This window comes from Acinetobacter sp. ESL0695 (genome assembly GCF_029392135.1).
Lineage (GTDB): Bacteria > Pseudomonadota > Gammaproteobacteria > Pseudomonadales > Moraxellaceae > Acinetobacter > Acinetobacter pollinis.
Map to the genome: position 1 here is coordinate 173,015 of NZ_CP113932.1, position 115,343 is coordinate 288,357.

Annotated in this window: 90 protein-coding genes, 9 tRNA genes and 1 riboswitch (2 of these 100 running past the window's edge); of the genes, 56 read left to right on the forward strand and 43 right to left on the reverse strand. The window is 37.0% G+C overall.

What is annotated here, in order from left to right; genetic code table 11:
• Positions 1-358, forward strand: partial view of a response regulator transcription factor gene (locus OZX61_RS00865; RefSeq protein ID WP_195771939.1) — the 3' portion only. 293 nt of this gene lie to the left of the window's left edge; 358 of the gene's 651 nt are visible here — the last part of the coding sequence; its start codon lies beyond the left edge, outside the window; its stop codon occupies positions 356-358.
• Between the two features lie 32 nt (positions 359-390).
• Here the strand turns inward: OZX61_RS00865 and OZX61_RS00870 are convergent, their stop codons facing one another.
• Both OZX61_RS00870 and OZX61_RS00875 read right to left on the reverse strand, forming a co-directional pair.
• Positions 391-3,879, reverse strand: a complete 3,489-nt coding sequence (locus tag OZX61_RS00870; protein WP_277094999.1) for a PAS domain-containing hybrid sensor histidine kinase/response regulator — start codon at positions 3,877-3,879, stop codon at positions 391-393.
• A gap of 129 nt (positions 3,880-4,008) precedes the next feature.
• Positions 4,009-5,223: a multidrug effflux MFS transporter gene (locus OZX61_RS00875; protein WP_277095000.1), complete on the reverse strand. Its 1,215-nt coding sequence runs from the start codon at positions 5,221-5,223 to the stop codon at positions 4,009-4,011.
• Between the two features lie 204 nt (positions 5,224-5,427).
• Here OZX61_RS00875 and OZX61_RS00880 point away from each other — a divergent pair, with 204 nt between their 5' ends.
• A complete protein-coding gene (locus tag OZX61_RS00880; protein ID WP_195771937.1) occupies positions 5,428-5,925 on the forward strand; it encodes an outer membrane beta-barrel protein in 498 nt (165 codons plus the stop codon).
• A gap of 42 nt (positions 5,926-5,967) precedes the next feature.
• Here the strand turns inward: OZX61_RS00880 and OZX61_RS00885 are convergent, their stop codons facing one another.
• The 4 genes from OZX61_RS00885 to OZX61_RS00900 are packed head-to-tail and all read right to left on the reverse strand — an operon-like array spanning position 5,968 to position 11,600.
• Positions 5,968-7,671, reverse strand: a complete 1,704-nt coding sequence (locus OZX61_RS00885) for an ABC transporter ATP-binding protein (RefSeq protein WP_277095001.1) — start codon at positions 7,669-7,671, stop codon at positions 5,968-5,970.
• Positions 7,672-7,686: 15 nt separating this feature from the next.
• Positions 7,687-8,769 carry an ABC transporter permease gene (locus OZX61_RS00890; RefSeq protein ID WP_277095002.1) on the reverse strand — a complete coding sequence of 361 codons (1,083 nt, stop codon included), beginning with the start codon at positions 8,767-8,769 and terminating at the stop codon, positions 7,687-7,689.
• A gap of 8 nt (positions 8,770-8,777) precedes the next feature.
• Complete coding sequence (locus OZX61_RS00895; protein ID WP_277095003.1) at positions 8,778-9,716, reverse strand: ABC transporter permease; 939 nt, start codon at positions 9,714-9,716, stop codon at positions 8,778-8,780.
• 42 nt (positions 9,717-9,758) lie between these two features.
• A complete protein-coding gene (locus tag OZX61_RS00900; RefSeq protein ID WP_277095004.1) occupies positions 9,759-11,600 on the reverse strand; it encodes an ABC transporter substrate-binding protein in 1,842 nt (613 codons plus the stop codon).
• A gap of 564 nt (positions 11,601-12,164) precedes the next feature.
• On the opposite strand from OZX61_RS00900, the gene OZX61_RS00905 reads away from it, so the two are divergent.
• From OZX61_RS00905 to OZX61_RS00925, 5 genes are all read left to right on the forward strand, one after another.
• Complete coding sequence (locus OZX61_RS00905) at positions 12,165-14,822, forward strand: TonB-dependent receptor (RefSeq protein ID WP_277095005.1); 2,658 nt, start codon at positions 12,165-12,167, stop codon at positions 14,820-14,822.
• 72 nt (positions 14,823-14,894) lie between these two features.
• On the forward strand, positions 14,895-15,617 hold the full coding sequence (locus OZX61_RS00910) for an energy transducer TonB (protein ID WP_277095006.1): 723 nt from the start codon (positions 14,895-14,897) through the stop codon (positions 15,615-15,617).
• Between the two features lie 37 nt (positions 15,618-15,654).
• The gene (locus tag OZX61_RS00915) at positions 15,655-16,554 is read left to right on the forward strand and encodes a MotA/TolQ/ExbB proton channel family protein (RefSeq protein WP_277095007.1); all 900 of its coding nucleotides are present in this window, start codon (positions 15,655-15,657) and stop codon (positions 16,552-16,554) included.
• A 4-nt stretch (positions 16,555-16,558) separates the two neighbouring features.
• The gene (locus OZX61_RS00920; RefSeq protein WP_277095008.1) at positions 16,559-16,984 is read left to right on the forward strand and encodes a biopolymer transporter ExbD; all 426 of its coding nucleotides are present in this window, start codon (positions 16,559-16,561) and stop codon (positions 16,982-16,984) included.
• A gap of 23 nt (positions 16,985-17,007) precedes the next feature.
• On the forward strand, positions 17,008-17,424 hold the full coding sequence (locus tag OZX61_RS00925; RefSeq protein ID WP_277095009.1) for a biopolymer transporter ExbD: 417 nt from the start codon (positions 17,008-17,010) through the stop codon (positions 17,422-17,424).
• Between the two features lie 39 nt (positions 17,425-17,463).
• Here the strand turns inward: OZX61_RS00925 and OZX61_RS00930 are convergent, their stop codons facing one another.
• Complete coding sequence (locus OZX61_RS00930) at positions 17,464-18,381, reverse strand: AraC family transcriptional regulator (RefSeq protein ID WP_277095010.1); 918 nt, start codon at positions 18,379-18,381, stop codon at positions 17,464-17,466.
• 148 nt (positions 18,382-18,529) lie between these two features.
• Between OZX61_RS00930 and OZX61_RS00935 the strand changes: the two genes are divergently transcribed.
• The 8 genes from OZX61_RS00935 (at position 18,530) to OZX61_RS00970 (ending at position 42,944) form a co-directional block, all read left to right on the forward strand.
• Positions 18,530-19,666 (forward strand): multidrug effflux MFS transporter, encoded by a 1,137-nt coding sequence (locus tag OZX61_RS00935; protein WP_277095011.1) that lies wholly within the window; start codon positions 18,530-18,532, stop codon positions 19,664-19,666.
• Positions 19,667-19,705: 39 nt separating this feature from the next.
• Positions 19,706-20,758 carry an NAD(P)-dependent alcohol dehydrogenase gene (locus OZX61_RS00940; RefSeq protein ID WP_277095012.1) on the forward strand — a complete coding sequence of 351 codons (1,053 nt, stop codon included), beginning with the start codon at positions 19,706-19,708 and terminating at the stop codon, positions 20,756-20,758.
• Between the two features lie 221 nt (positions 20,759-20,979).
• Positions 20,980-22,578 (forward strand): allantoin permease, encoded by a 1,599-nt coding sequence (locus OZX61_RS00945; protein WP_277095013.1) that lies wholly within the window; start codon positions 20,980-20,982, stop codon positions 22,576-22,578.
• 103 nt (positions 22,579-22,681) lie between these two features.
• Positions 22,682-24,508: an allophanate hydrolase gene (gene atzF / locus OZX61_RS00950; RefSeq protein WP_277095014.1), complete on the forward strand. Its 1,827-nt coding sequence runs from the start codon at positions 22,682-22,684 to the stop codon at positions 24,506-24,508.
• A 13-nt stretch (positions 24,509-24,521) separates the two neighbouring features.
• The gene (gene uca / locus OZX61_RS00955) at positions 24,522-28,127 is read left to right on the forward strand and encodes an urea carboxylase (protein WP_277095015.1); all 3,606 of its coding nucleotides are present in this window, start codon (positions 24,522-24,524) and stop codon (positions 28,125-28,127) included.
• Positions 28,127-28,819 (forward strand): GntR family transcriptional regulator, encoded by a 693-nt coding sequence (locus tag OZX61_RS00960; protein WP_277095016.1) that lies wholly within the window; start codon positions 28,127-28,129, stop codon positions 28,817-28,819. Before uca ends, OZX61_RS00960 begins: the two co-directional genes overlap by 1 nt.
• 404 nt (positions 28,820-29,223) lie before the next feature.
• Entirely contained in the window at positions 29,224-42,021 is a 12,798-nt protein-coding gene (locus OZX61_RS00965; RefSeq protein WP_277095017.1) for an ESPR-type extended signal peptide-containing protein, read from the forward strand.
• A gap of 86 nt (positions 42,022-42,107) precedes the next feature.
• On the forward strand, positions 42,108-42,944 hold the full coding sequence (locus tag OZX61_RS00970) for an OmpA family protein (protein ID WP_277095018.1): 837 nt from the start codon (positions 42,108-42,110) through the stop codon (positions 42,942-42,944).
• A gap of 82 nt (positions 42,945-43,026) precedes the next feature.
• On the opposite strand, the gene OZX61_RS00975 is transcribed toward OZX61_RS00970, so the two are convergent.
• Together OZX61_RS00975 and OZX61_RS00980 are read right to left on the reverse strand one after the other, a co-directional pair.
• On the reverse strand, positions 43,027-44,052 hold the full coding sequence (locus OZX61_RS00975) for an HNH endonuclease domain-containing protein (protein ID WP_277095019.1): 1,026 nt from the start codon (positions 44,050-44,052) through the stop codon (positions 43,027-43,029).
• Positions 44,053-44,065: 13 nt separating this feature from the next.
• The gene (locus tag OZX61_RS00980; protein ID WP_277095020.1) at positions 44,066-44,662 is read right to left on the reverse strand and encodes a class I SAM-dependent methyltransferase; all 597 of its coding nucleotides are present in this window, start codon (positions 44,660-44,662) and stop codon (positions 44,066-44,068) included.
• Positions 44,663-44,847: 185 nt separating this feature from the next.
• Here OZX61_RS00980 and OZX61_RS00985 point away from each other — a divergent pair, with 185 nt between their 5' ends.
• The gene (locus tag OZX61_RS00985; RefSeq protein ID WP_277095021.1) at positions 44,848-45,246 is read left to right on the forward strand and encodes a hypothetical protein; all 399 of its coding nucleotides are present in this window, start codon (positions 44,848-44,850) and stop codon (positions 45,244-45,246) included.
• A 651-nt stretch (positions 45,247-45,897) separates the two neighbouring features.
• Here OZX61_RS00985 and OZX61_RS00990 read toward each other — a convergent pair.
• Together OZX61_RS00990 and OZX61_RS00995 are read right to left on the reverse strand one after the other, a co-directional pair.
• Positions 45,898-45,973 (reverse strand) — tRNA-Gly (locus tag OZX61_RS00990).
• 42 nt (positions 45,974-46,015) lie between these two features.
• Positions 46,016-46,091: transfer RNA gene (locus tag OZX61_RS00995), tRNA-Gly, on the reverse strand.
• A gap of 202 nt (positions 46,092-46,293) precedes the next feature.
• Between OZX61_RS00995 and OZX61_RS01000 the strand changes: the two genes are divergently transcribed.
• The 3 genes from OZX61_RS01000 to OZX61_RS01010 all read left to right on the forward strand — a co-directional run bounded on the left by OZX61_RS01000 (position 46,294) and on the right by OZX61_RS01010 (position 47,499).
• Complete coding sequence (locus OZX61_RS01000) at positions 46,294-46,611, forward strand: BolA family protein (protein WP_195772820.1); 318 nt, start codon at positions 46,294-46,296, stop codon at positions 46,609-46,611.
• An 8-nt stretch (positions 46,612-46,619) separates the two neighbouring features.
• Positions 46,620-47,018 (forward strand): SirB2 family protein, encoded by a 399-nt coding sequence (locus tag OZX61_RS01005; RefSeq protein WP_277095022.1) that lies wholly within the window; start codon positions 46,620-46,622, stop codon positions 47,016-47,018.
• 127 nt (positions 47,019-47,145) lie between these two features.
• Positions 47,146-47,499, forward strand: a complete 354-nt coding sequence (locus OZX61_RS01010) for a hypothetical protein (protein WP_228284752.1) — start codon at positions 47,146-47,148, stop codon at positions 47,497-47,499.
• Between the two features lie 72 nt (positions 47,500-47,571).
• Here the strand turns inward: OZX61_RS01010 and OZX61_RS01015 are convergent, their stop codons facing one another.
• Positions 47,572-48,204: a DedA family protein gene (locus tag OZX61_RS01015; protein WP_195772817.1), complete on the reverse strand. Its 633-nt coding sequence runs from the start codon at positions 48,202-48,204 to the stop codon at positions 47,572-47,574.
• 138 nt (positions 48,205-48,342) lie between these two features.
• Complete coding sequence (locus OZX61_RS01020; protein WP_277095023.1) at positions 48,343-48,717, reverse strand: hypothetical protein; 375 nt, start codon at positions 48,715-48,717, stop codon at positions 48,343-48,345.
• Positions 48,718-48,870: 153 nt separating this feature from the next.
• On the opposite strand from OZX61_RS01020, the gene OZX61_RS01025 reads away from it, so the two are divergent.
• A complete protein-coding gene (locus OZX61_RS01025; protein WP_277095024.1) occupies positions 48,871-49,569 on the forward strand; it encodes an ion channel in 699 nt (232 codons plus the stop codon).
• A 52-nt stretch (positions 49,570-49,621) separates the two neighbouring features.
• Here the strand turns inward: OZX61_RS01025 and omp33-36 are convergent, their stop codons facing one another.
• The 3 genes from omp33-36 to OZX61_RS01040 form a co-directional block, all read right to left on the reverse strand.
• Positions 49,622-50,548 carry a porin Omp33-36 gene (gene omp33-36 / locus OZX61_RS01030; protein ID WP_277095025.1) on the reverse strand — a complete coding sequence of 309 codons (927 nt, stop codon included), beginning with the start codon at positions 50,546-50,548 and terminating at the stop codon, positions 49,622-49,624.
• 466 nt (positions 50,549-51,014) lie between these two features.
• Complete coding sequence (uvrA, locus tag OZX61_RS01035; RefSeq protein ID WP_277095026.1) at positions 51,015-53,843, reverse strand: excinuclease ABC subunit UvrA; 2,829 nt, start codon at positions 53,841-53,843, stop codon at positions 51,015-51,017.
• A 151-nt stretch (positions 53,844-53,994) separates the two neighbouring features.
• Entirely contained in the window at positions 53,995-54,372 is a 378-nt protein-coding gene (locus tag OZX61_RS01040) for a hypothetical protein (RefSeq protein ID WP_277095027.1), read from the reverse strand.
• Between the two features lie 221 nt (positions 54,373-54,593).
• Here OZX61_RS01040 and OZX61_RS01045 point away from each other — a divergent pair, with 221 nt between their 5' ends.
• Entirely contained in the window at positions 54,594-54,878 is a 285-nt protein-coding gene (locus tag OZX61_RS01045) for a YciI family protein (RefSeq protein ID WP_195772811.1), read from the forward strand.
• A 39-nt stretch (positions 54,879-54,917) separates the two neighbouring features.
• Here OZX61_RS01045 and tenA read toward each other — a convergent pair whose 3' ends face one another.
• On the reverse strand, positions 54,918-55,586 hold the full coding sequence (gene tenA / locus OZX61_RS01050; RefSeq protein WP_195772810.1) for a thiaminase II: 669 nt from the start codon (positions 55,584-55,586) through the stop codon (positions 54,918-54,920).
• Between the two features lie 175 nt (positions 55,587-55,761).
• Here tenA and OZX61_RS01055 point away from each other — a divergent pair, with 175 nt between their 5' ends.
• The 9 genes from OZX61_RS01055 to OZX61_RS01095 all read left to right on the forward strand — a co-directional run bounded on the left by OZX61_RS01055 (position 55,762) and on the right by OZX61_RS01095 (position 64,721).
• Complete coding sequence (locus OZX61_RS01055) at positions 55,762-56,826, forward strand: DUF475 domain-containing protein (RefSeq protein ID WP_277095028.1); 1,065 nt, start codon at positions 55,762-55,764, stop codon at positions 56,824-56,826.
• A gap of 159 nt (positions 56,827-56,985) precedes the next feature.
• Complete coding sequence (locus OZX61_RS01060) at positions 56,986-58,359, forward strand: MFS transporter (RefSeq protein ID WP_195772826.1); 1,374 nt, start codon at positions 56,986-56,988, stop codon at positions 58,357-58,359.
• A 48-nt stretch (positions 58,360-58,407) separates the two neighbouring features.
• Positions 58,408-58,992, forward strand: a complete 585-nt coding sequence (ssb, locus tag OZX61_RS01065; protein ID WP_277095029.1) for a single-stranded DNA-binding protein — start codon at positions 58,408-58,410, stop codon at positions 58,990-58,992.
• A 229-nt stretch (positions 58,993-59,221) separates the two neighbouring features.
• A riboswitch (yybP-ykoY riboswitch) is annotated at positions 59,222-59,375 on the forward strand.
• Positions 59,376-59,423: 48 nt separating this feature from the next.
• Entirely contained in the window at positions 59,424-60,488 is a 1,065-nt protein-coding gene (locus OZX61_RS01070) for a DUF475 domain-containing protein (RefSeq protein ID WP_277095030.1), read from the forward strand.
• Between the two features lie 46 nt (positions 60,489-60,534).
• Positions 60,535-61,104: a hypothetical protein gene (locus tag OZX61_RS01075; protein WP_277095031.1), complete on the forward strand. Its 570-nt coding sequence runs from the start codon at positions 60,535-60,537 to the stop codon at positions 61,102-61,104.
• Between the two features lie 296 nt (positions 61,105-61,400).
• Positions 61,401-61,637: a hypothetical protein gene (locus tag OZX61_RS01080; protein WP_211140184.1), complete on the forward strand. Its 237-nt coding sequence runs from the start codon at positions 61,401-61,403 to the stop codon at positions 61,635-61,637.
• 68 nt (positions 61,638-61,705) lie between these two features.
• Positions 61,706-62,326 carry a tetratricopeptide repeat protein gene (locus OZX61_RS01085; protein WP_277095032.1) on the forward strand — a complete coding sequence of 207 codons (621 nt, stop codon included), beginning with the start codon at positions 61,706-61,708 and terminating at the stop codon, positions 62,324-62,326.
• Between the two features lie 288 nt (positions 62,327-62,614).
• On the forward strand, positions 62,615-63,292 hold the full coding sequence (locus tag OZX61_RS01090) for a response regulator transcription factor (RefSeq protein WP_277095034.1): 678 nt from the start codon (positions 62,615-62,617) through the stop codon (positions 63,290-63,292).
• 82 nt (positions 63,293-63,374) lie between these two features.
• The gene (locus tag OZX61_RS01095) at positions 63,375-64,721 is read left to right on the forward strand and encodes an ATP-binding protein (RefSeq protein WP_277095035.1); all 1,347 of its coding nucleotides are present in this window, start codon (positions 63,375-63,377) and stop codon (positions 64,719-64,721) included.
• A 22-nt stretch (positions 64,722-64,743) separates the two neighbouring features.
• On the opposite strand, the gene zupT is transcribed toward OZX61_RS01095, so the two are convergent.
• From zupT to pstS, 5 genes are all read right to left on the reverse strand, one after another.
• The gene (zupT, locus tag OZX61_RS01100; protein WP_195771263.1) at positions 64,744-65,538 is read right to left on the reverse strand and encodes a zinc transporter ZupT; all 795 of its coding nucleotides are present in this window, start codon (positions 65,536-65,538) and stop codon (positions 64,744-64,746) included.
• A gap of 253 nt (positions 65,539-65,791) precedes the next feature.
• Positions 65,792-66,571 (reverse strand): phosphate ABC transporter ATP-binding protein PstB, encoded by a 780-nt coding sequence (gene pstB, locus OZX61_RS01105; protein ID WP_277095607.1) that lies wholly within the window; start codon positions 66,569-66,571, stop codon positions 65,792-65,794.
• 82 nt (positions 66,572-66,653) lie between these two features.
• Positions 66,654-67,496, reverse strand: a complete 843-nt coding sequence (pstA, locus tag OZX61_RS01110) for a phosphate ABC transporter permease PstA (protein ID WP_277095036.1) — start codon at positions 67,494-67,496, stop codon at positions 66,654-66,656.
• A 2-nt stretch (positions 67,497-67,498) separates the two neighbouring features.
• A complete protein-coding gene (gene pstC / locus OZX61_RS01115; RefSeq protein ID WP_195771265.1) occupies positions 67,499-68,449 on the reverse strand; it encodes a phosphate ABC transporter permease subunit PstC in 951 nt (316 codons plus the stop codon).
• 77 nt (positions 68,450-68,526) lie between these two features.
• Positions 68,527-69,558: a phosphate ABC transporter substrate-binding protein PstS gene (gene pstS, locus OZX61_RS01120; RefSeq protein WP_277095037.1), complete on the reverse strand. Its 1,032-nt coding sequence runs from the start codon at positions 69,556-69,558 to the stop codon at positions 68,527-68,529.
• A 625-nt stretch (positions 69,559-70,183) separates the two neighbouring features.
• Between pstS and OZX61_RS01125 the strand changes: the two genes are divergently transcribed.
• From OZX61_RS01125 to OZX61_RS01145, 5 genes are all read left to right on the forward strand, one after another.
• Complete coding sequence (locus OZX61_RS01125) at positions 70,184-72,301, forward strand: TonB-dependent receptor (protein WP_277095038.1); 2,118 nt, start codon at positions 70,184-70,186, stop codon at positions 72,299-72,301.
• 168 nt (positions 72,302-72,469) lie between these two features.
• Positions 72,470-72,883: a DUF2946 family protein gene (locus OZX61_RS01130; protein WP_195771259.1), complete on the forward strand. Its 414-nt coding sequence runs from the start codon at positions 72,470-72,472 to the stop codon at positions 72,881-72,883.
• 73 nt (positions 72,884-72,956) lie between these two features.
• Positions 72,957-74,966, forward strand: coding sequence for a TonB-dependent copper receptor (locus OZX61_RS01135; RefSeq protein ID WP_277095039.1), 2,010 nt, complete (start codon positions 72,957-72,959; stop codon positions 74,964-74,966).
• Between the two features lie 485 nt (positions 74,967-75,451).
• Positions 75,452-76,750 carry an FAD-dependent oxidoreductase gene (locus OZX61_RS01140; protein ID WP_195771257.1) on the forward strand — a complete coding sequence of 433 codons (1,299 nt, stop codon included), beginning with the start codon at positions 75,452-75,454 and terminating at the stop codon, positions 76,748-76,750.
• Positions 76,751-76,791: 41 nt separating this feature from the next.
• The gene (locus tag OZX61_RS01145) at positions 76,792-77,604 is read left to right on the forward strand and encodes a class I SAM-dependent methyltransferase (RefSeq protein ID WP_277095040.1); all 813 of its coding nucleotides are present in this window, start codon (positions 76,792-76,794) and stop codon (positions 77,602-77,604) included.
• Here OZX61_RS01145 and OZX61_RS01150 read toward each other — a convergent pair.
• On the reverse strand, positions 77,576-78,484 hold the full coding sequence (locus tag OZX61_RS01150; protein WP_277095041.1) for an EamA family transporter: 909 nt from the start codon (positions 78,482-78,484) through the stop codon (positions 77,576-77,578). The genes OZX61_RS01145 and OZX61_RS01150 overlap by 29 nt on opposite strands.
• Positions 78,485-78,723: 239 nt before the next feature.
• Here OZX61_RS01150 and OZX61_RS01155 point away from each other — a divergent pair, with 239 nt between their 5' ends.
• Positions 78,724-79,044 carry a hypothetical protein gene (locus OZX61_RS01155; protein WP_277095042.1) on the forward strand — a complete coding sequence of 107 codons (321 nt, stop codon included), beginning with the start codon at positions 78,724-78,726 and terminating at the stop codon, positions 79,042-79,044.
• Positions 79,045-79,089: 45 nt separating this feature from the next.
• On the opposite strand, the gene OZX61_RS01160 is transcribed toward OZX61_RS01155, so the two are convergent.
• Positions 79,090-79,165: transfer RNA gene (locus tag OZX61_RS01160), tRNA-Thr, on the reverse strand.
• 280 nt (positions 79,166-79,445) lie between these two features.
• Here OZX61_RS01160 and OZX61_RS01165 point away from each other — a divergent pair.
• The 6 genes from OZX61_RS01165 to OZX61_RS01190 are packed head-to-tail and all read left to right on the forward strand — an operon-like array spanning position 79,446 to position 85,588.
• The gene (locus OZX61_RS01165; RefSeq protein ID WP_277095043.1) at positions 79,446-79,850 is read left to right on the forward strand and encodes a biopolymer transporter ExbD; all 405 of its coding nucleotides are present in this window, start codon (positions 79,446-79,448) and stop codon (positions 79,848-79,850) included.
• A 2-nt stretch (positions 79,851-79,852) separates the two neighbouring features.
• Positions 79,853-80,689, forward strand: a complete 837-nt coding sequence (locus OZX61_RS01170; RefSeq protein ID WP_277095044.1) for a TonB family protein — start codon at positions 79,853-79,855, stop codon at positions 80,687-80,689.
• A 26-nt stretch (positions 80,690-80,715) separates the two neighbouring features.
• Positions 80,716-82,947 carry a TonB-dependent receptor gene (locus OZX61_RS01175; protein ID WP_277095045.1) on the forward strand — a complete coding sequence of 744 codons (2,232 nt, stop codon included), beginning with the start codon at positions 80,716-80,718 and terminating at the stop codon, positions 82,945-82,947.
• Positions 82,948-82,965: 18 nt separating this feature from the next.
• On the forward strand, positions 82,966-83,586 hold the full coding sequence (locus OZX61_RS01180) for a MotA/TolQ/ExbB proton channel family protein (protein ID WP_195771250.1): 621 nt from the start codon (positions 82,966-82,968) through the stop codon (positions 83,584-83,586).
• Positions 83,579-84,835 carry a phospholipase D-like domain-containing protein gene (locus OZX61_RS01185; RefSeq protein ID WP_277095046.1) on the forward strand — a complete coding sequence of 419 codons (1,257 nt, stop codon included), beginning with the start codon at positions 83,579-83,581 and terminating at the stop codon, positions 84,833-84,835. Before OZX61_RS01180 ends, OZX61_RS01185 begins: the two co-directional genes overlap by 8 nt.
• A gap of 3 nt (positions 84,836-84,838) precedes the next feature.
• Complete coding sequence (locus OZX61_RS01190; RefSeq protein ID WP_195771249.1) at positions 84,839-85,588, forward strand: CDP-diacylglycerol diphosphatase; 750 nt, start codon at positions 84,839-84,841, stop codon at positions 85,586-85,588.
• A 44-nt stretch (positions 85,589-85,632) separates the two neighbouring features.
• Here the strand turns inward: OZX61_RS01190 and hisF are convergent, their stop codons facing one another.
• The gene (hisF, locus tag OZX61_RS01195) at positions 85,633-86,394 is read right to left on the reverse strand and encodes an imidazole glycerol phosphate synthase subunit HisF (RefSeq protein ID WP_325775448.1); all 762 of its coding nucleotides are present in this window, start codon (positions 86,392-86,394) and stop codon (positions 85,633-85,635) included.
• A 100-nt stretch (positions 86,395-86,494) separates the two neighbouring features.
• On the opposite strand from hisF, the gene OZX61_RS01200 reads away from it, so the two are divergent.
• From OZX61_RS01200 to OZX61_RS01210, 3 genes are read left to right on the forward strand one after another with little or no spacing between them, the layout of a single operon-like run.
• Positions 86,495-87,451, forward strand: coding sequence for a homoserine kinase (locus tag OZX61_RS01200; RefSeq protein ID WP_277095048.1), 957 nt, complete (start codon positions 86,495-86,497; stop codon positions 87,449-87,451).
• A gap of 3 nt (positions 87,452-87,454) precedes the next feature.
• Entirely contained in the window at positions 87,455-88,075 is a 621-nt protein-coding gene (locus OZX61_RS01205) for a DUF1294 domain-containing protein (RefSeq protein WP_195771246.1), read from the forward strand.
• A gap of 11 nt (positions 88,076-88,086) precedes the next feature.
• Positions 88,087-88,479, forward strand: a complete 393-nt coding sequence (locus OZX61_RS01210; RefSeq protein ID WP_277095049.1) for a hypothetical protein — start codon at positions 88,087-88,089, stop codon at positions 88,477-88,479.
• A gap of 35 nt (positions 88,480-88,514) precedes the next feature.
• On the opposite strand, the gene hisA is transcribed toward OZX61_RS01210, so the two are convergent.
• The 4 genes from hisA to hisB all read right to left on the reverse strand — a co-directional run bounded on the left by hisA (position 88,515) and on the right by hisB (position 91,257).
• Positions 88,515-89,240: a 1-(5-phosphoribosyl)-5-[(5-phosphoribosylamino)methylideneamino]imidazole-4-carboxamide isomerase gene (gene hisA / locus OZX61_RS01215; protein WP_277095050.1), complete on the reverse strand. Its 726-nt coding sequence runs from the start codon at positions 89,238-89,240 to the stop codon at positions 88,515-88,517.
• Between the two features lie 109 nt (positions 89,241-89,349).
• Positions 89,350-90,009 carry a DUF805 domain-containing protein gene (locus OZX61_RS01220; protein ID WP_277095051.1) on the reverse strand — a complete coding sequence of 220 codons (660 nt, stop codon included), beginning with the start codon at positions 90,007-90,009 and terminating at the stop codon, positions 89,350-89,352.
• A 33-nt stretch (positions 90,010-90,042) separates the two neighbouring features.
• On the reverse strand, positions 90,043-90,660 hold the full coding sequence (gene hisH, locus OZX61_RS01225; protein ID WP_277095052.1) for an imidazole glycerol phosphate synthase subunit HisH: 618 nt from the start codon (positions 90,658-90,660) through the stop codon (positions 90,043-90,045).
• Positions 90,661-91,257 (reverse strand): imidazoleglycerol-phosphate dehydratase HisB, encoded by a 597-nt coding sequence (hisB, locus tag OZX61_RS01230; RefSeq protein ID WP_195771241.1) that lies wholly within the window; start codon positions 91,255-91,257, stop codon positions 90,661-90,663.
• Positions 91,258-91,343: 86 nt separating this feature from the next.
• Between hisB and OZX61_RS01235 the strand changes: the two genes are divergently transcribed.
• The 4 genes from OZX61_RS01235 (at position 91,344) to OZX61_RS01250 (ending at position 93,629) form a co-directional block, all read left to right on the forward strand.
• On the forward strand, positions 91,344-91,727 hold the full coding sequence (locus OZX61_RS01235; protein ID WP_277095053.1) for a GNAT family N-acetyltransferase: 384 nt from the start codon (positions 91,344-91,346) through the stop codon (positions 91,725-91,727).
• Between the two features lie 104 nt (positions 91,728-91,831).
• A tRNA-Phe gene (locus OZX61_RS01240) sits at positions 91,832-91,907 on the forward strand.
• Between the two features lie 123 nt (positions 91,908-92,030).
• Positions 92,031-92,106: transfer RNA gene (locus OZX61_RS01245), tRNA-Phe, on the forward strand.
• Positions 92,107-92,285: 179 nt separating this feature from the next.
• Complete coding sequence (locus OZX61_RS01250) at positions 92,286-93,629, forward strand: Nramp family divalent metal transporter (RefSeq protein WP_195771239.1); 1,344 nt, start codon at positions 92,286-92,288, stop codon at positions 93,627-93,629.
• Here the strand turns inward: OZX61_RS01250 and OZX61_RS01255 are convergent.
• The 4 genes from OZX61_RS01255 to ompR all read right to left on the reverse strand — a co-directional run bounded on the left by OZX61_RS01255 (position 93,626) and on the right by ompR (position 97,982).
• Positions 93,626-94,045, reverse strand: a complete 420-nt coding sequence (locus OZX61_RS01255; RefSeq protein ID WP_277095054.1) for a GNAT family acetyltransferase — start codon at positions 94,043-94,045, stop codon at positions 93,626-93,628. The genes OZX61_RS01250 and OZX61_RS01255 overlap by 4 nt on opposite strands.
• A gap of 73 nt (positions 94,046-94,118) precedes the next feature.
• Positions 94,119-95,618, reverse strand: coding sequence for an acetyl-CoA hydrolase/transferase family protein (locus OZX61_RS01260; RefSeq protein WP_277095055.1), 1,500 nt, complete (start codon positions 95,616-95,618; stop codon positions 94,119-94,121).
• A 153-nt stretch (positions 95,619-95,771) separates the two neighbouring features.
• Positions 95,772-97,181, reverse strand: a complete 1,410-nt coding sequence (locus OZX61_RS01265) for an ATP-binding protein (protein WP_195771236.1) — start codon at positions 97,179-97,181, stop codon at positions 95,772-95,774.
• A 39-nt stretch (positions 97,182-97,220) separates the two neighbouring features.
• Positions 97,221-97,982: a two-component system response regulator OmpR gene (gene ompR / locus OZX61_RS01270; protein ID WP_195771235.1), complete on the reverse strand. Its 762-nt coding sequence runs from the start codon at positions 97,980-97,982 to the stop codon at positions 97,221-97,223.
• A 328-nt stretch (positions 97,983-98,310) separates the two neighbouring features.
• Between ompR and OZX61_RS01275 the strand changes: the two genes are divergently transcribed.
• Positions 98,311-100,653, forward strand: coding sequence for a Tex family protein (locus OZX61_RS01275; RefSeq protein WP_277095056.1), 2,343 nt, complete (start codon positions 98,311-98,313; stop codon positions 100,651-100,653).
• Positions 100,654-100,695: 42 nt separating this feature from the next.
• Here the strand turns inward: OZX61_RS01275 and OZX61_RS01280 are convergent, their stop codons facing one another.
• Complete coding sequence (locus OZX61_RS01280; protein ID WP_277095057.1) at positions 100,696-101,583, reverse strand: SDR family NAD(P)-dependent oxidoreductase; 888 nt, start codon at positions 101,581-101,583, stop codon at positions 100,696-100,698.
• A gap of 342 nt (positions 101,584-101,925) precedes the next feature.
• Between OZX61_RS01280 and ettA the strand changes: the two genes are divergently transcribed.
• Positions 101,926-103,587: an energy-dependent translational throttle protein EttA gene (gene ettA, locus OZX61_RS01285; RefSeq protein WP_195771232.1), complete on the forward strand. Its 1,662-nt coding sequence runs from the start codon at positions 101,926-101,928 to the stop codon at positions 103,585-103,587.
• Positions 103,588-103,638: 51 nt separating this feature from the next.
• Here the strand turns inward: ettA and OZX61_RS01290 are convergent, their stop codons facing one another.
• Positions 103,639-104,427, reverse strand: a complete 789-nt coding sequence (locus tag OZX61_RS01290; RefSeq protein WP_277095058.1) for a DUF4198 domain-containing protein — start codon at positions 104,425-104,427, stop codon at positions 103,639-103,641.
• 94 nt (positions 104,428-104,521) lie between these two features.
• Here OZX61_RS01290 and OZX61_RS01295 point away from each other — a divergent pair, with 94 nt between their 5' ends.
• Positions 104,522-105,436 (forward strand): cation diffusion facilitator family transporter, encoded by a 915-nt coding sequence (locus OZX61_RS01295; RefSeq protein WP_277095059.1) that lies wholly within the window; start codon positions 104,522-104,524, stop codon positions 105,434-105,436.
• 9 nt (positions 105,437-105,445) lie between these two features.
• Here the strand turns inward: OZX61_RS01295 and OZX61_RS01300 are convergent, their stop codons facing one another.
• Positions 105,446-105,784 carry a hypothetical protein gene (locus tag OZX61_RS01300; protein ID WP_195771229.1) on the reverse strand — a complete coding sequence of 113 codons (339 nt, stop codon included), beginning with the start codon at positions 105,782-105,784 and terminating at the stop codon, positions 105,446-105,448.
• Between the two features lie 198 nt (positions 105,785-105,982).
• On the opposite strand from OZX61_RS01300, the gene OZX61_RS01305 reads away from it, so the two are divergent.
• Complete coding sequence (locus tag OZX61_RS01305; RefSeq protein WP_277095060.1) at positions 105,983-108,178, forward strand: TonB-dependent siderophore receptor; 2,196 nt, start codon at positions 105,983-105,985, stop codon at positions 108,176-108,178.
• A 100-nt stretch (positions 108,179-108,278) separates the two neighbouring features.
• Here the strand turns inward: OZX61_RS01305 and OZX61_RS01310 are convergent.
• From OZX61_RS01310 to OZX61_RS01325, 4 genes are all read right to left on the reverse strand, one after another.
• A tRNA-Glu gene (locus OZX61_RS01310) sits at positions 108,279-108,354 on the reverse strand.
• Positions 108,355-108,377: 23 nt separating this feature from the next.
• Positions 108,378-108,453 (reverse strand) — tRNA-Glu (locus OZX61_RS01315).
• Between the two features lie 112 nt (positions 108,454-108,565).
• Positions 108,566-109,507, reverse strand: a complete 942-nt coding sequence (locus OZX61_RS01320; RefSeq protein ID WP_195771227.1) for a hypothetical protein — start codon at positions 109,505-109,507, stop codon at positions 108,566-108,568.
• A gap of 106 nt (positions 109,508-109,613) precedes the next feature.
• Positions 109,614-111,032, reverse strand: coding sequence for an amino acid permease (locus tag OZX61_RS01325; protein ID WP_277095061.1), 1,419 nt, complete (start codon positions 111,030-111,032; stop codon positions 109,614-109,616).
• A 184-nt stretch (positions 111,033-111,216) separates the two neighbouring features.
• Between OZX61_RS01325 and OZX61_RS01330 the strand changes: the two genes are divergently transcribed.
• From OZX61_RS01330 to OZX61_RS01340, 3 genes are all read left to right on the forward strand, one after another.
• Positions 111,217-112,122 carry a lysine exporter LysO family protein gene (locus OZX61_RS01330; protein WP_277095063.1) on the forward strand — a complete coding sequence of 302 codons (906 nt, stop codon included), beginning with the start codon at positions 111,217-111,219 and terminating at the stop codon, positions 112,120-112,122.
• 104 nt (positions 112,123-112,226) lie between these two features.
• Positions 112,227-112,799 carry a TetR/AcrR family transcriptional regulator gene (locus tag OZX61_RS01335; RefSeq protein WP_277095064.1) on the forward strand — a complete coding sequence of 191 codons (573 nt, stop codon included), beginning with the start codon at positions 112,227-112,229 and terminating at the stop codon, positions 112,797-112,799.
• Positions 112,796-113,701: an EamA family transporter gene (locus tag OZX61_RS01340; RefSeq protein ID WP_277095065.1), complete on the forward strand. Its 906-nt coding sequence runs from the start codon at positions 112,796-112,798 to the stop codon at positions 113,699-113,701. Before OZX61_RS01335 ends, OZX61_RS01340 begins: the two co-directional genes overlap by 4 nt.
• Before the next feature lie 28 nt (positions 113,702-113,729).
• Here OZX61_RS01340 and OZX61_RS01345 read toward each other — a convergent pair.
• From OZX61_RS01345 to gltX, 3 genes are all read right to left on the reverse strand, one after another.
• Positions 113,730-113,805, reverse strand: a tRNA-Glu gene (locus tag OZX61_RS01345).
• A 21-nt stretch (positions 113,806-113,826) separates the two neighbouring features.
• Positions 113,827-113,902: transfer RNA gene (locus tag OZX61_RS01350), tRNA-Ala, on the reverse strand.
• A 61-nt stretch (positions 113,903-113,963) separates the two neighbouring features.
• Positions 113,964-115,343 carry the 3' portion of a glutamate--tRNA ligase gene (gene gltX, locus OZX61_RS01355; protein WP_277095066.1) on the reverse strand. Its footprint extends 126 nt past the window's final position, so 1,380 of the gene's 1,506 nt are visible here — the last part of the coding sequence; its start codon lies beyond the right edge, outside the window — the gene reads right to left on this strand; its stop codon occupies positions 113,964-113,966.

A 115,343-nucleotide genomic window follows, 5' to 3' on the forward strand; every position in this document is an offset into this window, starting at 1 on the left:
AATGGGTTATATTCCAAAGTCTGCAAATCCAAGTCATATTAGTGAAGCAATTGTTGAAGTCCTTGAAGGTGAGATATGGCTACCTGCCAACTTACCAACCCAAGATATGAATGATGCTTGTAGTAACGACGAGGCCATACTTGCTGAACGTATTCAATCTCTCACACCACAACAATTTCGCGTATTAATGATGGTGGCAGAAGGTCTATTAAATAAACAAATTGCTTATGAGCTAGATGTTTCTGAAGCAACCATTAAAGCCCATGTAACTGCTATTTTTAGAAAATTGAACGTACAAAATCGAACACAAGCAGTACTTGCGATCGGTGCATTAAAAATTACAGAAAAGACCATATAACAAGAAAAAAGCGAGGTGAGTCCTCGCTTTTCTTATTCAATTTTTAATCTAGAAATCCATGCACGCATTGATGCAGGTTTAAGTGGTTTCTTTAATAGAGTAATGTCTAAGGTCTTTAGGCGCTGTGGTAACTCTGGATCAGAGTCAGCTGTAATCAGAGCAACTGGGACATTATATTTTTTCCTATTTTTTTCAATAAAATCTAGGCCTCTTTTATGGTTATTTAAATGTTGGTCGACCAACCAAATTTGAATATTTTCTTTTTCAATAATTGCTTCTGCTTCTTCTGGCTCTCTGGCTTTAAATACCTGATACCCCCATTTCGTTAATAGTGTAACCATTCCTTCTAAGATGGCTTCGTCATTATCTAAACATAAAATAGTATAATGATGATGATTGGTCGTTACAGTTGGAACACTCGCCGATGCTTGTTTTGGTGCAGATGTGATCGGCACTTCAATCATAAAGCATGAGCCTTGATTAAGTTCACTATATACATATACTGGGTAATCAAGCATATGTGTCATACGTTGAACGATGGCCAAGCCAAGTCCAAGTCCTTGTTCGCCCCATGGTGATGTATGTCCACAGCGTTCGAACTCTTGAAAAAGCTTTTGTCTTTGCACTTCGGAAATACCAGGTCCTGTATCCCAAACACCAATACGAATATGTTTAGGTTGAGAAGCACTTCTTAGTACGCCTACGACAATTTTGCCTTTTGCAGTATAGCGTAATGCATTACTGACAAAATTTTGAATAATGCGACGGATCCATTGTTGGTCGGTATCAATCCAGAATTTGGCATCGTGAACATGAAACGTAATTCCACGCTGTGCAGCAATAGATTGGAATTGCATTTTTAAATCGCTGAGTAGGTCGTGCAGAGGGTAGGCTTGACGTTTCGGTTGAATGGTTCCACCTTCTAATCTCGCAATATCGAGTAGGGCAGAAAGCATACTTTCAGCACCGTAGAGAGCACGGTCGAGTTGCTGCAGTGTTTTGCGATCTTCTTCTTGATGAATGCTTTGCTCGAGCGCCGTACTGAATAAACGTGCTGCATGCATAGGTTGGAGAAGATCATGGCTAGCAGCAGCGATAAATCGGCTTTTCGACATGTTCGCCGTATCTGCCTGTTTACGTGCTAGTTGTTGCTCAGTAAGTGCATTTTTTAATTGTTGTGTTCGTTCATTCACACGTGCTTCTAATATCGCTTCTGCTTCTTTAAATGGCGTGATATCTGCAAATGTAGTCACAAATCCTCCGCCAGTAATTGGATTACCTCTAATCTGAATCACTTTGCCATCTTTACGCACTCTTTCATATTCATGTGGACTACCCACCTGCATCCAATGAATACGTTTACGTACGTGTTCTTCGACAGGTCCAGGGCCACATTCACCACGCTCTGCGTTATAACGGATGAGATCTGCTACAGGACATCCCACATAAACCAGTTCTTGGGGATAGCCAAATAAAGTTAAGTATTGTGTATTCCATGCAACAAGGCACATATTCGCATCCACAACACTGACGCCTTGTGCCATGTGGTCAATCATGGTCATGAGTAAGTTTTGGCTAAAACGTTGCCATTGTGAAGCTTGATCCAGAATATTGGCGACCTGAGCAACGCCTAACCCATTATTAACCAATGCTGTCTTGAGTAATGTCCGTGCAGATGCAGCGCCAATGGTACTTGCGAGGTACTGTTCTGTAAAACGCCACCAAATACCATTAGCAATATGGTTTAAATTGAGAACCAAATGATAACGTTTGGCAAATTTTTCGAAAGCTTGTTTGGCTTGTTTTTCACCTGTGACACGACCTGCCAATGCCAATAAGTCTGCAACCTTTAAACGATGGCTGTCTGTATTGAAATAGTTTGCATCTTCTGATTGTTGCTTAGATGGTAAAACTTTTGATTCGTAATAAAAAAAACTTTCTGCTTGAATTTGTTCAGCTAAACTTGGACGGTATATACGAGAAATCCAGACATAGAATAGAACATTGAGTCCTAAAGACCACAAAACGCCATGTGTAAGTGGTGCAAGTGAAGAAAAACCGAATAAGGCCTCTGGGCGAAGGATATAAAGACCAAATAGCCCATCTGTTAAAATACGATGATCTAATGAAAATTGTGCAGGTGAAACATGCTTTAAAATTGTTGGTAGTAAGAGTGTATACCCCCACATTATAAAGCCAACAATTAGCCCGACATAGACGCCTTGTTTACTGCCTCCTCTCCAATATAATCCTCCAATGAGAGCAGGTGCAAATTGTGCAACCGCTGTAAAAGCAAGAAGGCCTAATATAGACAATTGATCGACACTATCAAATACGTGATAGAACAGAAAACCTAAAACCATTACAAAGACAATAGAGATACGTCTTGCAAATTTAAGGACTTTTGGCAGTCTCTCATCATGTCTAGATATAATCCCTAAACGCCACATCGCAGGCATAATCAGATCGTTGGTCAGCATGGTTGAAATAGCCACAGAGGAAACAAGAAGCATGCCTGTAGATGCTGAAAACCCACCTAAGAAAGCAAGAAGTGCCAGCCATTCATGTTGATAATTGAGAGGCAGTGTGAGAACAGCAATATCTGGAATACCAAATAAACTAATGTCAGAATGTAGTGCCCAACTCGCAATTGGAAAAATCGCAATCGCAGTTAAAATAAGGTAAAGAGAAAACCATTTTCTAGCACCTTTAATATGTTGTTCATCTCTAAGTTCGACAACAGCCACATGAAACTGACGTGGTAAGCAAATCATGGCTAATGCCGCTAAAATGGTCTGTGTCCAAAAAGTTTCAGGCACTCCTGAAACTTGCATATTGTTATATTGTTGTTTTAAATCATGTGCGATCAGATGGAGGCTGTTTGGGTGTGCAAAAATAAAAAATAAGGCGACACAAAGTAAGGCGAATATTTTTACAAATGATTCAATTGCAACAGCTAGCATTAAGCCCGCATGTTGTTCTGTATTTGAAACTTGCCGTGTACTAAAAATCATGGAAAGCATGACCATGATTGTTGTTAAAAAAAGAACGATATTGGTAGTTAAATGCACAAAGCCAGTTTCTGGTAAAATTGCAACTGTACTTAAGGAAATTGCCCGAAGTTGTAAAGCTAGATAGGGCACTGTACCGACAACAGATAAAATAGTGACCATTGCAGCCAATGCACCACTTTTACCATAGCGTGCAGAAATAAAATCAGAAATAGAGGCAATAGAATGGTGTTGCCTTATTCTACCGATACGTCGCCAGACGTAATAACCAAAACTAATAAAAAATAGTGGTCCCAAGTAAATCGGGAGATAGTTTAGACCATGGCGAACAGCTTCTCCTACACCTCCATAGAATGTCCAAGAGGAGCAATAGACACCAAGCGTTAAGCTAAATAGTAGCATTCTACGCTTTGCACTCAAATGCATGGCATACTTTTCACCAAAGATTGCACAGATAAAAAGAATGGAGATATAGAGAATGAGTGTGCCAATAATCAGTAAACTATTCATGGTAACCTAAAGGATCCAGATATACTTGCATCATAAATGCTGAATATAAATAAGAGTGGATTTAGAAAATAATTAATTTTTTAATACCAGTACAGTATAGCAACTGGTATTTTTATTGGCTTGCAATATTTATACATGCTTAATTTTGTGGACTAAGCCGATGCCAATGATGCTATAAATTAACATTACAATACACACTGAAACTTCGATATTAAATGGAATAAAAGACAATAATACCCCAGAAATTAAACCGAATAAAAATTGCAAAGAGCCAAGTAAAGCACTTGCTTGACCCGCCTGATGGCCTTGCTCTGCCAATGCGAGAACAGTAGCGTTGGGGCCTACAAAACCAACAGCAGCAACGATCGGAAATAAACCTAACATAATTGTTACAGTTGAAAGTGCATGAGAAAAAATAACAGCTGTAAGTATGAGTGCGCCTAATAGTTGCAAAGAAGATCCAAGTTTAAGGAGTTGCAATGGGCGATACCGTTTAAGTAGGACTCGGTTTAGATTTGATGCAAAAATAATACCGCAAGAATTAATACCAAATAAAATAGAAAATAAGATTGTAGATGCATGAAGCTGATCCATAATTACTTCAGATGCACTATTAATATAAGTAAACATCATACCCATTAAGATTCCACTTGCAACAGATGGAATAATAAATGCGCGATTCTTAAATAGCTGTATATAAGTGGATGTTGCTGAAACAAAAGTATGTTTTTTTCTTTTTTCTACGGGTAATGTTTCTGGCAGTTTAAACCACGCAAGAATAAAACTTATACCACCAAGGATAAATAAAAAGAGAAAAATAATACGCCAATGTAGGAAATATAAAATAAGGCTACCAAAAAGAGGAGCAAGTATGGGAGCTAGTCCCTGTACAATCATAAGTGCAGAAAATGCTTGTGCAGCATCGGTGCCACTTAAAGTATCACGTATTGCAGAACGAGCAACCACTACACCTACGCATCCACCCAGTGCTTGAGCAATACGTGCAAGTAGGAGAACATCAAGTTGCGTTGCGAAAATACAGAGCAAACTGGCAATAAGATAAAGGCCTAATCCAAAAAATAAAGGTCTTCGTCTTCCAAAGTGATCTGTAATAGGGCCATAGATCAGTTGCCCGAAAGCAAGTCCCATAAAATAAGCAGGAAGTGTACTGGCTACTTGACCACTTGTTACAGATAAATCTTTTGCCATGAGTGGTAAAGCTGACAAGTACATATCTATTGAAAATGGGCCAAGAGCAGTAAGCGTTGCAAGAACAAAAATCCAAGTAAGCTGGTAGGGTCGACTGTGCATAAGCGGTAATATAAAGATAAAGATTTTTATCATGATAATACATTTAAGTTATTAAAATAATTCTTGTATATCAATATATTAAGTGATTAATTGTTTTTTTATATTTTTTAAAATTAGATATTTTAATCACTTTAAATAACATAAAATTGCATAAATACAACAAATTAGATAATATTGATAACTGGTTATCTATATTTATAGATTTCCTATTCTTTTTTGAATTAATGGAATTTTAAAGTGAAAAAGCTACTTTTATTATCTTTATTAGGGGCAATGGGTTTAACTGGCGCAAATGCTGCAAACCTTATGGACTTTTCAAACATGAAGCCATATGTAGGTGCAGGCTATACATATCAAACACAAGATGACGTTAACCTCCACTTTTTAGGTTTAAATGGTGGTGTACAGCTGAATGATTTTCTTGGTTTAGAAGCTTTTTGGAATAAATCTACAAATGAGCCATTAAAAGGTGAAAAGCTTGATGTTCAATACTACGGTGCTGGTATTACTGGTCAGTATCCTTTAGTAGATCAAGTATATGCAAAGGGTCTAGTTGGCGTTTCAGTAATGAAAGCAGATTATGGTTATGACGAAAGAACAGAGTCTGGTGTGATTGCCCAGTTAGGTCTTGGATATAACTTTAACAAAAATGTTGCAGCGGAAGTTTCTTATACACACCAAAGTCCATTCTCTGGCGTAGACGGTGTAAATGTACAAGTAAAATATAAGTTCTAAAATAAAAAAGAAACGCATGTTTAAAATACATGCGTTTCTTGTTTAAAAATCTTTAGGAATTGCTTCGAGTAATTTCTGAGTATAAGGGTGCTGAGGATGTTTGTATAAGTCGTCTGAGTTTGCAATTTCTACAATATCTCCATGATGCATGACCATCACTTGATCAGAAATATATTTTACAACAGATAAATCGTGAGATATAAAAATATAGCTTAATCCATACTCATCTTGTAATTCTTGGAGTAAGTTTAGAACTTGTGCTTGAACAGAGACATCTAGTGCAGAAACAGATTCATCGCAAATAATAATTTCTGGTTTTAGGGTTAAGCAACGTGCGATTGCGATCCGTTGTCTTTGCCCTCCTGAAAACTCGTGAGGATATTTATAAAAAGCACTTTCCGGTAAGTTAACACGCTGTAATAAATTTAAGGCTATACTTTTTCTTTCAGTATCATCTTTTCCAATGTGATGTATCTGCATAGGCTCAAGTAAGATTTGTCCAATCGTAAATCTTGGATTTAATGATGCATAGGGATTTTGGAAAATAATCTGAATTTTTCGTTGGTAAGCATTAAAATCTCGATCAGAAAGTTTTAGTATATCTTGACCATCAATAAATATTTCACCACTATTTGCTTGATGTAAACGCATTAAAAGTAAACCAATAGTTGTTTTTCCCGAACCAGATTCTCCCACCAAGCCTAGTGTTTTTCCTTTTGCTAATTTGAACGAGGCATTTTTGACAGCAGTAAAAGTATTACGTTTGAATAACCCTTTGCGGGTGTAGAAATATTTAGATAAATTTTTTACTTCTAAAATAATTGGTTCATCACCTCGCACTCCTCTTTTTCTTTCTGGGGCTTGATGAATATCATTGAATGGTTGTGTTACTTCTGACGCCTCATCCATAAAATCAGCTGTAACAGGTAAACGATAGGGACGTACATCTAGACGTGGCCTACAGTTTAATAAGGCTTTTGTATAAATATCTTGAGGTTGTGTGAGTACATTCTGTGCACTACCTTGTTCTCGAATAATCCCATATCTCATTACAATAACTTGATCTGCAATTTCACTTACAAGTGTTAAGTCATGTGTAATAAATAGCATCGACATTTTTCTACGTTTTCGAATACTTTCAAGTAGTTCTATTATTTGTTTTTGAATCGTAACATCTAGAGCTGTGGTAGGTTCATCTGCAATTAATAATTTAGGTTCACAGGCAATTGCCATTGCAATCATAACTCTTTGTTGTTGCCCTCCTGAGAGTTGATTAGGATAAGCGTGATACTTTTCTTCTGGATTGGGTAAACCAACTTCTTTAAGTAGTGAAATAACTTTAGATTTAATTTGTTGATTTTTTAAATTGGTATGTATTTGAAGAATTTCAGAAATCTGTTTACCAACTTTAAAAACTGGATTAAGAGAAGACATTGGATCTTGAAATATCATCGCAATTTCTTTACCACACTTTTCTCTTAAAGCTTTAGTCGAGAGGGAAAGTAAGTTCTCTCCTTCAAATAGAATTTTACTGTCTATACTTATACGTGCTTGTTTTTTTGGAAGTAGCCCCATTGTTGCTAATGATGTAACTGATTTTCCACTTCCAGATTCTCCGACAAGCGCGACAGTTTGATTTTTCTCTATATTAAAAGAAATTCCTTTAATTGCTTCGAATTCACTATCATCTGTTTTAAAAAATACATGTAGGTTGTGTACTGAAAGTAATGATGAATCTTTATTCATGATGCATTTCCTTGATTATTTAGCTTTAGGATCTAATGCATCGCGTAATGCATCAGTGAATATGGAAAATGCTGTGACTAAAATAGCCATTGCTGTTGTAGCTGCAACAAGTTGCCACCAGTTTCCGAGTAAAAATTCACTTTGTGCTTCATTAAGCATACTTCCCCAAGATACTGTACCGATGGGGACGCCAAACCCTAAGAAGCTGAGGATGACTTCCGATTTAATAAAAGAAACGACTAGAATAGAAATCTGTACTAATGCAATATGGCTAACATTTGGAAATATATGAATAAATATTCTTCTGGTATGAGTTACACCAATCGCTTTTGCAGCAAGGACATATTCCCGATCGACATGTTTCATATATTCGGCTCGAATGAGTCTATAAGTTCCAGTCCATCCGGTAAGTGCCAAAATTAAAATAATCGAGAGAATACCTTGCTGTTGTAATACGGCTGCAACAGCTAAAATAAGTAACATATAAGGAATTGAAGTAAAAATGTTATAAAACCAATTAATTAGATCATCTATCCACCCACTAAAATATCCAGAGACTGCCCCAAGAATAGTTCCCAAAGCAACTGAAAAAAATGCAGCTATTAGACCAACTGAAATTGATGTTTCAGAGCCTTTAATTGTTTTACTGAGGACATCGACTCCCCACCGATCTGCCCCAAAAAATAGGCTGTTTTTTAGCTCATCTTTATGCTCTGCAGGTTGTAATATGATTTCTTGCCGAATTGTATTCATATCTGTTGCTAAGGGATCTACGACACCGTACATATTTACATGTGAGGTTTGTTCAAGTGTACTTTCAGAAACATGTGGAATAATAGGCTGAGTATTTTCTTTATCTAAATTATAGATAAAAGTAGGAGGTGCATAACTTACAGCAGTTTCTACATTCCAGTTCTTTGCAATAAGTCCAAGAGAAGAGAGTAGAATCATGACAAGATAAGCAATGACAATTACTAATGAAAAAAGAGCAGTTTTATCTTTTTTTAGTCTTTTCCATGCCAGCCCCCATAAACCATTTGGACGCTTTACTTTTTGATCTTGGTTGCTTGATGAATGAGTTGAAATATTTATAGACATAAGCTCACCTATTTTAATTCTAAGCGTGGATCGATGAGTTTATAAGTGAGGTCTGCAAGTAGGTTAAAGATCATCGTTAATGCAGCAATATAAACCGTAATAGCTTTAATCACAGGAAAGTCGCTTCTTTCAACAGCAAGGATGACTTCTCGTCCTATTCCTGGGATACCAAAAAATCTTTCTATTAAGAAAGCACCTATGAGTAAGGCAGGGAGGTTAGACATCACATCTGTGACGATAGGAATTGCAGCATTTCTCAGAACGTGTACAAATAAAATACGTGATTCACTTACACCTTTTGCTCGAGCAGTACGAATGTATTCTTGTCCAATTTCATCAAGCACAAAACTTCTGTATAGGCGTAATGTTGGTGCAATACTTACAGCAAGCATAATAATCACAGGAAGTGGTACATAATAAAAAAGATTGGTTTGTAAGCTATCTCCCCATCCCTGTACTGGAAACCAGTTGAGTTTATATGCAAGAAAATATTGAAAAATAATAATATAAACCAAGATACTAATAGACATTGCTATCGTACAAACTGCCATTAGAGTCCGATCTATCCATGTACCTCTTATGAGAGCGACGACTAAAGCAAGTGTAATTGAAATTAGAGTTTGTAAAATAATAAGCGGAATAATAATGGTTAGACTTGGACCAACTCTCGATAAAATAATATGGCTAACGGTTTCCCCTGTACTCCAACTTGAACCATAATCGAATGTAATAACTTGCTTTATGAATATCCATAATTGAACATAATAAGGTTGATTCATACCAAGTTGTTCACGGATATTTTCGATTTGTTGAGGATTAGACATTTTTCCAGCTAAAATATAAGCTGGATCTCCACCAATCCAATTAAATAAGACAAATATCAGTAAAATGACACCAAGCAGTGTGGGAATAATTTGCCACAGTCGCCGAACCATATATGACAGCATTTTTTTCTCCAAAAAGTGTATTTATTGCAGTGACTGACGAAGCTATTGCTTAGTATCGATATATAACCAAGGAGTACGTAATTGAGGATGGTTTTTAAATCCCTGAACGTATGGCTGAATAACAAAGTTCTTATTTGGTGTATAAATAGGGAGAACAGATGCATATACTTCAAGTAAGCGCATCATTTCTAAGAATAAAGCTTGTCTTTCAGGACCTGCAGGTAAGGATTTACTTTTTTTATACAACGCATTGAACTGAGGAATAGAGACACAGTTAAAATTAGAAACATGAATGTTTTTTCCATAAAATAACTGTAAAAAGTTATCTCCATCTGGATAGTCAGCAATCCACCCCTGTAATCCCATTTGTACACTGCACTGTTTTTGGGCTTTTAAATACTCGGGAAACTGCATGCTTTTTACAATTAAACGAATATGTATTTTTTCTAATGATCTTTGCCAAAATTCTGTAGATGCAATACTTGAATTAGAAACAGGAGTAGAATAATAAATAACAAGTGGCTTGCCGTTAGGTAAGGTTCGGTACCCATCTTTGCCAATACGGTATTGATATTTGTCTAAAAGTAGATTGGCAGCTTGTATATTGTATGGACGACTTGTTTTAAAATTTTCATCATAACCGACTACATTTGTTGGGATAATTGAATAAAGTGGTAAGCCTGTATTGTTGTTTACTATGCTTAAGTATCTATCATGCGAAAAAGCCATAGACATGGCTCTACGCAAAGCAATTTTTTCCTTACTTAACCCCCCTACGATGGGATCTTGCATATTCCAAAAAGTATAATAACCAGATAAGTCTGGAGAAGTATTCAGTGTTATACCTTGTTCAATATATTCAGATTTTAATTTTCCATTCTCAAGAATTTTAGGTGAGAGAGAAGGCGTTACATCGAACCAATCTAGCCTTTTTTGTCTGAAAGCTAGCCATTGTGACTGAGATTCGGGAATGATTTGAATATCTACTACACCAATTTGAGGCATTTTTTTACCTGTCATATCGGCGATAATTTTTTTATCATCTGGATCGTCAGATTTAAAATTCCAAATAAATCCTCGATAATTAGGATTCGCTTTAAGTACAATTCTTGAGCCTCTAATCCATTTGCTTAAATAATATGGACCAGTCCCAACAGGATGAGAAAGGACAAAACCTTGCGCATCTTTATATGTGTCTACTACCTCTTTAGCCATAGCTGCTGTTGGTGTATGAGCTAAAATCATAGGTAAGTTGTAGTCTTTTTCTTTTAATTTTAAAATGAGTGTATATTTATCTGGTGTTTGAATACCTTCAATAGGTTGGTGATAGTTTAAAGCGCCTGTTTGCTTAGCTTTTTCTATTAACTCGTCAGTGCCTACAAGTTTGCCATCAAATAAGTCACTATTTGGTGATCTCAGATTTGGATCGATAATTCTCTTAAAACTGTAAGCATAATCATAAGATGTTAACTCGCGTTTTTTTCCTTTAAAGACAGGATCATCTGCAAAAAAAATATTTGGCTTAATATGAATAGTATAAGTTAAGCCATCTTCACTAATTTGAGGCAAACTGGCAGCTGTTTGTGGAATAAGCTTAAAAGGTCTTGCTAAATAATCATAAGTATAAAGTGTTTCAAAAATAGAATCGTCTATACCAGCTGAGTACAAGTCATTTGTTGCAACAGGATCAAACCCTGTCTCTGCCGCAATGAAATAAGTATGAATAACTTTATTGGAGTTAGCGGCATTAGCTACATTTAAAAAACTCATGCTAAATAAAGAGATACATACTATAGATGTGACATTCTTAATTTTTTTATAAGTCGATTGATAATGCTTTTTGAATACTTGGTTTCGTACTTTCAAATTTAATTCAATATTCATTTAAACCATACTCTTATATCTGTAGCTGGTGAATGCCATTAACAATAATTTGACCTGTATTACTAAATTTGGTGCATGTTTTGAAGAAAATGCACTAAAAAATTTCAGGATAAATATCAAATATGTTGTTTATTATTTGTACAAAAATGAATAAAAAGTGCATGAAATATAGATTAATTAAGTGCATCAAGTTACTAATGACTATTTAAAATTCTCTAATCGCTGCTTTATTTCATCAAAATATACGTTGATTTATGTATGCGAACATTGTGCCAAGTGTGGAAATGAAGAATTAAATAATTTTAAAAAATATGAATATATGTGAATGAGATAACCTCTTGTCACTTATTAAATTAAATCTAATTAAAACATAGCCTTAAGATATTTTGTTTTTAACTATTTTTTTGAATTTTTATTAAACAACTTAAAGATATAATTTTATCAAATAAAAATATTTATTTTTTTTTGTTAAGAGTGGCACGCTCATTGCAACTAGAAAATTACAAAGTTTCACAAATACAACTTGAACACTCCATCATTGTATGCGCTATAGAGAGTATTAGAATGAACTATAATAGATTGACTCGTGCTATTCGTTCTACACTTACCGGTACGGTAGGGATAGGTATTGGTTTAACTGCAATAATTACACATGCAGAAGATGCACCTACAAAATCTAAGGTAGAGCGAATCACTGTTACAGGTTCCTCAATTAAAGGAGTGGCTGCTCAGAGTGCATCACCCATAACAATTGTAAAAACTGAAGAACTTGCTAAACAAGGTGTAACTACAGCTGAAGAAGCATTATCCAGTATCTCTGCAAATCAGCCTAGTAGAAATGCTGCAAGTAATGTGGGTACTACTGGTGGTGCACTGTCATCAGCAAATCTGAGGGGTTTAGGTGCAAATAAAACGTTAGTTCTCCTAAACGGCCGCCGCTTAGCAAGTACGCCGTTTGATGCTTCGGCAGTTGACTTAAGTACTATTCCTTTGGCATTAATTGAGCGTATAGAAATTTTAAAAGATGGTGCATCAGCCATTTATGGAACAGATGCAATCGGCGGTGTAATTAATTTCATTACAAAAAAACAGTATCAAGGTGGTGGATTCGCAGCGGAGGGGCTTTATCCAAAATCGGGTGGGGGTGTTGGGCAACAATATACTCTATTTGGGGGGTACGGTACTTTAGAAGATCAAGGCTTTAATGTTTATGGTGCAGCGACGTACCAAAAGCAAGACAGTGTGCTCGCAAATCAAAGAAGCACATCCAGTAGAGGTGGTGTTCTCCCAGAACTTGGTGTGAATCGTACAAGTAGTGGAACCTTCCCCGCAAATATTGCAGGCTTAGGAAATCCTTATGCAACGTTAGGTTGTGGAAATACATCGAAAAATTTTGCCTCAGGAAATTACTGTCGTTATAACAGCCAAGCGGATATTGGAATTGTTCCAAAAACAGAAACTTTCTCTTTTTTAGGTAAGGGGACACTTAAACTTACTGATAATTTTAATGCAATTGGAGAATACGTACACGCTGAAAGTAAGTTAACGTCAATAGTTGCTCCAGATGTATTCTTAGGTCAAGGAGCAGATTATTACATACCAAGTACAAGTCCATACTACCCAGGAAATGGAATTACACCTGCTTTAGCTGGTGCAAATGGGCAATCACTTGGACTTAACTTGCGTTCGCAGGGCGGAAATCGGATTTCAGAAAGTGTTTTCAAGTCAGATCGAGTATTGGTTGGTTTAGAGGGTAATGCTGCAAATTGGGATATTACCACAGGCATAAGTTATGCAAAGAGTTCGGGAGAGTATGACTTAACAGGTGGGTATTTAGATAATGATTTGGTAAGAAAAAATTTAGCAAATGGGACACTGAACCCATTTGGTGCAAGTGCCGATAGTGGTATTTGGGACAGCATGCAGATTAATGGCGTTTCGCAAACAGCGAAATTAGAAAGTACTAGCTTCGATTTTACAGCAAGCCGTCCAATTTATACGTTGCCTGCAGGTGATGTTGGTTTTGCAGTGGGTACGACATTCCGTTATGACAAATGGTCACAATCACAAAATGCTACAGTCAATAGCCGTACAGCAAGTACTGGTGTCGATCCTACAACCCCTGACAGTACAGGATCTAGAAATCTTAAGGCATTATTTACAGAGTTTCAAATTCCAATATTTAAAACTTTAAACGCACAAATTGCAGCGCGTTATGACGACTACAATGATTTTGGCAGTACCTTTAATCCAAAGTTTGCCTTGCGTTGGCAGCCTGCAAAACAGTTAATGTTTAGAACGAGCTACTCTACAGGGTTCCGTGCGCCTACTTTGTATGAAATGCATAATCAAACAACGAAAACTCAAACTGCTGCAAGTTGGAATGATCCAGTATTATGTAAAGGGGGTACACCAACAAATGGTGGAAATGCAGCAAGAGATTGTAACGCTCAGTTTTATACACAAACTGGTGGTAATACCAATTTACAAGCTGAAAAATCTAATACCTTCACTTTCGGTGTCGTGTATGAACCTGTGAAAAACCTAGTTCTATCGGCAGATTATTTTAATATAGAAGTAAAAAACCAAGTCGGACAAATTAGTGAAAGTGCTATTTTCACAGACCCAACTAAATATGCTGATAAGTATGTGCGTAATACAGATGGTTCTCTAAATTATATTAATCAGAATTTACAAAACCTTGGAAATACAAAGACTTCTGGTATTGATCTTGGTTTGCAATGGCGTAGTCCAATGACACAATACGGACGTCTAGGGCTGAGTGTAGATGGTACTTATATTAATAGTTATAAATTCCAAACTGAAAAGAATGGCGTATGGGAAAATGCAGTTGGAAAATATAATTCAGATTTAGGTTTAGGATATGCTGCAGGCACTGTAGTTACACGCTGGAAGCATAATGCCAATGTTAATTGGAACTACGATGCTTGGAATTTAAACCTTCAACAAACTTTCTTTAAAGGTTATTTAGACCAAAACTCAAATGGCCAGAACCATCGTGTGTCTGACTACACACTGTATAACTTATCTGGCACATATACAGGCTTTAAAGGTACTGAAATTACTTTAGGTATTAAAAATATTTTAGATACTAAGCCGCCAGTATCTAACGTTGTAGATAACTTCCAAATGGGATACGACCCACGTTATAGCGATATTATGGGGCGTACTTATTTTGGGCGTGTTTCATATAAATTTTAATTAAAATAAATCGTTAGATACTAGGTGGGTTTGATTTCAATACCAACCCACCTCCATATAGGTGCAATAATTATGAATTTTTATCAGGACGGAGAACGTTCTATCAAGCGATTCATAGGAATTGGTGTAGTTGTTTTACTTCATGCATTGCTTATTTATGCTCTAGCGACAGGACTTGCACGTGACGTTCTCAAACCTGTGCAGGCTCCTGTAGAAATGCAAATTATTCAAGAAGTAAAACCACCACCGCCTAAGCCAAAGCCCATTGAAAAACCTAAAGAAGAACCAAAACCTGTAGCGAAACCTAAGCCGGAAGTTGCAAAACCTGAACCTAAAGTTCAACAAAAACCACAAGTTGTGAAACCTGCGCCATTTGTGCCAAAACCACAAGTTACGCCTCCACCACAGCCAAGTGAACCCAAGGTTGCTACACAGTCAGAAAAACCAGTACCGCCAAGTCCGCCAGTAAAAGAGGCGACACCACCTGCACCAGCTCCAGAAAAGCCAAAGGGTGAAACCAAAGGTGTTTCTGGAAGCGCATCTGCAAGTTGCCCAACTCCTGAGTATCCTCAAGAGGCGCTTATGAATGAAGAGCAGGGTACTGTGAAATTACAGCTAGATGTTGGTGCAGATGGACATGTAACAAATGCAAAAGTATTGAAGTCTTCAGGTTCACGAAATTTAGATAAAGCAACAATTAATGCTTATAAAAAATGTGTTTTTGGTGCAGCAATGGAAAATGGTACAGCAACGGCTGGGTCTATTAGCTTGGAATATACATTTAAGCTCGATTAATTTTTGAATGAAATATTAACAAATTTGGATGAATGCAATGAAAAATACAAACCCAGTAAAAACAGTAAAAAAAATAGCTAGTGTATTGGCTTTATGTGGAGCGAGTTTATTATCTAATTACAGTTTTGCAGATGAAAAACAAGCAACACCAAGTGCTGTAACGACATCGAATAGTACAAATACACAACCAGTTGCACCACCTGCACCAGCCACTACTGAAAAAGTGAGTAACCCTTACGGCCTCGATGCTGTTTGGCGTGAAGGTGATTTTGTTGCACGTGGTACGCTTATTATTATGTTACTGATGTCCGCAGGTACGTGGTATTTAATTGTGACCAAGTTTCTCGAACAACAACAGGTTAAGCGGCAAGGAAAAATTGCGAGAGAGAAATTTTGGAATGCTGCAAACATTCCACAAGGTGCGCAAACATTAGAGCAAAAAAGTGCTTATCGTTTTATTGCTGAAAAAGCTCATTCCTCCACACAAAATCACGGCAGTCATATGCTAGATAAAATTGATTTTAACACTTGGGTGACACTCAGTATTCAACGTGCTGTAGATAAAGTACAAAGTCGTTTATCAGGTGGTCTTGCATTTTTGGCAACGGTTGGATCTACATCTCCTTTTATCGGCTTATTTGGAACAGTATGGGGGATTTACCATGCACTTACAGCGATTGGTATTTCAGGGCAAGCCTCAATTGATAAAGTTGCAGGACCTGTAGGTGAAGCACTAATTATGACAGCGATTGGTCTTGCAGTTGCTGTACCTGCGGTACTTGGTTACAACTGGCTAATTCGACGTAATAAGTCAATCTTAGAGGAAGTCCGCTCTTTTGGCGCAGATCTTCATGCAGTAGCACTGAGTGGAAATATGGTTTCTGGTGAAACACCAATTGGATCAGCAACTAAGACTACTCAAACTGCTGTGGAGTAATACTATGGGTATGAATGTTGGGTCAGAAGATGATGATGGTGATGTAATTGGTGTCATCAATACAACACCGTTGGTAGATGTAATGCTCGTTCTATTAATTATATTTCTGATTACTGTTCCAGTAGTGACACATACTATTCCTGTGAAATTACCTGAAGAAACGGATCAAAAGTATCAAACAAAGCCTGAAAATATTACTTTGGCTGTAAACAAGGACGGGCAGGTGTTTTGGAATGAACAATTTATCCCTAACCAAGAGACATTATTAAGTCATTTAAAAGAAAACTCGGTAAAAAGACCTCAACCTGAAGTACATATTCGTGGTGATCAACAAACTCACTATGATGCAATAGGTAAAGTCATTGAAACTGTTCAGCAGGCAGGTATTACTAAGATTGCATTTGTTACGCAACCACCTGCACGCGGCTAGTAAATAGCGTTAAGGAGTTCATTATGGGAATGACACCAAGCTCAAATAATTCAGATGACGATGTTATGTTAGAAGTAAATATGACACCTTTAATTGATGTCATGTTAGTGCTCATTATTATGTTCATTATTACTATACCAATTCAGAATAATGCAATTAATATTAATATGCCTACGCCGTCACCGCCTACTAAAGAAAAACCACCAGAAGTCATTACGATTTTAATTAAAATGAATGGTGATATTTTTTGGAACAATGAATTGGTAAAAGATAAAGCATTGTTAGATTCAAAACTCATAGCGGTATCTAAAAAAATAGATCAAGATCAGGTACAAATTAAACCTGAAGCACAAGCATCTTATAAAGATGTTGCGATGGTTATGGCATCAGCGCAAAGGCTTGGTGTAAAAAATATGGGAATTATGAATAACAGTGAATAATTGAAACAATGAATTTTGTTCATGAGTTCAAGTTTGGACTCATGAATTTTCTAAAGTTTCCCTATAAGTACGAGGTGATACATGATGTATGCGTTTAAATGCAGTGCTGAAAGTACTTTCGGCATTATACCCTAAGCTAAAAGCAAGATTTTTTATGGAAGTATTCTGTTGGTATAAAGATTTAACCGCAATTTGCATACGCCAATAGGTTACGTACTTTAAAGGTGACATTCCCAATAAATCATTAAATTTTTGAGAAACACCAGATTTAGATAGGTTGGCAATTTCAGCAAGTTCAGAGAGACTCCAATCTTTACTAGGATGTTGGTGTATGAGAGCAAGTGTTTTTGCGATACGCTCATCTTTAATTGCTTTAAACCAACCAGATTGAGAGCTTTCATCTGTCATAATCCATACTCTTAATATTTCTAAAATAATGAGATGCATCAGGTGATTACTGGCAGTTAAAGCACCTATATTTTGAGAGACATTTTCATGCAGAAGTTGCTTGAGCAACCAGTTTAATGTGTCTGAGGTCATTGAACCTGTAGAAAAGTGAATAATAGAAGGCAGTTCTTTTTGAAAAAAAGATGTCCCAATTTGATTCACAGACATTCTACCTGCAAGTAGTATATTGGTACTCTCACCATAATCGAGTAGCCCAGCAGTTTTTACATGAGGAATTTTTTTGGCCTCAATTGCTTCTTCAATACAAGCATTTTCTGTAAGCATGGAAAATGCTTGACCATCCGTCAGAATAATTCCATCTCCTTCTTGTAACTTATACCACTGTGTTTGCTTTTGGGTTTTTAGCCAAAAGGTTCCCTTTTTTATACATATAACTTTTAGCCCATCGAATACTGAAAAGTGAGCTGCCCATTTATGCCCTGTAGAAATTCCTGTTGTAACATAGCTTTTCGCAGAAATTAGATTCATAAGATCAGATAATGGGTCCATTGGAATTTCGCTAAATAAATGTGGAATTTTGATGATTAAAATTATAAGTAATCTCTACTATTCTAACAATAAATCAATTTAGCTTCTTATATGGACACAATAAATTTTTATGAATCATTCTGTACAACATTCTAGATTGATACAGATTATGGTGTTAAGTGCTCTTATGGCATTTACCTCATTATCTACAGATATTTATTTACCAGCGATGCCATTTATGCAATTAGATTTGCAAGGCAATATCGAGCTAACAATAACCAGCTTTCTTATAGGTTTTGCAATAGCTCAATTGGTATGGGGACCGATCAGTGATCAAATCGGTAGAAAAAAACCATTGTTTATTGGAATGATTCTATTTGTGATCGGCTCAGTTGGGTGTGCACTTTCAGAAACGATATATCAAATTATTTTCTGGAGAGTGATTCAAGCGATTGGTGCTTGTACTGGACCAATGCTTGCCAGAGCAATCATTCGTGATTTGTATGATCGGGTTGAAGCAACTCAGATGTTATCTACTCTGACGATTATTATGGCAGTTGCACCAATTGCTGGCCCTTTAATTGGTGGGCAAATTTTAAAATTTACCTCATGGCATGCAATGTTTTGGTTGCTTGCAATGATTGGGTTAATTATGTTTTTTTGCTTGTTTCTGTTGCCAGAGACAAGAAAGAAAAGTGATCTAAAAATAACGATAAAACAAGCTTTTTCTAATTATAAATATCTATTTAAAAAATGGATTTTTATTAGGTATGTCCTTGCGTTAACAGCATTTTATGTAGCTGCCTATACTTTTATTATTGGCTCGCCATTTGTATATATTTCATATTATCACATCCAGCCACAGCATTATGGATGGCTTTTTAGCATAAATATTATTGGTTTAATGCTGATGAGTTTTATTAATAAAAAATTAGTGAAACATGTTCATTTACATGTACTTCTTAAATATTCAAGCATGCTGGCTATGCTTGGGATGATTACTTTAGTGATTCTATTTTTTTCACATTTTATGAGCCTAATCACTTTGGTTGTTCTTCTATTTGTTTTCTTTTCTATGAACGGAGTGATTGCTGCAACGTCTACCGCCGCAGCACTAGATAGCGTACCTGAAATTGCGGGTTCTGCGTCAGCTTTAATGGGTGCAATGCAATATGGAAGCGGCATTATTTCTTCTATTTTACTCACTTTATGGAGAACTGATTCTGCTGAGTCAATGATCGTAATTATGGCGATATTTACTGTATTAAGCGCACTAATGTCGATGTTACCTCATCATGAGAAGTGATGAAAATTCTAGATATATTAAGTCAAAAAGGACAATACAATGAGCTGTAGAACAATAAAAGGTTTTGGTACTTATGCTGTGAATGAGCCTTTAAAAGAAATATTAATTCCTAGACGTGCGTTAAGAGAGACTGATGTTGAGTTAGAGATTTTATATTGCGGTATTTGTCATTCGGACTTACATCAAATTCATAATGATTTTGGTCATACAATGTGGCCAGTCGTACCAGGCCATGAAATTATTGGTCGTATTAGTGCAGTTGGTAATCAGGTAAATAAGTTTAAAGTAGGGGATCTTGCGGCAATTGGTTGTATTGTAGATAGCTGTGGTTCTTGTGAGTATTGTTATCACGACACACAGCAATTTTGTGAAAATGGTACCACTTTTTCCTTCAACACTCCTGACAGATATATGAATGGAGAACAAACATATGGAGGTTTTTCTCAGAGTTATGTTTGTGATGAAAATTATGTACTTTGTGTGCCACCATTTGAGGATCTTGCAGCAGTTGCGCCTTTATTATGTGCAGGCATTACGGTTTATTCACCTATAAAACACTGGAAAATTGGTGCAGATAAACATGTAGGAATTTTAGGGATAGGTGGGTTAGGGCACATTGCAGTTAAAATTGCGAAAGCCTTAGGTGCAGAAGTTACAGTATTTACAACTTCAAAAAGTAAATTAGATGATGCAAAGCGACTCGGTGCGGACCATGTTGTATTAACTACAGATGAGAATCAAGTAAAAGAGTGGACAAAAAAACTAGATTTTATTCTGGATACTATTTCAGCGAAGCATGATGTAAATCCTTATTTAAATTTATTGACTTGGCAGGGGGCTTTAGTTGTTGTTGGATTACCCCCTGAACCTTTAGATGTTAGTGCTTTTAATATTGTGCATGGTAGAAGGAGTCTCGCTGGGTCAAATATTGGAGGAATTGCTGAAACTCAAGAAATGCTAAATTTCTGTTTTAAACATAATATTACTGCAGATATCGAACTCATAAAATCGGATCAAATAAATGAAGCATTTCTTAGACTAGAAAAAAATGATGTGAAATATAGGTTTGTTGTAGATATGCATTCTACTTAATCAGTATTCTTTTGGTGATATTAATGGCACTGAATTTATTGTAGCAAAAATAGCATTATATATAGGATGACAGTCATTTTTTGACTGTCGTCTTGCGGTAAGTGATTAAGATATTAAGCGAATATCTATAGATATATATGTGTATAAAATAATATAGAAGTTTAACTTGGCATATTCATTGCTTTTTTTACCACTCATTCTTTGAGTTGGGTTGAAGAGGCATGGAAAAATATGAGTATGTAGAGGAACGGCCAAATAAAGCAGCCAATGAAACATTAGAAGATTATACCTTAAGGTATGCACCTTATAGCTTCCGCCGTTGGAGTCCGAAAGTTGTTGCAATTACTGCACTTGGAGGAATTGCATATTTAGCAGACTTTTCAATTGGTGCAAGCATTGGCATGACTTATGGCACAACCAATGCAATCTATTCTATTTTGTTTGCTGCAATCATTATATTTATCACAGGCATTCCACTGTCCTATTATGCAGCGCGTTATAACATCGATTTAGATTTAATTACACGTGGTGCAGGTTTTGGCTACTTTGGATCTGTAATTACAAGTATCATTTTTGCGAGTTTTACATTTATTTTCTTTGCGCTTGAAGGCTCTATTATGGCGCAAGGTTTATTGTTAGGGTTGGGAGTTCCCTTATGGTTGGGCTATTTAATTTCAACCATTATGGTTATCCCCTTAGTCATTTATGGTATGAAAGCCCTTAGTAAGTTACAGGTATGGACAACACCGATTTGGCTTATTTTAATGATTGGTCCTGTAGCTTATTTAATTTATCAAGAACCGACTTTAGTTCAATCATTTACTATATTTGCAGGTCAAAAAGGTTATGCACCAGGCGATCTTGCGGCAATTATGCTAGGTGCAGGTATTTGTTTGTCTTTAATTATGCAAATTGGTGAACAAATTGATTACTTACGATTTATGCCTGCAAAAACAAAAGAAAATAGTAAATCTTGGTGGATGGCAGTCATTTCTGCAGGTCCGGGTTGGGTAATATTAGGTGCAATCAAGCAAATTATTGGTGCATTTTTAGGTTTTTATTTATTTACAAAGATTCCCGGTGTTGATGCCACTGAACCTGTACAACAGTTCAATGCAGCATTTCATGATATGTTGCCGGGTTGGCTCGCACTTGCGCTGGCGGTTATTTTAGTTGTCATTTCACAAATTAAAATTAATGTGACGAATGCCTATTCAGGCTCTCTTGCATGGACCAGTGCATATACACGCGTAAGTAAAAAGTATCCAGGAAGAATCATCTTTGTTTTATTTAATTTAGTGGTTGCCTTGGTATTGATGGAAGGCAATATGTTTGCAGTATTAGGAAAGATTTTAGGATTTTATTCTAACTTTGCCATTGCTTGGGTTGTGGTCGTCGCAACAGATATTGCAGTCAATAAATATTTACTTAAATTATCCCCAAAAGAGCCTGAATATAGACGTGAAATGTTATACGACTTTAATCCTGTGGGATTAGTTTCCTTTCTGATGGCTGCTGGTTTGTCTTTATTGGCATTTTTCGGGTTTCTTGGCAGTTTTTTATCTTCATATTCACCTTTAATTGCTTTGGTTGTAGGTTTTGTTCTTACACCAGTCATTGGGGTATTAACAAAAGGAAAATACTATATTAAGCAAGAACACGATGGTATTCATGAGCCAAGATTTGATCAAGAGGGATCACCAACAGCAACATCGTATATGTGTTTAGCGTGTGATCAAGAATATGAAAGACCAGATGTCATGTATTCACATAAACATCATGGCGTGATTTGTTCTCTTTGTAAAACAATGGAAAAGTAACTTAATTTTTTCATACTCAACTTGTATACGGTTATTCATTTAATTATTTGGCACATATTGTGCTTATTAAAAATATAACTTGTATACAAGATGGGATTCAATCATGACATTAGATCAGATTTGCGGATGGACAATCCAAGATTGGCAACATGCCTATAAGACTAAAGAAATAAAAATAGAAGATTTAATTAAAATTATTCAACAGCTTAATTTAGAAGATACAGCATGGATTTCAATTGCATCGGATGAGCAAATACAAGCTCAGATTCAAGATATTAAAAACTCTGACATAGACGATTCTGAAAACATATATACACATTTTCCACTGTATGGCATTCCTTTTGCAGTAAAAGATAACATTGATGTAGAAGGTTTTGTATCTACGGCTGCATGTCGTGCACTTAAAGAGGTCGCTTTAGAAGATGCAACTGTGGTTAGAGCATTAAAGAAAGCGGGTGCCATTGTTGTGGGAAAAACTAATTTAGACCAGTTTGCAACAGGTTTAGTTGGTACACGGTCTCCTTATGGTGCAGTTCCTAATACATTTAAGAAAGATTATGTCAGTGGTGGCTCAAGTTCGGGTTCGGCAAGTGTTGTTGCAAGAGGGATAGTCCCATTTGCTTTAGGCACAGATACCGCAGGCTCTGGTCGGGTTCCTGCAGGATTTAATAATATTGTGGGTTTAAAACCTACAAAAGGTCGTTTCTCTAATTTTGGTTTACTACCTGCATGTAAAACTATCGATTGTATTTCTATATTTGCTTTGACTGTCCAAGATGCAGCATACGTTGCAGATTTTATGGAAGCATATGATATGAAGGACAGTTACTCGAGAAAAAACCCAAATACAGCACCTGCGAGCTTTTCATCAAATCTAACATTTGCCATTCCTCGTGTTTTAGAGTTTTTTGGTGATCAATATGCGGAAGAAGCATTTAGTACATCTATTGAAACATTAAAAGCTTTGGGTGTATCTATTGTTGAAATAGATTTTTCACCTTTTGAAAAATTAGCAAAACAGCTTTATCAGGGTGCTTGGGTTGCAGAAAGAACAACGGCTTTAGAGCACATTTTAGAAAATCATAAGCATGACTTTGATGCAGTTGTTCTAGAAATTGTTGAAAAAGGCTATGACTATACCGCAGTAGATGCTTACAAAGCGGAGTATTTAAAGCAAGACTTAACTCGTCAAATTCAAGAGATATTGGCGACAGTAGATGCACTCTGTGTGCCGACTTCACCCACAATTTATACCATTGAGCAAATGAAAAATAATCCGATTAAGTTAAATGCTCAGTTTGGTACATATACTAATTTTACCAATTTGGCAGACTTGAGTGCTTTGGCTTTGCCTTCTCATTTTAGAGAAGATGGTTTGCCTTTTGGTATTACATGTATTGCACCTGCTTGGTATGACACTGCATTGGCAGACTTTGGTATACGTTGGCAGAATCATCTTGCACTTCAACTTGGAGCGACCAGTAAATCCTATGATGTGATCGCAAAGGATTTACCTCTTTCTAAACATCATATTCGTGTTGCAGTAGTTGGCGCTCATTTAACAGGAATGCCTTTAAATTTCCAATTAACATCACGTCAAGCTGTACGCCGTGAGGTGACTAAAACAGCTTCAAATTATTCACTCTACGCATTAAATGGCACTGTACCACCAAAACCAGGATTGGCTAGAGATATTGAAGGTGGAAGTTCTATTGTTGTCGAGCTTTGGGATATCCCTATGGCGAGATTCGGTGAATTTGTTGCAGAAGTTCCAACACCTTTGGGTATTGGAAATGTAGAGCTTGAAGATGGTCGATGGGTAAAAGGATTTATTTGTGAGCCCTACGGCTTGGAAAATGCAGAAAACATTACTCAGTTTGGTGGCTGGCGTGCCTATATTCAACACATCAATTCATCACATCAGGCATAAAAAGGGGTTCCAAATGTTTCATACAGTTCTTGTTGCAAACCGTGGTGAAATTGCTGTTAGAGCAATTCGTACATTAAAAAAATTGGGAATTCAAAGTGTTGCTGTTTATTCAGATACAGATCGCTATGCACAACATGTTTTAGATGCCGATATTGCAATTTCTTTAGACGGAATAAAACCTTCTGATACTTATTTAAACATTGAAAAACTAATTGATATTGCACATAAAACAGGTGCACAAGCAATTTTTCCAGGTTATGGATTTTTATCTGAAAGTGCTGATTTCTCTCATGCATGTGAAGAAAATAATATTGCATTTATGGGGCCGACAGCACATCAAATTTTAGAGTTTGGATTAAAGCATCGTGCGCGTGAGTTGGCTGCCCTTGCCAATGTGCCAATGACACCAGGAACAGGGCTATTAAGTAGTCTAGATGAAGCAAAGATAGCTGCTGAAGAAATTGGTTATCCAGTTATGCTTAAAAGTACAGCAGGAGGTGGAGGAATTGGATTAACACGCTGTGATAATGAACAAGAGCTAATCGATGCCTATGAAAGTGTTAAGCGCTTAGGTGAGCAATTTTTTAAAGATGCAGGTGTCTTTCTAGAGCGTTTTATAGATAAAGCAAGACATGTTGAAGTTCAAATTTTTGGAGATGGTCAAGGGCAAGTCGTTGCACTTGGAGAAAGAGATTGTTCACTGCAACGCCGTAACCAAAAAATTGTCGAAGAAACGCCAGCTGCAAATTTACCAGAAGATACGCGCCAAAAACTACATCAAGCAGCCATACAACTTGGCCAGTCTGTAAACTACCGAAGCGCAGGTACTGTAGAGTTTATTTATGATGCCATTCGAGATGAGTTTTACTTTCTAGAGGTAAATACACGGTTGCAAGTGGAGCATCCTGTGACGGAAATGGTGACAGGCTTAGATCTTATTGAATATATGCTTAAAGTCGCTTCACATGATGACATTGATTGGGAGTATTTGGCACAGCTTAAACCACAAGGGGCTGCCATTGAGGTACGTATTTATGCAGAAGATCCTGTAAGAAACTTTCAACCGAGTCCGGGTGTACTCACAGAGGTCTATTTTCCAGAAGATGTTCGGGTAGACACTTGGGTAAAAACGGGTACGGAAATCTCTCAATATTTTGATCCAATGATCGCAAAAATTATTGTGTATGAAGAAGATAGAACAAAAGCGATTTCAAAACTTAAGCACACACTTGCAGAAACTCGTCTCAATGGAATTAGTACCAATCTAGATTATGCGCGAGAAATTATTTCAGACCATCGCTTTAAAGATATGAGCATATGGACAAGAATGCTTGATAGTTTTGCGTATACGCCTAGAGTCATTGAAGTGATTGACGCAGGTACGTTAAGTTCTATACAAGATTATCCAGGACGTGTTGGCTATTGGGATATTGGTGTACCACCTTCCGGACCTATGGATGATTTTGCATTTCGACTTGCCAATCAAATTGTTGGTAATCCAGAAAGCGCAGCGGGCTTTGAGTTTACACTGAAAGGTCCGATATTTAAGTTTCATGCCGATACAGTGATTGCTTTAACAGGTGCTCCTTGTGAAGCAACAATAGATGGGCATAAAATTAATTTTTGGCAACCGATCAATATCAAAGCTGGGCAAAGACTTGAATTGGGTTATGTTTCATCAGGTTGTCGCACGTATTTATCTGTGCGTCATGGTTTAGATGTTCCATTGTATTTGGGAAGCCGTTCAACCTTTGCACTTGGAAACTTTGGCGGTCATGCAGGTCGTACACTCCGCATGGGAGATACGATTAAAATGGTACATCCAGAGTTACTTACTCATGATGTAGATGTGACGTATCAAGCACCTCGAGCAATCGCTGAAACGCTTATTCCTAATTATGGTAATGAGTGGCGAATTGGCGTGTTATATGGGCCACATGGTGCGCCAGACTTTTTTAAACAAGAATATATTGAAGAATTTTTTGCATCGGAATGGACTGTTCATTTCAACTCAAATCGTTTAGGCATTCGTTTAACAGGGCCAACACCGAGTTGGGCGCGAGAAAATGGCGGAGAAGCAGGGCTTCATCCATCGAATGTGCATGACTGTGAGTATGCAATTGGAGCAATTAATTTTACTGGAGATTTTCCTGTAATCTTGGCAAAAGATGGACCAAGCTTAGGAGGATTCGTTTGTCCAGTAACCATTGCAAAAGCAGAATTATGGAAGGTTGGACAGTTAAAGGCAGATGATAAAATTTCTTTTTATCCCCTAACGGTAAATCAAGCAAATCAACTTGAAAGAGATCAGTTAACAGTTATTCAAAATTTCTCAGACAGTCAAGTGGGCTTAAAGGATTGTCTTGAGGAAAGTTTGGGAACAACAATATTGGCACAGAAAGAAGTGACATCCGTTTCTCCAAAAGCGATTTATCGTCAGGCAGGAGACAGTTATATATTGCTCGAATACGGAGAAAATGTTCTTGATTTATCACTTCGTTTGCGTGTGCATCAACTCATTCAAATGATTCGTGAATTAGATCTCTCGGGCGTATTAGAGTTATCACCAGGGGTTCGATCTCTCCAAATTAAATATGATGGTTTAATCATTTCACAAGCTAAGTTAATTCAGGAGCTCATCTCTTTAGAAGATAAAATGGGAGATTTAAGCCAGATTAAAATCCCTTCGCGTATAGTGCATTTACCAATGGCATTTGAAGACAGTGCCACTTTAGGTGCTGTAGAACGCTATCAAGAAAGTGTATGTGCAAAAGCACCTTGGTTGCCTAATAATGTAGATTTTATACAGAGAATTAATGGTTTAGAACATAGAGATCAAGTTAAAGATATTTTATTTGAAGCAAACTATTTAATTCTTGGTTTGGGGGATGTGTATTTAACAGCACCTTGTGCTGTCCCTATTGATCCTCGTCATCGCTTACTCAGTTCGAAGTATAATCCTGCACGCACATTTACAGCTGAAGGCACTGTGGGAATAGGTGGAATGTACATGTGTATTTATGGCATGGATTCGCCTGGTGGCTATCAGTTGGTTGGTCGTACTTTACCAATTTGGAATAAATTTAAGAAAAATAAGCAATTTGAAAATAAAGAATGGTTTTTACAGTTTTTTGATCAAATCAAGTTCTTTGAAGTGTCTGAAACTGAATTAGATCAATGGCGTTCCGATTTCGAGAATGGTCTTATACACGTTGATATTGAGGAAACAACATTTGATTATGCGGAATATTGTCAGTTTCTAAAGGACGAAGAAGACAGTATTAATACATTTCAGAAGCAACAAAAAATAGCATTTCATACTGAAGTAGAGCGTTGGAAAGATGAAACTATTGCCTCAAATGAAATCATTCAAGATCAATATATTGCTCAAGACTTTAGTCAATATACCGCAGTTAATGCCTCTATGACGGGAAATATTTGGAAAGTATTGGTTCATGAAGGGCAAAATGTGAAGAAGAATGACACTATTGCAATTATTGAAGCTATGAAGATGGAGTTGCCAGTATATGCATCGGAAGATGGTCAGATCAAAGCAATTGTTTGTCATGCTGGTCAAACGGTACATGGTGGAGAACCACTGATTTATATGGAGCCATAATGAGAAATAAAGAAACACTTATACAACGCTCAGATAATTTATCTGAGCTTGTTTATCAAAGAATTAAAAATGATATTTTTGATTTTAAATTGATGCCGAGTGAACGTTTTACAGAATCAGAAATTGCTGAAGTGTATAAGGTGAGCAGAACACCTGTAAGACAAGCACTTTACCGTTTACAACAAGAAGGTTATGTAGATGTTGGATTTCGGAGAGGTTGGCAGGTGAGACCTTTAAATTTTAGATACTACGAAGAATTGTATGATGTACGAATGATCTTAGAAAATATAGCAATTGATATGCTATGTGATTCTAATGGTGAATTACCAATAGATTTAGAAATTTTAAAAGAAAAATGGTGTATTCAACCAGAGCAATATCTTAAGGATTTAAAAACACTGGCGCAGCAAGATGAAGATTTCCATTGTAGCTTGGTACGTGCGGCTGGAAATCAGGAAATGGCACGTATTCACAGAGAACTGAGTGAAAAAATTAGAATTATACGTAGGCTCGATTTTTCTAAGACCTACCGTATTGAAGCAACTTATAGTGAACATCAACATATACTAGAACTGATTTTAAATAAAAATAAAGATGACGCAAAATACATTCTAAATTCACATATTAAAAAAAGCCGTGATGAGGTTAAGAAAATAACTTTAAAAATGCTAGATAATACACAATTTTATTAGAATATGTTTTTATTTTAATTAAATGGTATTTATTTTTTATTTTTATCAAATAATTTAAATATTTTGATATTTATTTTTTATTTTTTTGCAAACCTTATCTAAATTTACTTTCTAATAAATTTTATTATTTAAATTAATTGAAATGATAAATTTTTAATATATTCTAATATTATTGTGATTTATTTTTATTTTTTAAGAAAAAATTAATAATTATTTAAATCTATTAATTTTTTATATTATGATTGAATTCACATTATATTTTAATATTGATTTGTAGTTGTTAGTATAGGCTATATATTTTTTGAATTATCTGTAATTAATTGTGTATAAAACGTATTCATTTTAATAAAATATTATTTTAATAAAGTAACAAATAAATTAATAAAGTAATTAAGGTGAAGTACATGAATAAAATATACAAGGTAATATGGAATGTGTATTTGGGGAAATGGATTGTTGTTTCTGAATTGGCAAAAGGAAAGGCAAAATCATCTTCTAAAGATAATAAAAAGATTGAAACTATAGCGAATAATAAACAATTTTCCTTCTCCAGAATCTTTGTAGCTCTTGCATTAACGGGTTCTAGTCATTTTGCCTATGCAGTAGGTGGATTATACGTAAATGATAGAACAGATTCAGGATGTGTTAGCATTTTGGATCCAGGAGGTATTGGCACTGGCGCTACTAGTGCTTGTCAGGCTAATCCGGCAACTCAGACTGTACAGTCATTATTTTTTGGATCATCTGCAGATGGGAATACTCAAGATGGTTCTTCATCAAGTTTAAGTTTAGGACAATTCCTATATGTAAATGGTGGAAAAATAGGTGTAACTGATGTTTTAGGTAGTACTTATTCAATGCGTTTAGGTAGTCAAGCTACTTTAAATGCAACAGCAGGTAAAAATGCAATAGCAATAGGTTCTGACCAGTCATCGACCTCTGATGGAAGTTCTACAAATGCAACAACAGCTAGTGGAACTCATGCTATTGCAATTGGCTCAGGTTCATTAGCATCAAATTCATATACAGTAGCAATAGGTAATTATGTAACAGCAAGTGGAGCTAGTTCTACAGCTTTAGGATCTGGTGCTAGTTCTACAGGTATTGCAGCTGTTGCTTTAGGTAACAACGCATCTGCATCTGGAGCTAATGCTTTATCTTTAGGTGGAGGTTCAGTAAATGGTAGTGGAACGACTGCATCTGCTAGTCGTTCTATTGCTTTGGGTAATGGAGCTGCAGCAACAGCCACAGATGCTATTGCACAAGGTTCTTCTACTATTGCAAATGCAGCTAGTTCAATAGCTTTAGGTAATACGGCCTCAGTTGATGCAAACTCAGCACAATCAATAGCACAAGGTAATGGTAGTGCGGTGACTTATGCAGCCAATGCACTGGCTTTAGGTAATGGTGCAAAAATTAATGGTGCATCAGGTAATCTCGCTACTGGTTCAATTGCAGTAGGCAATAGTGCAACGGTTGCTGCGGGAGCAACAAACTCTATAGCCCAAGGTAATGGAGCAACGGTTGCTACAGGTGCTTATAACGCTATAGCCCAAGGTAATGGTGCAACAGTATCTAGCATGAACTCTATCGCCGAAGGTACTAGTGCTGTTGCATCTGGAAATGCATCTACAGCATTAGGCTATGTTGCAAATGCAACGAATGCACGTACTGTGGCTTTAGGAAGTAATTCGACGGCATCTGGAAATGCTGCGAGTGCGATTGGATATTACTCAAGTGCTTTAGGTGATTACTCTATAGCAATGGGTAATACTGCATCAGTTGATGCAAACTCAGCACAATCAATAGCGCAAGGAAGTGGAAGTGCTGTGACCTATGCAGCCAATGCACTGGCTTTAGGTAATGGTGCGAAAGTAAACGGTGCATCAGGCAGTCTTTCTACAGGGTCTATGGCACTAGGTACAGGTGCAACGATTGCAGCAGGAGCGACAAATGCAATTGCACAAGGAACAAATGCGGCAGCAAGTAACACGAGTTCTATAGCAATTGGAAATACAGCAAAAGGTTCAGGCATAACAAGTACTGCTATTGGTGCTAATACTGTTGCATCCGATACAAATACAACAGCCGTAGGGAATACTGCGACAGCTAACAAAGAAAAAGCGACTGCAATAGGTTATGGTTCAACATCATCTGGTCTCTACTCAACGTCTGTAGGTAATGGAACGATATCTTCAGGCCAAAGTGCATCCTCATTAGGTGCTGGAGCACAAGCAACGGGGTTAGCTGCAACGGCTCTTGGTAATGATACGATAGCATCAGGTAAAAATGCATTGGCTGTTGGAGGAGGGAATAGTACAGGTACAGGTACAGTCGCTTCAGGAGATGGTTCAAATGCTATAGGCTATCTTGCAACTGCATCAGGTACAAATACAATTGCCTTAGGTATTTCTTCTTCAGTTGATGCAAACTCAGCACAATCAATAGCACAAGGTAATAGTAGTGCTGTGACCTATGCAGCTAATGCATTGGCATTAGGTAATGGTGCAAAAGTGAACGGTGCATCAGGTAATCTTTCTACAGGGTCTATGGCACTAGGTACAGGTGCAACGATTGCAGCAGGGGCAACAAATGCAATTGCACAAGGAACTGGTGCGGCTGCTAGCAGTACAAGTGCAACAGCCATTGGTAATACAGCAAAAGCATCTTCTACAAATACAATTGCTTTTGGAACATCGGCTTCGGTTGATGCGAACTCGGCACAATCAATAGCGCAAGGTAATGGAAGTGCTGTGACCTATGCAGTCAATGCATTGGCATTAGGTAATGGTGCAAAAGTGAACGGTGCATCAGGTAGCCTTTCTACAGGTTCTATGGCATTAGGTACGGGTGCAACGGTTGCAGCAGGAGCAACGAATGCAATTGCACAAGGAACTAGCGCGGCTGCAAATGCAATTAGTTCAATTGCGCTAGGTAATACGGCCTCAGTTGATGCAAACTCAGCACAAGCGACTGCACAAGGTAACGGTAGCACTGTTACCTATGCACAAAATGCTCTAGCCTTGGGTAATGGAGCCACAGTCAAAGGAACATCTGATAGTTTGTCTACAAGTTCTATGGCCATTGGTAATAGCGCAAAAGTAGCAGCTGGTGCAACTAACGCTATCGCTCTAGGGTCAAGCTCTAGTGCAAGTGGTGTAAATGCAACAGCGGTTGGTAATAGTGCAGCTGCAAGTGCAGATAATACGATTGCTCAAGGGACAAGTGCAACTGCAAGTGCATCGGGTGCAATTGCTCAAGGGGTAAGTGCAAATGCATCTGGAAATGCTTCAATTGCATCTGGCTATAATTCAAAAGCTAGTGCTCTTAGATCAAATGCGATTGGTAATAATGCAAATACAGCTTCATCTGATAGTGTTGCATTAGGTACAGCTGCAACCATAGATGCCAATTCAGCACAATCAATAGCGCAAGGTAATGGAAGTGCTGTGACCTATGCAGCCAATGCATTGGCATTAGGTAATGGTGCAAAAGTGAACGGTGCATCAGGTAACCTTTCTACAGGTTCTATGGCATTGGGCACAGGTGCAACGGTTGCAGCAGGGGCAACGAATGCAATTGCACAAGGAACCAGTGCAGCTGCAAATGCAATTAGTTCAATTGCGATAGGCAATACGACCTCAGTTGATGCAAATTCAGCACAGGCAATAGCACAAGGTAATGGAAGTGCTGTGACCTATGCAGCCAATGCATTGGCATTAGGTAATAGTGCAAAAGTAAATGGTACATCAGGTAATCTAGCTACTGGCTCTATGGCAATTGGTAATAGTGCAACGGTTGCAGCAGGGGCAACGAATGCAATTGCACAAGGAACCAGTGCGGCTGCAAGTGCAGTTAGTACTATCGCTTTAGGTAATTCCACAGTTGCCTCGGCGAGTAAAGCAATTGCTATAGGAGACAGTTCTCAGGCTACATCTGCAGAATCTGTAGCAATAGGCTCAGCAGCAATCACCAAAGGTGGAAAGGCTGTTTCGATTGGCTCAGGAAATACAGCAAACGGTGATGGTGCTGTTGCAATTGGGGATCCTAATACAGCAACAGGTGCAGGTGCTGTTGCTACAGGTAAAGACAACACAGCAAATGGTGATGGTGCTGTTGCTTTAGGTAATACAAATACAGCAACTGGACAAGGTTCCTTAGCTATAGGTTATACCTCAAAAGCCGATGCTGCTGGGGGAATTGCACTGGGAAATACTGCACATAGTTCTGCTGCAAATGGTGTTGCATTAGGATCTAATTCTACAGCAACAAATGCCAACGATGTTGCATTGGGCTCTAACTCAACAACTGCTAGCGCAGTTGGAACTTCAAGTGTAACTATTGCAGGCACCACATATACGTTTGCAGGTACCAGTCCAAGTAGTACTGTATCAGTAGGAACTTCAGGAAGTGAACGTACTGTTACAAATGTAGCGGCAGGACGAATAAGCTCTACTAGTACAGATGCTATTAATGGAAGCCAACTTTATGCAACAAATCAAGCGGTAGAAACATTAAATACAACTACGAATAAAGGGCTAAGCTTTTCTTCTGACTCTGGATCAGTAGTGAATAAAAAACTGGGTGATACCGTCGCGATTACAGGCGATAAAAATATTACTACAGCAACTACGACAAATGGGATTCAAGTTACTTTAAATCCAAACGTTAGTGTAACCAGTTTAACAGCAGGTAATAGTTTGTTAAACACAAATGGATTAACCATTACAAATGGACCAAGTGTTTTAGCATCAGGAATTAATGCAGCAGGTACTAAGGTTACGAATGTTGCAGCAGGTACAGCAAATACAGATGCAGTCAATGTGAGTCAATTGAATTCAGCAGCAGCAGCCTCAAAAACACAAGTTGCTGCAGGGACGAATGTTGCGAGTGTGAGCCAAACGACTGGAAGTAATGGTCAGGCTATTTATACAGTGAATGCCAATGGGACAACTGCATCAGCAGGATCAAGTGCATTGACTGTGACCAAAGGTACAACAGATAGCAACAACGTAACTGACTATGCGGTTGATCTTGCACAAACAACAAAAGATGATATTTCTGCAGGTAAGCAAGCCAGTACAGATATAGCAAATAAAGGTTTAACTTTCACTGGAGATAACTCAAGTACGACAGGTGTTAAAAAGCTTGGAGAAACATTAGCAATTACTGGTGATAGCAATATTACAACTGCAGCCACAACCGATGGAGTTCAAGTAAAACTAAATCCAAACGTTAGTGTAACCAGCTTAACAGCAGGTAATAGTGTTTTAACGACTGATGGTTTGACGATTAGTAATGGTCCAAGTGTTTTAGCTTCAGGAATTAATGCGGGAAGTAAACAAATTACTAGCGTTGCAGCAGGTACAGCAGATACAGATGCAGTCAATGTGAGTCAATTGACTTCATCAGCAGCAGCCTCAAAAACACAAGTTGCTGCAGGGACGAATGTTGCGAGTGTGAGCCAAACGACTGGAAGTAATGGTCAGGCTATTTATACAGTGAATGCCAACGGGACAACTGCATCAGCAGGATCAAGTGCATTGACTGTGACCAAAGGTACGACAGATAGCAACAACGTAACGGACTATGCGGTTGATCTTGCACAAACAACAAAAGATGATATTTCTGCAGGTAAGCAAGCCAGTACAGATATAGCAAATAAAGGTTTAACTTTCACTGGAGATAACTCAAGTACGACAGGTGTTAAAAAGCTTGGAGAAACATTAGCAATTACTGGTGATAGCAATATTACAACTGCAGCCACAACCGATGGGGTTCAAGTAAAACTAAATCCAAACGTTAGTGTAACCAGCTTAACAGCAGGTAATAGTGTTCTAACGACTGATGGTTTGACAATTAGTAATGGGCCAAGTGTTTTAGCTTCAGGAATTAATGCAGCAGGTACTAAGGTTACGAATGTTGCAGCAGGTACAGCAGATACAGATGCGGTCAATGTGAGTCAATTGAATTCAGCAGCAGCAGCCTCAAAAACACAAGTTGCTGCAGGGACGAATGTTGCGAGTGTGAGCCAAACGACTGGAAGTAATGGTCAGGCTATTTATACAGTGAATGCCAATGGAACAACTGCATCAGCAGGATCAAGTGCATTGACTGTGACCAAAGGTACAACAGATAGCAACAACGTAACTGACTATGCGGTTGATCTTGCACAAACAACAAAAGATGATATTTCTGCAGGTAAGCAAGCCAGTACAGATATAGCAAATAAAGGTTTAACTTTCACTGGAGATAACTCAAGTACGACAGGTGTTAAAAAGCTTGGAGAAACATTAGCAATTACTGGTGATAGCAATATTACAACTGCAGCCACAACCGATGGAGTTCAAGTAAAACTAAATCCAAACGTTAGTGTAACCAGCTTAACAGCAGGTAATAGTGTTTTAACGACTGATGGTTTGACGATTAGTAATGGTCCAAGTGTTTTAGCTTCAGGAATTAATGCGGGAAGTAAACAAATTACTAGCGTTGCAGCAGGTACAGCAGATACAGATGCAGTCAATGTGAGTCAATTGACTTCATCAGCAGCAGCCTCAAAAACACAAGTTGCTGCAGGGACGAATGTTGCGAGTGTGAGCCAAACGACTGGAAGTAATGGTCAGGCTATTTATACAGTGAATGCCAACGGGACAACTGCATCAGCAGGATCAAGTGCATTGACTGTGACCAAAGGTACGACAGATAGCAACAACGTAACGGACTATGCGGTTGATCTTGCACAAACAACAAAAGATGATATTTCTGCAGGTAAGCAAGCCAGTACAGATATAGCAAATAAAGGTTTAACTTTCACTGGAGATAACTCAAGTACGACAGGTGTTAAAAAGCTTGGAGAAACATTAGCAATTACTGGTGATAGCAATATTACAACTGCAGCCACAACCGATGGGGTTCAAGTAAAACTAAATCCAAACGTTAGTGTAACCAGCTTAACAGCAGGTAATAGTGTTCTAACGACTGATGGTTTGACAATTAGTAATGGGCCAAGTGTTTTAGCTTCAGGAATTAATGCAGCAGGTACTAAGGTTACGAATGTTGCAGCAGGTACAGCAGATACAGATGCGGTCAATGTGAGTCAATTGACTTCATCAGCAGCAGCCTCAAAAACACAAGTTGCTGCAGGGACGAATGTTGCGAGTGTGAGCCAAACGACCGGAAGTAATGGTCAGGCTATTTATACAGTGAATGCCAATGGGACAACTGCATCAGCAGGATCAAGTGCATTGACTGTGACCAAAGGTACGACAGACAGCAACAACGTAACGGACTATGCGGTTGACTTAAGTCAGGCAACGAAAGATAGCTTAGCCAATGCAGACAGTGGATTACAAACCGTGCAAACCCAAGTGGATGGCACCAATGTAAAAAGTATTAGCAAAACGGACAACACTGCAAACTTTGTTAGTGGGACTAACATTAAATTGTCTGACGATGGGCAAGGTGGGATCAAAGTATCGACAGCCGATGACGTAACATTTAACAATGTGAACACCACCAACTTAACAGCAACAGGCACCACTAAATTAGGTGATAACTTCACAGTCAATAGCAGTGGTGCAAGTTATACGGGACCGATCACTAGTGGTGATAACATTACCAACAAGAGTTATGTTGATGCACAATCAGCAGCCTCAAAAACACAAGTTGCTGCAGGGACGAATGTTGCGAGTGTGAGCCAAACGACCGGAAGTAATGGTCAGGCTATTTATACAGTGAATGCCAATGGGACAACTGCATCAGCAGGATCAAGTGCATTGACTGTGACCAAAGGTACGACAGACAGCAACAACGTAACGGACTATGCGGTTGACTTAAGTCAGGCAACGAAAGATAGCTTAGCCAATGCAGACAGTGGATTACAAACCGTGCAAACCCAAGTGGATGGCACCAATGTAAAAAGTATTAGCAAAACGGACAACACTGCAAACTTTGTTAGTGGAACGAACGTTAAATTGTCTGACGATGGGCAAGGTGGGATCAAAGTATCGACAGCCGATGACGTAACATTTAACAATGTGAACACCACCAACTTAACAGCAACAGGCACCACTAAATTAGGTGATAACTTCACAGTCAATAGCAGTGGTGCAAGTTATACGGGACCGATCACTAGTGGTGATAACATTACCAACAAGAGTTATGTTGATGCACAATCAGCAGCCTCAAAAACACAAGTTGCTGCAGGGACGAATGTTGCGAGTGTGAGCCAAACGACCGGAAGTAATGGTCAGGCTATTTATACAGTGAATGCCAATGGAACAACTGCATCAGCAGGATCAAGTGCATTGACTGTGACCAAAGGTACAACAGATAGCAACAACGTAACTGACTATGCGGTTGATCTTGCACAAACAACGAAAGATGATATTTCTGCAGGTAAGCAAGCCAGTACAGATATAGCAAATAAAGGTTTAACTTTCACTGGAGATAACTCCAGTACGACAGGTGTTAAAAAGCTTGGAGAAACATTAGCAATTACTGGTGATAGCAATATTACAACTGCAGCCACAACCGATGGGGTTCAAGTAAAATTAAATCCAAACGTTAGTGTAACCAGCTTAACAGCAGGTAATAGTGTTTTAACGACTGATGGTTTGACGATTAGTAATGGGCCAAGTGTTTTAGCTTCAGGAATTAATGCAGCAGGTACTAAGGTTACGAATGTTGCAGCAGGTACAGCAGATACAGATGCGGTCAATGTGAGTCAATTGACTTCATCAGCAGCAGCCTCAAAAACACAAGTTGCTGCAGGGACGAATGTTGCGAGTGTGAGCCAAACGACCGGAAGTAATGGTCAGGCTATTTATACAGTGAATGCCAATGGGACAACTGCATCAGCAGGATCAAGTGCATTGACTGTGACCAAAGGTACGACAGACAGCAACAACGTAACGGACTATGCGGTTGACTTAAGTCAGGCAACGAAAGATAGCTTAGCCAATGCAGACAGTGGATTACAAACCGTGCAAACCCAAGTGGATGGCACCAATGTAAAAAGTATTAGCAAAACGGACAACACTGCAAACTTTGTTAGTGGGACTAACATTAAATTGTCTGACGATGGGCAAGGTGGGATCAAAGTATCGACAGCCGATGACGTAACATTTAACAATGTGAACACCACCAACTTAACAGCAACAGGCACCACTAAATTAGGTGATAACTTCACAGTCAATAGCAGTGGTGCAAGTTATACGGGACCGATCACTAGTGGTGATAACATTACCAACAAGAGTTATGTTGATGCACAATCAGCAGCCTCAAAAACACAAGTTGCTGCAGGGACGAATGTTGCGAGTGTGAGCCAAACGACCGGAAGTAATGGTCAGGCTATTTATACAGTGAATGCCAATGGGACAACTGCATCAGCAGGATCAAGTGCATTGACTGTGACCAAAGGTACGACAGACAGCAACAACGTAACGGACTATGCGGTTGACTTAAGTCAGGCAACGAAAGATAGCTTAGCCAATGCAGACAGTGGATTACAAACCGTGCAAACCCAAGTGGATGGCACCAATGTAAAAAGTATTAGCAAAACGGACAACACTGCAAACTTTGTTAGTGGAACGAACGTTAAATTGTCTGACGATGGGCAAGGTGGGATCAAAGTATCGACAGCCGATGACGTAACATTTAACAATGTGAACACCACCAACTTAACAGCAACAGGCACCACTAAATTAGGTGATAACTTCACAGTCAATAGCAGTGGTGCAAGTTATACGGGACCGATCACTAGTGGTGATAACATTACCAACAAGAGTTATGTTGATGCACAATCAGCAGCCTCAAAAACACAAGTTGCTGCAGGGACGAATGTTGCGAATGTCAGCCAAACGACTGGAAGTAATGGTCAGGCTATTTATACAGTGAATGCCAATGGGACAACCGCATCAGCAGGATCAAGTGCGTTGACTGTGACCAAAGGTACGACAGACAGCAACAACGTAACGGACTATGCGGTTGACTTAAGTCAGGCAACGAAAGATAGCTTAGCCAATGCAGACAGTGGATTACAAACCGTGCAAACCCAAGTGGATGGCACCAATGTAAAAAGTATTAGCAAAACGGACAACACTGCAAACTTTGTTAGTGGGACTAACATTAAATTGTCTGACGATGGGCAAGGTGGGATCAAAGTATCGACAGCCGATGACGTAACATTTAACAATGTGAACACCACCAACTTAACAGCAACAGGCACCACTAAATTAGGTGATAACTTCACAGTCAATAGCAGTGGTGCAAGTTATACGGGACCGATCACTAGTGGTGATAACATTACCAACAAGAGTTATGTTGATGCACAATCAGCAGCAGCAAAAACAGAGGTTGCTGCAGGGACGAATGTTGCAGGTGTCAGTAAAACGACTGGAACTAATGGTCAAGCTATTTATACAGTAAATGCCAATGGGACAACCGCATCAGCAGGATCAAGTGCGTTGACTGTGACCAAAGGTACGACAGACAGCAATAACGTAACTGACTATGCGGTTGACTTAAGTCAGGCAACGAAAGACAGCTTAGCCAGTGCAGATAGTGGACTACAAACAGTGCAAACCCAAGTGGATGGCACCAATGTAAAAAGCATTAGCAAAACGGACAATACCGCAAACTTTGTTAGTGGAACGAACGTTAAATTGTCTGACGATGGGCAAGGTGGGATCAAAGTATCTACAGCCGATGACGTAACATTTAACAATGTGAACACCACCAACTTAACAGCAACAGGCACCACTAAATTAGGTGATAACTTCACAGTCAATAGCAGTGGTGCAAGTTATACGGGACCGATCACTAGTGGTGATAACATTACCAACAAGAGTTATGTTGATGCACAATCAGCAGCAGCAAAAACAGAGGTTGCTGCAGGGACGAATGTTGCAGGTGTCAGTAAAACGACTGGAACTAATGGTCAAGCTATTTATACAGTAAATGCCAATGGGACAACCGCATCAGCAGGATCAAGTGCGTTGACTGTGACCAAAGGTACGACAGACAGCAACAACGTAACGGACTATGCTGTTGACTTAAGTCAGGCAACGAAAGACAGCTTAGCCAGTGCAGATAGTGGACTACAAACAGTGCAAACCCAAGTGGATGGCACCAATGTAAAAAGCATTAGCAAAACGGACAATACCGCAAACTTTGTTAGTGGAACGAACGTTAAATTGTCTGACGATGGGCAAGGTGGGATTAAAGTATCTACAGCCGATGACGTAACATTTAACAATGTGAACACCACCAACTTAACAGCAACAGGCACCACTAAATTAGGTGATAACTTCACAGTCAATAGCAGTGGTGCAAGTTATACGGGACCGATCACTAGTGGTGATAACATTACCAACAAGAGTTATGTTGATGCACAATCAGCAGCAGCAAAAACAGAGGTTGCTGCAGGGACGAATGTTGCGAATGTCAGCCAAACGACTGGAACTAATGGTCAAGCTATTTATACAGTAAATGCCAATGGGACAACCGCATCAGCAGGATCAAGTGCGTTGACTGTGACCAAAGGTACGACAGACAGCAACAACGTAACGGACTATGCGGTTGACTTAAGTCAGGCAACGAAAGACAGCTTAGCCAGTGCAGATAGTGGACTACAAACAGTGCAAACCCAAGTGGATGGCACCAATGTAAAAAGCATTAGCAAAACGGACAATACCGCAAACTTTGTTAGTGGAACGAACGTTAAATTGTCTGACGATGGGCAAGGTGGGATTAAAGTATCTACAGCCGATGACGTAACATTTAATAATGTTACAGTTGGTGATAGTACATTAACTTCAGATGGTTTAGTGATTGCAAATGGCCCAAGTATAACTAAAACCGGTATTGATGCTGCAGGTACAAAAATAACGAATGTTGCTAATGGTGATATTAGTTCAACCTCTCAAGATGCAGTAACAGGTAATCAGCTTTATGGTTTAGGAAATAACTTAACTCAATTATTTGGGGGTAATGCTACATACTCAAATAATCAGATTAGTTGGACCAATATTGGTGGTACGGGACAAACGACAATTAATGATGCAATTTCATATGTAAATAGTCTAGCAACCACTGCAAATCAAGGTTGGAAAGTCGCTACTGATTCTGGAGTAACTGCCACAAGCACAGTGAAGTCTGGAGATACATTGAATATTAATGGTGCACAATCAAGCGGTGTTACAGTCACTAACTCTGGAAATAATGTGACGGTTGGTTTGAGCAACCAAGTTAAAGTAGGATCTGGAAGCACAGCTATTTCAGTCGATGGTACTACCGGTACAATTCAAACAGGTAGTGTTCAAATTGATGGCTCTAAAGGAAATATTACTGCAGGCCAAGTCACTGTAAATGGTACCGTAGGTACCGTAAATGGTTTATCTAATACGACATGGGATGCAAATAATATTGTTTCAGGTCAGGCTGCGACAGAAGATCAGTTAAAACAAGTTGCCCAAAGTGCAAGTGCAGCTGCTACGCAAGCAAAAACAACCGTAACAGCAGGCGATAACGTTACAGTAACAAGCAGTAAAAATACGGATGGAAGTACTAACTATCAGGTTGCAACCAGTAAAGATGTTAATTTTAATACAGTTACCGCAGGAACTGTAACTACAGACAAATTAACCTCTGGAAATGTCACTATTGATCAAAATGGTATTAATGCAGGTAATCAAAAAGTTACCAATGTTGCTTCTGGCGCAGTTACTTCAACTTCAACAGATGCTATAAATGGTTCACAGCTATATACAAGTAACTCCAATATATATAGTTACTTAGGTGGTGGTGCTGACTACGCAACAAATACAGGGCCGACATACAATGTTGCAGGTGGAACACAAACCAATGTTGGCGATGCCCTAAATGCATTAGATCAGAAGGTCACAAATGTTGGAAATCAACTTGAACAAGCCTTTTATACTACAAATAAACGAATTGACGATTTAGAAAAACACGCGAACGCAGGAAGTGCACAAGCACTTGCTACAGCTGGATTACCACAGGCGTATATTCCAGGAAAAAGCATGTTAGCAATTAGTGGTGGTACATTCCGTGGTGAAAATGGCTATGCGATTGGTATGTCTTCAATCTCAGATAGTGGTAGATGGGTATTTAAAGTCAGTGGCAGTGGAAATTCACGTGGCGACTTTGGTGGAACTGTAGGCACTGGAATCCAATGGTAACGGTTTAAATAAGATTGGAGATAGCTTATGTCTATCTCTAATCCAATAAATAAATTTATCTAAAATAATGATATGAGATTGATAACATGAAGAATTTAATCATACTAAGTATCGCGGGATTCTTGCTCGGTGGCTGTACAACAGGAACATCAATTACTAAAGAGGGTACAACAAACGATCCTAAATGGCACAAAGTAGAGACTATCTTAAATAAAGATCAAGGGACTTTTCCTAATTTACAAAGCTTAAGTGAAATTAGAAAAGGGATGACCAAAGATCAGCTATTTTCATTGATTGGTCGTCCACATTATGATGATGGGTGGAGACCAAGAGAATGGAATTACTTATTTCATTTTACTACGCCTGGGCAAGGTGAAAACGATATTACCACTTGCCAGTTTAAAGTCATTTTTGATCATAATATGATTGCTAGTAGTTTTTATTGGAATCCTATCAATCCTAAAAACGGTGTTTGTCCACCTAATATACAGCATAAGCAAATAGCAAATAAACGTTATACACTGTCGGTGGATGCATTATTTACATTTGATAAATATGATATTGAAAATTTAAACACAAAGGGAAAGGAAGACCTAGATAGTTTAGTTAGAGAGTTAGGCAAATTTAAAGAGCTAAATACAATTCAGATTATTGGTTACACAGATCGGTTGGGTACACAGGATTATAATGAAAAACTGTCTTATAATAGGGCACAGACAATTAAACAATATCTAACTTTAAAAGGTATTCCTTCGCAGATCATTAATACTATTGCAAAGGGCTCTGAAGACGCAGTTAAAGAATGTCAGGGTATATCTGAAAAAAAACAGCTTATAGATTGCTTAGCACCTAATCGACGAGTAATTGTCGATGTTGATGGATATATAGAAGGTACGCCTGAAAATAACCCTTCTATAAAATAAATTATTTTAAAAGATAAAACTCGAATTTAATTTTGAGTTTTATCTTTAAGTTCTAAATTTAATAAAAATCATAATTTAATCTTTAAAAAAGATCACTTCCTTGAGCAGATGGCTCCCATTTTTGATGACTTCCTAAAATTAGAGTTGCGCAATCATATGCATTCTGTAAAAAATCTTTCCTTGAAGATGAATGAAATCCTGTCTGACCTATTAAAGTTTCTCTTAACGGATGATGGCTTGTAATGAGATACTCATTACGTTTATATAACCGTTTTAATAGTTTTAATGAGGGTAGGCGATCGAACTTACCCTGATAACCACGATTACAGGTATTGCAAGCTAAAACTAAATTTGCCACGCCATTAATTGGTTTTTGACTATCACAGTCACGAAGTTTATGTGGGAAAAAATGATCTACTTCTGCGGAGTTTTCAAAATTTGACTCAAGATGGATAGGTTTAAAACAATAAAAACATTTACCCTTCTGATAGCCATTTAATGCGGACTTAGCAGAAGTTACATTTATACGTCTTAATTTGTTTTCTGCGACTAAAATTCCTGTTTCATCATGTTGGATCTGTACCAAATGTTTTGGTAAATTCATATCCCAAGCCGTTTCAACCAAGCGCCATCTAGACTCTGTTTCATGAATTAAATCTTGAGTATTCGGTGAACTAAACAATTCAAATAGCTCATCAGTAAGAATAATTCCTTGATGTGTTTTTCGAGCATCTACAAAAAATTTGTTAGGTATTTCCTTCCCATGAACATTATGAAAAGCATCTATCACATTAGCAAAGCCATATTGGACTGTTTTTGCAATTAATGTTTCATGACTAATTTCATTTACATTATAAGCCCTACAGAAATCTAAGAATTTACTTGAATTAGACGTTGTTTGTTTATCGACTAGTTTAAGGTGTTGGCAAATATTTTGACTAAATGGTAAAGCAAGTTCATCTAAAGTAATAATCGTATGATGATTTAACTTTAATTCATAGAGAGATTTAGCAAGAGCAAATTTATATGAAGCGACATTGCGTCCAAATAAAATAATAGAACGCCAATAATTCTCAATAGAAGGTTCAATTTCATAAAATTCTGACATATAAAGACTCGTTTTAAGATACTCTCTTAAATAAAATATTTAACCATTTTTCATCATGATCCGGTCTTTGGTCTAATGTAATCCACTGTTTTAATACTAATAAATGATTGATATCTTTAAGTAAGGAATGTGCTTGCTCTTCATTTAAATCTGTAAAAGACCTTCCATTTTGTTCACGATCTTTATTACCATATTTAAAAGACATATAGCAAATACCATTTGGTTTTAGTGCAAGATGGATACGCGTAATAACATCAATTAGTTGGTCTCTTTTACAGTGGAGCAGCGATGCACATGCCCATATACCATCATATTTAGTGGTGGTTGTCAGGTTATAAAAACTTTCATGCTTTACATTTAATCCAGTGAGTTGGGTTGCTTTTTTGACAAGCTCAATTGAGTAGTCGAGTGCTTCAACTTGATAGCCTTTGTTCTTAAAGGCTAATGTATCTCGTCCAGACCCACAACCAAGATCTAAAATAAAACTCTTAGGGGGTAAGTAGCTTAGAAATGGTTCATATAAATCATCGATTTGAAGTAAATATGTAGTCTCAAAAAAATGTTCTGCATATTTATTATAGTAGCTTAAGTTATCTAATGTATCGCTCATGATTGATTAATCAAACTCTATTTCTTAAATGTACTTATTCTCATTCAGTATAGTCAATTAGGTGTCTAATATGCTAAAAGAAAAACTGAATTTTTAAATTATACTTTCTTGTATAATGATTTTGGTATTATAATTCTTCATGAGAAATATTTTCATGTGTTTAATTTAGAAGAGTTTTGATCGTAGTGTACAAAAAAATATCAGTATTATGTGGCCTTTTAATTCTATCTGGATGTACTGTAAAGAGCGAAGCTGAGTCTGATCCGAATATAAAAAGTACATTGAAACATACAGAACAGTGCTTAACACAATTGATGGATATTGTTTCAAATGAAAGAAATTTTGCTTTAATTAAAAATAATATTTCAAGAAAAGATCTAATTTTAGATGTTAAACCTAAGGATGCACAAGTTGAATTGATTCAAGTATCGTCGCTAAAATCTGACGATGATGAAATGAATCCTATGGGATTAATTAAAGTAAATAAGCTTGATAAGACAATCAATAATATAACATTTGGTGATACACCTATTATTCCAATTAAACTTGGAGAACATACTAATTTTGTTCAAGATTGCTTTTGAATTTACCTGATAAAAGTGCGTAGTTTCACTTAAAAAACTTCTAAAAGCATGAGTAGGCATTTATATTGCTTCATTTAACAATCAAACTGAGGAACAGAGCCAACCTACTAAGCATTTTTATGATTAAAATTGTTTTTGTAAGATTAAAACTGTTTTGTATCCTTCTTATAATAATTAGTAGGCTTATATAGAAGTGTAGACTAGCAACTTAAATTGTTTATATTTATTGAATCTAAAGCTAAATGATAGGGCATTTTATTTACTTTATCTTTGTAAAATAATGACGAGTTATTGAACTTATGTAGATTTGAAAAATCTATACTCAGGATGAAATAAGCCAATTAGAAATAAAATCGTATAGATTAGCCATAAGAACAAGGTCATGAGTCTAATTTGCTCAGTACTCCAGTCGGAGGACTCCATATCTGTGAAAAAAATACTTTTCCAACCTTTTATGTACTTAGCTCCACCCCATGAAATAATCCATTTATATATGATGCTATAAGCGATATAACTTAATATCCAAAGTGATGTTGACATGGTTTACACATCCATAATAATAGGCTTTTTACATGAAGTGTTTTGTTATTCTAGTGGTATATTCTACATAAGAAAAAAGCCCTCATCTGGATGATAGGGCTTTTTAGAATTTGGAGCGGAAAAGGAGACTCGAACTCCCGACCCCAACCTTGGCAAGGTTATGCTCTACCAACTGAGCTATTTCCGCATATTGAGCAGTTTTTAAGAAAAACTTACACTAAAAAATATTTGGAGCGGGAAACGAGACTCGAACTCGCGACCCCAACCTTGGCAAGGTTGTGCTCTACCAACTGAGCTATTCCCGCGTGAGAGGTATAATACCTGAAATGCTGTTAGAAGCAATATAAAATCTAAAAAAACTGATTTAATTGAATAAAATAAAATCAATGTGATATGGTTAGGTTTAAAATTGAGCAGTTCTGTCGTGTCGAACGATTTGTTTCCTCTATGATTTCTTACTAAATATTATTGTTATAATAGAACTAAATTTTTGTAGCCATAACTCATATGAAATTAGAGCAACAACTTTTAGGACATTTATCTAAACTTGAACCTATTCATTTAGAAGTGATCAATGAATCTTCTGGTCATGGAGGATATTATCCAGGTAAAGAGTCTCATTTTAAAGTCATCATTGTCAGTGATGTATTTAAAGGTATACGTGCTGTGAAAAGGCATCAACTGGTATATACACATGTACAACACTTACTTATGGCTGGTGGTGGCTCAATTCATGCATTGGCCTTACATACATACAGTTTAGAGGAGTGGGATGGTCATGTGCCTACTAGTCCTGAATGTGCGCATGCACCTAAAGTACAATAGGTATAACAATGACTTTATTTACATTGCTTAAAATAATACATGGCGTTGCCATCTGTTTATTATTTATAACGTTAGTGATTCAAACAATCATTTTATTTAGAAAAAATCCCTCTTTGGATATTTCAAATTTATCTTCTCGAAAAAAGATAGTTATTTTTCAGCATAGTGCTTTTGGACTTTTTCTGATTACAGGTGGGTGGCTACTTTATTTAAAAGGCTTTGTTGTTCAAAATTGGTTTTATGCCAAAGCAATTCTTTTTGTAGTGTTACTTTCATCATTAATTAAAGCTTTTAAAAAGGGAACAGGTGAAATCCTACCAGTTCAACGGCGTGGGGGAATTGTTCTTGCATGGATTGCTTTTATTGCAATTCTTATTTTGGTAGCAATAAAGCCAAATTTATTTTAATCAACTATTACAAATTACAATTGTTATATTTATAGAAAAGGCCAAAAATAATAAAGAATATTTTTGGCTTATAAAAATAACAAGGGATGATGAAGATATGACACAATTTAAATATTTGATTCCGATAATGGCAGTTTTTACGCTGACAGCATGTAGTACTATGCCAGTCAAACCAACATATGTATCTCCTGCGCAGTATCAAGGCTTTAGCTGTATACAATTACAATCTGAATATAACCGTATTCAGCAGTATATGGCACAAGGTGTGGAAACACCTAAGCGAACTGGAATGGGTGTGGGCTTAGGACTTGGCGGTGGCTGGGGTAGAGGGGGTTGGGGTTTTGGTCCATCACTTTCTTTTAATTTAGGTCAGTCTTCAAATACAAAACGTACAGAAATTTCTCAATTATTAGGTCAGCAGGATGCAATTGCGCAAGCCGCTCAGTTTAAGAACTGTCCTATGAAAATTATAAAGAAATAGATGGAATACAGAGTACTTCTTCTTTGTTAAACCTGATTTAACATTGAAGAAGTGTATATCTGATATTTATTCTTACTGACTAGACTTACGCTTATTACGAAAATATTCAAATACAGCAGGTAAAATACTTAAAATAATAATACCGAGAATAACATGAGAGAAGTTATCTTTAATAAAAGGAATATTGCCAAATAGATAGCCTAATGTCACCAAAGAACTAATCCACAATAAAGCACCGACCACATTAAAGAAAAGAAATTGCTTATAGTTCATATCTCCTGCACCAGCAATAAAAGGTGCAAAGGTACGAAAGAATGGAAGGAATCGAGCGAAGATAATTGTTTTACCTCCATGCTTTTGAAAGAACTCATGTGTTTTTAAAAGGTGTTCTTTTTTAATAAGCTTCGAATCCATTTCAAATACACGCGGGCCAATATATTTACCCACATGATAATTCACGGTATCACCTAAAATCGCAGCAATTGATAGAAGAACAATGAGCGGAATTGGCTCCATGACACCAGTAGAGGCAGCGAGTGCTCCTGCAGCTAAAAGTAAGCTATCGCCTGGTAAAAAAGGCATAATGACTAAGCCAGTTTCAACAAAAATAATTAAAAATAAAATGGCATAAATCCAACGACCATATTGGTGAATAAAATCAAGGAGATGCTGGTCTATATGAAGAATGAAGCTAATGATATCCATGTGTCGTTAAAAGTTATAATCTTATGAAAATGCTAACAGTCTATTTACTGAAAGTCAGTAACTAAAATCTATATTTTTATAATGAATGTACTATTATTTTTGGCAGTTCACACATTTAAAGAAAAATACCTATACCAGTTATTTTTTTAAATAGTTTTCATTGTCAATAGTCATGTGCCACTGACCATTTTGTAGATAAGGCGCCTTATTTACATTAAATTGAGTGGAAAACATACCGGTACCGACTTGGATATGTTGCGTATCAATTTGTGTAATAGGCGCACTGATGTTTGATTGTGAACTACTTTGTTGGAATGTATTTGCTGTTTTTTGTTCTTGCTGATAAGACGCTTTATATTGTAAGTTGCCATCGTGACCAATTTCAATTTTACTGTGTGGTGCTTGCCATTGCCCAATAAAGTTCTCTTGGCCTTTTAAGACAGTATTTGTTTGCGCACATGCAATGAGTGGGATGCTAGAAACGATGCAAATAAGAAAGTGATTGAGTCGCATAATAATACCTTTTGAAACGAACAAAAGCACAAATAATCTATATTATATTTAGCATAATTTTAGAAATGAGATCATATAAAAAGCGTAACAGTGTATGACGTAACGTATTTTTTGGATCTACTCGCAAATCATAAAGCTAAGGCTATTGTCATTATGGCATTTTCTCGTACCAAACAAATTATATATCATTGGAAACGTTTACCATCTGCATGGCTATTGATATTTCAATTAATTATTTTAATGTTGACCTTTTTACCAGTCACCAATTTGTATTATCAATTGGTCATGTGGGGAAGTGGGGTTCTCGCACTTTTATTTATTGCACGTGTCATTAAGCATACTGCTTCATTTCATACATTGGGAAAGTTGTTTATTAGTGGTGCAATTGTCTGTTTAGTTTTAATGATGATTGGGGGCTATAATGTTTATCTGCAAGTAGGTGCTCATATCTTTGAAATAGGCGCTTATCTCTCTGCAACGTATAGCCTACTTAGGTATATGTTTGCTGATCGATATTTAACACAAGACGAATTGTTTGCTGCAGGTGCTGTATTTACGTTACTCGCTTGGGCATTTGCTTATGCTTATAATATTTGTCAGTTGCTGGTTCCAAATAGTTTTACCAACTCAGTGCAAGATACAAGTATTCAATCTTGGCTAGATATTTTGTTTTTTAGTTTTAGTTTGCAGTCCGCTACAGGGCTATCCAACTTGCTTCCAGTCGCACCAGCAGTGAAAGTACTTTCAATTTTGCAAATGTTTGTAGGTGTGATGTATTTGGCAATGGTCGTTTCACGTTTAATTGCATTGCAATATATTCATAAATCTTCACCACCTGAAGATGACGATTAAAATAAAAAAGGACTCTTAAGAGTCCTTTTTTAGTATAAATACTTTTTCTAGATTAGAAACGTACGCGAGTATTTAAACCAATTGTTTGTGCATCTTGAGCAAGATTTGAGTCTACAACACGGTAGTTCTTAGCATTTGCTTTTGTATAAGTTGCACCAACTGAAATTGCAGGTGTGATGAAGTAGTTTACGTTACCACCCCAAATGTGGTCAGTACCTGAATCAAATGCAGATGTGTCTGCATATGTAGCACCAACGCTTAACTTAGGTGTTAGGTATAGGTCAGTTGCTAGACCATACGCTGCGCTACCACGAACAAAGATACTATCTACTTCAAAGCCAACAGCCATGTTTGTGTTGTCGATGTTGCCTACGTATTTCGCACGTGCAGTCACTGCATCAGTTTTATAACGTGCATTTGCTGTATTAGCTTCGTTACGTGCAGTTAATACGCCGTTGTTAAATGCTTTGAAGTTATCTAATGAATAAGCATTTGTTACGTTTGTATAACCTACAGCGACTAAGAAGTTATTTGTAGGAAGTACACCAACTTCTAATGCATAACGGTCGCCACGATCTTTATCTTTGTAACCTTGCTCTTTTGAAGTTACGTCAGTGTGCGTATATGATGCACTGCCGTATACTGGCATAGGGATGTAAGAAGTGTCGTAGTAACCTTCAGCTTTAGCGCCATAAGATTGAGTTTTTTCACTTGTAGAAGTGTTGTTAAACTCTTTTTGACGATCGAAGTGGTAACCTACTTGTACATTAGATGCTTTATTTAAAAATGCAGCTTCAGCTAATGGGCCTTTAGAAGCGTCTACATCTTTAAAATAGAATGTACCTTGACCGTCACCTGTGTAAGAGTTCTCAAATCCTTTTGAATTGATATATTCAGATTGACCTTGTAACTCTACTTGGTAAGCATGAGCGCCGGTCATGGCTAAAAGAACCGCTGTTGCTAAACCGATTTTTTTCATAATAAATGTCCAAAGTTATCTACTTAGATAATGATATTTATTCTATTGTTACAAAATATTTAGTCAATGATCTGATGAACATATTTTTAGATAAATTTGATAGAAAAAAAATATGATGCTTTTACGAAAATTAAAAATTCAAATCAGATCTAAAAAAAATATGATGTATAACAAAGGGGTAAAGTATACAAAATTTTAACTAAAAATAAATGATTGATTAATAAGTAACCATAATATGGATGTTTGTTTTTATGTAATCAATTGTTAATTTTTTGAAAAATTGATTATTTTGTATGCTTTTTGTCGATTTTTAAGACGTAAATAGTTCATTAATTGATGACTTATTGGAGTATTTTTCTTATTTAAAAAGTGATTATTGGTTATATACATATTTAAATGAAGAATAGATGAGTAAATATGGTTGGCATCAGACATTCATAGTGAATGCCTGATGCCAAGTATTATGTTAGAGCATTGGCTTAAGGAATCTGCCTGTATGAGAAGCTTCAACTTGTGCGACTTCTTCAGGTGTGCCTTCAGCAATAATCTGTCCGCCACCTGAACCACCCTCAGGTCCAAGATCGACAACCCAATCGGCTGTCTTAATGACATCTAAATTATGTTCAATGACGACTATAGTATTTCCTTTATTGCGCAGCTCATACAAAATATCGAGCAATTTTGCAATATCGTGGAAATGTAACCCCGTTGTTGGTTCATCTAATACGTATAGGGTTTGTCCTGTATCTCGTTTAGCAAGTTCTCTTGCAAGCTTCACACGTTGTGCTTCGCCACCAGAAAGCGTCGTTGCAGCTTGACCTAAACGAATGTAACCGAGTCCCACTTGAGTCAGTGTTTCTAAACGACGATGGATGACTGGAATAGCGCTAAAAAATTCAGCAGCATCTTCAACAGTCATTTCTAAAACATCAGAGATATTTTTACCTTTGTAGCCAACTTCCAATGTTTCTCGGTTATAACGTTTGCCGTGGCAGGCATCACAAGGCACATACATATCGGGTAAAAAATGCATTGCAACTTTAATCATGCCATCTCCCTCACATGCTTCACAACGTCCACCTTTGACATTAAATGAGAAGCGACCTGCAGCATAGCCACGTGCTTTTGCTTCAGGTGTTTGTGCGAATAGCTCACGAATTGGCGTAAATAGTCCAGTATACGTGGCAGGGTTAGAGCGAGGTGTTCTACCAATTGGGCTTTGGTCAATATCTACGACTTTATCTAAATATTGTAAGCCGTTAATCGAATCAAATTTTTCAGGGGTAAGGGTGGTTGCTCCATTAAGTTGAGTCGCAGCCAACGGGAGTAGCGTACGGTTAATGAGTGTTGACTTACCAGAACCTGAAACGCCTGTCACACACGTCATAATACCTAGCGGAATTTTGAGATCTACATTCTTGAGGTTATGGCCACGCGCACCCATGAGTTGAATCATTTTTTGAGGATCGCTTGGTTTAAGACGCTCTTTAGGCACTTCAATTTTCAGCTTGCCTGCCAAATATTGTCCTGTTAAAGAATGCTTATTTTTCGCTAGCTGTTTGGCTGTACCCTCTGCAATCACATGACCGCCATGTACACCAGCACCTGGCCCAATATCAATAATATGATCGGCCTCACGAATGGCATCTTCATCATGCTCAACTACTAAAACAGTATTTCCTAAATCTCTTAGGCGAATTAGTGTTTGCAGTAGACGATCGTTATCACGTTGGTGTAAACCGATGGAAGGTTCATCTAATACATACATTACACCCATAAGTCCTGCACCAATTTGTGAGGCAAGACGAATACGTTGTGCTTCGCCACCAGAGAGTGTTTCTGCAGAGCGTGAAAGGCTTAGATAATTTAAGCCAACACTGACAAGAAAGTGTAAGCGTTCGCGAATCTCTTTAAAAATCTTATCTGCAATTTCGCCTTTGGCACCTGTCAGGTTTAAGTCTTGATAGTAGTTTTCGGCATCGCCAATCGACATTTGTGTAATGTTGGCAATGGTTTTATCTTTAACACGAACATGGCGTGCGATTTCATTTAGACGAGAGCCCCCGCATGCGTCACAAGCAGCATTTGAAAGGTATTGCGCCAAATCATCACGAACGTAATTGCTTTCAGTTTCACGGTAGCGTCGTTCAAGGTGTGGAAGAATTCCTTCAAATACCTGAACACGGTTGTGGTGGCGACCGCGTTCGTCTGTATAACTCATATCTATTTTTTCACGACCTGTGCCCTGAAGAAATTTTTTCTGTACATCTTTACTTAAAGACTGCCATGGTTGTTCAAGGTCAAATTCGAAGTGCGACGCAACCTTTTGCAACATGGCATAGTAATAAGGTTTTTGACGATCCCAACCACGAATTGCACCTTGGCTAATTGAAAGCTCAGGGTTTGGAATGAGCTTTTCTTGACTGAAGTGGCTGCGTGTTCCTAACCCATCACATACAGGGCAAGCACCAAACGGATTGTTAAATGAGAAGAGGCGAGGCTCTAGTTCTCCAACGGCACGATCACATTCTGGACATGAGTGTTTTGCAGAAAACACTCGATCAGGTTGTTCACCTTTCATCCAAGAAAGTATGGCAATATCCCCACCTAGACGTAGTGCTGTTTCAAAAGATTCAGCAATACGGTTGCCTAAGTCATCTCGAACTTTGAAGCGATCGACAATCACTTCAATCGTATGTTTTTTCTTTTTGTCGAGTGCAGGCGGTGTATCAATTTCTACAATTTCACCGTCGACACGTGCACGAACAAAACCTTGACCTTGCAGTTGTTCAAAAAGCTGAGTGTATTCACCTTTGCGTTCACGCACGACAGGTGCAAGAAGCATGAGAGCAGTACCTTCTTCAAGTACTTTTACTGCATCGACCATTTCAGAGACTGTTTGTGCAACCATAGGCAGGTCATGCTCTGGACAATAGGGCGTACCTACACGAGCATAAAGGAGTCGTAGATAATCGTAAATTTCAGTAATAGTACCGACTGTCGATCGTGGATTATGACTTGTCGATTTTTGCTCAATGGCAATTGCAGGGCTAAGCCCTTCAATAGAATCTACTTCGGGTTTCTCCATTTGTGAAAGAAACTGGCGCGCATAAGCTGACAGAGATTCTACATAGCGTCTTTGCCCTTCAGCGTAGAGGGTATCGAATGCTAAGGAAGATTTTCCTGAGCCTGATAACCCCGTAATAACCACAAATTTATCACGTGGAATATCGAGTGACACATTTTTTAAGTTATGTGTGCGTGCACCTCGGATACGGATATGACTTTGGCTCATAAAGAGGAGAATCCTAAAATTTGATGAATAATTACTTTCTTATAGTGTATATCAATATGCCTGAAATTTGGGCTTATCACCACGTGATGAATTGTTAATTCTTATTATGTAACTTATTCAAAAAGAGATTCTCCTAAAAAGATTTTTATGTTTAGCAAGCCATATTTAATTCTCGTTCAAAGATTGATTTAATGGATTCAAAAGCATATTTACGAGGTGTGTTTTGTTCTTTAAATGCATAGTGAATAATTTCTTGTTCAATGGATGAGAGAAATTGTTCATATTCTTTTTCAAAATGGTTCAGATCGAGTAAATCAAAACGGCCTGAATGATTACAATTATAACGCGAGATAAAATCGAGCATAATTTTTTGAATATTTTTATTGGTAAAGTAAATTAGATAGGTGGCAGCTGAGCCACAATGTAGACAGCCTTTATTGATATAAATTTCTTCATTTTCTAGCCAGCACTGACGTAGTGTAACCATCGCTCTAAGTGCCTCCGTACCTTGAGAAAGCTGTTGTTTCATGTGCCCCATACTCTAGCTTGTTATTAGTAATGATTATCATTACATATTTTATTTTAAAGGTCTAGCTAAGATTATAAATTTAAATTAATTTAATAAATATTAAAAAACAATGGCTTATGATATTTTTTTATAGTATTTCTTATATTTTAATTTGGAGTACTCTTTAACGAAATTATGTTACTATTTTTTAAGAAATTAGAAGAACGAAAAATGGAAATAATATGTTTATTGTGAATTTAAATTATACGAAACCTCTAAATGAAGTAGACGCTTATTTAGAGAAACATATTGCATGGCTACTACAACATTTTGAACAAGAAGAATTTATTGCAGCAGGAAGAAAAGTACCTAGAGATGGTGGGGTTATTCTTGTGAAATCGATGTCTAGGAAAAAACTTGAAGATATATTGCAAGCAGACCCTTTTCAGATGATTGCAGATTATGAAATTATTCAAGTCGAGTTTTCACGTGCCTTAAGTGGGTTTGATACTTTAATTTCAGCATAAGACATTTTTGTAGAAGTGCTTATGCTGAAAGTTATGGGTTTAGTCTAGACCTAACCATTGGCGTTGATGATACGCACTGTCCCAAAATAACCACTCTAACTCTGCGCCACGACGATATGCGTTGTGCATTTTTTCGAGTGTATGTGCATCTGCCTGCGATGCGACCTGATCGACCGTTGCAATAATATTATTTACAGCTGTATTGAATTCTTCACCTGAATAGGTATCAATCCATGCTTGGTAAGGATTATTCTTTTGGCTATGCTGAACAATATCTTTACCAATTTCAGCGTAAATCCAAAAACATGGAAGTAAGGCCGCAAGTACAATCGGATAACTTTCAGACCATGCCGTCGCAGTTAAAAAAGAAGTATAATGGTGACATGCCAGTGTAAGAGGCGTTTGTTCAAATTGTTGTTTTGTAATTCCAAATTGTTGCATGAATTCACTATGTAGACTGCGCTCTACAATAATGGCAACTTTTGCACCTTCTGAAAACTGAATAATATCGTCCGCTTCAAAGGCTTTTGCTGCTGCTACAGCCAGCGCTCTACCATAAGCCACAAGGTAATGTGAGTCTTGGATAATATAATGTTGGAATACTTCTGGCTTGAGTGTACCTAGAGCCATTTCCCGATTAAAAGGATGGTTTTGAATTTTTTCGTAGAGTTCAAGGTTTTTTTGCCAGAGTGTTTGTGTAAAGGTCATTGCTTGTATCTCTATAATTTTAAATTAAGGCGAAATCGGCCTTAACTATACCTTATTGTATTTCAGCGGAATATCATGCCAAAGAGATTAAAAATTGGCATAATAAGCCCATTATTATTTCATCATATTTTGTTTGTTTTGGGATGTATCCATTCCCATATTTGTAGGTCAGTTCATGAAGCATTTTCGGTTTTCTATTCTTTTTACTTTGGTGTGTTTAGTTATTGCTGCATATTGGGGATTTTATCATGGTCCAAATGCAGGAATAGAGGCTATGTTAAATGCAGTAATGATTACGGCTGTACTTGCTGTGATGGAGGTTTCTCTATCGTTTGATAATGCTGTTGTCAATGCTTCGATTTTAAGAGGATGGAATCATTTTTGGAAAATGTTGTTTCTAACAGTGGGAATGATTATTGCCGTATTTGGAATGAGGCTTATTTTTCCAATTGTCATTGTCGCTGTGACAGCAGATATGAGTATGTATGATGTAACGCAATTGGCACTCAATCATCCTACCGAATATTCTGAGCGTTTAATGGCGCATCATCCAGAAATTTCTGCATTTGGAGGCGCATTTTTACTATTGGTATTTTTGAATTTCTTTTTCGATGCGTCTAAAGACGTTCATTGGTTTAGATATCTAGAAAAACAATTTGCACATTTGGCAAATGTACCTGCAATTTCCGTATTTATTACACTCATTTTACTTTTAGTGATGTCTCATTATGTAGTTGATGATATTCGATTGGCAGTCATTATGTCAGGCATTTGGGGTATTCTTGTTTATGTAGGTGTACAGCTTCTAGGTCATCTTTTGGGAGGAGAACCCGAAATTGATGAGTCGTCATCTACAAATAATCAGGCAGGTTCAGGGCTTGTAAAAGCAGGAATTGGCGGGTTTTTATATTTAGAGATTCTAGATGCTTCATTTAGTTTTGATGGTGTGATTGGTGCTTTTGCGATTACCACGGATGTGGTCATTATTATGCTCGGGCTTGCTGTTGGTGCAATGTTTGTACGTGCATTAACAATTTATTTTGTAGATCAAGGAACACTTGAATCATATAAGTATTTAGAGCATGGCGCCCATTATGCAATTGGAGCATTAGCAGTCATTATGTTTATGACGGGTGCTGGTATGCATATTCCTGAAGTAGCGACAGGCTTAATAGGGATTGCTTTTATTGTATGGTCTGTACTTGCATCTCGTAAATACAATCGTCAGCATTCAAAATAGTTATTATGATGATTAGAAATTAGATTAAGTCAATTTTCAGGAAATTGTATAGAATAGGGGAGGAAGCATCCTGCTTTTTCCTCACTTTAAAATATATTAGACAGCCTATGAGCCATCTTATAATGCCCTTGAAAGAAAGAACCCACTGATAAAATGAATATGATGAATGCTTTAGAACGCCGTTCAACCTTTGCTTTGAGTAGTATTTTTGCACTACGAATGCTTGGGTTGTTTATGATTATTCCTGTATTTGCTGTAGAGGGGCAATCGTATCAATATGCAACGCCAGCGCTCATTGGTTTAGCTGTAGGTGTTTACGGATTATCACAAGCAATTTTACAAATTCCATTTAGCTTATGGGCAGATCGATTTAGTCGTAAGCCACTTATCGTTTTAGGCTTACTGTTATTTGCAATAGGTGGTGCTGTTGCTGCGATGTCCCACACAATTTACGGTGTAATTATTGGACGTGCTATTGCTGGTGGGGGTGCAGTCTCTGCCGTAGTTATGGCTTTATTGGCAGATGTGACTCGCGAGGAGCATCGGACAAAAGCGATGGCTGTCATGGGAATGAGTATAGGGCTATCTTTTGTTGTGGCATTTAGCATTGGCCCATGGTTGACTGGGTTGGTGGGTATTTCTGGCTTGTTTTGGGTTACTGCAATTATGGGGATGTTGGCCATATTTACCCTATTTTTAGTGCCTAAAACAACACGGCATCATCGTAATTTTCAGCAAGGTTATTTACGTCAACTTAAACAAGTATTACAAATGCCTGACTTAAATCGACTGCATGTGTCGATTTTTTCATTACACCTTTTGCTCACGGCAATGTTTATTTATGTACCGTCACAGCTAATTACATATGCAAATATTCCACTTGAAAAACATGGGTTAGTGTATTTACCGCTGTTGCTAATAGGTGTATTTTTTTCATTTCCAAGCATTATTTTGGCCGAGAAATACCGCAAAATGCGTGGTATTTTCTTAATGGCAATTGTTGGCGTAATTTTAGGCCTGATTGTACTGACGCTCGGTGCGACTTCTAAATATTTATTGTTACTTGGTCTGGGATTATTTTTTGTTGCCTTTAATGTCATGGAAGCATTATTACCCTCATGGCTTTCTAAAGCTGCACCAATTCAATCAAAAGCGACTGCAATGGGTGTAAATGCCAGTGCTCAATTTCTTGGAGCATTCGTGGGTGGAACATTGGGTGGTCAATTGTTAATGTTACATAATACATCTATTGGTTGGTCTATTTTAACAGTAATTGCGTTAGTATGGTTTGTGATCAGTTTTGGTTTAAAGCAACCAAGATATTTATCGTCAATTATTTTAAGACTCCCTGAAGCCAATGATCAAAATACAGCAGAAAACTGGACAGCTGAGTTATTAGATATTCATGGAATTGAAGAAGTTGTTGTGATGGCTGAGCAGAAAGTTGCTTATGTAAAGTTGGATAAGAAGATCATTGATGAAGAAGGAAGACAACGACTGTCGCAGTTATTTGGGAAACAGCACGTTATTTAGGTATAATGGCGATAGAAAATCTTAGAAAGATATAGGAAGCAATAGCACATGCGCGGTGTAAATAAAGTTATTCTAGTCGGAACTTTGGGGCGAGATCCTGAGACAAAAACTTTTCCAAATGGTGGTTCGATCACTCAATTTTCTATTGCAACAAGTGAAAACTGGGTAGATAAAAATACAGGTGAAAGAAAAGAAAATACTGAATGGCACCGTATTGTATTGAATAACCGTCTTGGTGAAATTGCTCAGCAGTATTTACGTAAAGGTTCGAAAGTATATATCGAAGGCTCTTTACGTACTCGTCAGTGGACAGATCAAAATGGTCAAGAGCGTTATACTACTGAGATCCGAGGCGATCAAATGCAAATGCTCGATTCACGTCAAATGGGTGATCAAGCACCAAACTTTGGTGGTGGTGACCAAAGTGGATATGGACAACCAAGATTTAATCAGCAGCCACAAAGTAATGGTTATGGTAATCAAAATACTCCACCGCAAAATACGGGTTACAACTCGAATAATTTTGCAGGTCAGAATGCTGGCGGTGGGTATGGTCAAAATAATGCGATGCAGAAACCTCAGCAACCGAGTTCGCCTGCACCAAATGACTTAGATGATGATTTACCGTTTTGACACATACCAGAGACTATGTTTTGTAAAGTTTATTAAATTATTCTTTATTAGTAGTTAGTTTGTTAAATTTTAAAAATTTATATTAATTAACAAATATTTAAAAGCCCAATCTTTATTGGGCTTTTTTATGACCAATGCGATGTAAAAATAAAATAATTTTAAATTTAGTCTAATTAAAGTCTAAGTTGATGAGAAAATTTTGACACTAAAATAATTTTAAATATAATAGAAAGACTTCATTGGGGAGTAGCCTCCGCTTACACCAAGTAAACGGGTGATGGTCAACATAATTGTTTTGAAAAACATGGCCATCATAGCAAAGACCAAAAATCCTTTGTTGGCAAGACCTTTGATTTATTTCTCTGCTTTGAAAAACTTTAGCTAGCAGGAGAGATGAATCGTTGGTTTTATGCTAGCTAAAGGACTTTATCATGTTAAAGCACTTCCGATTCTCAATTCTTTTTACATTGATATGTCTTCTAGTCTCTGCATATTGGGGATACACACACGGTCCAAATGCAGGCATAGCAAGTATGCTAAAAGTCCTCGCAATTACAATGCTTGTTGCTGTCATGGAAGTTTCTTTATCGTTTGATAATGCTGTTGTAAATGCTTCTGTATTAAAGCATTGGAACCCCTTCTGGAAAAAATTATTTCTTACTGTAGGTATTCTAGTTGCTGTTTTTGGTATGCGACTTATTTTTCCATTATTGATTGTCAGTTTTACTGCCAATATGTCTATGGTGGATGTTGCACATCTCGCTTTAAATAATCCTGTCGAATATGCTCAACAATTAACATTGCATCATGCCGAAATTGTTGCATTTGGTGGTATGTTCCTTCTTCTCGTTTTTCTGAATTTTATTTTCGACCAAAATAAAGATACCCATTGGTTTAAGTGGATTGAAGCGCATTTAGCTAGCTTGGGTCGTGCACCTGCTATATCAATTTTTATCGCTATTGCTTGCCTCATGATTATGAGTGAGTATGTAACAGGTGCAGCACATCATAGTGTAACCATGGCAGGATTATGGGGAATTATGGTGTATGTGGGGGTGCAAGTGGTGAGTGGTTTATTGGAAAGTAACTCTCATGACCATGAAAATATAAACTTAGGAAAAACCGTCGTTAAAGGTGGTATGGGAGGATTCTTATATCTAGAAATTTTAGATGCTTCCTTTAGCTTTGATGGTGTACTAGGAGCATTTGCAGTTACGACTGACGTTGTCACCATTATGATTGGTTTAGCAATTGGTGCGATGTTTGTTCGCTCTCTTACTGTATATTTGGTTGATAAAGGTACATTAGATGCCTATATTTATTTAGAGCATGGTGCACATTATGCCATTGGTGCATTGGCATTCATTATGATTTCTGGTGGCACAGGACTTCATATTTCAGAAATTATTACAGGATTGATTGGTATATTCTTTATTGGATGGTCAGCACTTTCATCTATTTCTTATAGAAAACAACAAATGAGTCAAAATAAATAATATTTAATCAACATAGAAGGCTATTCAATCTATTAAAGGGCATGTAATGATGAGTTTAGCTAATAAATATCTATCGAACTATCAATTTCATGAAAAACATCAAATTATTATTGAAGCCTCCATACAAGAAGTACAAGATACTATTGATAGTTACGATTCCATCGATGATTCATTTTTTCGTATGATGATTTTGCTACGTGAAATCCCTATGCGATTTTTAAATCGTCTTGGTATCTATAAGAATGTTCCAGTAGCGCATTTTAATATGCATAATTTTATAAAGCTTGAGCATAACAGCAATGAGCAGATCTATGGTCTAATTGGCAAATTTTGGAAACTTAATTATGGGCAATTCATAATTGAGGAAAATAGTGATTTCTTAGACTTTAAAAAGCCTCATTACGCAAAGTTACTTCTTATCTTTAATGTAAAAAAAGTAAATGAAAAAGAAGTATTATTAACGACTGAAACGCGTATCCATTGCCTAGATACGTATGCATTAAAAAGATTTAGAATATATTGGTACTTGATTAGACCGATAAGTGGTTTGATTCGTATGAAAATATTGCATAGCATAAAAAATCAGATCTCTATAAATAATCACAATAAAAAATAAATCAATTTTTGAATGAGATTTTTTTAAGAAACATGAGAAGTATATATATCTTTGTTTTTATTTTAGATAGATTTAACTTATAAAATATGAATTATTTATCGTATATTTAACTTATTTTATTTTTTCTTTGGTATTTTAAAAATATGTGATATAAATTGCTAATATATATAGATAATATTTTTTATTTTTTTAAAAATATTATTTTTGTCTATTTGAGTAATATTGAAGTTTATTTTAATTTATTATATTTTATGATTTAGGTTGTATTTGAAAATAAACTAATAAAGGTAGAATATATGAGTGAAACTAGACAAATAGATTTAAAAACATATCCTGTACTTATTACAAAAAGTAAAGCTTATATACAAGCAATTAATGGTGAGTTTTTATTTGTTTTCTCAGATGAAAAACCTTCTATCACAAACTCTCAAGCAGTACATAGAGACACTAAAATTTATTTAGATGGGCACACAGGTAATCTATGGGCATGGAAAAAATATTCATGGAGAACGAAACTTATTGTTTCAGTTTGAAATAAAAAAATACGGAAAAATAAGAATAATAAATATATAAAACTAGAAATTTTTAAATGGAATTACATATGAATAAGAAAAATATATTTGATCTTTACTGCAGCCGAAATGTCATTGGTCAATACAATTTAGGTGTCTCCTACCGAGATGGTATTGATATTGAACAAGATTACTCTAAAGCTTTTGGATGGTTTTATAAGGCTGCAGAAAAAGGTTTTGATCAAGCGCAATATAATCTTGGATCGATGTATAAAGAAGGGTTAGGCGTTATACAGAACTATGGCAAAGCTTTTGATTGGTTTTATAAAGCGGCTGAACAAGGATTTGATCAAGCTCAATACCATTTAGGATTAATGTATAAAGATGGTTTAGGTACAGCACAGAGTTATGACCATGCGTTCTTCTGGTTTAAACAAGCAGCAGATCAAGATCTGGCAATCGCAAAAAATAGTTTAGCCATGATGTACATTACGAGTTTAGGTGTACAGCAAAATTATCAGCAAGCTTTTTATTGGTTATATCAGGCAGCGAAACAAGGTTTAGACCAAGCACAATATAATCTGGGTTTAATGTATAAAAATGGTCTTGGTGTTGAACAAAGTTATATGAATGCCTATGTTTGGTTTAATGCTGCAGCAGAACAAGGTTTTGATCAAGCTAAATTAGAAGTTCACTCATCATCAAATTAGAATGAATAATCATGTGTGATTGAAATCATTTAAAATATTTTTTACGTTAAATTATATACTCTATTTTATATTCATCTATGAAGTAAATCCTAAGATTTTCTTAATATAAGTTTTATATTTTTAAGATTATCTCTATTTAATATAAACATTTTTTATATTTTGTGACTTATTTAAAATTATTTATATTTTTAGTTAATTTTATAGCATAATATTTTATCAATCCTTCGTGTTTGTTTTATATTAAATTTTAAGATTACTGGATCTATCTTTATTTTTGGGAAGGTGAGTGTGTTAAGAGTTTTATTCGTAGAAGATGATCTGATGATCGGGAAGACAACTTTTCAGCTTCTAGAGCACGAAAACTACCAAGTCGATTGGGCAAGAACAGGTCTTGAAGCTTTAGATTACTTGTTTAATCATACCTATAATCTCATTTTACTCGATCTTGGCTTACCAGAGCTTGAAGGTATGTCGGTACTAAAGCATATTCGAGATAAAGCAGAACTGAATAAAACAGGTGTCATTATTATTAGTGCACGAGATCAAACAGTGGACAAGGTTCAAGGTTTGAAATTAGGTGCAGACGACTATATGGTTAAGCCATTCGATTTTGATGAGCTTTTAGCGAGAATGGAGGTTGTAATTCGACGTAGCTCAAATTATACACGTGAAGAAATCAGCTTTAGCGTGGGTGATTTGGTGATGTATCCGAGTACACATCGATTATTTAAAGAAGGTCATCCAGTTTCTTTATCTGTAAAAGAGTGGACGATTTTAGAACCCATGATGATGTATCCAAATCAGATTTTCTCCAGAGAAATGCTTGAACAAAAACTATATCGTTGGAGTGATGATGTGCAAAGTAATACTATTGAGGTACATATCCATAATTTAAGAGCCAAACTAGGCAAAAAAAGTATCCGAACAGTACGTGGGTTAGGATATTGTGTAGGCAGTATCGACTAAACTGAAGTTTTTTAACATGTATATACATCGTTTATGCAGCTCAGTACGTAGGATGTATCAACAAAAATCATTAAGTACTCAGATGTCATGGTCAATTTCTATCTTCAGTATATTGCTGTTGGTTGTCATTGGGTTTGCAGCTTATCGTATTGCTCTTGAAGAGTCTCAAGAAGTCATTAATAGCCAAATGGAACATATGGCTTACTTTTTAGAGCAAAATAATCCGACGTTAAGGACATCGACATTTAATCCAAAACGTCATTATGGAGAAGTTGATTTTTTTATTGATATCGTTGCCAAAGACCATCTGCAACAATCTGGATTGACTGGCGGTTATCTCATGCCATACAGTGATAAAAGCTACGTCAAAAGACAGAAAACATCACGTGGAACACTCATCATCTATGTCAAACCGATTGGTGATAAACAAATTCAAATTAGTCAACTGAATCATGTACGTGTCAACCTTGCAAAAGAGTTGGCCATTAATATGCTATTGCCTTATTTATTTTTTGTACCTTTTGGTATTTTGGGTTTATATAAATTAATCCAGAGACATTTACGTCCTTTATTTACACTTAAAGAGATTTTTTCAGTAAGACATCCCTCTGATTTATCACCCATTCATGTTCAGCAACTGCCTGCTGAGATCTCACCTGCAATTAATGAGTTAAATTATTTATTTAAGCGAATAGAAGAAGCACAAACTCAGCAAAAATCATTTGTTGCCAATGCTGCACATGAGCTAAGAACGCCATTAACGGCGATTAATTTACAAACAAATTTGTTATCTAAGCTCAAGCAAAATACAGCTCAATACGATGAAAATATGGTGGATTTAAGACTAAGCTTACAGCGAATGATTCGTTTGGTCGATCAGCTTATGAAATTGGCGCATCAAGATGACATGGCTGTAAATGAATTAGAGCAGATGAATGTAGTAGATGTATTACGAACTGCTTTAAATCAGCTATCGATAAGTGCAAAAGAAAAAAATATTCAAATGCAATTTGTTGTCGATCATTATGAAGAAGTGTTTGTCTGGGCAACGCAGTCTATTTTAGAAACAATTTTTTTAAATTTAATTGATAATGCTATCAAGTATAATCGTACCAATGGTCAAATTTTAATAAAAGTTTATGCAGATCATTCGCATACAACTGTAGAGTTTCACGATGCAGGCCCTGGCATTGATGAGAGCAATCTAAAGAAAGTAAAGGAGCGATTTGTCCGCTTAGAAAGTACTCAGCATCAAGTTGTAGGTAGTGGTTTAGGATTATCTATTGTTGAGGCAGCATTGAAACTCATAGATGGTCAACTGTCTTTTACAGATTCAGCGATTTTAAGTGGATTGAATGCGAAAGTAATGTTTAAAAATAAAAATGTATTGCCTAATGACACGGCTTTACAGACAGGTAAATCTATTTAGATTTACCTGTTTTAAAATTGATTTATGCAAATTTAAATGCAACTAGACTAATAGCTAGAGCTGACATACCAATAACCAAACCATATACAGTTTCATGACCTTTGGCATATTTTTTTGCAGTCGGTAATAGTTCATCTAAAGCTAAGTACACCATCACACCTGCAATAATGCCGAATACGATACCATAGACCAAATCATTTAAATAAGGGGCTAAAAAGATATATCCGAGTAATGCACCGATGGGTTCTGCAAGGCCTGAAACAAAGCTTGCGGCCACTGCATAAAGTTTATTTTGTGTTGCAATATATACAGGGAGTGCAATTGCAATACCTTCAGGAATATTGTGTATAGCAATTGCCAATGCCAATGGAGCACCTACAGTTGGGCTATCTAGTGTTGCAAAAAAAGTAGCTAATCCTTCAGGTAAGTTATGTGCTGTAATTGCAAACATAGTTAATAAGCCTGTTCGCATAATTTGTTTTGTATTTAATGCCTGAGAGGATTTTTCTTCTAATCCATCATGAGGATTGGGAATCACTCTATCTAAAATTAATACCAAGACGAGGCCGCCCAAAAAGGCAAACGTTGCGAAACTATAGCCTATATTTTCAGGATAGACATTTGAGAATGACTCAATTGATTTATTTAAGATTTCCGTTAAAGAAATATAAACCATTGCACCTGCTGCAAATGCTAAGCCAAAAGAAAGTAATCGAGGACTAGGCTGTTTGAAAAAACAGACCAGTACTCCTCCAATGACGGTTGCTAAGCTTGCAATAATTGTGACTAAAAAAGCCACTAAGATCTGACTATCCAATGTAAATTTACCCTCATCTGAATAATTATTGTAAGTGACTTAGATGGATCTAGCCCAAAATAAATCACTTTGAATGGTTATCACTAAGGTAATCGGAATTAGAAAAATATAAAAGTTTAAAACAAGAGAATAGGGAAGTTTTATTAGAGGAAATAACTTTTATGATGATTGGATATTGTGTTTATAAGATAGACCAAATAAGAAAATAAAAAAGGAGAAAGAATTTTTCTTACTTTCTCCTTGAAAATTGTACTTATCCGAAGCGACCAGTGATGTAGTCTTCTGTTTGTTGTTTTTGTGGGTTAGTAAATATATTGTTTGAATGATCTAGCTCAATTAATTCACCCATAAACATAAAACCAGTATAGTCCGATATACGGGCTGCTTGTTGCATGTTATGCGTTACAATAAGAACAGAGTATTGTTGTTTAAGCTCTTCAATGAGTTGCTCAATTTTTGCTGTTGAAATTGGATCTAATGCAGATGTGGGTTCATCTAATAAGAGAACCTCTGGTTTAAGTGCAACAGCACGTGCAATACATAATCGTTGTTGCTGACCGCCTGATAAACCTAAAGCACTTTTATGCAGTTTGTCTTTTACTTCATCCCAAAGTGCTCCGTCACGTAATGCTTTTTCTACACGATCATTCATGTCTGATTTAGAAAGCTTTTCATAATGACGGATTGCATAGGCAATGTTTTCATAAATTGTCATTGGGAAAGGGACAGGTTTTTGAAAGACCATTCCAATTTTTGCGCGAAGCTGATTAATTGAAATTTGGTCTTTAAGAATATTTTTCCCTTCGAAAAAAATTTCACCTTCTGCACGTAGTTTGGGATAAATATCATAAATACGATTAAAGATACGCAATAGGGTAGATTTCCCACAGCCTGATGGACCAATAAGCGCCGTCACACGATGCTCAGGAATAACCATATTAATGTTTTTAAGTGCTTGAGTGTCGCCATAGTAAAAGTTTAGATTACGAACATCTAACTTTGCTTTTTCTGGTTTAGGTGCTGTTTTATTCATAAAATCGAGTGTGATATCTGAATGATGAGGCGTAGAGGTAGATTGATGAGGGTTGCCTAGAATGGCTTCTTTAATATCCATCTTATTTCTCCTTTTTCACTAAGAGTGAACGTGAAATGATGCCTAAAATAAGAACAAAGAGCGTCATAACCAATGCACCTGCCCAAGCCAGTGCGTGCCAGTCATCATAAGGGCTCATTGCATATTGGAAAATAACAACAGGTACATTTGCCATTGGTTGCATAATGTCTGTCGACCAATATTGATTGTTAAGTGCAGTAAATAAAAGCGGTGCTGTTTCACCTAAAATTCGTGCCAGTGCGAGCAATACCCCTGTGATAATGCCTGACATAGCTGCTCTATATAGCACTTGATTGACAATTTTCCAGCGAGGGATACCGAGTGCTTGTGCGGCTTCTCTCATGGTATTTGGTACAAGCTGTAGCATTTCATCTGTGGTACGTACGACAACAGGTAAAACCAAGAATGCGAGAGAAACTGAGCCTGCAAGGGCAGAGAAGTGTCCCATGCGTCTTACCATAATCTCATACACAAAGAGTCCAATTACTATAGAAGGTGCAGAGAGCAAAATATCGTTAATGAATCGAATACAAAAACCAAGTTTTGTATCTCGTGCATATTCAGATAAGTATGTTCCAGCAGCAATACCAACGGGTGTTCCCACAAAAATGGCAATAGCACTCATAATAATGCTACCGACAATTGCATTAAGCAGACCACCCGATTCACCTGGTGGTGGTGTCATGGCGGTGATTAAATTTAAATTAAGTGCAGGTAAGCCATTGATGAGAGTGGTCCATAGAATCCACACAAGCCAAAAGAGTCCGATAATTGCAGTGATGAGTGAGAACACTTTTGCAAGAATATTTTTAATTTGTCGAGTTTTCCAAAGCATATTTGACATAATTATGCTCCCTCACGACGAGCCAAACGGCCTAACATGAATCTTGCTAAAGCAAGTACAATGAATGTAACAACAAATAGGATAAATCCTAATGCCAGTAATGAAGATAAGTAGAGACTTGAATCTGCCTCAGTAAATTCATTGGCAATGGTTGCAGAGATTGAGTTTCCAGGCTGGAGTAAAGAAATACTGAGTTGATGTGCATTTCCAAGGACAAAGGTAACTGCCATGGTTTCACCAAGTGCACGACCTAAGCCTAAGAAAATACCACCAAGTACAGAAGATCGAGTATAAGGTAAAACGATATCCCAAATGACTTCCCAGGTGGTGTTCCCAACTGCATAGGCAGATTCAATGAGTGGTGTTGGCACAGTAGAAAAAACCTCTCGCATAATAGAAGATACAAAAGGAATAATCATAATACTCAGTACAATACCTGCAGTAAGCATACCTAGGCCAATAGGAGGGCCTTGGAAAAGTTGACCAATCAAAGGTAAAGCGCCCATATGTTCATCTACCCATGGATAAACGTGGTCTGCCATGAAAGGTACAAATACAAATAGACCCCACATACCGTAAATAATGGATGGGATCCCAGCTAATAATTCAATTGCAGTTGATATGGGTGTTTTTAACCAATTCGGTGCAAGATTAGTGATAAAAATTGCAATACCAAAGCTGACCGGAACAGCAATGATCATTGCGATACACGATGTGACCAATGTACCGTAAATAGGGACAAGAGCGCCAAATTGCTTACTCACAGGATCCCATGCGCTGTTCCATACAAATGAGGTGCCAAATGTTTGAAATGCTTCTTTACCTCCCCAAATCATTGAGAAAGAAGCAGCAAGCATAATCAGAAGAACAAAAAGAGCACAGCTTTTGACGGTATAGTGAAAAAGTTTATCGTTGCGTTGATCTTTTAGATCTGTATTACTATTTTGTTTCATCATCGAAGAGCTTCATTTTTAAAAGAAATAAATCCAACAAATCAATTTGCTGGATTTAGGGAGATAACTTGCATGAATTACTTGATGTTCTTCGACCAATAGCCCTCGATTTCCTTCACTAAGTTGTTTGGTAAAGGAATATAATCAAGTGCTTTTGCATCTGCTTGTCCATTCTCTAAAGACCATTTGAAAAAGTTCAATGCTTCACGGCTTTCATTCGCAGATTTTGGTACTTTATGCATAATTACAAATGTTGTTGCTGTAATTGGCCAAGAGTTTTCACCTGGTGCATTGGTAATAATATTGTAGAAATCTGGGTTTTGATTCCAGTTTGTACCTGCTGCTGCTGCTTGGAACGTATTGGTGCTTGGTTGAACAAATTTACCTGCTTTATTTTGTAAAGCGGTATAACTCATTTTGTTTTGTAAGGCATATGCAAGTTCTACATAGCCAATAGAGCCTTTAATTTGTTTAACGTATGCAGCGACACCTTCATTCCCTTTGCCGCCTACACCTGTTGGCCAAGAAATAGATGTACCTTCACCAGCTTTTGTTTTCCATGTTGGACTTACTTTTGAAAGGTAGTTCGCCCAGTTAAATGTTGTACCTGAACCATCAGAGCGATGAACAACAGAAACACGTTGGTTCGGCAGTTTTAATTTTGGATTAAGTTTTTGAATGGCAGGATCATCCCATTTGGTAATTTTTCCTAAGAAAATATCTGCCAATACAGGACCTGTAAGTTGTAAAGCACCAGGTGCAACACCTTCAATATTTACGACAGGTACAACACCGCCAACAATTACAGGGAACTGTTTTAGACCAGCAGTGTTTAATTCTTGAGGAGTCAGAGGCATATCTGAAGCACCAAATGTGACTGTACCCGCTTTAATTTGTGCGATCCCACCACCTGAACCAATAGACTGGTAATTTACTTTATTGCCTGTTTTTGTATTGTAGGCCGCAGACCATTTTGAAAGTACTGGATAAACAAAAGTTGATCCTGCACCTGTGATTTCAGCAGCATGCGCAACAGAAATTGAAAGTGCTAAAGGTGCCACTAGAGCCATTAATGATGACTTAAATAGTTTTGTTGTGCGATATGCCATGGATGAGATTCCCCAAGTTTTGATAACCTATATTTGCTAAAAATATAGATGCGTATTAGACGAAACTGACTATAAATTAAGAGACATTTATGACACTCATATGACGGAAATATTTTAGTTTTATTACTAAATAGTCTTTTAAAAACAATATCTTATATAATTATAAATCGTAAAAAAATATGAATAAATTAAGTTCTATTTAATATTGATTTGATTCATTTTTATAATGAGTTTATCTTGTTTATTTATAAGGTATAAATGAATAATAGTTTGGACTGAAAAAAATACTTACTTGTCTATTTATTCATAAAATATATTAATATAGTATTGTAGGTTACAGATAGTTATCATAATTATGAGTGAAAATTATACAAATATTCTGTGCATAAATTTATAGAAATATTTAACATTAACAAATTTAGATTTAATGAGGATTTCACTTTTATTAAAAAAAGATGAATTTGTCATGTTTTATATCATTCATATTTATTTTTTTGCAAAAAAGCATAAGCTAGATAGTAAATAGTATAGATTATGACTTAATTATATTTAGAAAATATAAATCAAGAATAACTATTATGTAATAATGTTATAACATAACGGTTTGTTTGAGTGTTGTTGTCGCATGAAGATTTTTTCTCTTGGGGTTGTTCCTTTATCTCTTTTATTTGTCAGTACAATTTCTAATGCACAAGAGCAAAGTGCAGTTGAAACGCTCTCTACCATAAAGGTTTCATCAAAAGACAATACACTTCCTTATTTAGGGAAAAAGTCATCTGTAGCAACGAAGTTTGATGTAGACCCTATGAAGTCTTCTCAGAAGGTTGATGTAGTAAGTCAAAATGTTTTAAAGGATATTAATGCTCAACGCATTAGTGATACTTTATCTGTAGTCAGTGGTGTCTCTGCATTAAATCCAATGGGTGGATTATGGGACAATTATTCAATTCGTGGTTTTAATACAGATCAAACCATTGGTGCATCTAGTCTACGAAACGGTATTCTTTCAAATCTAGGGCTTAGTGCTGCAAAAGATATGGTAAATATTGAGCAGGTCGAATTTCTTAAAGGGCCTGCTGCTGCAATGTATGGTGCAGGAGATCCAGGTGGTACATTAAATATTATTACTAAAAAACCTAAGTTTGAACCAGAGCATCATCTTGAACTCAGAGGTGGCTCGTATGACCAGTATCGTGCGGCAATAGACAGTACAAATGCACTTACAGATACAATTGCATATCGTTTGGGAGTGTCTTATGAAAACAACCACAGCTTCCGTGATGATGTAAAAAATAATCGATTATTTGTCGCACCACAGTTAACTTGGCAGCCTTCTGATCAAACACAAATTGATTATGATAGTGAATATTCTGTGACACGTAGTCTATTTGATCGTGGTGTACTTGCTAAAAACAAACAATTGGGTGTTATTCCAAATAGTCGCTTCTTAGGTGAAAAATCAGAAGGTCTGATGAACATGAAAGACTATTTACAGCAGGTACGTATAAAGCAAGTTTGGAATGATCAATGGACCAGTCAAATGGCATTGAATTATAAAGAGAATGACTGGAAAGGGTTCTCCTCAGAAGCATATCAATTGTTAAATAGTCAAGGAGATTTAAACCGAGAGCGCCGTTATCGCGATTATAAAACCACAAGCTATTTATTTAACCATGATTTGTTAGGTAAATTTAATGTTTGGGGGATTCCAAACCAAGTAGTTATTGGAACGACAGCAAGTTATTTAGACATTGTAAATAACTTACAGAGATATCGTGTAAAAGGTACAAACTCATTAGATATTATCAATATTTATAACCCTATTTACGGACATGCTTCACCAGCGGTTAAACCAGCATTTAGCCCAGTAGAAAAACAAACCAATGTGGGGCTTTCAGTAAGTGATATGATGGAATTTACAGATCAATGGTCTGTAACGCTAGGGGGACGATTTGACCTTTACAAACAATCATATCGTGAGTCATCACAAAATATTTCAGGCTCTAGAAATTTTAATCATTTTAGTCCTAAGTTTGCGACAAATTATCTTATTAACGATCAGTTTTCTATTTTTGCAGGGGCGGGACAATCTTTTCACTTAAATTCAGGTTTAAATATTCAGAATCAGCCTTTAGATCCTGAAAAAGCATGGACGTATGAGGTCGGCTTTAAAACGAAATTATTAGAAGATCGCTTAACATCGAGTATGTCGGTGTTCCACGTGGAAAAAGAAAATGTAGCAAGAACTGATACGAATAACAGTACTTATATGATTACGACGGGAGAGGAGCGTAGTCGAGGTATTGAATTTGATTTAACAGCTCAACCGACTGATGCATTGAATCTTAAACTTGCATATACATACATTGATGCTTCAGTAATGAAAGGAGATGTATCTCAGGGTATTCGACAAGGTGCACGTTTATTGAATACACCTAAGCACACAGCAAATTTACTTGCGATGTATGATGTGTGGCAGTCTGGTTCACAGAAAGTTGGTTTAGGGGGCAATATTCAGTATGTTTCTGCCCGTTCTGGGAATGTCGCAGATGATGGTTTTGAGTTACCCGCATATACCTTAGTTAATCTAAATAGTTATTATCAAGTAAATGATAAATTGCGTTTCCAAATGACATTAAATAATGCATTCAATACGACTTATTATAGCTCTAGCTTAAAAGATCTTTGGGTGACGCCAGGTAACCCTCGTGAAGTATTTTTAACAATGAATTATCAGTTCTAAGTGATGGGTATGGGGGGTACGTATTTAAAATACGTATTCCTCTTTATTTGCTGATAAATAAAATTTTTTAAAATCAGTAACTATTCGAAAAATAATAAAAAATACCAATTTTTCTAAATTATATATTCTAAAATATGCTATTATTTTCGTAATTATTTTGCTTAAGTGATGTTCTTGTTTAAGTCTGGTTTAGCCCTTTCATTAGGTGCAATCATCTTACAACTTGCCGTTTTTTTACAGCCTTTTTTGCCTCAGCAATATCAGGTTGCATTAGTGTGTGAGCAAATCACAACCGCTCTGGCTTCAAATAGCCCGAGTGAAGAACATCATCATATGCATGATATGAAATCGATGCAGATGTCTGAACATCCTCAAACAATGCACCATGATGCTGCTCATCAATGCCCATTTTGTACAGTATATAATCATATTATTCCATTTATAGATTTAGGTATTGATGAGGTCTTCGAACGTCTGAATATTCGGTTATTGGCCTTTGCTCAAGCGTTTCAGCATATCTATTTTGTATTACAGCGACTATTTTTAATCCCTCAAGGGCGAGCGCCACCATCTATTGCTTAAATTCTAGAAAACTTAACTTTAATAGGTGTTTTTAATACCTATAGCACTGTTTTATCTAAAATTTGAGATAGATATGTTGAATTCAAAATTTTTTATACAGCGATTGACTGTAGCGATCTCTTTTGCGCTTTATTCTAATTACACTTTGGCAGAAACAGCATCGGACACACCTTATCATTTAGTTCCCATCGTACTCACAGCACAACAAGGCAACGAATCTCATGGTTTGGTCGTCATAAAAGATCCTAAGCAGCCTGTGCAACCTATTCCTGCAATAGATGGTGCCTCTTATTTACAAAGTATTATGGGTTTTAATGCAGTTAAAAGTTCAGGTATGGCAAATAGTGATGTGACATTTAGAGGAATGTTTGGTTCGAGAATAAAAATGCTCATCAACGGTTCTGAAAATCTAGGAGCATGTGGTGGTCGTATGGATTCACCTACTTCGTATATTTCACCAGAAAGCTTTGACAAAATTATTGTCGTCAAAGGCCCTCAAACAGTTCGTTTTGCCAATCCTGGATCAGCAGCAACGGTTATGTTTGAACGTGGCCCTGTACATTTACCCGAAGGTAAAAATATGGAAGGTCAGGTAAGTACAGTGGTGGGTTCTTTTGGTCGATGGGATCATAATTTAGATCTAGCAATTGGAGACAGCACAAAATATTTAAGGGTAAATGCAAATAGGTCGATTTCAAATAATTATAAAGATGGTAATGGAAAATCAGTACATTCAAATTGGGAAAAATGGAATACTGATTTAGCAGCAGGTTGGACACCTAATGATAATACGTGGATAGAAGCAACTGCAGGCCGTGCCGATGGTGAAGTGGCATATGCAGGCCGTGGTATGGATGGGACGAAGTTCGGTAGAGAAAGTTTAGGTTTACGTGTTCAGAAAAAGAATATTAATCGTTTTATTCAAAAAATTGATGCGCAAGTGAACTACAGCTTTAATGATCATGTCATGGATAACTATCGTATGCGTCCTATTACAGGAATGAAAATGCTATCGAATGTTGCACGTGAAACATTAAATAGTCGTTTGGAGTTGACCACTATTTGGACGGATCGTTTAAGCATAGTTACTGGCGTTGACAGTCAGCATAATACACATACAAGCCGTGGTGGGTTGAAGTACACAAGCTTACCGAGACAAAAAAATATGACTTTTGAGTCCTATGGTGCATTCTCCGAAGCAACATACGACATTACAGCTCAACAAAAGCTTGTATCTGGTATTAGATTTGATGCCGTACAAGTTCAAGACTTCCGTACTAGAACTAAAATATTTAATCAAACGCGAAACGCTGTTCTGCCAAGTGGTTTTTTACGTTTAGAGAGTGAGTATCCTGAACTCAATGCAAAGACTTATATTGGTATAGGTCATGTACAGCGCATGCCAGATTATTGGGAAATATTCTCTCCAATGATGTTAGATACAACTGGTTCAAAAGATGTTTTTAATGGTGTGAAAACAGAAAAGACAACACAGATTGATGTAGGGTATCAATATAAACATGGCGCCTTATCACACTGGGCCTCTGCCTATGTTGGACAGGTGAATGATTTTATTTTAATGCGTTATGCACCCAATCGGAGTGTTAACAATATCGATGCACAAATTGCAGGTGGAGAATTGGGGGTAGGCTATGCGGTTACTGATCATCTGCAATTTGATGTAAGTGGTATGTATGCTTGGGGAGAAAACACAACCAATGATCGAGCATTACCACAAATAGCGCCGTTTGAAGCACGTATAAACCTTAATTATGTTACTGACAAGTACAGTCTAGGTGCCTTATGGCGATTGGTTGCTCCACAACATCGCTATAGTAAAAATGAAGGAAATGTTGTGGGTTATGATTTAGGTGAGAGTAGAGGTTTTGGTATTCTTTCCCTGAATGGTACGTATCAAATGACAACAGATCTCAATTTGGCATTAGGTATAGATAATGTACTTAACCGAAGCTACTCTGAGCATCTTAATAAATTAGGCGCCGCAAGTGCGGGCAATATTGGAACAGAGCAAATAAACAATATTGGTCGAAATTATTGGTTAAGATTGCAAATGAAGTTTTAGGTATTTATTTATCATGACTGTAAACGCTCACTCAATCTTTTAAAAGGTTTAGCGTTTGAAGACCGTTTCTGCTGTTTGTTTGAAGAGACGGTCTTTTAATTTTTATGGAAAGTGCTGAAATGCTGTTTAAAAAAGATACATTTTATAGAAATTACTCAATAAGTTACAATTATTCAATCAAATAGTTAGTGCAGTTTAAAAATAAATTCATATAATTCATACGTTTTTTCCATTCCCGACCTGAAAAAGGGTCGGTTTTTTTCGACTAGATGGGTTTGTATTTAAAAATAAATATAAAAGAACAGAAGCCTTTTTCTTCATTTGAATGGTCTATGGATTATCTTTTATTTGTAGTGCTATAGATTCTTAGCCATTTGGAAGTTAATAAAACCATACATAACAGCCAAGAATGGTAGTTTTTAATAAAGTTTTTCATGTCATTATCACGCATAATAAAAAAAACTTTTTTCAAAATGGATAAGAAATTGGATATTGCAGTCATTGGTAGTGGCATGGCAGGACTTGCTGCTGCACGAATTCTAAAAGATGCCGGACACAATATAACCGTGTTTGAAGCACTTCCTGGTCGCGGCATGGACAGTCATACCATTGAGTTTGATGGGGGCATGATTGATGCACCTTTGCGTGTGATGAATCCATATTTATGGAAAAATACGCTAAGCCTTGCAACTCATTTGGGTATTGATACTTTTCCTGTACGTACCTATATGTCTTGTAGTTGGTTGTTTGAAGAAAAGACAGAAACATGGCTAACAACATCGCGTGCACCGATTGGAAACTTCCCAATTATTAACAATCGTAAGGGATTACAGCAATACGGTGTGCGTTTAGTGAAAGGCATGCTTCAATTAAAAAGTGCCATTTATCGCTTTTTTAAGTCTAAGCATCAAGATATTACTTTAACTGAATTCATTAATAAAAATGAAATCGAAGAGGTATTTTGGCATGGTGCAGTCATGCCTGTACTCTATACAATTTGTACTTGTAATCCTGAAACGATTGGTGAATGGCCAGCAAAACCATTACTGGTATTTTTACAGCAGTTGACCAATGGCGACCAGCTACTTCGTTTACAAGGGGGTACGCCTGCATTTGTAAACAAACTCATTGAAGGTGTAGATATTCAAAGTGGTTCAGCAGTTACCAAAGTTGAAATTCAAGGCGAGAAAGTTTACGTTGAAAATGAAGCAGGTTTTCACCAATTATTCGATCGTACAATTGTTGCAACACCGACAAATAAACTTGAAGACTTCTTAGATAAAACGCAATTTGCTGAAGATATTGAGTTATTAAAGCAATTTAAATTTGAAGAAGGTGACTTGGTCATTCATACAGATTCAAGTGTGATGCCTCCACGTCGTAAAGATTGGTCTGTTTTAAGTTATATGATGGATCGCAAGTTCACCAAGCAACAGTTTACTGTATGGATGAATGCAGTTGAACCGACTTTGGTGGGTAAAGAGGCTGTTTTCCAAACATGGCGTCCTGTGACTCCGATTGATCCAAAGAAAATTGTTTCTACTGTTAAACTCAGTCGTGCTGTAGTGAATTGGCAAACTGTAGAGTTAAATAATGAGTTGCAACGCCGTCAGAAAGCAGTGGATCGTAAAGTCTATTTCTGTGGTTCATGGTCTTGTGATGGTTTACCAATTTTAGAATCTGCGGTGACATCAGCAATGCAGATTGCAAAAAATTTAGGTGCGCCTTTACCTTTTGTTGGTCTTAAACCAAAGGTTGAAATTGCACCTGAATTGGGTTACTAGACTAAATATAGCGACTGGTGCATGATCATTTGAAAGCTAAAATGCCCTCACACAAGTATGCAATTAATGCTGTGATGCTTGGAGATACATCTTCGTTGCCATGGACCAATTTGGGTTTATGGCAAGTGGGGATAGATTATCCTCAAGCTTGCCAAAATCTGGCAATTACTTTGGCAAATGCTCTCGTTTTGAATTCAAATGATTATGTACTTGACCTAGGTTGTGGATGGGGCGCAAGTTTAAATTTATGGCAACAAAAGTACAATGTAAGTCATATTGATGCTGTTGAGTTACAAGCAGAATGCTTTCAACATCTTAGTCGGCATAAGGCTCTAAAGCAGATCAATAAATATCAGGGATCATTTTTGAATTTAAAATCACTAGATTTAAATTCAAATTATGATGCGATTATGTGTATAGATGCGTTGTATCATCATGCTTTGCCCCATTTTTTAGCTTCAATTGAACTATTTACACATGGTCATACACGTCTTGGTTTTCATTATTTGGTATTTACAAGTCGTTGGGCATCACTCTCTTTTCTGCAAAAGAAAAAATATCGCTATTTACTCGGTTTAGCTGATGTTAAGTTAGATCATATTTACTCTTCTCACCAACTTAAATGTGTCTTAAAGCAATTTAGTTGGCAACATACAGATATTCAGATACTTACAGAGCCAGTATTGGATGGGTTTTCAAGTTATATTACAGCACGAGAAAAAGAATCTAATCATATCCATGGTTTAGATGGCATCAAAATTAAGCTCACCGCAAAACTATGCCATTTGTTATTTAAGGAAGGTATTTTAGATTATGTGCAAGTTGTTAGTTATAAATCGACCGAATCTTCTTAAAAATACGTGCGCCAAAAACGTTAATGCATAGCCCTAAAATAACTATTAATGTACCTATGAATTGCTGTATCGACAAAACCTCATTTAAAAATATAAAAGCTGAAATTAGACCAACAACAGGAACCAATAATGTAAGTGGTGCAACTTTCCATGTTTCATATTTGTGGAGTAAATGACCCCATAGACTGTAGCCAATAAGAGAGCAAATGACAGAAAGATACATTACAATCATGACATCTTTAAAAGAAAAATGGCTCAAACTATGTTCTATTTGAGTTTTTCCTTCAAATATAAATGAGCAAATAAGAAAGGGAAAAATTGGGAATAATCCACCCCATGCGACAAGAGAAAGCGTTTTTGTCTGACCATTTTTTAAAATAACTTTATTACAGATATTTCCCATACCCCATGAAAGTCCTGCTGTGAGCACGAAGAAAAGCGGTAATACTGGAATAATGGTTTGGGTATTTTGCATATATTGGCTAGAGGCTAGGGTGATTAGCCCAAGTAGTGCAACACAAATACCTATTATTTGAGGTAAATGAATTGCTTCTTTTAAAAATAAATAGCTCAATAAAATTGTAAAAAAGGCCTGAGACTGTAGAACTAATGAAGCAATTCCTGCGGGCATGCCAAGATGTATAGCTAAGAAGAGTAAAGCAAATTGCCCAAAACAAAGTGTAAGCCCATAAAATGCAAGCAGATGAAGTGGGATACGTGGGCGAGGAATAAAAAAAATAGCAGGAAAAGCGACGCATATGAAACGTAAGGCACCGAGTAAAAATGGTGGAATATCTGCAACACCGAATTTAATAACGACAAAATTTAAACCCCATGCCAAAATAATGACCATTGCCAAAAAAATATCTTTAATCGCCATTTTTTACTTTCCTTGTTCTATATTTACTTTTTATCCTATATAAGAATTTACAGCATATTTAACTTAAAGCGTTAAGTTTTTTTATTTTAGTACAATGATTTTTATGATCTTTTTATATAATATAAAGTATTGAAACGTTGGTTATTTCTTATTTTTTGCTACTTTATTGTAGGTTGTCTCGTAAATATTAAATAAGTCTTATATAAATATAAAATATATTCTTAGATTAAGGGATTTATATGTTTAATAAAAAAGTTTTATGTTTTGCGATTTTAGCATTAGGGATTCAAAGTACCTTTGCACAAATGTCGTGGCCACCAGAAACTGGGGCAAAAGTCGTAGGGAATGCATTGGAATATCCTACGACATTAAATAGTCAACAAAAGCCAATGTCTGATTTTTTGAATCATGGTGCTAAAATTATCAACACTCAAATGGGGGAGCGAGGGCCAATTTTTACTTTGCAACAGGGTAAAAAATCTTTGTTATGCTTTGTTTATCCAGCAAATGCACAAACAGATCAAAATGTTGCAACATCAAAATGTTATGGATTAAATTAAAAAAAATCCTCTCTATAAAGCATAGAGAGGATTTTTAGAATTCGTTGGTGCCGACACTCGGATTCGAACTGAGGACCTACTGATTACAAGTCAGTTGCTCTACCAACTGAGCTATGTCGGCAACGTGTCGCTATTCTATAGGATTATTTCTAAAGGTCAAGCCAAAAAATAAACAAATAGAGTAAATAAGGACATTCAGATAGATTAAAAGAAGAAATATTAGGGTCTAATTTTAAGATGAATTTTAAGTTGTTGTTTATAAATAACTTTATAAGAATAAAAATAGCTCTAAATAAAGTGGAGAATTTATGGAATATTAATTTTATCTTAATATATTCATCACCGAAGTGTAATAATTGGCCGATACCATGTCGATCATCGAATGGTAAGGTATTTATTTCATGCGTAGTTGGAGTGAATCTAAAAAAGCAAAACCACATATAGAACTCATTCCTATGATTGACGTGATGATGTTCCTATTGGTGTTTTTCGTATTAATTAGTTTAAATGTTATTCCTTCTCAAGGACTAAAAACACAGCTTCCTTCAGCCACTACAGCTCAGGCTTTGAAGCCACAAACCAAAGCCGTAGTGACATTATTGCCAGATACAATTCAGCTGGATGGTCAGAAACTGACAGTAGATCAGTTATTACAGAATTTAAAAAATCAAAAACAGCAGAGTCAAAATCTTTCAATAATTATTAACAGTGACAAGGGCGTAGCTGTAGAGCAACTTGTTCAAGTCATGGATCGTTTACGTGCCGATGGCTTTACTTCCGTCTCTTTGGCAGCGCGGAAGCCATAAGTATGAGCACATACTTCGTTTATCAAAATAGACATATTTTAAGTTGGTGCCCTGCGGTTTTTATGGGTGCCTATTTATTATTTATGAGTCAGCCTGATGCACTAAAGATTCAGCCGAAATACGATGAAAAAACAATAGAGATTTCATTGGCAGAGCCACTGCCTGAGCCAACACCTAAAGTGATTGAGCCTCAAACACAACCTGAACCAATACCTACACCCACTCCAGAGCCTGATGTTCCTGTGGAAGATGCGATTGAACAAGTGAAGCCTAAACCAAAAGTGAAGGTAGAACAGCCTAAACCGAAACCTGAGCCTCTAAAACCGAATATTGAACCAAAAGTAAAAAAGGTTGAGCCAAAAATTGAGGCGAAAGTCGAAAAGGAAGTAGAAAAACCAACGCCAGAAGTTACGCAAAAGACAGATACCCCGAAGGTTGAAGCTCCTAAAGCCGACGTTGTTGAGAAACCAAAAGCTGAGCCTGTGGTGGAAAAGCCAAAGCCAACACCTCCAGTAGTACATAGTGCAGGAAATCCTAGCGCGGAAGCAGGTTACTTGAAACAAGTACGTGCCGCGGTTGAAGAGCAAAAGCGTTATCCAACAGGTAGGGAAGCATCATTAGATCGTCCCGAAGGAAATGTAGTGGTGTGGTTGCAAGTTGATCGTTCAGGAAAAGTCCTTGATTCAGGAATTTCAGAAAAATCGAAAAGCATGTTGTTGAACAGAGCTGCTTTGTCAAGTTTACAAAATATTAAGCAAGTTGAGCCATTTCCTGCAGAAGCTTTTGCAGGGGAAAGTCAGAAAAAATTTATTGCCACATTAAACTATAGCGCACCTTGATGTTGTCTGCGTTAGGGAAATTATCTATGAAAATGTTTGAAAAGAAATTGTTATCGGTTTCGATAGTATCTATTTTAATGTCAGTTGTTGCACATGCAGAAAATAGTGCAGTTAATGTTGGAACAGTCAGTGTTAAAGGTCAATCACTTGGTGGTGGCCTAATGGTTCAGGAAGATACACCCAAAGCACGTTCGGTGGTTACAGCAGAAGCTATGAACACTAATCCAAGTGCAGGGAATGCGCTGGATAAAATTGCAAATGTTCCCGGTCTGCAAATGGCGAGTAATGACTCGACAGGTATTAGTGGTCTGAACTATAGCATGCGTGGTATGAATGCAGACCAAATTGGTTTATCTGCAGATGGAATTCCACTTAATGATTCAGGCAATTATGCCGTTTATCCTAACTTGCTCGGCGACTCTGAAAATGTAAGCCAAGTTTTTGTTACTCAAGGTTCATCTGAAGCAGATGGTCCACATATTGGTTCAAGTGGCGGTAATATTGGTTTAGTGACCAAGCGCCCAGACCGTGATGCAGGTGTATTTGTAGAGCAGAAATTTGGTAGTAATAATTTAAGAAAAAGTTTTGCTCGTTTAGAAACAGGTAGAATGGGGAATTTTAGTGCATGGCTTTCGGCATCTCATACGGAAGCAGATAAATGGAAAGGCCTTGGTGATTTAGAGGGAAATAAAGTTGAAGCTAATGCCTTTTATAAAGCAGATAATGGTAATACCAGTAGCTTGATTGTTAAATATAATAAGCAGAACAATTATCAGTATAATACCATCACGAAAGCAGATTATGACTCGGCACCCACAGCAAATGGTACAACTGGACATAAAGCAGACTACTCATCAGATCCTACAAGTTCAAAATATTATCAATATGCACGTAATCCATTTGAAAATTTAAATATTTCATTTACACAAGATTTGATTCTAAGTGAACGTCTTAAAGCGACCATTCAGCCATACTATTATTGGGGTAACGGTGGTGGTGCCGTCGGATCGAGTACTTTATCTAAATCATCAAATAAATCGAATGTATATGACTTAAGCAATTTAACGGGGTCTGCATCATATTATAGACCATCAATGACGACCACATGGCGTCCGGGAATTACTACAAAAGTAAAATGGGATGTAACAGACGAGCATAGTATTTCGGCGGGATATTGGTATGAGCGTGCACGTCAGCGTCAAACTCAACCTTATATTTATGCAAATAATGGTGTGCCTACAGATGTTTGGGCAGAATCAAATCAAGTTGTAGATGCAAAAGGAAATATTGTACAAGGGCGTAATCAATTTACGACCACACCTGCACAGCGTATTTGGTTGCAAGATACGTGGTATGTTTCTCCAAAAGTCACTTTAGCAGGTGGTTTTGCTTGGGAAAGTGTACAGCGTAAAGGTGAAAATAAAGGAAGTCTTTCGACAACTGCATATCAGAAACAAGCAAAATATAATGAACTTTTACCGAACTTTAGTGCCAAGTATCAGCTTAATGAACAGAACCAATTTTTCTATAACATCTCAAAAAATATGCGTGCACCACAAAACTATGTGTTGTATAACGCAGATGATTCTTTAAGTCTCAAACCAGAAATTAGTTTAAATAATGAACTGGGATGGCGCTATCAAACAGATAAAATGCTAGTAAGTGCCACTCTATTTAATCTGCATTATAAAAATCGTCAGCTCTCAAGCCAAAATGGCGGCGGTGACGATATTATGATTAATGGTGGAACAGTTGATACTCGAGGCTTAGAGTTAGAGTGGAGTGGAAAGCTACCTTATAACTTAAATTATTATACATCATATAGTTATACAGACTCTGAACAAAAAGACAATGTCATGAGTAAAGGCGTTGCCTTACCAACGAGTGGCAAGCAATCTCCGAATACTTCAAAAAATGTACTGACTGCTGGTCTTGGTTATGACGACAGTCGTTGGACATGGGATTTCAAAGGAAATTATACAGGCCCATTTTATGGTGACATGACGAATGATGAAAAAATTGCAGGTCGTACAGTATTTGATTTCTCGGCAGGTGTACATTTACCAGTAGACAAAAAGTTTATTAAAGAAGCAACCCTAAGCTTTGGTGTAAATAATTTGTTTGATAAAGAATATCTAGCATCAGCAAAATCGGTAAAACAAAACTCTAAAACTCTCGGACAAGCTAAAGGTTCATCTCCTCAATATATTATTGGTGAAGAGCGTACGTTTGTAATTTCTTTATCTGCAAAAATGTAAATAAAAAGGTAACTTAAAATGAATGCTGAACTGATCCATAATCTTATTTTCTACGTGATGTACGCTTCTTTGGTTGTATTGGCTGTTATTTTTATTGAGCGAGTGATTTACTTCTCTTGGACATTGAAACAGAGTAAAAAGCTAAAAGATCAATTACAACGTGATGCAAAAATTGATGAACAGCAAGTTGATAAGAAAGACAAGAATCCTGCATATGCTTTAATTCAGCCTCTACTCACTACACACTTTTCGTCTGAAAATGAAAAGTCAGATGTTATAGAACAACAATACTTACAAAGTAAAGGCGCCTTAAATAAAGGTATTTGGATTTTAGAAACGATTGTGACTGCTGCACCTTTATTGGGTCTTCTAGGTACCATTCTTGGTATTGTAGATACATTCCATGCGCTTGCTGCATCGGGTACCTCAGATGCAAGTAAAGTATCTGGTGGTATGGGTACAGCACTGTATGCCACAGGACTAGGTATTGCGATTGCATTAATTGCATTAATCGCGAATAATTTCTTAGGTAGTCGTATTGAAAAAATTAACGAGCTTTCAAAAATTTTACTCATTCAAGTCAGTAAAGAGAAAAAATTAGCAAAGCCAGAAGTCGTTAATGAAAAGCGTTATGCTTAGTTGTAATTCATCTCAAGAGCTCAGACGACTGTGTCGTTTGGGCTTTTTTAGTATTTTATCTATATTTATGACAACACATACATCTTATGCCAAATTTCAGTCTGAAGGGGTGGAATTGGTTGTAAATACACCCGTAGAAACACAGTTACAAAATGATGATCTACGTAGTGCAGCAGTCGTTTGGGAAGAAATGTTTGCTTCAGCAAAACATAGTATTGATATCGCGCAATTTTATGTTTATAACCAGTCAAATTCTAGTTTAGATCAGGTACTCAATGCATTGCATCAAGCTGGTGAGCGTGGTGTAAAAATTCGATTTTTATTGGATCAGAAAGGAGTGGATATCTCTAATCCAGAAACAATTCAGCGAATTCAAGCAATTCCTCATTTAGAATTACGAATTATGGATTTTTCTAAAATTGAAAATGGAATTATTCACGCAAAATATTTTGTTGTAGATGATAAAGTAGCTTTTGTTGGAAGCCAAAATTTTGATTGGAGAGCATTGACGCATATTCATGAAACAGGTTTAGCGATTCACCAAATAAATCTTGTTCAACAAATAGCCCGTATTTTTCAGGTGGACTGGATAAACCAAGCACGTATTCATCAGGGAAAAGCGATTGAAACATTTTCTCAGCATCAGATTTTAAATGATCCGAAGAAAGAAAGTTACTTACTGGCCAGTCCTGCGCAGGTAACGCCAAATGAAACATATATTACTGAAGAAGCTTTTCCAAAATTGATAGCAACTGCACAGTCAGAAATAAACATACAGGTGATGCAGTATTCTCCACTTAGTTTTACAGAGACAAAAGGGAAAAGAGCGTTTTATCCATTAATTGACAATAGCCTGCGTGCAGCTGCAGCCAAAGGGGTAAAAGTTAATTTAATGGTGGCTGATTGGAATGTGAAAGAGCCCGATCTATCATGGTTAAAAAGCTTGGCACTTATACCCAATATTCATATTAAAATTGTGACGATTCCTAAGAGCAAACAAGGTTTTATTCCCTTTGCACGCGTTGTTCATAGTAAATATATGACAATAGACCATCATACTGCATGGGTAGGGACATCGAATTGGAGCGGTGGTTATTTTGACAGTTCAAGAAATTTAGAAGTTGTCTTGAATGATGAGCATATGGCAAGGCGTTTAGATATGCTATATGAGCAACTTTGGACAAGCCCTTATGCACAAAATATTGATGTTCAAAAAAAGTATATGAGAGTAAACCCAGCAAAAGAGTAAATCATGCAATATAAACACTGGATTTATACCCTGTTGGGACTTGTAATGCTTAGTGCATTCGGATGCCAACAAGTTTCTAAAGTGGTTTCAAATAGAAATGTACTTTGGCAAATTGTAAATGAACGTTGTGGTACAAGCCAAGATCTGAAAGGCGATTGTCTTGTAATTAATAGACAAGAAGGCTATGTGGTGTTGCGTGATATTAAAGGGCCTGTACAGACTTTAATTATCCCTACACAAAAAGTGACTGGTATTGAAGATGTACAACTATTGAATGTGCAAACACCAAATTACTTTCATGATGCTTGGGTAAATGCCCAAATTTTGAATCAGCAAAATAAGAAAGAAATTGATCCGAAGTATCTTTCTTTTTCTGTGAACTCTTCGCATGGACGTACACAAGATCAATTGCATATACATTCATCATGTTTAAAGGAAAATGTTTATACAGTACTTCAAAAATATCGCTCAGATATTCGTGAGCAATGGTCTATTTTACCCGATAAACTTTTGGGTCATACGTATATTGCTAAGAAAATAAAGGTAGCTGATTTAGATGAGCAAAGTCCATTTTTACAGCTAGAGCAATATGTAAAAACACAGCCAAAGACAAAAATGGGTGACTATGGTCTAGCAATGGTTTCTATAGAGAATAATGAGGCAATATTACTTGCAACGAAGTTTAATGTATTAGAAATGAACTTAGGTTCAATTGAAGAAGTACAAGATACCGAGTGTCAAGTGACTCATTAAATAAATGGAAGTGCCATCACATCTAGTGTTATGGCACTCGATTTTTAAACTCGCATTTCTATGCCTTGTGCGGCAAGATATTCTTTTGCCTCAGGAATTGTATGTTGGCCAAAGTGAAAAATACTTGCTGCTAGAACAGCATCAGCACCACCTTGTAAAATACCATCTGCTAAATGCTGTAAATTGCCCACACCACCTGATGCAATGGTTGGAATAGAAACTCGATCATTAATGGCACGCATAAGCGCAATGTCATAGCCCGCTTTTGTACCATCTGCATCCATACTTGTAATGAGTAATTCACCTGCGCCGTAATCTGCCATTTTTACAGCCCACTCTATAGCATCTATTCCAGTTGCTTTACGACCACCATGGGTAAAAATTTCCCATTTGTTCTCTGCAACTTTTTTTGCATCAATTGCGGCAACAATACATTGCGCACCGAAGCGTGAAGAGGCTTCTTGTACAAATTCAGGATTAAATACAGCAGCAGAGTTAATACTTACTTTGTCTGCACCTGCATTTAAAAGTGAGCGAATATCTTCGACTTTACGTACACCACCACCTACAGTGAGTGGGACAAATACAGAAGAAGCCATACGCTCTACAGTACGATATGTAGTATCTCGACCATGATGCGTTGCTGTAATATCCAAGAAGGTAATTTCATCTGCACCTTGTTCGTTATAACGCTTTGCAACTTCGACAGGATCACCTGCATCACGAATGTCTAAGAACTGAACGCCTTTAACAACACGACCGTTATCTACGTCTAAACAAGGGATGATTCGTTTTGCAAGCATAATGGTAGTCCAATGGTCTATAAATAAAGTTCCCGTGAAGGGCTACAAACTTGATAAACTTCATGTATTCTATCAAGCTTATTTTGTTTCACGCAGGTTTTCTATGTCTGTTTACACACCGTTGAATGTTGATGAAGTCCAGCAGTTTGCTGAGGCCTATGGTTTAAATGTTATTGCACTTGTTCCCATTCAAGGTGGTATTCAAAACACAAACTACTTTATTATTTGTAAAGATGAGACGCAATATGTTTTAACGGTTTTTGAAAATGAAACTGAGCAAAGTGCGGGTGAATTAGTCCCTGTTTTAAAACAATTAGAACAACATGATGTACCTGTTGCTGCGCCGTTAGAACATAGTGGAAAGGCGATTCATTATTTAGTAGGTAAGCCTGCACAAATTGCTCCACGTGTTTGGGGTGAACATCCTGAAGAAGCAACTGTCGAGCAAGTGAAACAAATAGCGATCGCACAAGCAAAATTGCATGTCGCGCTACAAGATTTTCCTTTGTCGCGTAGTCATAGTCGTGGCCATATTTATTGGACAGATATTGGGAAGACATTACAAAAAGAAGAAATGTCTGAGCAAGATGCGGCATTGTTTGAGCGTGTTTATCAAATTTTTGCGAAGTACCAAAAACAATATCCAAATCGCGCACAAGGTTGGATTCACTCGGATCTATTTCGTGATAATACCTTGTTTGAAGGAGATCGGTTAGAAGGAATTTTAGATTTCTTTGAGTTAAATTTTGATGAGCTACTCTTTGATATTGCCATTACGATTAATGATTTTTGCACGCAATATCCGGATGTTTCTTTAGATCAATCACGTGTAGATGCATATTTAACAACATATGAAATGATTCGTCCGCTTAGTGAAGATGAGCGAATGTGTATGAACGTCTATCTGGCGATGATGGCTTGTCGTTTCTGGTTATTACGTTTAAACGTAGCGAGACTCAATCGTTTAGAAGGGCGTGGAGGTGATGATGTTTTTCAAAAAGATCCTGCTCAAATGCGCGCAATGCTTATTGAACGTTTAGCACATGTGACTGAGCTATAAGTAATGAAGAGAGATCAAGGCCGTTTAACTGAGTGGTTTGATGAAAAAGGTTATGGTTTTATTCAGTCAGACCACCAAAAAGAGCATAAGGTATTTTTGCATATTCAAGATTTTGCAAAAAAAGGACCACGGCCTTTGATTGGATGTGCATTAGATTATGCAGTGGTTGTTGATGCGAAAGGGCGTATACGTGCAAAAGATGTTATTTATTTAAAGGCGTCTCAAACTCATAAGCCACTAAATACACGCATCGAGTCATTTTCTAAGCAAAATTCAACTTTGGACAAAATGACCATAGGTATTATTCTGTATTGGCTCATTCTCTTTGTCTTACTGAACGTTGGAAAGTTACCGCAGTTTTATTTCTTATGGCTTGTCTTAGTGAATGCTATTACTTATTTGGCATATCGCCGTGATAAAACTGCATCACAACGAGGAAAGCAACGTATACCTGAGATGACTTTGCATCTCCTTGCATTGTTAGGTGGCTGGACTTTTGCGTGGTTTGCGCAACAAAAGTTCAGACATAAAACACAAAAGCAACCGTTTAAAAAGATTTTCCTCTGTACTGTTGTCATTAATATATTGTTTACTATAGGTATGCTTATCTTATTAGAACAATAGAAGAGGGATATATGTCATTTGATGCACAGTTTAAGTCAGACAAAACACTTACTTTTGTACTCTACATTTTGTATATAGCTGCCATTTTTTCTGCAGGTATTTTGGCAGTTGTTGCACTTATTATTAACTATGTAAAAAGAAAAGATGTACAAGGAACAATCTTTGAAAGCCATTTTACTTGGCAAATTCGTACAGTTTGGTGGTACCTACTTTGGAATATTTTGGGTGCTGTTCCACTTTTTATATTTTTAATAACCACCAATGGCGCAGACTCACAAGATGTTGTCGGTCCTGTAGGATTAGTGATTTGGATGGCAGTTGTCGTTATTGCATGGTTTTGGATTATTTATAGAGCTGTTCGAGGCTTAATTGTATTGAATGACAATAGAGCCATGTACTCATAAAAAAAAGAGGTCATTTGACCTCTTTTTTATGGTTTTTATTTACTATCGAGTAGCATTTGTGCTTCGCGTAGGTTTAATGAACCTTCATAAATTGCGCGACCTGTAATTGCACCTAAAATGCCGTGTTGGCCTTTTAATCTTTGTACATCATCTATATTGGTTACACCACCAGATGCAATGACAGGAATGCCACAATAATCGGCAAGAGCAATAGTTTGCTCCATATTCACACCTTGCATCATGCCATCACGTGCAATATCAGTGTAGACAATGCTTGAAACACCTGCATCTGCAAATCGTTTTGCTAAGTCGGTTGCTTTTACATCAAGTACATTTGCCCAACCGTCTGTTGCTACATAGCCATCTTTAGCATCTATACCAACAATAATATGTCCAGCAAATCTTTTACATGCTTCTTCTACAAACTCAGGTTCTTTTGCTGCTTTTGTACCAATAATAGCAAAAGATACCCCCGCCTCTAAGTAATGCTCAATAGTTTCTAGTGAGCGAATACCACCACCAATTTGAATAGGTAGTTCTGGGTGTGCTTTAGCAATTGCTTCAACAACATTTTTATGAATAGGTGTGCCTGCAAAAGCACCATTTAAATCTACAAGATGGAGACGACGTGCACCCTCATTCACCCAATGCGTTGCTGTTGCTACAGGATCATCAGAAAAAACGGTATCGTCTTCCATACGTCCTTGTTTGAGTCGAACACACTTTCCATCTTTGAGGTCAATTGCAGGAATAATTAACATGCTGTCGCACCTTGTTCTCAGTTAAAGTCGTAAATATGCTTTGATATTAGCAAACTATCTGTTGTTGTCTATGAAAAAAGCAGATTTAGATTGCAATAAAATAACCAAGCTAAAAGAAGAAGATTTCAAGGTAATGAAAGTAGAACGTAATTACGTGAGTAAGAAGTATATATCTTTGATCGTCTGATAGAAAAAATATCACTCCTGTAAACAATAAGGAAAATAGTGGTAGAACGACAATATAGAACCATCCTAAATACTTTTCCCATGCCTTTGTTTCTCTAACATTGCCATACTGATTTGCTTCGCTAGTACCAGCAGCACAGTATAAATAGATAGAAAATAAAATGTTAACAATAGGTATGAAACTTAATAAAACCATCCATCCACTTTGATTGCAATCATGTACACGTTTAATACTTAGTACCGTATATAAGTAAAACAGGATAATACCAAAAATAAAAAAAATAATTATTGGGAAAATGAGGTTATAAGTGAAGTCAGGATGATGATTATGAAAAGAATTACTAGATAAACAACGAAATAGAATTGGAAAAATAAGTAAAGCAAATATACTACCGACTAAACCGTACCATGCTGCAAAAGAAAGTCTTCCTAGACGGCCTTTACGTGAAAATATTTTAGGTACTTTTTCATCATTGGTAGAAGAAGGATTTTGAGAAACTTCAGTGGTCATTTGTGTGCTATATTTTGCATTTTTGTTATTATATGTTAATTTTTTATCAAAATAAAATAATAAAGAGGCCATTTTAGCCTCTTTATATTGTTCTAAATCTTTAGTTTAAATATTCCACTCTACAAAGTTTTTAAGTAACTGTAAGCCAGCGGTATGACTTTTCTCAGGATGGAATTGTGTTGCAAATAAATTTTCCTTATGAATTGCTGCACAAAAATCTAAACCATAATTGCATGTAGCAGCTACTGTGCTCGTATCTTTAGGTTCGACATAGAAACTATGTACAAAGTAAAAACGTGAATCTTGTGAGATATCTTTCCACATAGGATGGTCTGGCTCATTTTGATGAACTTGATTCCACCCCATATGTGGTACTTTAAGCTGATCTATGTCTGGGAAGCGTTTTACCGTTCCTTCAAAGATACCTAATGCATTACTACCGCCATTTTCTTCAGACTGCTGTAACAGGGCTTGCATACCCACACAAATCGCTAAAACGGGCTTATTAAAAGCAGCATGTTTAATGACTTCATCAATGCCAGCATCTTGCATACCTAATATACAGTCACGCATTGCACCTACACCAGGAAAAACGATTTTGTCGGCTTGTGCAATGAGTTTTGGATCATTGGTTACATCTACACTTGCACCCACATGCTCTAAAGCTTTTGCAGCAGAGTGTAGATTACCCATGCCATAGTCCAAAAGTGCTATACGTGTCATTTATAAACTTCCTTTTGTTGATGCGATTGTACCTGCCGCACGTGGGTCTTGTTCACATGCCATACGTAAAGCACGTGCAAATGCTTTGAATGTACTTTCGATTTGATGATGACTATTTTTTCCTTTTAGATTGTCAATATGCAGCGTCATTAATGCATGGTTTACGAATCCTTGGAAGAATTCTGAGAACAAATCAACATCAAATGTTCCAATACGTGCGCGTGTAAAAGGAATGTCCATAAATAATCCCGGACGTCCTGAAATGTCTACGACAACACGAGAAAGAGACTCATCAAGTGGTGCATAGAAGTGACCATAGCGACGGATCCCTTTTTTGTCACCAAGTGCTTGTGCAAAAGCTTGGCCAAGTGTAATGCCACAATCCTCTACTGTATGGTGGTCATCAATTTCAAGATCGCCATCACAGTGTATATCTATATCAAATAGACCATGTCGCTTGATTTGATCGATCATATGATCTAAAAAAGGAACACCAGTATTTAAAGTGCCTTGACCTGTACCATCGAGGTTTACACGAACACGAATTTTAGTTTCGTTGGTGTTTCTCACTACTTCACTGATACGTTGAGTCGTCATGGACACATTCCTTAATAAATGGCTGGTTTTAATAACAATGGCTGTATTTACTATAGCAATATTAGATGGCTCAGGAGGGTTAATCAATGCCTATCACCATTCATCCTTATTCTTCTTTAGAAAATAAAGAAATAGAAAGGCAATTAGAACAGCTTTATATGACGAGTCCTGAGTTTTCTAATGGTATAGAAGCTGTTCACGAATTAAAAAAAACGATAGGCAAGCAAACATTATTGTATACAGCAGAATTTAATACCAAAATTATTGCGGCAATTTGGTGCTTTAGAGATGAAGCGAATTCTAAGCGTATTTTAAAATATATTGTTGTACATCCTGCCAATAGGGGAAGAGGAGTTGCTCAAAGGCTAATTTCAGAAGTATGTTTTATGGAAAAAAAGCATAATCCACATACTTTATTTACTCCTGGCTGTGTAGCAATTAAACGAATCCTCGATTTGCTGTCTAAATGATGTTCATATATAACTCAATTGGGTTTAAAAATAATCATTTGTAATAAATATTTTAATAAGTACTTGACGCAAATGTCATGAAGCTGTTTAATACGCACCACATCGGCGCGATAGCTCAGTAGGTAGAGCAACGGATTGAAAATCCGTGTGTCGGCAGTTCGATCCTGCCTCACGCCACCAAAATTTGTGTTTTCAATCCCTGGTCCCATCAGGGATTTTTTTTGAATAAAGAATGTTCACTTGATTGAATTATGAATATTTTTTATTGACTTGTGTACCTGTTTCAGGCTTAATACACCCATTGGCGCGATAGCTCAGTAGGTAGAGCAACGGATTGAAAATCCGTGTGTCGGCAGTTCGATCCTGCCTCACGCCACCATATTCAAAAAAGCCCTAGTATTTTACTGGGGCTTTTTTTATGCTTATTGTTATAGTAGATAGTCAGGATCGTAAAAAAATTAAAATCTAGATAGAGAAATACAATAAAATTATTTAAATGATAATCATTTTCAAATATATTAATAATGATATAAGGTATTGATGAAAATGCGAGAGAAAATGACGAAAAGTCTTCAAGAAGTCAATAATACAGTACCTATACCCAGCTCCAATGCTTCTTTTTTTCGAAAACTGTTTGCATTCTCAGGGCCAGGTGCGCTTGTTGCAGTGGGATATATGGATCCTGGTAACTGGATTACTTCTATTCAGGGTGGGGCACTGTATGGATATCTTTTATTGTCAGTAATTCTGCTTTCAAGCTTGATTGCAATGCTATTGCAAGCCATGTGCAGTAAACTTGGTATTGTTACAGGAATGGATCTGGCACAAGCAACTCGAACACTGACAGGAAAGAAAGGGGCTTTTATTTTATGGGTTATTGCTGAGCTTGCTATTATGGCAACCGATGTTGCAGAAGTGATTGGAACAGCAATTGCCCTTAATTTATTATTTGGCATGCCATTAATGCTAGGGGTATTGTTAACTTTATTTGATGTCTTCTTATTACTGTTGTGTTTATCCTTTGGTTTACGCAAGATTGAAGCTTTTGTATTTACACTTATTTTGACCATATTTCTCATTTTTGCCTATGAGGTCATGCTCGCTTCACCTCATTTGGGTGACATTGTACGTGGATTTATTCCACAAAAAGAAATATTTACTGCTTCTTTGTCTGGTCAAGATTCTGCACTGCTTATTGCTTTAGGAATCGTGGGGGCAACTGTTATGCCTCATAATCTTTACCTTCATTCATCTTTAGTACAATCGCGTCAATATGATCGTAAAACTAAAGAAGGGATTAAAGATGCAATTAAGTTTTCAATTTTCGATTCAAATTTACAGTTAACATTTTCTTTTGTGATTAATTGCTTACTACTAATTCTAGGCGCTGCGTTATTTTTTGGTCATGACCCTGAACAGTTAGGGCGGTTTTCACAGTTATATCATGCGTTAGAAAATCCTGCGATTGTTGGAAGTATAGCCAGTGGGTTACTTGCGACATTATTTGCAGTTGCATTATTGGCTTCAGGACAAAACTCAACGATTACAGGCACTTTAACTGGACAAATTGTCATGGAGGGCTTTGTTAACTTGAAAGTACCTGCATGGTTACGTCGGTTTATTACACGTGCTTTAGCAACATTACCTATTTTTCTAGCAATTTATTTTTGGGGAGATCGTGAAGATGTGATCGAAGGCTTACTTATTTATTCACAAGTATTTCTAAGTATTGCTCTGCCTGTCTCAATGATCCCATTAATTTGGATTACATCGAATAAGAAGTGGATGGGAGAATTTGTTAATTCAAAACTAACGATTGCTGTAGGTGTTATTTCTACTACGCTATTAGTGGGGTTAAATATTCAACTTATTATTGAAACTGCTAATAAATTATTCGGTTAGTCCTGAATTAAGCGTTTGCCTAGGCAGACGCTTTCAATTTCTTCGAAATCTAATGTTTCATAAAAATGAATAACCGATGTATTTTCTGGTCGAACCATGAGTTGAATTTTAGGACAGCCAATAGCAATAAGTCTTTTTTCAATATTCTGTATAAGTGCTGTGGCTATACCTAGACGCTGATGGTCAGGATGTACTGCAAGATAGTGAATCCAACCTCGATGTCCATCATATCCTCCCATAATGGAAGCAATAATATTGTTATCTTTTTCTGCAACTAAGAATAAATCATCTTTTTGATTCATTTTTCTAAAAATATCTGTTTCAGGATGATTCCATGGACGCGTAATATTACAGATTTCCCATAATTCAACGACTGTATCTATATCTTTATTTTCAATTGTTCTAATAATAAACATAGTAACCACATCAGTAATATTTAGTATGAAAGATCGCCATGTAAGAAAAAATCATGGCGACTTACCTTATCGTTTAGTTTTTGTTGGGTTTCATTGAACCATAGTCTTCGAAATTGGTATGCCACTCAATTGCTTCTTTTAAAAGATGTGGTGTGTGGCCACCTTTTTCGCATGCGCGGTTAAAATAATCTTCGAGGATTTCTTTGTAGTCAGGATGAACACAGTTTTCAATAATGACTTTTGCGCGCTCTCTAGGAGCGAGGCCTCTTAAATCTGCTAAGCCTTGTTCTGTAACAAGAATATCTGTGTCGTGCTCTGTATGATCTACATGACTTACCATTGGAACTACCGAAGAAATTGCCCCACCTTTTGCAATAGATTTCGTAACAAAAATAGCCAAATGTGCATTTCTAGCAAAGTCGCCTGATCCTCCAATGCCATTCATCATTTTAGTACCACCTACATGTGTAGAGTTTACATTACCGTAAAGATCGAACTCTAAAGCAGTATTGATACTAATAATACCGAGTCTACGTACAATCTCTGGATGGTTAGAAATTTCTTGTGGGCGAAGTACAAATTTATCTTTGTATTTTTCTAGATTATTAAAGACACGGTCACCACATTTCTTAGAAAGCGTAATCGAACACCCAGATGCAAACTTCATTTTTCCTGCATCAATTAACTCAAAAGTACTGTCTTGCAATACTTCTGAATACATAACCAAATCTTCAAAAGGTGCATCTTTAAATCCAGTTAATACTGCATTTGCAATTGAGCCAATACCTGCTTGTAAAGGTGCAAGATGTTTAGGCAAATATCCAGTTTTTACTTCATTTTCAAAAAACTGAATGAGGTGATCTGCAATTGCTTGGGTTTCAGTATCAGGATCTGTTACTGTCGAAGGCGAATCAGGCAAGTCATTAAATACAATACCAAGCACTTTATTTGGGTCAAAAGGAATCCCTTTTGTACCAATTCTGTCGTCTACCTGTGTTAGTGGAATAGGGGTACGATTTGGTCGTGCTGAAGGAGTATAAATATCATGTGAACCTTCTAAGGTTGGGCTGACTGAAGTATTAATCTCAATAAGAATTTTATCTGCAAACTCAATAAAGCTCGCAGAGTTACCAACGGATGTTGTAGGAATAATCAAACCATCTTCTGAAATAGCAATAGCTTCTATGATCGCGATATCAGGTCTTTTTAATGTGAAGCCGCGCATTTGTTCGACAGTTTCAGAAAGATGCTGATCGATAAACATGACTTGTCCCTGATTGATCGCTTTTCTAAGTGTCGTATCGACCTGAAATGGCATACGACGGGCAAGAATACCTTTTTCGGTGAGTTTCTTGTCGAGGTCGTTCCCTAAACTTGCACCTGTAATAAGTGTAATTTGAGGTGCTTTATCATTATGTTTTTCGGTCAATGCTAAAGGAATGGCTTTTGCTTCACCTGCTCGTGTGAAACCACTCATTCCAATAACCATTCCATCTTGAATAAAGTCTGCTGCTGCTTCTGCTGAAATAACGCGCTCTTGTAGTGGCGCAAAACGAATACGATTAGATGACATGTTGAACCCTTCAAACATTATTTTTTTCCCTGTATCAGCGATTTTACGCTGTTGTACTCACCGATGTAACTACCTTAGTCTAAGGTATAATAATCCAAAATAAATATATGTATTTTAAATAGCAACTTTTGAAAGCGTTCTTAATCTGACAATTTATGTTTTTACATTTTTTGTTTGAATGGGAAGAGAGATTATTGCTTCAAACCCACCCTCATCGCGATTTTTTAAGGTTAACTCTCCTTGGTGAATATCTACAATACGTTTTACGATGGCAAGCCCCAATCCACTGCCTTGGATAGTACGTGCTGTATTTCCACGAACAAATGGTTGCATGAGTGCTTCTATTTGATCATTGGGTACGCCTTCACCATGGTCGGCAACACTAATTTCAATTTGCTTATGATTGACTCGTGCAGAAACCTCAATAGGCTCTGCACCATAGCGTTTTGCATTATTAATTAAGTTACCAATGAGTCGTTTAAGAGATAAGCTCCGTGCTTGAATGACGGGTATATCTTCTGGGGTAAATCGAATATCTAAAGGACTAAACTGAACAATTAATTCTTGTAAAAGGCAGTTAATGTCTGTATCTGAAAGTATCTCATCCGAACCATCGCGCATATAAGAAATAAATTGGTTCAAAATCGCATCCATATCATCGACATCATAGATTAATCCTTCTTTTAAGAAGGCATCAGGCAACATTTCAGCTGTTAGTCGAATGCGTGTTAAAGGGGTTCTTAGGTCATGAGAAATACCTGCAAGCATAATTTTACGATCTTTTTCAATTTGCTCTAAATTGTAGACCATATGATTAAATGCCTGATTTACTTCTCTAATTTCTAGTGGGCCGTGATTGGTTGTTAGATAAGGTGCTGTACCTGTTTGGCTATAGGCATTGGCCGCATTTTGTAATCGTTTGAGGGGACGATTTAACTGACGTACTAATGTGAGAATAATGATAAATGCCAGAATAGGAATACCAAAGAGCCAACCAAATATGAGTTCTGGCTTATAGTTTGCATAAGTGGTTAATGGTTCTTTGAGCCAATGACCATGCATATCGGGTGTTTGTACCCAAATTGTTGGTGAAGGCTTAAATTTAAAATAAACAGTCACTTGCTCTCTATTCACTTGTAACTCTTGAGCAAGGCGTTTTTCTATTCGACTTGTAATAAAATCTGCAATTAATTTTTCTTGTACATTCGGATATTGCTTAGGATCCGTAATGTATTCCACGCCCAAACGACGATATAACCATGTATCAACATCGATATCCTTTCCATGATGAGAGATCGTGAAGTTGGGGTTGTGAATAATATCGAGTTCTATGGCTAAATAGCGTGCATGTTGCTGTATTTCAGGCAAATATAATGTACGCCAGAAAAACCAAAGTGACATAAATAAGCTAAAGAACACCACGGAGGCAACCAAAACAGTTGTTCGCATTGCCGCAGAACGTGGCTTAATTTTATCTAGAAACTTTTCCATTTTGGTACGCTTTTGCGCGTAGTAACCAGATGAATCAATGAGTTCTTTAGGGTTAATTGGATCAAGTGTCACTTAAGTTTCCTAGCATAAGCATATATAAAGCAGTGGCTGTTATTCTGCACCATCTGGGACAAAAACATAACCAACGCCCCACACTGTTTGAATATAACGTGCACGTGCTGGGTTGTCTTCAACCAATCTGCGTAAACGTGATACTTGAACGTCGATAGAGCGTTCCATTGCACCCCATTCGCGGCCACGCGCAAGGTTCATCAGCTTGTCACGAGTAAGTGGTTCACGAGGGTGTTGTACCAATGCTTTGAGTACAGCAAACTCACCTGTAGTTAGTGTAACTACTTGACCCTCACGTGTAAGCGCACGTGTTGACAGATCTAATGACCAAGGGCCAAAACTGACAACTTCCATTTGCTGACTTGGTGCACCTGGCACTTCACGGACTTGGCGACGTAAAATTGCACGAATACGAGCCAGTAGCTCATTTGGATTGAATGGTTTGGGTAAGTAATCATCTGCACCAGCATCTAAACCTGCGATACGGTCAGAATCACTTCCTCTAGCTGTAAGCATAATAATAGGAGTGTCGATGTTAGATTGACGTAATCGACGACAGATACTTAACCCATCTTCCATTGGAAGCATAAAGTCTAAAACAATAAGAGAAAATAATTCGCGTTGAAGTAAACGATCCATTTGAGTGGCATCGTGTGCTGTTTTGACGACAAAGCCTTTATCTTCTAAAAAACGCTGTAAAAGTGTACGTAAGCGTACATCATCGTCGACTACCAAAATACGTTCAACACGGTCTGTATCTACAACATTTTCCGTGTTTTCAGCAGGTACCACTAAACTCATAAAGTGCTCCCTTTTTAATCAATTATTTAATATTAGATAGTTTGAGTATAATGCTTTCAACCTGTGTATGGCTATGTATTAATTTGCCTAATTTTACAAATATCTACAGTGACATGACGGATTGTATAACTTTTCATTATATGTCTTTAGGTGGTTGTTAAAGTAGCGATATTCAAGGTAAAGATACCTAGAAATACATTTAAAAACAAAATAAGTGCATATTTATTGCGATAAATTTAAAAAATCCTGCTTCTACCTGTAGATTTTACGAGCATGGTCTTTATAATCTCTGCTTTTAGTTTATGTTCCTTAAGTAGGATTCCATACGATGACTGACCTCGTTCAGCAGTTGGCAAGTGAGCTTGCCGCACGTCCGAACCAAGTAGAAGCCGCAATTCGTTTAATTGATGAAGGGGCAAGTGTTCCATTTATTGCACGTTACCGTAAAGAGGTAACCCAAGGCTTGGATGACACGCAGCTTCGTCAGCTGGACACACGTTTGAGCTATTTACGTGATTTAAACGAGCGTCGTGAAAAAGTCATTCAGTCTTTAACTGAACAAAATAAATTGAGTGATGATTTACTTACACGTGTAAATACTGCAACAACAAAAAATGCATTAGAAGAAATTTATGCGCCATATCGTCCAAAGCGCACGAGCAAATCGTATAAAGCAAAAGAAGCAGGTCTTGGGCCTATTGCAGAGCGTATTTTGCAAGAAGAGATTGTACCTGTAGAAGCACTAGATGGTTTCTCTCATGAAGATTATGCAGATGCAGAAAGCCAGTTAGATGCTGTACAGCATATTATTATTGATACGTGGGCACAAAATATTGCACTATCTGTCGACTTAAAAGCGATTTTTTCTAAAACGGCTGTTTTAAACAGTGCAGTTGCTTCAGATGAAAAGCGTGAAGTAGGCAAGAAGTTTAAAGATTACTTTGAGTTTTCAGAAAATTTAAACAAAGTACCTTCTCATCGTTTACTTGCAATGCTTCGTGGTCGTCAAGAAAACGTATTGGGTTTAAAAGTAGATGGTGAAGATGAAGCGCCATTATTACGTATTGAGCAAGAATATGCCTTAGACAATATTCAACCTCAAGCACGTCAAGATTTCTTAAAACAGACCGCAAAACTTTTTTGGTTAGGTAAAATTAGACCACAAATCGAACACTCATTGCTGACTGAAAAACGCTTGGCTGCAGAAGCGGAAGCAATGCAAGTATTTGCAGAAAATCTACGTCACTTGTTACTTTCAGCACCTGCTGGCGGTCGCTGTACACTGGGTGTAGATCCAGGTGTTCGTACAGGTGTAAAACTTGCAGTTGTGAATGCATCGGGTGACGTTGTTGCACATAGTACAGTTTATCCTTTTGCTCCAAAAGAAGATAAAGCTGGTGCAAAAGAGGAGCTTGCACGTTTATGCCGTGAATATGCTGTCGATTTAGTTGCAATTGGTAATGGTACGGCAAGTCGTGAGACGGAAACGATTATTGCTGAAATGATGGCAGAAAATAGCGACCTTAAACTGACACGTGTAACAGTTAGTGAAGCAGGTGCATCGGTTTACTCTGCAAGTGAGCTTGCTTCACAAGAGTTACCTGAGCTTGATGTTTCAATTCGTGGTGCAGTATCTATCGCACGCCGTTTACAAGATCCTTTAGCAGAGCTTGTGAAAATTGATCCTAAGTCAATTGGTGTAGGACAGTATCAACACGATGTAAACCAAGCAGGTCTTGCAAAAGCACTTGATGCAGTTGTAGAAGACTGTGTGAATGCTGTTGGTGTGGATGTAAATACAGCATCACCAGCTGTATTGGGTTACATTGCGGGCTTGAATAAAGCAATTGCACAACAAATCGTTGAATATCGTAAAGAACATGGTCCTTTTAATGATCGCCAAGTTTTGAAGAAAGTTCCTCGTTTAGGTGAGCGTACTTTTGAGCAAGCTGCTGGTTTCTTACGTATTCATCATGGCGAACAACCATTAGATGCTTCTGCTGTACACCCTGAAAGTTATGGTCTAGTTGAAGATATCGTGGCTGCAAAGTCGACGACTGTAAAAGATATTATTGGTAATACTGAAATTCTTCGCCAAATTGATGCGGATCAGTTTGTAAGTGAAAAATTTGGTTTACCAACAGTGAAAGATGTTTTAAGCGAACTTGAAAAACCTGGTCGTGATCCTCGTCCTGAATTCCGTACAGCTAAATTTCGTGAAGATGTAACAGAAGTTGCGCATTTACACGAAGGTATGGAGTTAGAGGGCGTCGTTACAAATGTGACTAACTTTGGTGCTTTTGTCGATGTGGGTGTTCATCAAGATGGTTTAGTACATATTTCTGAGTTGGCAAATGAGTTTGTTGCTGACCCACAAAAGATTGTAAAACCAGGTCAAATTGTACAAGTACGTGTTATTCAGGTAGATGCAGAGCGTAAGCGTGTGAATTTAAGCATGCGTCCAGAAGGCGCTCAGGCTCCTGTAAAAGCACAGCGCCCGCCACGTCGCGAGTACAAGGGACAAGATGAGCAACGTAAGCCACAACACAAACGCCCAGCACAACCACGTAAAGATCAACCAAAACGTGCGAAGCAAGATAAACCACAAGAGCAAAAAATTGGTGGTTTAGGTGCGTTGTTATTACAAGCAGGAATTAAAGGGTCAAAATAATTGACTGACATAAAAAAGCCTCCTTATTAGGAGGCTTTTTTATTACCAATGCTCACCCGGAAATAGTTTGGCATAAGCGCGTTTAATAAGGTTTAATTTTTCTTTTTTACCTACGGACGCTGTAGAGCTTGGAAATAAGTTAAAGCCAATAGACATAAGCTTATTATTTAAATCCGGAACGATTGAGTAAGTAAGCGATGCTAAACGGCCCAAATTTGTCGCTACACTTTTAGGGCGTTTAACAATAGCATATGCAATAAGATCTGCAGCTTGTTCTGTAGAGAGTGTTGGAACGTAGTTATAAATTTTTGTGGGTGCAATCATGGGTGTGCGTACTAACGGCATATATACAGATGTAATTGCAATTTTGTGTGCATGTACTTCGGCTGAAAGACAGCGACTAAATGCATCAAGTGCAGCTTTAGATGCAACATAGGCAGAAAAGCGTGTGGCATTTGCTAAAACACCAATCGAACTAATATTAATAATATGTCCATCACGACGCTTAATCATATGAGGTAAGATGTTCAGTACTAAACGGACAGCACCAAAATAATTAAGTTGCATGGTTCTTTCAAAATCGTGAAAACGATCGAGGGACTCTTCAACGGCACGACGAATTGAACGTCCTGCATTGTTAATTAAAATATCAATATGTTCAATATTTGCTAAAATTTCCTGAGAGCATCGGTCAATTGCATCCATGTCATTTAAATCGCATGGGAAAATAGATGCTTGACCGCCAAGACGTTCAATTTCTATTTGTACCTCACGTAAATTTTCTTCTGTGCGTGCTACTAATAAAACGTGTGCACCTGCAGAAGCAAGGCGTTGAGCAATTGTACGCCCAATACCACTTGAGGCCCCAGTAATCAGTGCAACTTTTCCTTGAACGCGTTGTTGAAAAAGATTCTCTAATTTTTTTTTCACGAAATGGTACCTAGGCGCATATGGTTGGTGAGCAGACAATATCTTCATCTGATTTCTATGATAAGAAGTATCAGCGATATCACGAAAGCATATCGTAAAACCCAACAGGAGATAATGACAAAATATGAAAAATAGATGCGTATTTTTCAGGTTGAGAATATTTTAAACAGATTTGAAAACAGTACAATCTTTTGTCACAATGATATTGAATAATAATGTTGTTGGTATGAAGTGATAGAACCAATGACAATAAAAAGGCAATCACCTTATTTTCTGAGTACTTTTAGGTATAATAGTTTCAAATATTTTTAGCTGTACATTATTTTCAATTGAGGAGTCCGCGTGGCCCAATATATCTATACAATGAACCGAGTATCTAAAATGGTTCCGCCGAAGCGCGAAATCCTTAAAGATATCTCTTTATCATTTTTCCCTGGTGCAAAAATTGGTGTACTTGGTTTAAATGGTGCGGGTAAGTCTACGCTACTTCGCATTATGGCGGGTGTAGATAAAGATTTTTCTGGTGAAGCACGTGCACAACCTGGTATTAAAATTGGCTATCTTGAACAAGAGCCACCTTTAGATCCAAACAAAGATGTACGTGGTAACGTTGAAGATGGTCTACGTGAACCTCTAGATGCTTTAGCGCGTTTAGACGAAGTATTTGCTGAATATGCAGCTGAAGATGCCGATTTTGATGCACTTGCGAAAGAGCAAGAAAAACTTGAAGCAATTATTCATGCATGGGATGCACATAATTTAAACAACCAAATGGAACAAGCCGCAGATGCGTTACGTTTACCTGCATGGGATGCAGACGTAAACAAACTTTCTGGTGGTGAGCGCCGCCGTGTTGCACTGTGTCGTCTGCTTTTGTCTAAACCTGACATGTTGTTACTTGATGAACCGACAAACCATTTAGATGCAGAGTCTGTATCTTGGCTTGAGCGTTTCTTAAAAGACTTTGCGGGCACAATTGTTGCGATTACCCATGACCGTTATTTCTTAGATAATGTTGCTGAATGGATTTTAGAACTTGACCGTGGGCATGGTATTCCTTACCAAGGGAACTACACAACGTGGTTAGAGCAAAAGAATGCTCGTTTAGAGCAAGAGAACAAACAAGAAGAGTCTTTTGCAAAGGCATTGAAAAAAGAACTTGAATGGGTTCGTTCAAATGCTAAAGGTCAGCAAAAGAAAAATAAAGCACGTATGGAACGTTTTGAAGAGTTAAACTCTAAAGAATTCCAAGAGCGTAACGAAACTTCAGAAATTTATATTCCACCTGGCCCTCGTTTAGGGAACAAGGTTGTTGAAGTTGATAACATTAGTAAGTCATTCGGCGATCGTTTACTTTACGAAAATCTTAGCTTCTCTGTACCGCCAGCTTCTATTGTAGGTATTGTTGGGCCAAATGGTGCAGGTAAAACAACGCTATTCCGTATGATGACAGGCGAGCAAGAACCAACTTCAGGAACGGTTACTGTTGGTGATTCTGTAAAAGTAGCTTATGTAGGTCAGATTCGTGATACGTTAGATGATAACAAAACGGTTTGGGAAGAAGTTTCAGGTGGCTTGGATATTTTACGTGTAGGCGATTACGAAATTGCTTCTCGTGCTTATATTGGTCGCTTTAACTTTAAGGGTTCAGACCAACAAAAACGTGTTGGTGAACTTTCAGGTGGTGAGCGTAACCGTTTACAACTTGCAAAAATTCTTCAGCAAGGTGCAAACGTTATCTTACTCGATGAACCATCAAATGACCTTGATGTTGAAACGTTACGTGCCCTAGAAGATGCTATTTTAGTTTTCCCTGGTACCGTTATGGTTGTATCGCATGACCGTTGGTTCTTAGACCGTATTGCAACGCATATTCTTGCTTTTGAAGATGAAGGTCCTGAATTCTTTGATGGTAACTATACAGAATATGAAGCATTCCGTAAGAAAAAATTGGGCGATGAAGCTCGACCAAAGCGTCAAAAATATAGAAAAATTGGTGGCTAATTACTAAGCCAATAAAAAAGCCAGCTCCTATGTAAGCTGGCTTTTTTTTGTTTAGCGAATACTTAAACTAATCAATGTATAACGTTGCAGAGTCGGTTTAACTTTAGGGTTAAACTTTTGACTGACTGAAATTAGATACTGACCAGTATGGGGAAACTTAAATGCTAATTGTCCTGATTTGTCAGATGTAAAATGTTTTGCTTGTTCGTCATTTTGCCCCAAAGATCGTATTGTAATTTCTGCATCTGTCAGTGGTAAACCTTGATATGTTGTTTTTAAAACAATAGGCTCGTTTGCCTTTATATCTGTTGGATGAGTACTAAAATCAACATGAATACTTGAATCTGACTCTTCTTTTAAAGGAGAACTGTGCTGTTTAGAAACGTAGCTTTTTATCGTCCATTCTCGTGTAACTTCTGTCAATTTGGGTGCAGTCTTAAAGTCACTTGGAATAACAAATGTACGATCTTTCATATCTGTGACTTTATTTGCTGGAATATTAAAAAAAGTGCGCCATTCATCATTAAAATATGTATATTGTAATTGATGAGAAAGCACTGATTGAATTTTATATGTTCCTTCAGTCGGGAGTTCTAAATCGAATGTGCTTGCCGACTTTAATGTGCTATTCGATTGAACTGTTTGAACGTTTTGATGAGGATCAGTGATGGTAAAAGTTGCATCTTTCAAAGCAATTTCACTATTTAGAGCCTCTTCACTGTAGCCTGCTGTAATAAGAACGCGATGATTATCTGTTGTACTTATAGGTGCTGTTAAGAATGGTTCATGCGCATATGATATGGTTGAAAATAGAAGTGAAATAAATAGAACAGGTTTCATAAAAGAATACTGACAATAAATGATAATCATTATTATTTAAAAGTATCTAAGTTGCAAGATTTATTCTATAACTATATAAAATAAGGAGTAAAACGTGAGTGGGCATGACCATCGTCATGTAGAGGTAACAGAGGGGAGTGCTAAAAAATTAGCGATAGCTTTGGTTTTAACCTCTATATTTTTAGTTGTTGAAATAGTTGCAGGATTTGTGACAGAGAGTTTGGCGTTACTCTCTGATGCTGCACATATGTTTACGGATGTAATTGCGTTAGCAATCGCTTTAATTGCTGTGCATATTGGCCAATTACCAGCAGATGACAAACGTACGTTTGGTTATCAAAGGTTTGAAATATTAGCTGCTTTGTTGAATGCTTTAATGTTATTTATGATTGCCTTATATATTGTATATGAGGCATATAAGCGCTTTACGCAGCCAGCTGAAATACATAGTTTAGGCATGTTGGTCATTGCTAGTATTGGTTTAATCATAAACTTAATTTCTATGCGAATTCTTGCTTCAGATGCGAATAATCGTTTAAATATTAAAGGTGCTTACCTAGAGGTTTTAAGTGATGCAATTGGATCGATGGGGGTTATTGCTGGTGCAATTGTCATTTATTATACAGACTGGAAATGGATAGATTCTGCTGTTGCTATTCTTATTGGCCTATGGGTTTTACCTCGGGCATGGATATTATTGAAGCAAAGTTTGAACATTCTGCTTGAAGGTGTTCCAGAAGAAATTGATATAGAGGCTCTACGACAAGATTTACTCGAGTTGCCTGGTGTGCATGGCATACACCAGTTAAGAGTGTGGGCAATCACTTCAAAAAATGTACATTTAACAGTACATGTATTTGCACCTTTGGTGAATCAAACAAGATTATATCGTCAGGCTGTTGACATGCTCTCTTATCGCTACGGAATTACAGAGGTAACCCTGCAGATCGAAACTGATATTTCACTCAATCATGAGCATACTCATACTCATGATTTTTCTAAACATTAAAATTACATGTTAGATTTGCCACTGGTTATTGCATTCGCGGCATTTCCAAGCTTTCTGTGACTGCATAAATGCTTGCATAGAAAGCTTAAAATTAGGTAAGTCTTTCCAAAATAGTACACCGGAAATAGCAGTAATGACGAATACAATTGCTGTTGCAATTTGTAGATTTGTTCCTGCACCTTTACTAAAAATCCACATCACAATGTTTGAAATGATGAGTAATAACAGTAAAAAGATAGAAAAAACTAAAACCATAAGACTTTTTGGGACATCTGGTCGTGTTGCATTGCCTGCTTGTGCAACAGGAATGACTTTTTGACTTTGGCATTTAGGGCAACGATATTGCATGAAAGCTCCAAAATAATTTTATCTTCATTTTAGCGAAATTATATAGAAATAAAAAACTTTAAGTCAGAATCCCTTTTTTTATCTCCAATTTCACAAGAAATATCGATAAGTATAAATAAGAATAATTATTGTTTTTACTTTTAACTCATATTATTTTATCACATATTTTTACATATATTATACTTTAAGAGACCCAGAATGCATCAAAAGCTCTTTTTTTATCAACGTCAGTTTCGCTATTCAAAAACAGCATTTGCAACATTATGTATTTTATTAGGCGTATCTGCATCTATACACGCACAAGAAGATGGAGCAACACCCCCCGTTTTAAATACGATTCAATTACGTGCGCAAGGAAACTGGTTGGAAGATGTGACTGCAAAAAAAGTCTTCGAACATCCTGGTGCAAGAACGATTATTGATCGTAAACAATTGGATGAAACGGCTTCTACAACACTAAAGGATGCATTAAAGCAAGTTCCAGGTATTCAAGTACAAGATAATGCAGGTACAGCAGGAAGCGATCTGTCTCTTAGCTTTGGTGTACGTGGTTTAACATCGAGATTCTCACCACGCTCTACTGTACTTATGGATGGTGTGCCATTGGCATTTGCACCTTATGGTCAACCTCAACTCTCTCTTGCACCAACAAGCCTAGGAAATATTTCGTCAATTGATGTAATACGCGGTGCAGGTTCAGTACGTTTTGGACCACAAAATGTAGGCGGTATTATTAACTTTAATACACGTGAGATTCCAAGTGAGTTTAAAGGCAGTGTTGGCCTAACAACTGAGTTTGCTAAAAATGGTAATGTGAAGTTAAGCCCGAATGCATTTTTAGGGACTACATTCGAAAATGGCTTAGGTGTTGCCTTGATGTACTCTGGAACACAAGGAGATGGCTATAGAGATGACAATGATCATAACAATATTAATGATGTTATTTTAAAAACAGCTTATCGTTTTACAGATACAGACAAACTTGAGTTTAGTTTACATCGATATGATGCAAAGGCCGGTATGCCTGGTGGACTAACGCCACAACAATATGCTGTTAACCCTGATCAATCTATTATGAAAAATGATTTCTTTGAGGGGCATCGTACAGATGGTTCTTTAAAATATACGCATCAGGATGATGTAAATACATTTGAGGTTTTAGCGTACCATACCGATACTTATCGTAATGCAGTTATGGAAAATCAGGCGCAAAATTCAAAAACTAAAAAGCTAGAAATGCAACTTAGAAATGCGCCACGTACTTATAAAGTCTCTGCCATAGAACCACGCTTTTCACATGCTTATGCCATTGGTCATACAAATAATGAAATCTCAGTGGGATATCGTTATCTTTATGAAACCAGTAAAGAATATATTGGACGCAGCGCATTTTATGCAATTAATAGTCCTGTAATTACCCAGTTAGATGGTTATTCATCTGCCAATGGTAAGACTACAGCACATGCGATTTATTTGGACAATAGAACAGATATTGGACGTTGGTCAATTACGCCTGGAGTGCGTTTTGAGTCAATTAAAACGACAGAAAACTTTAATCGGTTAAATGCAGATAATACGGTTAAAAACTCAATTACACCTGTAGTAAAGTCGAATGAGGTATTGCCAAACTTTTCAGTCAAATATGCCATTAATGATCAGTGGAATGTATTTGCGAACTATGGTATTTCATTCGGTCCACAGCAATATAGCCAAATGGCAAAAATCGATGGTGATCGAGCTGTTTCTCAAACTGAAGGCCTACGCCCTGAAAAAGCAAAAAACTATGAGATTGGCACACATTATTTAGGCCATGGCTTACAAGCAGAGTTAACCGCTTTTTATATCGACTTTAATCAGGAGTTAAAACGCTCTAAAATTAATGGCGTTGAAGAGTGGAGTAGTCTTGGTGCTACACGTCATGCAGGATTTGAATTGGGTGTAAACTATGATTTTGGTCAAATGTATGATGTACTTCAAGGCCTGTCTGCCTATAGTAATTTAACATATACCCATGCAACTGCAGCAGCTGGAGTTCGTAAAGGTAAAGATATTCCACTTTATTCTCGTTGGGTCGCAAATCTTGGGTTGGGCTATAAAGTTAATCAATGGACGATTAATACAGATCTTTTTGCACAATCGAGTCAAGTTGCCACAAATAAAGACGATTTAGTCATTGAGGATGATAAAGGTCGTTTTGGACGTATTCATGGTTATACGACCACTGCCGTGCGTGTAGGATATGACTTTAACCAGCAGTTAAAAGGGTTAAAAGTTGCTGCGGGTATTAAGAATGTATTCGATACAAACTATTTTACCCGTTCATCTGACAGTATCTATGGTAAATATGAGGGTCAACCAAGAACGGTTTTCTTACAAACTTCATTAGATTTCTAAGTTAGTACATTTAGCAGTAATGCCCCAGCAAATTGTTGGGGTTTTTTGACGATTACACACATAAAAAAAGCCACTGAATATTCAGTGGCTTTTTAGAATTTGGCGTCCCTACGGGGATTCGAACCCCGGTTACCGCCGTGAAAGGGCGATGTCCTAGGCCTCTAGACGATAGGGACTTCTAGAGTATTCTGAATTTAAGTGGCGTCCCTACGGGGATTCGAACCCCGGTTACCGCCGTGAAAGGGCGATGTCCTAGGCCTCTAGACGATAGGGACACATCAGAAGGTGGGCGTATATTAGGTTTAATCTGGCTCACTGTCAAATGCTTTTTCATTAAAAATGAGGTATTTCTAATCTTTTGATTAAAAAATAACAACAATTATGTTTTTAGGTAGTTTTTTGAGCAGATTTAAACAATGATTGAGTTTTAGGCATTTGTTTTAAGTAGTTTGTTTGTTCAAAAATGGAACGTATAACATTTGGATGTTGTAAGTACCCAATAATCTCGTGTGGCTTATCTGCAAAGGTTGTAATGAGATGATTTTTGACTTTCGGTGAAATTCCAAATCTTGGTGCAGTCATTGGGAAGGTTGTTAAATAGTCGTCTCTGGAATAGAAATTGTACCAGTCGCCATATAATGCTTTAGGTCGCTGAATAGGGGAGACAATATGTCGTTGGACGACATTAAAAGGAAGTGGAGATGCAAGCGTAATAAATCTTTCTATAGGATAATCTTTTGAAAGCTCGTGTAAGACATTATAAGCAATGACAGTTCCTAAAGAATGGGCAACTACAATATGTTGTTCTCCTTTCTCAAAACACGACAATATACGTTCATGAATTTGTTTCTTAAAAGTTGTATCGTACCAATACAAATATGCTTCTGAAATAAATTTTTGAACCAATGACTCATGTAGGTTTGGAAAGTGGTTAAGCAAAATGACCATTTCTTTGAGTACATGATCTTTAGCCAATTGGGACATGAGAAAAAACTTTCTTTTAAGAGAGTATTTTAGATTTTCGTCATAATGAGGCAAGAGTGGAATTTCTAGAGCTTTCTGAATTTTCTCTTTATTTCTTTCTTTGAGTTTGGGAAGTTTTTCAAAGAAGGCCCAATTAGGATTCATGGTATCTAAATCAACAGCATTTTTCATATTTCTGGCTGTTAAAATGTCGCCATAAAATGGAAATTCGAGATTAATATCTTTCGATGTTAAATCAAGATTGTTTCGTTCTAGACCAATATTAAATACATTTGACCAATGATGCTCGAAAGATTCTGCATCAAAGTTTTGTTGATTTATGCCATGAATAAAAACAATCTTCATATCTGTTTGAAGTACATCACGATAGCTAAGACTTTTTAGTATAAATGCATAAAAAAAAAGTGTAGCGATTCGCTACACTTTTATAATAAAAGACGTTTGTCTCTTATTATGAGTTTTTCTTTCTATATAAAAAGAAATGACTGATATAACATAGTGCAATAAAGCCCAAACAACTATAAAAACCTGGAAGCATTTGTGGGTCTGCTGCCATACTTATGCAGGTAATCACACAGAAAATGAAACCAAGAATTGGCGTGATAGGAAATAATGGTGCTGCAAATTTAAGTTCTTCCTTGCTATGGCCTAACTTGTACCATTGGCGGCGAAAATTAAATTGGCAGACACAAATTGCTGTCCAAACAATAACCATGGTAAATGCAGCAACGCCAAGTAAGTTCTTAAAAATCGTTTCAGGTGCAAAATGCTCTGAGAGTAAACCAGGAAGCGCGCCAAACATCGTTACAATAATTGCAATAATGGGTGTACCCGATTTTGTAAGTTTTGAGAACACTTTTGGAAGTTGTTGCTTATTAGAAAGCGACCACATCATACGTGATGCTGCATATAAACCAGAATTTGCTGCAGAGAGTAATGCTGTAATAATGACGAAGCGTATAATGTCTTCGGCATAAGGAATACCAATATATTTAAATACCGTCACAAAAGGGCTACTACTCACTGAATTGCTACTTAAACCAGCTTGTTCGTAAGGCAATAGTGCACTAATTACAATAATTGTACCTACAAAGAAAATAAGTAGACGCCAGATTGAAGCATTAATTGCTTTTGGAATATTTTTGGCAGGATTTTCAGTTTCTCCAGCTGCAACACCAATGAGTTCTGTGCCTGAAAAAGCAAAGTTAACAATCAGCATTGTGGCAAATATTGGGAAAATACCTTGAGGGAACCAACCGTGAGAAACCAAGTTTGTAAAAAGAGGTGCTGTCGGTTGGTTGTTATAATGAATTATCCCAAATATGGCTAATATTCCAAGTAATATAAAGCTAATTACGGTAATGACTTTCACCAGTGCAAGCCAGAATTCTGACTCTGCAAAGAGACGTGTAGAGCTAATATTGAGTGTGAAAACAATTGCAGCAAATACAAGCGTCCATATCCACATCGATACATGTGGGAACCATTCTTGCATTAAAAGTGCAGCAGCAGTGAACTCTGTTCCTAGGGTGGCTGTCCATGTGAGCCAGTATACCCATGTAATCATATAGCCTGTACCTGGTCCAATATATCTTGTGGAATATTCTCCAAAAGAGCCAGATACTGGCATATGAACAGCGAGTTCACCTAAGCACAGCATAACAAGGTAGGCAATTAAGCCACCTAGAAAGTAAGAGATGATGGCACCTACAGGCCCCGTTTGTGCAATGACTTCACCCGAGCCTAAGAATAGGCCTGTGCCAATGGCACCACCTAGTGACAGCATCACCAAGTGTCGGGTACTCATAGCGCGTTTGAGCGGCGCAGAATTGCCCTGATCCAATGGATCATTCGGAGGAGATGACGGCATGAATACACAAATCAATTGAAAAAAGAAGCGAGTTATTGTAGAGAAAAGCTATAAATGTGCAATAGCCTTATAAATGAACAAAAATCAAGACACTTTATTTGTTTAAAAAGATACCCTTCAAAACAAATGGCTTAATCGTACTTTGTGTTATATTTCGTTTTAGATATAAACCAAACAAAAATATATGCTTACAATTCTCATTTATTCACTTTTGCCGTTAGTCTTTGCTTTGTTTTTAGGCTGGAGCGGTGCACGTGTTATTTCTTTATCTTTACGTCAATATTTAATTAAAAAAATAGGATATGTAATTTGGATATTGCTGGTTTCAGTGGGTTATGAATTTGGAAGTGTCCTTGCAAATCCTTTGGTTGGTCGGCAGGTCTGCTTAGATGCTTTTTTGTATGCATCTATACTTAGTTTGACCACATTTTTTTTACTTTTTACTCAAAAAAAGCGTGTAGGGTTAATACATGCTTCAGTCAAAAAAGAACTAAAAGATATATGGCCTCCAATTATAGAGTGTATATGTGCAATCTCTATGGTGGTTTTTGGTGTTTTGTTATATAGCTTATTCCCTCAGGTTTTGGTAAATACTCCTTTAACAACTTATTTGCTCTATATTGTTATTGTTTTGATTGGAATTGATTTAGCTTCTATAAAAATAGAGAGAATTACCTTTGGGCATATTTATGTACCTCTTATAGTGATATTGACCCTGTTTATCGCTGCTTTTTTTACAAGCTATGTATTGGATTATAAGTTTTCAACTTTAATGATGGTCGGAAGTGGTTTTGGTTGGTTTAGTCTATCGGGATCTTTGGTGGCAAAATTAACCACCAATGAGTTGGGAAGCTTTGCGCTTCTGACTGATTTAATTCGAGAGTTGTATGCGATTATTTTACTATATATATTTGGACAGTACCGTTCGCACGCCGTCATTGGGGTATGTGGCGCAACTGCTATGGATTCAACTTTACCTTTTGTAAAAAAGAACTGTAGCGATTTAGATGTACAAATTGCGATATTTAGCGGTTTTATATTAACAATTTTGGCACCATTTTTTATTACCTTATTTGCATCTTTTAGATAAGTATTTTTGTTTTTAGAGTAGAACTGATTTTGATAGCTATTGTATAGGTACAATAAAGTTTATATATTAGGTAGGTCGGTCTACATATTTATTATGGTATGGTTATGAATAAAGCAAAAGATAAAATATTAGATGCAGCATCTGTCCTTTTTTATAACGAAGGAATTGAAGCAACGGGTATTAATAGCATTACAAAAAGAGCGAATGTTGCGAAGATGTCTTTGTACAACAATTTTGAAACGAAATCTGATTTGGTGGCTGCATATATCACGGCAAGACATGAAGAATGGCTTCAGTTATATGAGTGCCGTGTATTAAAAGTAGAACATCCTATAGATAAAATGTTGGCGACATTTGATGCATATCAAGACCATGCCGAGTTCAATTATGAAAATGGATTTAGGGGGTGTGGTTTATTAAATGCAGCTGCAGAATTTCCTGCCAATAGTCCGCATAGACAAGCTGTAAAAATACATAAACAAGAAGTTGAAAATATTATTAGAAAGCATCTTATAGATTTAAAACTAAACGCTGAAAAAATAGATGAGCTTGCTTTAACGATTTCTTTTCTATTAGAAGGGTCTATATCACGTGCAGGTTTAGAAAGTTCAAGCCGTAAGATTTCAAGTGCAAGAAAGCTAGCCGAGAATATTTTAGTGAGAGAAAACTCACAATGAAATCGAGTGTAAATATTTCACATTATTATGGATTGTTTAGTATTCTGTTGGCGGCTTTTCTATGGGGAACCACTGGGACAGTTGCATCACTTGCACCGACTTTAAGTCCTTTAGCTGTAGGGGCTGCTGCTATGGGAGGAGGGGGAATTCTACAAGCGATACTTGCACGGAGGCAAATTGCTCAACAGATTAATGATATTCAATCCAATTTATCTATACTTTTAGTTGGTGTAATTGCTGTTGTATTGTATCCATTGGCATTTTATTCATCTATGCATTTGGCTGGTATTACTATTGGTACTGTTGTATCTATGGGTACGGCTCCTTTATTTACTGCAATACTTGAAAGAGTTTTCGATAAAAAGCAATTATCTTTAACATGGTGTATTAGTTTCATTTTGGGAGTTACTGGGGTAGCGTTATTATCAATAGGAGAAAGCTCCCATATCTCTGAGCTAGATCAAAATCGGGAAAGTCAGAAATTTATAGGTTTAATCTTAGGTTTGGTAGCAGGGTTCACTTATGCGCTGTACTCTTGGAGTGCAAAAAAACTAATTGAGCGTAAGATTCATTCCAAAGCAGCTATGGGGACAATGTTTGGAGGTGCAGCTCTTTTTCTTTTACCTGTACTACTCATTACAGGCGATCATATCTTCTCGAGTAATATAAATCTCTATGTAGTAGGATATATGATCTTTATTCCTATGTTTTTAGGTTATGTACTATTTGGTTATGGTTTGAAAACAATAGATGCCAGTAAAGCGATTACATTAACTTTATTTGAGCCAGTTGTTGCAGCAATCTTCGCAATTACAGTTGTTGGAGAGTCTTTAAATGTACTTGGTTGGTTTGGAATGGGATTAATTATGATTTGCTTGCTGCTACTTAGTAAAAAAGCCTAGTATTTTAATACTAGGCTTTTTTAGAATTTGGCGTCCCTACGGGGATTCGAACCCCGGTTACCGCCGTGAAAGGGCGATGTCCTAGGCCTCTAGACGATAGGGACATATAAAAACAACAAAGAGACTGGTGGAGTTAAGCAGGATCGAACTGCTGACCTCTACAATGCCATTGTAGCGCTCTACCAACTGAGCTATAACCCCAGCTGTGTTGTGAGCGCTATACTATGAATAACACTCACAGAGGTCAAGTAAAATATATATATTATGAATCAGTTGAGTTGTTTTTAGCCAACTCTAGAGATTCATTCAGCTTTTCCCATGTTTTTAGTTCTTTTTTACTTGGTTTTCCTACCACTTCAAGTGCATGTCTTAAGCGAGCATATGTTAAGTCTGGTCCAATGGTGACCATTGCTTGCATAATTGGTGTTGCACTGGTTGAACCTGCAATTGCGATAAAAAACGTAGGCATAAAATCACGTAGTTTAATTTCCATCTGATTTGCTAAATCCATGAGAATTTGGCTTACAGTGTCATTATTCCATGTGAATGTTTTTTCCAACCGCCAAATTGCAAATTGTAGGCTTTGACGTACTTGTTCTGCCGATAGTTTCTTATGCTCAAACATTTCTGGCGTTAAAGTTGGCATATGATTGAAGTAGAATGCTGACCAATTTACTGCTTCTGAAAGTAAACTAATACGTGGTTGAATCGCTGAAGCTATATCTTCTAATTTTTGGCGATCATTCTGCCATTGCAAGATACGTGTCATCAGTTCTGTAGGTGTAAGAGATTTAATCCATTGACCATTTAACCAGTTTAGCTTTTCGACATCAAAGATTGGACCACCAAGAGAAACACGTTTGACGTCAAAGTTAGCTTTCATCTCATCTAGGGTGAAAACTTCACGCTCATCGGGCATAGACCAACCCATACGTGCCAAATAGTTTAATAATGCTTCAGGAAGTACACCAATGTCTTTGTAGTAATTAATTGATGTTGGATTCTTACGTTTTGAAAGTTTAGATTTATCTGGATTACGTAATAACGGCATGTGACAAAGCACAGGCATTTCCCAACCAAAGTATTGGTAAAGTAATTGATGTTTTGGAGCAGATGGAAGCCATTCTTCACCACGTAATACATGGGTAATTTCCATTAAATGGTCATCTACGACATTTGCTAAATGATATGTCGGTAAACCATCTGTTTTCAGTAGAATTTGCATATCTACTTGTACCCAAGGAATTTCTACTTCTCCACGTAGAAGGTCATTAAATTTACAAACGCCTTCTTCAGGAACTTTCATACGAATAACATGTGGTTCACCTGCGGCAAGTCGACGTGCTACTTCTTCATTTGAAAGTTGAAGGCCACGGCCATCGTATTTAGGTGTTTCACCACGTGCCTGTTGTTCAGCACGCATTTGATCAAGTTCTTCTGCTGTAGCAAAACAATAAAATGCATGGCCTTTTTCTACGAGCTCTAAAGCATATTTTTTATAAATATCCATACGCTCAGATTGGCGATAAGGAGCATGAGCACCACCAATGTCTGGGCCTTCGCTCCATTGTATACCTAACCAACGTAGCGAATCTAAAATCATTTTTTCTGATTCTGGCGTAGAGCGTTGTTGGTCTGTATC

What these genes read in the sequence shown, in the direction of transcription:
- OZX61_RS00870 (WP_277094999.1), bottom strand. Translation starts at nt 3,879, where the DNA reads ATGAATAGTTTACTGATTATTGGCACACTCATTCTCTATATCTCCATT.
- OZX61_RS00875 (WP_277095000.1), bottom strand. Translation starts at nt 5,223, where the DNA reads ATGATAAAAATCTTTATCTTTATATTACCGCTTATGCACAGTCGACCC.
- OZX61_RS00885 (WP_277095001.1), bottom strand. Translation starts at nt 7,671, where the DNA reads ATGAATAAAGATTCATCATTACTTTCAGTACACAACCTACATGTATTT.
- OZX61_RS00890 (WP_277095002.1), bottom strand. Translation starts at nt 8,769, where the DNA reads ATGTCTATAAATATTTCAACTCATTCATCAAGCAACCAAGATCAAAAA.
- OZX61_RS00895 (WP_277095003.1), bottom strand. Translation starts at nt 9,716, where the DNA reads ATGCTGTCATATATGGTTCGGCGACTGTGGCAAATTATTCCCACACTG.
- OZX61_RS00900 (WP_277095004.1), bottom strand. Translation starts at nt 11,600, where the DNA reads ATGAATATTGAATTAAATTTGAAAGTACGAAACCAAGTATTCAAAAAG.
- OZX61_RS00905 (WP_277095005.1), top strand. Translation starts at nt 12,165, where the DNA reads ATGAACTATAATAGATTGACTCGTGCTATTCGTTCTACACTTACCGGT.
- OZX61_RS00910 (WP_277095006.1), top strand. Translation starts at nt 14,895, where the DNA reads ATGAATTTTTATCAGGACGGAGAACGTTCTATCAAGCGATTCATAGGA.
- OZX61_RS00915 (WP_277095007.1), top strand. Translation starts at nt 15,655, where the DNA reads ATGAAAAATACAAACCCAGTAAAAACAGTAAAAAAAATAGCTAGTGTA.
- OZX61_RS00920 (WP_277095008.1), top strand. Translation starts at nt 16,559, where the DNA reads ATGGGTATGAATGTTGGGTCAGAAGATGATGATGGTGATGTAATTGGT.
- OZX61_RS00925 (WP_277095009.1), top strand. Translation starts at nt 17,008, where the DNA reads ATGGGAATGACACCAAGCTCAAATAATTCAGATGACGATGTTATGTTA.
- OZX61_RS00930 (WP_277095010.1), bottom strand. Translation starts at nt 18,381, where the DNA reads ATGGACCCATTATCTGATCTTATGAATCTAATTTCTGCGAAAAGCTAT.
- OZX61_RS00935 (WP_277095011.1), top strand. Translation starts at nt 18,530, where the DNA reads ATGGTGTTAAGTGCTCTTATGGCATTTACCTCATTATCTACAGATATT.
- OZX61_RS00940 (WP_277095012.1), top strand. Translation starts at nt 19,706, where the DNA reads ATGAGCTGTAGAACAATAAAAGGTTTTGGTACTTATGCTGTGAATGAG.
- OZX61_RS00945 (WP_277095013.1), top strand. Translation starts at nt 20,980, where the DNA reads ATGGAAAAATATGAGTATGTAGAGGAACGGCCAAATAAAGCAGCCAAT.
- atzF (WP_277095014.1), top strand. Translation starts at nt 22,682, where the DNA reads ATGACATTAGATCAGATTTGCGGATGGACAATCCAAGATTGGCAACAT.
- uca (WP_277095015.1), top strand. Translation starts at nt 24,522, where the DNA reads ATGTTTCATACAGTTCTTGTTGCAAACCGTGGTGAAATTGCTGTTAGA.
- OZX61_RS00960 (WP_277095016.1), top strand. Translation starts at nt 28,127, where the DNA reads ATGAGAAATAAAGAAACACTTATACAACGCTCAGATAATTTATCTGAG.
- OZX61_RS00965 (WP_277095017.1), top strand. Translation starts at nt 29,224, where the DNA reads ATGAATAAAATATACAAGGTAATATGGAATGTGTATTTGGGGAAATGG.
- OZX61_RS00970 (WP_277095018.1), top strand. Translation starts at nt 42,108, where the DNA reads ATGAAGAATTTAATCATACTAAGTATCGCGGGATTCTTGCTCGGTGGC.
- OZX61_RS00975 (WP_277095019.1), bottom strand. Translation starts at nt 44,052, where the DNA reads ATGTCAGAATTTTATGAAATTGAACCTTCTATTGAGAATTATTGGCGT.
- OZX61_RS00980 (WP_277095020.1), bottom strand. Translation starts at nt 44,662, where the DNA reads ATGAGCGATACATTAGATAACTTAAGCTACTATAATAAATATGCAGAA.
- OZX61_RS01000 (WP_195772820.1), top strand. Translation starts at nt 46,294, where the DNA reads ATGAAATTAGAGCAACAACTTTTAGGACATTTATCTAAACTTGAACCT.
- OZX61_RS01005 (WP_277095022.1), top strand. Translation starts at nt 46,620, where the DNA reads ATGACTTTATTTACATTGCTTAAAATAATACATGGCGTTGCCATCTGT.
- OZX61_RS01010 (WP_228284752.1), top strand. Translation starts at nt 47,146, where the DNA reads ATGGCAGTTTTTACGCTGACAGCATGTAGTACTATGCCAGTCAAACCA.
- OZX61_RS01015 (WP_195772817.1), bottom strand. Translation starts at nt 48,204, where the DNA reads ATGGATATCATTAGCTTCATTCTTCATATAGACCAGCATCTCCTTGAT.
- OZX61_RS01020 (WP_277095023.1), bottom strand. Translation starts at nt 48,717, where the DNA reads ATGCGACTCAATCACTTTCTTATTTGCATCGTTTCTAGCATCCCACTC.
- OZX61_RS01025 (WP_277095024.1), top strand. Translation starts at nt 48,871, where the DNA reads ATGGCATTTTCTCGTACCAAACAAATTATATATCATTGGAAACGTTTA.
- omp33-36 (WP_277095025.1), bottom strand. Translation starts at nt 50,548, where the DNA reads ATGAAAAAAATCGGTTTAGCAACAGCGGTTCTTTTAGCCATGACCGGC.
- uvrA (WP_277095026.1), bottom strand. Translation starts at nt 53,843, where the DNA reads ATGAGCCAAAGTCATATCCGTATCCGAGGTGCACGCACACATAACTTA.
- OZX61_RS01040 (WP_277095027.1), bottom strand. Translation starts at nt 54,372, where the DNA reads ATGAAACAACAGCTTTCTCAAGGTACGGAGGCACTTAGAGCGATGGTT.
- OZX61_RS01045 (WP_195772811.1), top strand. Translation starts at nt 54,594, where the DNA reads ATGTTTATTGTGAATTTAAATTATACGAAACCTCTAAATGAAGTAGAC.
- tenA (WP_195772810.1), bottom strand. Translation starts at nt 55,586, where the DNA reads ATGACCTTTACACAAACACTCTGGCAAAAAAACCTTGAACTCTACGAA.
- OZX61_RS01055 (WP_277095028.1), top strand. Translation starts at nt 55,762, where the DNA reads ATGAAGCATTTTCGGTTTTCTATTCTTTTTACTTTGGTGTGTTTAGTT.
- OZX61_RS01060 (WP_195772826.1), top strand. Translation starts at nt 56,986, where the DNA reads ATGATGAATGCTTTAGAACGCCGTTCAACCTTTGCTTTGAGTAGTATT.
- ssb (WP_277095029.1), top strand. Translation starts at nt 58,408, where the DNA reads ATGCGCGGTGTAAATAAAGTTATTCTAGTCGGAACTTTGGGGCGAGAT.
- OZX61_RS01070 (WP_277095030.1), top strand. Translation starts at nt 59,424, where the DNA reads ATGTTAAAGCACTTCCGATTCTCAATTCTTTTTACATTGATATGTCTT.
- OZX61_RS01075 (WP_277095031.1), top strand. Translation starts at nt 60,535, where the DNA reads ATGATGAGTTTAGCTAATAAATATCTATCGAACTATCAATTTCATGAA.
- OZX61_RS01080 (WP_211140184.1), top strand. Translation starts at nt 61,401, where the DNA reads ATGAGTGAAACTAGACAAATAGATTTAAAAACATATCCTGTACTTATT.
- OZX61_RS01085 (WP_277095032.1), top strand. Translation starts at nt 61,706, where the DNA reads ATGAATAAGAAAAATATATTTGATCTTTACTGCAGCCGAAATGTCATT.
- OZX61_RS01095 (WP_277095035.1), top strand. Translation starts at nt 63,375, where the DNA reads ATGTCATGGTCAATTTCTATCTTCAGTATATTGCTGTTGGTTGTCATT.
- pstB (WP_277095607.1), bottom strand. Translation starts at nt 66,571, where the DNA reads ATGAATAAAACAGCACCTAAACCAGAAAAAGCAAAGTTAGATGTTCGT.
- pstA (WP_277095036.1), bottom strand. Translation starts at nt 67,496, where the DNA reads ATGTCAAATATGCTTTGGAAAACTCGACAAATTAAAAATATTCTTGCA.
- pstC (WP_195771265.1), bottom strand. Translation starts at nt 68,449, where the DNA reads ATGAAACAAAATAGTAATACAGATCTAAAAGATCAACGCAACGATAAA.
- pstS (WP_277095037.1), bottom strand. Translation starts at nt 69,558, where the DNA reads ATGGCATATCGCACAACAAAACTATTTAAGTCATCATTAATGGCTCTA.
- OZX61_RS01125 (WP_277095038.1), top strand. Translation starts at nt 70,184, where the DNA reads ATGAAGATTTTTTCTCTTGGGGTTGTTCCTTTATCTCTTTTATTTGTC.
- OZX61_RS01130 (WP_195771259.1), top strand. Translation starts at nt 72,470, where the DNA reads ATGTTCTTGTTTAAGTCTGGTTTAGCCCTTTCATTAGGTGCAATCATC.
- OZX61_RS01135 (WP_277095039.1), top strand. Translation starts at nt 72,957, where the DNA reads ATGTTGAATTCAAAATTTTTTATACAGCGATTGACTGTAGCGATCTCT.
- OZX61_RS01145 (WP_277095040.1), top strand. Translation starts at nt 76,792, where the DNA reads ATGCCCTCACACAAGTATGCAATTAATGCTGTGATGCTTGGAGATACA.
- OZX61_RS01150 (WP_277095041.1), bottom strand. Translation starts at nt 78,484, where the DNA reads ATGGCGATTAAAGATATTTTTTTGGCAATGGTCATTATTTTGGCATGG.
- OZX61_RS01155 (WP_277095042.1), top strand. Translation starts at nt 78,724, where the DNA reads ATGTTTAATAAAAAAGTTTTATGTTTTGCGATTTTAGCATTAGGGATT.
- OZX61_RS01165 (WP_277095043.1), top strand. Translation starts at nt 79,446, where the DNA reads ATGCGTAGTTGGAGTGAATCTAAAAAAGCAAAACCACATATAGAACTC.
- OZX61_RS01170 (WP_277095044.1), top strand. Translation starts at nt 79,853, where the DNA reads ATGAGCACATACTTCGTTTATCAAAATAGACATATTTTAAGTTGGTGC.
- OZX61_RS01175 (WP_277095045.1), top strand. Translation starts at nt 80,716, where the DNA reads ATGAAAATGTTTGAAAAGAAATTGTTATCGGTTTCGATAGTATCTATT.
- OZX61_RS01180 (WP_195771250.1), top strand. Translation starts at nt 82,966, where the DNA reads ATGAATGCTGAACTGATCCATAATCTTATTTTCTACGTGATGTACGCT.
- OZX61_RS01185 (WP_277095046.1), top strand. Translation starts at nt 83,579, where the DNA reads ATGCTTAGTTGTAATTCATCTCAAGAGCTCAGACGACTGTGTCGTTTG.
- OZX61_RS01190 (WP_195771249.1), top strand. Translation starts at nt 84,839, where the DNA reads ATGCAATATAAACACTGGATTTATACCCTGTTGGGACTTGTAATGCTT.
- OZX61_RS01200 (WP_277095048.1), top strand. Translation starts at nt 86,495, where the DNA reads ATGTCTGTTTACACACCGTTGAATGTTGATGAAGTCCAGCAGTTTGCT.
- OZX61_RS01205 (WP_195771246.1), top strand. Translation starts at nt 87,455, where the DNA reads ATGAAGAGAGATCAAGGCCGTTTAACTGAGTGGTTTGATGAAAAAGGT.
- OZX61_RS01210 (WP_277095049.1), top strand. Translation starts at nt 88,087, where the DNA reads ATGTCATTTGATGCACAGTTTAAGTCAGACAAAACACTTACTTTTGTA.
- hisA (WP_277095050.1), bottom strand. Translation starts at nt 89,240, where the DNA reads ATGTTAATTATTCCTGCAATTGACCTCAAAGATGGAAAGTGTGTTCGA.
- OZX61_RS01220 (WP_277095051.1), bottom strand. Translation starts at nt 90,009, where the DNA reads ATGGCCTCTTTATTATTTTATTTTGATAAAAAATTAACATATAATAAC.
- hisH (WP_277095052.1), bottom strand. Translation starts at nt 90,660, where the DNA reads ATGACACGTATAGCACTTTTGGACTATGGCATGGGTAATCTACACTCT.
- hisB (WP_195771241.1), bottom strand. Translation starts at nt 91,257, where the DNA reads ATGACGACTCAACGTATCAGTGAAGTAGTGAGAAACACCAACGAAACT.
- OZX61_RS01235 (WP_277095053.1), top strand. Translation starts at nt 91,344, where the DNA reads ATGCCTATCACCATTCATCCTTATTCTTCTTTAGAAAATAAAGAAATA.
- OZX61_RS01250 (WP_195771239.1), top strand. Translation starts at nt 92,286, where the DNA reads ATGACGAAAAGTCTTCAAGAAGTCAATAATACAGTACCTATACCCAGC.
- OZX61_RS01255 (WP_277095054.1), bottom strand. Translation starts at nt 94,045, where the DNA reads ATGTTTATTATTAGAACAATTGAAAATAAAGATATAGATACAGTCGTT.
- OZX61_RS01260 (WP_277095055.1), bottom strand. Translation starts at nt 95,618, where the DNA reads ATGTCATCTAATCGTATTCGTTTTGCGCCACTACAAGAGCGCGTTATT.
- ompR (WP_195771235.1), bottom strand. Translation starts at nt 97,982, where the DNA reads ATGAGTTTAGTGGTACCTGCTGAAAACACGGAAAATGTTGTAGATACA.
- OZX61_RS01275 (WP_277095056.1), top strand. Translation starts at nt 98,311, where the DNA reads ATGACTGACCTCGTTCAGCAGTTGGCAAGTGAGCTTGCCGCACGTCCG.
- OZX61_RS01290 (WP_277095058.1), bottom strand. Translation starts at nt 104,427, where the DNA reads ATGAAACCTGTTCTATTTATTTCACTTCTATTTTCAACCATATCATAT.
- OZX61_RS01300 (WP_195771229.1), bottom strand. Translation starts at nt 105,784, where the DNA reads ATGCAATATCGTTGCCCTAAATGCCAAAGTCAAAAAGTCATTCCTGTT.
- OZX61_RS01305 (WP_277095060.1), top strand. Translation starts at nt 105,983, where the DNA reads ATGCATCAAAAGCTCTTTTTTTATCAACGTCAGTTTCGCTATTCAAAA.
- OZX61_RS01320 (WP_195771227.1), bottom strand. Translation starts at nt 109,507, where the DNA reads ATGAAGATTGTTTTTATTCATGGCATAAATCAACAAAACTTTGATGCA.
- OZX61_RS01325 (WP_277095061.1), bottom strand. Translation starts at nt 111,032, where the DNA reads ATGCCGTCATCTCCTCCGAATGATCCATTGGATCAGGGCAATTCTGCG.
- OZX61_RS01330 (WP_277095063.1), top strand. Translation starts at nt 111,217, where the DNA reads ATGCTTACAATTCTCATTTATTCACTTTTGCCGTTAGTCTTTGCTTTG.
- OZX61_RS01335 (WP_277095064.1), top strand. Translation starts at nt 112,227, where the DNA reads ATGAATAAAGCAAAAGATAAAATATTAGATGCAGCATCTGTCCTTTTT.
- OZX61_RS01340 (WP_277095065.1), top strand. Translation starts at nt 112,796, where the DNA reads ATGAAATCGAGTGTAAATATTTCACATTATTATGGATTGTTTAGTATT.